The 102,959-nt window shown below is 41.0% G+C and carries 86 protein-coding genes, 2 tRNA genes and 1 rRNA gene (1 of these 89 only partly in view); 87 read left to right on the forward strand and 2 right to left on the reverse strand.

Annotation, left to right across the window (positions count from 1 at the left end):
- Positions 1-173, forward strand: partial view of a hypothetical protein gene (locus DL92_RS0108870; protein ID WP_026655889.1) — the 3' portion only. Its footprint begins 100 nt before the window's first position; only the last 173 of its 273 coding nucleotides appear in the window; its start codon lies off the left edge, out of view; the stop codon is at positions 171-173.
- Between the two features lie 81 nt (positions 174-254).
- On the opposite strand, the gene DL92_RS0108875 is transcribed toward DL92_RS0108870, so the two are convergent.
- Complete coding sequence (locus tag DL92_RS0108875; RefSeq protein WP_026667450.1) at positions 255-758, reverse strand: hypothetical protein; 504 nt, start codon at positions 756-758, stop codon at positions 255-257.
- Between the two features lie 129 nt (positions 759-887).
- Here DL92_RS0108875 and DL92_RS0108880 point away from each other — a divergent pair, with 129 nt between their 5' ends.
- From DL92_RS0108880 to DL92_RS0109205, 66 genes are all read left to right on the forward strand, one after another.
- On the forward strand, positions 888-2,957 hold the full coding sequence (locus DL92_RS0108880; protein WP_026667451.1) for a CotH kinase family protein: 2,070 nt from the start codon (positions 888-890) through the stop codon (positions 2,955-2,957).
- A 108-nt stretch (positions 2,958-3,065) separates the two neighbouring features.
- On the forward strand, positions 3,066-4,277 hold the full coding sequence (locus DL92_RS0108885; RefSeq protein WP_026667452.1) for an ABC transporter substrate-binding protein: 1,212 nt from the start codon (positions 3,066-3,068) through the stop codon (positions 4,275-4,277).
- A gap of 184 nt (positions 4,278-4,461) precedes the next feature.
- Positions 4,462-5,358: a branched-chain amino acid ABC transporter permease gene (locus tag DL92_RS0108890; RefSeq protein ID WP_026655883.1), complete on the forward strand. Its 897-nt coding sequence runs from the start codon at positions 4,462-4,464 to the stop codon at positions 5,356-5,358.
- 13 nt (positions 5,359-5,371) lie between these two features.
- Entirely contained in the window at positions 5,372-6,418 is a 1,047-nt protein-coding gene (locus tag DL92_RS0108895; RefSeq protein WP_034462071.1) for a branched-chain amino acid ABC transporter permease, read from the forward strand.
- Between the two features lie 12 nt (positions 6,419-6,430).
- Positions 6,431-7,189, forward strand: coding sequence for an ABC transporter ATP-binding protein (locus DL92_RS0108900; RefSeq protein WP_026667453.1), 759 nt, complete (start codon positions 6,431-6,433; stop codon positions 7,187-7,189).
- 121 nt (positions 7,190-7,310) lie between these two features.
- Complete coding sequence (locus DL92_RS0108905) at positions 7,311-8,024, forward strand: ABC transporter ATP-binding protein (protein ID WP_026655879.1); 714 nt, start codon at positions 7,311-7,313, stop codon at positions 8,022-8,024.
- Positions 8,025-8,211: 187 nt separating this feature from the next.
- Entirely contained in the window at positions 8,212-8,838 is a 627-nt protein-coding gene (locus tag DL92_RS0108910) for a cytidylate kinase-like family protein (protein ID WP_026655878.1), read from the forward strand.
- Positions 8,839-8,952: 114 nt separating this feature from the next.
- The gene (locus tag DL92_RS0108915) at positions 8,953-10,209 is read left to right on the forward strand and encodes a hypothetical protein (protein WP_026667454.1); all 1,257 of its coding nucleotides are present in this window, start codon (positions 8,953-8,955) and stop codon (positions 10,207-10,209) included.
- 21 nt (positions 10,210-10,230) lie between these two features.
- Complete coding sequence (locus tag DL92_RS0108920; RefSeq protein WP_026667455.1) at positions 10,231-12,516, forward strand: glycosyltransferase family protein; 2,286 nt, start codon at positions 10,231-10,233, stop codon at positions 12,514-12,516.
- Positions 12,517-12,533: 17 nt separating this feature from the next.
- Complete coding sequence (locus DL92_RS18800) at positions 12,534-13,571, forward strand: 5'-3' exonuclease (protein WP_051625280.1); 1,038 nt, start codon at positions 12,534-12,536, stop codon at positions 13,569-13,571.
- 23 nt (positions 13,572-13,594) lie between these two features.
- Complete coding sequence (locus DL92_RS21485) at positions 13,595-15,034, forward strand: WecB/TagA/CpsF family glycosyltransferase (RefSeq protein WP_242845846.1); 1,440 nt, start codon at positions 13,595-13,597, stop codon at positions 15,032-15,034.
- A gap of 10 nt (positions 15,035-15,044) precedes the next feature.
- Positions 15,045-16,643, forward strand: coding sequence for a hypothetical protein (locus tag DL92_RS0108935; RefSeq protein WP_026667457.1), 1,599 nt, complete (start codon positions 15,045-15,047; stop codon positions 16,641-16,643).
- A 121-nt stretch (positions 16,644-16,764) separates the two neighbouring features.
- Positions 16,765-18,219, forward strand: coding sequence for a sugar transferase (locus DL92_RS0108940; protein ID WP_242845847.1), 1,455 nt, complete (start codon positions 16,765-16,767; stop codon positions 18,217-18,219).
- 10 nt (positions 18,220-18,229) lie between these two features.
- Positions 18,230-19,321, forward strand: coding sequence for a GDP-mannose 4,6-dehydratase (locus DL92_RS0108945; protein WP_026667459.1), 1,092 nt, complete (start codon positions 18,230-18,232; stop codon positions 19,319-19,321).
- A 14-nt stretch (positions 19,322-19,335) separates the two neighbouring features.
- The gene (locus DL92_RS0108950) at positions 19,336-20,901 is read left to right on the forward strand and encodes a DUF6056 family protein (RefSeq protein ID WP_026667460.1); all 1,566 of its coding nucleotides are present in this window, start codon (positions 19,336-19,338) and stop codon (positions 20,899-20,901) included.
- Positions 20,902-20,904: 3 nt separating this feature from the next.
- Complete coding sequence (locus DL92_RS0108955; RefSeq protein ID WP_026655823.1) at positions 20,905-21,324, forward strand: sugar 3,4-ketoisomerase; 420 nt, start codon at positions 20,905-20,907, stop codon at positions 21,322-21,324.
- A gap of 8 nt (positions 21,325-21,332) precedes the next feature.
- Positions 21,333-22,277, forward strand: a complete 945-nt coding sequence (locus DL92_RS0108960) for a glycosyltransferase family 2 protein (protein ID WP_026667461.1) — start codon at positions 21,333-21,335, stop codon at positions 22,275-22,277.
- Between the two features lie 252 nt (positions 22,278-22,529).
- Entirely contained in the window at positions 22,530-23,666 is a 1,137-nt protein-coding gene (locus DL92_RS0108965; RefSeq protein WP_026667462.1) for a DegT/DnrJ/EryC1/StrS family aminotransferase, read from the forward strand.
- Positions 23,667-23,681: 15 nt separating this feature from the next.
- Positions 23,682-24,926 carry a hypothetical protein gene (locus DL92_RS0108970; RefSeq protein WP_026667463.1) on the forward strand — a complete coding sequence of 415 codons (1,245 nt, stop codon included), beginning with the start codon at positions 23,682-23,684 and terminating at the stop codon, positions 24,924-24,926.
- Positions 24,907-26,457 carry a glycosyltransferase family 39 protein gene (locus DL92_RS0108975; protein ID WP_026667464.1) on the forward strand — a complete coding sequence of 517 codons (1,551 nt, stop codon included), beginning with the start codon at positions 24,907-24,909 and terminating at the stop codon, positions 26,455-26,457. The genes DL92_RS0108970 and DL92_RS0108975 overlap by 20 nt, the downstream gene beginning before the upstream one ends.
- Positions 26,432-28,057, forward strand: coding sequence for a hypothetical protein (locus DL92_RS0108980; protein ID WP_026667465.1), 1,626 nt, complete (start codon positions 26,432-26,434; stop codon positions 28,055-28,057). The genes DL92_RS0108975 and DL92_RS0108980 overlap by 26 nt, the downstream gene beginning before the upstream one ends.
- Positions 28,058-28,084: 27 nt before the next feature.
- A complete protein-coding gene (locus tag DL92_RS0108985) occupies positions 28,085-29,104 on the forward strand; it encodes a radical SAM/SPASM domain-containing protein (RefSeq protein ID WP_026655815.1) in 1,020 nt (339 codons plus the stop codon).
- 28 nt (positions 29,105-29,132) lie between these two features.
- Positions 29,133-30,950 (forward strand): DUF6044 family protein, encoded by a 1,818-nt coding sequence (locus DL92_RS0108990; protein ID WP_026667466.1) that lies wholly within the window; start codon positions 29,133-29,135, stop codon positions 30,948-30,950.
- Positions 30,951-31,070: 120 nt separating this feature from the next.
- On the forward strand, positions 31,071-32,105 hold the full coding sequence (locus DL92_RS0108995) for a hypothetical protein (protein WP_026667467.1): 1,035 nt from the start codon (positions 31,071-31,073) through the stop codon (positions 32,103-32,105).
- Between the two features lie 36 nt (positions 32,106-32,141).
- Positions 32,142-33,083 carry a glycosyltransferase family 2 protein gene (locus DL92_RS0109000; RefSeq protein ID WP_026655812.1) on the forward strand — a complete coding sequence of 314 codons (942 nt, stop codon included), beginning with the start codon at positions 32,142-32,144 and terminating at the stop codon, positions 33,081-33,083.
- 14 nt (positions 33,084-33,097) lie between these two features.
- Positions 33,098-34,336: a lipopolysaccharide biosynthesis protein gene (locus tag DL92_RS0109005; protein ID WP_026655811.1), complete on the forward strand. Its 1,239-nt coding sequence runs from the start codon at positions 33,098-33,100 to the stop codon at positions 34,334-34,336.
- A 161-nt stretch (positions 34,337-34,497) separates the two neighbouring features.
- Positions 34,498-35,694, forward strand: a complete 1,197-nt coding sequence (locus tag DL92_RS0109010) for an SGNH/GDSL hydrolase family protein (RefSeq protein WP_026655809.1) — start codon at positions 34,498-34,500, stop codon at positions 35,692-35,694.
- Positions 35,695-36,463: 769 nt separating this feature from the next.
- On the forward strand, positions 36,464-38,047 hold the full coding sequence (locus tag DL92_RS18805; RefSeq protein ID WP_034468839.1) for an NAD(P)/FAD-dependent oxidoreductase: 1,584 nt from the start codon (positions 36,464-36,466) through the stop codon (positions 38,045-38,047).
- A 63-nt stretch (positions 38,048-38,110) separates the two neighbouring features.
- A complete protein-coding gene (locus DL92_RS0109020; RefSeq protein WP_026655807.1) occupies positions 38,111-39,061 on the forward strand; it encodes a glycosyltransferase family 2 protein in 951 nt (316 codons plus the stop codon).
- A 39-nt stretch (positions 39,062-39,100) separates the two neighbouring features.
- Positions 39,101-40,555, forward strand: a complete 1,455-nt coding sequence (locus DL92_RS0109025) for an MBOAT family O-acyltransferase (protein WP_026667468.1) — start codon at positions 39,101-39,103, stop codon at positions 40,553-40,555.
- Positions 40,556-40,584: 29 nt separating this feature from the next.
- A complete protein-coding gene (locus tag DL92_RS0109030) occupies positions 40,585-42,441 on the forward strand; it encodes a CotH kinase family protein (RefSeq protein WP_026667469.1) in 1,857 nt (618 codons plus the stop codon).
- Positions 42,442-42,461: 20 nt separating this feature from the next.
- Entirely contained in the window at positions 42,462-43,154 is a 693-nt protein-coding gene (locus tag DL92_RS0109035) for a polyphosphate polymerase domain-containing protein (RefSeq protein WP_026667470.1), read from the forward strand.
- Positions 43,155-43,197: 43 nt separating this feature from the next.
- Positions 43,198-43,875 carry a DUF4956 domain-containing protein gene (locus tag DL92_RS0109040; protein ID WP_026655801.1) on the forward strand — a complete coding sequence of 226 codons (678 nt, stop codon included), beginning with the start codon at positions 43,198-43,200 and terminating at the stop codon, positions 43,873-43,875.
- 36 nt (positions 43,876-43,911) lie between these two features.
- On the forward strand, positions 43,912-45,402 hold the full coding sequence (locus DL92_RS0109045; protein ID WP_026667471.1) for a hypothetical protein: 1,491 nt from the start codon (positions 43,912-43,914) through the stop codon (positions 45,400-45,402).
- Complete coding sequence (gene udk / locus DL92_RS0109050; protein WP_026655798.1) at positions 45,392-46,012, forward strand: uridine kinase; 621 nt, start codon at positions 45,392-45,394, stop codon at positions 46,010-46,012. Before DL92_RS0109045 ends, udk begins: the two co-directional genes overlap by 11 nt.
- A 61-nt stretch (positions 46,013-46,073) precedes the next feature.
- The gene (locus DL92_RS0109055) at positions 46,074-47,168 is read left to right on the forward strand and encodes a DUF6077 domain-containing protein (RefSeq protein ID WP_026667472.1); all 1,095 of its coding nucleotides are present in this window, start codon (positions 46,074-46,076) and stop codon (positions 47,166-47,168) included.
- A gap of 1 nt (position 47,169) precedes the next feature.
- Positions 47,170-48,048, forward strand: a complete 879-nt coding sequence (locus DL92_RS0109060) for a hypothetical protein (protein ID WP_026667473.1) — start codon at positions 47,170-47,172, stop codon at positions 48,046-48,048.
- 13 nt (positions 48,049-48,061) lie between these two features.
- Entirely contained in the window at positions 48,062-48,940 is an 879-nt protein-coding gene (locus DL92_RS0109065; RefSeq protein WP_026667474.1) for a LicD family protein, read from the forward strand.
- 2 nt (positions 48,941-48,942) lie between these two features.
- Positions 48,943-49,656 (forward strand): IspD/TarI family cytidylyltransferase, encoded by a 714-nt coding sequence (locus tag DL92_RS0109070; protein ID WP_026667475.1) that lies wholly within the window; start codon positions 48,943-48,945, stop codon positions 49,654-49,656.
- Position 49,657: 1 nt separating this feature from the next.
- Positions 49,658-51,118 carry an MBOAT family O-acyltransferase gene (locus DL92_RS0109075; protein WP_026667476.1) on the forward strand — a complete coding sequence of 487 codons (1,461 nt, stop codon included), beginning with the start codon at positions 49,658-49,660 and terminating at the stop codon, positions 51,116-51,118.
- 67 nt (positions 51,119-51,185) lie between these two features.
- Positions 51,186-52,256: a hypothetical protein gene (locus tag DL92_RS0109080; RefSeq protein ID WP_026667477.1), complete on the forward strand. Its 1,071-nt coding sequence runs from the start codon at positions 51,186-51,188 to the stop codon at positions 52,254-52,256.
- Positions 52,257-52,272: 16 nt separating this feature from the next.
- Entirely contained in the window at positions 52,273-53,739 is a 1,467-nt protein-coding gene (locus tag DL92_RS0109085; RefSeq protein WP_155841088.1) for a DUF6056 family protein, read from the forward strand.
- 7 nt (positions 53,740-53,746) lie between these two features.
- Positions 53,747-55,300, forward strand: a complete 1,554-nt coding sequence (locus DL92_RS0109090; protein ID WP_026667479.1) for a hypothetical protein — start codon at positions 53,747-53,749, stop codon at positions 55,298-55,300.
- On the forward strand, positions 55,297-55,662 hold the full coding sequence (locus DL92_RS0109095) for a transporter (RefSeq protein WP_026655787.1): 366 nt from the start codon (positions 55,297-55,299) through the stop codon (positions 55,660-55,662). The genes DL92_RS0109090 and DL92_RS0109095 overlap by 4 nt, the downstream gene beginning before the upstream one ends.
- Positions 55,655-56,011 carry a multidrug ABC transporter gene (locus DL92_RS0109100; protein WP_026667480.1) on the forward strand — a complete coding sequence of 119 codons (357 nt, stop codon included), beginning with the start codon at positions 55,655-55,657 and terminating at the stop codon, positions 56,009-56,011. Before DL92_RS0109095 ends, DL92_RS0109100 begins: the two co-directional genes overlap by 8 nt.
- Before the next feature lie 184 nt (positions 56,012-56,195).
- Positions 56,196-59,465 (forward strand): glycoside hydrolase family 25 protein, encoded by a 3,270-nt coding sequence (locus DL92_RS20235; RefSeq protein WP_051625281.1) that lies wholly within the window; start codon positions 56,196-56,198, stop codon positions 59,463-59,465.
- A 24-nt stretch (positions 59,466-59,489) separates the two neighbouring features.
- The gene (locus DL92_RS0109110; protein ID WP_026667481.1) at positions 59,490-60,998 is read left to right on the forward strand and encodes a hypothetical protein; all 1,509 of its coding nucleotides are present in this window, start codon (positions 59,490-59,492) and stop codon (positions 60,996-60,998) included.
- A 19-nt stretch (positions 60,999-61,017) separates the two neighbouring features.
- A complete protein-coding gene (rfbB, locus tag DL92_RS0109115; RefSeq protein WP_026667482.1) occupies positions 61,018-62,103 on the forward strand; it encodes a dTDP-glucose 4,6-dehydratase in 1,086 nt (361 codons plus the stop codon).
- 15 nt (positions 62,104-62,118) lie between these two features.
- On the forward strand, positions 62,119-62,988 hold the full coding sequence (gene rfbA / locus DL92_RS0109120) for a glucose-1-phosphate thymidylyltransferase RfbA (RefSeq protein WP_026655782.1): 870 nt from the start codon (positions 62,119-62,121) through the stop codon (positions 62,986-62,988).
- A gap of 32 nt (positions 62,989-63,020) precedes the next feature.
- Positions 63,021-63,395: a hypothetical protein gene (locus tag DL92_RS0109125; RefSeq protein WP_026655781.1), complete on the forward strand. Its 375-nt coding sequence runs from the start codon at positions 63,021-63,023 to the stop codon at positions 63,393-63,395.
- A 14-nt stretch (positions 63,396-63,409) separates the two neighbouring features.
- On the forward strand, positions 63,410-63,955 hold the full coding sequence (rfbC, locus tag DL92_RS0109130; RefSeq protein WP_026667483.1) for a dTDP-4-dehydrorhamnose 3,5-epimerase: 546 nt from the start codon (positions 63,410-63,412) through the stop codon (positions 63,953-63,955).
- The gene (locus DL92_RS0109135; RefSeq protein ID WP_051625282.1) at positions 63,952-65,028 is read left to right on the forward strand and encodes an ABC transporter permease; all 1,077 of its coding nucleotides are present in this window, start codon (positions 63,952-63,954) and stop codon (positions 65,026-65,028) included. The genes rfbC and DL92_RS0109135 overlap by 4 nt, the downstream gene beginning before the upstream one ends.
- Before the next feature lie 42 nt (positions 65,029-65,070).
- On the forward strand, positions 65,071-66,477 hold the full coding sequence (locus DL92_RS0109140) for an ABC transporter ATP-binding protein (RefSeq protein WP_026667485.1): 1,407 nt from the start codon (positions 65,071-65,073) through the stop codon (positions 66,475-66,477).
- Positions 66,461-68,620 (forward strand): class I SAM-dependent methyltransferase, encoded by a 2,160-nt coding sequence (locus tag DL92_RS20710; RefSeq protein WP_081816870.1) that lies wholly within the window; start codon positions 66,461-66,463, stop codon positions 68,618-68,620. The genes DL92_RS0109140 and DL92_RS20710 overlap by 17 nt, the downstream gene beginning before the upstream one ends.
- Positions 68,621-68,629: 9 nt before the next feature.
- Positions 68,630-70,741, forward strand: a complete 2,112-nt coding sequence (locus DL92_RS0109150; protein WP_026655776.1) for a glycosyltransferase — start codon at positions 68,630-68,632, stop codon at positions 70,739-70,741.
- A gap of 27 nt (positions 70,742-70,768) precedes the next feature.
- Complete coding sequence (locus DL92_RS0109155) at positions 70,769-72,829, forward strand: glycosyltransferase family 2 protein (protein ID WP_026667486.1); 2,061 nt, start codon at positions 70,769-70,771, stop codon at positions 72,827-72,829.
- 64 nt (positions 72,830-72,893) lie between these two features.
- Positions 72,894-74,633 carry a phospho-sugar mutase gene (locus tag DL92_RS18820; RefSeq protein WP_026655774.1) on the forward strand — a complete coding sequence of 580 codons (1,740 nt, stop codon included), beginning with the start codon at positions 72,894-72,896 and terminating at the stop codon, positions 74,631-74,633.
- A 47-nt stretch (positions 74,634-74,680) separates the two neighbouring features.
- Positions 74,681-76,084 carry a glycosyltransferase family 2 protein gene (locus tag DL92_RS20240; protein ID WP_051625283.1) on the forward strand — a complete coding sequence of 468 codons (1,404 nt, stop codon included), beginning with the start codon at positions 74,681-74,683 and terminating at the stop codon, positions 76,082-76,084.
- Between the two features lie 5 nt (positions 76,085-76,089).
- Positions 76,090-77,061, forward strand: coding sequence for a glycosyltransferase family 2 protein (locus DL92_RS0109170; RefSeq protein WP_034468842.1), 972 nt, complete (start codon positions 76,090-76,092; stop codon positions 77,059-77,061).
- Positions 77,058-78,446: an undecaprenyl-phosphate glucose phosphotransferase gene (locus DL92_RS0109175; protein WP_026655771.1), complete on the forward strand. Its 1,389-nt coding sequence runs from the start codon at positions 77,058-77,060 to the stop codon at positions 78,444-78,446. Before DL92_RS0109170 ends, DL92_RS0109175 begins: the two co-directional genes overlap by 4 nt.
- A gap of 149 nt (positions 78,447-78,595) precedes the next feature.
- Positions 78,596-79,876 (forward strand): LCP family protein, encoded by a 1,281-nt coding sequence (locus tag DL92_RS0109180; protein WP_026667488.1) that lies wholly within the window; start codon positions 78,596-78,598, stop codon positions 79,874-79,876.
- A 186-nt stretch (positions 79,877-80,062) separates the two neighbouring features.
- Positions 80,063-80,992, forward strand: a complete 930-nt coding sequence (locus DL92_RS0109185) for a glycosyltransferase family 2 protein (protein WP_026655768.1) — start codon at positions 80,063-80,065, stop codon at positions 80,990-80,992.
- 3 nt (positions 80,993-80,995) lie between these two features.
- Entirely contained in the window at positions 80,996-81,655 is a 660-nt protein-coding gene (locus DL92_RS18830) for a GTP pyrophosphokinase (protein WP_027208551.1), read from the forward strand.
- 311 nt (positions 81,656-81,966) lie between these two features.
- On the forward strand, positions 81,967-82,452 hold the full coding sequence (locus tag DL92_RS0109195) for a hypothetical protein (protein ID WP_026655765.1): 486 nt from the start codon (positions 81,967-81,969) through the stop codon (positions 82,450-82,452).
- A 26-nt stretch (positions 82,453-82,478) separates the two neighbouring features.
- Entirely contained in the window at positions 82,479-84,077 is a 1,599-nt protein-coding gene (locus tag DL92_RS0109200) for a LysM peptidoglycan-binding domain-containing M23 family metallopeptidase (protein ID WP_026655764.1), read from the forward strand.
- 193 nt (positions 84,078-84,270) lie between these two features.
- Positions 84,271-85,563, forward strand: a complete 1,293-nt coding sequence (locus DL92_RS0109205; protein WP_026667489.1) for a UDP-N-acetylglucosamine 1-carboxyvinyltransferase — start codon at positions 84,271-84,273, stop codon at positions 85,561-85,563.
- A 617-nt stretch (positions 85,564-86,180) separates the two neighbouring features.
- Here DL92_RS0109205 and DL92_RS0109210 read toward each other — a convergent pair.
- Complete coding sequence (locus DL92_RS0109210; protein ID WP_026655760.1) at positions 86,181-87,272, reverse strand: HD-GYP domain-containing protein; 1,092 nt, start codon at positions 87,270-87,272, stop codon at positions 86,181-86,183.
- A 183-nt stretch (positions 87,273-87,455) separates the two neighbouring features.
- Between DL92_RS0109210 and DL92_RS0109215 the strand changes: the two genes are divergently transcribed.
- From DL92_RS0109215 to DL92_RS0109310, 20 genes are all read left to right on the forward strand, one after another.
- The gene (locus tag DL92_RS0109215) at positions 87,456-88,205 is read left to right on the forward strand and encodes an ECF transporter S component (protein WP_051625284.1); all 750 of its coding nucleotides are present in this window, start codon (positions 87,456-87,458) and stop codon (positions 88,203-88,205) included.
- Between the two features lie 141 nt (positions 88,206-88,346).
- Positions 88,347-89,063, forward strand: a complete 717-nt coding sequence (locus DL92_RS0109220) for a LytR/AlgR family response regulator transcription factor (protein WP_026655758.1) — start codon at positions 88,347-88,349, stop codon at positions 89,061-89,063.
- 4 nt (positions 89,064-89,067) lie between these two features.
- Positions 89,068-90,390: a sensor histidine kinase gene (locus DL92_RS20245; protein ID WP_051625285.1), complete on the forward strand. Its 1,323-nt coding sequence runs from the start codon at positions 89,068-89,070 to the stop codon at positions 90,388-90,390.
- A gap of 42 nt (positions 90,391-90,432) precedes the next feature.
- Entirely contained in the window at positions 90,433-91,032 is a 600-nt protein-coding gene (locus DL92_RS0109230) for a CPBP family intramembrane glutamic endopeptidase (protein ID WP_026667491.1), read from the forward strand.
- Positions 91,033-91,068: 36 nt separating this feature from the next.
- The gene (locus DL92_RS0109235; RefSeq protein ID WP_197027246.1) at positions 91,069-92,385 is read left to right on the forward strand and encodes a sensor histidine kinase; all 1,317 of its coding nucleotides are present in this window, start codon (positions 91,069-91,071) and stop codon (positions 92,383-92,385) included.
- Positions 92,386-92,583: 198 nt separating this feature from the next.
- Positions 92,584-93,276 carry an ABC transporter ATP-binding protein gene (locus DL92_RS0109240; protein WP_026667493.1) on the forward strand — a complete coding sequence of 231 codons (693 nt, stop codon included), beginning with the start codon at positions 92,584-92,586 and terminating at the stop codon, positions 93,274-93,276.
- A complete protein-coding gene (locus DL92_RS0109245) occupies positions 93,276-94,022 on the forward strand; it encodes an ABC transporter permease (RefSeq protein WP_026667494.1) in 747 nt (248 codons plus the stop codon). The genes DL92_RS0109240 and DL92_RS0109245 overlap by 1 nt, the downstream gene beginning before the upstream one ends.
- 44 nt (positions 94,023-94,066) lie before the next feature.
- On the forward strand, positions 94,067-94,429 hold the full coding sequence (locus tag DL92_RS0109250) for a hypothetical protein (protein ID WP_026655747.1): 363 nt from the start codon (positions 94,067-94,069) through the stop codon (positions 94,427-94,429).
- Between the two features lie 75 nt (positions 94,430-94,504).
- Positions 94,505-94,885: a DUF5975 family protein gene (locus tag DL92_RS0109255; RefSeq protein WP_026667495.1), complete on the forward strand. Its 381-nt coding sequence runs from the start codon at positions 94,505-94,507 to the stop codon at positions 94,883-94,885.
- 144 nt (positions 94,886-95,029) lie between these two features.
- Complete coding sequence (gene tsaE, locus DL92_RS0109260; protein WP_026655744.1) at positions 95,030-95,467, forward strand: tRNA (adenosine(37)-N6)-threonylcarbamoyltransferase complex ATPase subunit type 1 TsaE; 438 nt, start codon at positions 95,030-95,032, stop codon at positions 95,465-95,467.
- A 22-nt stretch (positions 95,468-95,489) separates the two neighbouring features.
- Positions 95,490-96,734 (forward strand): tRNA (adenosine(37)-N6)-threonylcarbamoyltransferase complex dimerization subunit type 1 TsaB, encoded by a 1,245-nt coding sequence (tsaB, locus tag DL92_RS20715; RefSeq protein WP_026655743.1) that lies wholly within the window; start codon positions 95,490-95,492, stop codon positions 96,732-96,734.
- Complete coding sequence (locus DL92_RS0109270; protein ID WP_026667496.1) at positions 96,731-97,651, forward strand: ribonuclease Z; 921 nt, start codon at positions 96,731-96,733, stop codon at positions 97,649-97,651. Before tsaB ends, DL92_RS0109270 begins: the two co-directional genes overlap by 4 nt.
- Before the next feature lie 37 nt (positions 97,652-97,688).
- Positions 97,689-98,264 (forward strand): DUF6715 family protein, encoded by a 576-nt coding sequence (locus tag DL92_RS0109275; protein WP_026655741.1) that lies wholly within the window; start codon positions 97,689-97,691, stop codon positions 98,262-98,264.
- Positions 98,265-98,279: 15 nt separating this feature from the next.
- Positions 98,280-99,170, forward strand: coding sequence for a ChbG/HpnK family deacetylase (locus tag DL92_RS0109280; protein WP_026667497.1), 891 nt, complete (start codon positions 98,280-98,282; stop codon positions 99,168-99,170).
- 60 nt (positions 99,171-99,230) lie between these two features.
- Positions 99,231-100,328, forward strand: a complete 1,098-nt coding sequence (gene tsaD / locus DL92_RS0109285) for a tRNA (adenosine(37)-N6)-threonylcarbamoyltransferase complex transferase subunit TsaD (RefSeq protein ID WP_051625286.1) — start codon at positions 99,231-99,233, stop codon at positions 100,326-100,328.
- A 14-nt stretch (positions 100,329-100,342) separates the two neighbouring features.
- Positions 100,343-101,050 carry a 2-C-methyl-D-erythritol 4-phosphate cytidylyltransferase gene (ispD, locus tag DL92_RS0109290; protein ID WP_026667499.1) on the forward strand — a complete coding sequence of 236 codons (708 nt, stop codon included), beginning with the start codon at positions 100,343-100,345 and terminating at the stop codon, positions 101,048-101,050.
- 1 nt (position 101,051) lies between these two features.
- Complete coding sequence (locus DL92_RS0109295; protein WP_026667500.1) at positions 101,052-102,107, forward strand: glycosyltransferase family 4 protein; 1,056 nt, start codon at positions 101,052-101,054, stop codon at positions 102,105-102,107.
- 251 nt (positions 102,108-102,358) lie between these two features.
- Positions 102,359-102,444, forward strand: a tRNA-Ser gene (locus DL92_RS0109300).
- A 53-nt stretch (positions 102,445-102,497) separates the two neighbouring features.
- Positions 102,498-102,586, forward strand: a tRNA-Ser gene (locus DL92_RS0109305).
- Positions 102,587-102,743: 157 nt separating this feature from the next.
- Positions 102,744-102,959, forward strand: a 16S ribosomal RNA gene (locus DL92_RS0109310); the annotation flags it as partial.

The raw sequence follows: 102,959 nt of genomic DNA on the forward strand, positions 1-102,959 counted from the left end.
TCAATGAGAAGTATGAGAAGAGTCATCCGGAGTTTCATGATCTTTCTGCATATGAGAAGATGGTCATAAGAGAGCAGATTCATCATGAGGCAATAGGGCTTACACCTTTGAATCTCATTATGGATTTTGTGGAAGACCCACAGTTTGATGAGTTTAGAATCATATCGACCTGATAAATAAGACAAAACAAAAGACCTAAGCACTATATAAGATGCTTAGGTCTTTATTTTTACTTTATATAGAGATTAAATTAATCAGGTCTTTAGTAACTGTGCTTCACGGATCTGTTCATTTACGTCCGATAAAAACTCGTGATTTGTGGGATCTGTGATGAAGGTGAGAAAATCGGTTGCTTCTTTTACCGAGAGATTCTGTATACCTATAAGATAATCGAGGATTTCCTCGTTCGTCTTGCCCTCACTCAAATAATGATCGACTATATCAAAGAGAAGCATGAAACGGCGCATTTTTGCCCGTGTACTTATCTGATGTAGCTCAACTACAATCGAAACAAATATAAACATTGATATTCCCGAAAAAAGAAAGAATAAAATGCCATAGATATATTTGGCTGATTGAATATGTATGAATCCCGAAGAAAAGCCGGACACTGCGAAAACAAGCAGTGATGTGAGTACAATCCCAAGCCTTGCTTTGTTCTGTTCATAGACAGTCAGAGTCATAAATTTAACGGTAATACCGAAGATTAAGTAGAAGACAAATGCAAAAGCAATCCCCAAGTAAGACAACTGAAGCATAATTTTATTCCCCCTTTAGCTAATTGTAGCAAGCATAAGTGATTAATGCAACGTAAATAGAGCTAATATTGCATTATTAATTAGTTTGATGTACTTTATATGTATTGTTTTGGGGGTTCGGTACACGTGATGACTAGAATAAAAGCCATTTTATTTGCGGTTAATTTTGTATTTCTGGTAGCACTGGTCTTTTTGTGCATAGGAAGTGAAGATTACCTCTCTGATCATATAATTGACAGCAACAAGTTCGAAAAAATAAAGAAATCAAGGACTCTTTCGGATGATATGAACATTCAGCCGGTCTTTGATGAACAGAAACTTTTCTATGATAGGGCAGCAGGAGCTTTTTTCTATTCTCTTATAGATGATGATAAAACGGCTTATAACCCGTCTGTTGATGTAGCAGGCGATTCAAATGTGCGATTCGCCTTTCTTAACTTTGGGATCACAGATGATGCGATCGCGAATAATATTCCTCTTACATGTATTTTTTATGACAATAACAGTTATTGTGTCCGCAAGATTTTCTGTACCTTTTTGCCAATTATGAATATAGATTTCGAGGGTAAGATAACAGAATTCGATACAGAGATGAGCATGCAACTTTATGATAATGGGGAGCAGTGTGAGACAAGGGATGTCTCATCTGACGGTATGATCAGGATTCGAGGCGGCAATACGAGATCTTTTCCCAAAATGCCTTTGAAAATAACATTGATACGCAGGAAGGAAGGCAACAATTATCAGAAAAATAACATGTCGCTTCTTGGGATGCGCAAGGATGACGATTATATTCTTTATCCTGCATATAACGATGCCGAGAAAGTGAGAAATGTTTTCAGTCAGAATCTTTGGTACAACAGCTGCAGAAAGAATAATCGCTACGGAATCACGACAGGAGTGGAATACAGATTTTTAGAGCTTTTTATAAACGGGGAGTACAGTGGACTTTATGCACTCGGATACACTCCGGATGAGAAGATGGTCGGTATTTCCAAAGATGATGAGCATACGGGGTTCTTTAAAAAAGTTGTAGGTATTGATTCATCAAATATAATATATGACCAATACGGCGGGATATTCGGATGGCGCGCCGAAAATGTGCCTGCAGGCGCCGGTGCTGAAAGCTATGCGGAAAAAAGATGGAAACTTCTGAGGGATTATCTTGAAAATCTTCAGGCTAATTCAGAGAATGTGGAGGAACTTAAAAAGAGTATTGATATAGATAATGCGATTGATTATACGCTTTTTACCAATCTTGTTCAGGGTGATGATAATCTTTTGAAGAATTTTTATCTTTGTGTAAAAGAAACACCGGGCGGATATTATTCATATTTTTGCCCGTGGGATCTTGATGTTACATGGGGAAATATGTGGGTTTCGAATGCTGAGAACGGCTATCTGCAGTATGGTCACAAACCTTATTACAATCTTCTTTTCGAGGACCTTTATTTGGGGCAGATAATGGCGGGGAACAGTAGTGACATTGTGGAAAAGAGTTGTGACAGATTTGCGGAACTCAGGAAAAATGCCTGGTCCGATGATACAATCCAAAGTATGCTCGATGAATATGAAAAGGATGTATGCTTTTCCGGTGCATATATCAGAGATAAAGAGCGTTGGAGCGGCGGAAGCTACAGAGCTGACGATGAGCCCGATAATTTTGACAGATTCAGGAAATATGTGGCTCAGAGACTTTCGGAGGCCGATGAATATTATGCCCGATTAAAGACGCTTGCCGCAGAGGATATCTTTATCAGAAGAGCGGCGCAGTATAAGTATTTTGATGATTCAAGCTTTGTTATTGAGATAAATGACAGAGAGTTTCTCGGCAACAGCGCTTATGTGGCACTTCTGAACAGAATCGGCGGTATAGATGTTGAAAAGATAGACGAAGATGTAAAGTATGTGATCAAGATTCCCGGAGAAGATGTTATATATCTCGAAGATTTTGCAGAAGAAACTTCTCCTTGTGAGAAGCCGGTCGAGAAAACTGTCGAAGGTCATAAGCTTGTACTAAAGCAAGGAGCCGAGCGCGATTACCTGGATGAAGACGCGGGATATACCGTGTATCTTGACGGAGTGGCTTGCTATGATGCTTATACCGATGATAAGGAGCCGTTTATTGTTTCACTGTTTTATGAAGGATTCGGCGAAAAGATGAATCTTAAGAGAGAATACAGAATAGATTTTAATTAAACAAAGTGTTGACTTTTTCCCTATGATAATTTAACCTTTTAAAATAAAAACAAGATTGTATACAAATATACATTTTGGTTTTGGTATTGTGATTAGGAGGAAAAAATTATGAAGAAGTTTAGCAAAGCAGTTAGTGCGCTTATGGCTTCCGTAATGGCAGCATCAATGCTTGCAGGCTGCACAGATGCAGCAAGCACAGAGACACCTGACACTCAGGCGCAGGCACAGGGAACAGAGAGCTCGGCAAATGGCGGAGCTACATTCAAGATTGGTGCTATTGGACCTCTTACAGGTGCAGCAGCAGTATATGGTAATGCTGTATGTAACGCAGCGGAGCTTGCAGTTGAGGAGATCAACGAGGCAGGCGGTATCAACGGATATCAGGTAGAGTATAGCAAGGAAGATGACGAGCTCAATGCAGAGAAGTCAGTAAATGCGTACAATACTCTTAAAGACTGGGGCATGCAGATTCTTGTAGGATCAACAACAAGTGCATGTTCAATCGCAGTTTCAGAAAATACAAAAGCTGACAATATGTTCCAGCTTACACCTTCAGGATCGGCTGAAGAATGCGTTAAGTATGACAACGTATTCCGCGTATGCTTCTCAGATCCTAACCAGGGTATTGCTTCAGCGCAGTACATTGCAGATCACAATCTTGCAACTAAGGTTGGTATAATCTACGACAACTCAGACGTATATTCAAACGGTATTTATCAGAAGTTCAAGGAAGAGGCAGCAGGAAAGAACTTTGAGATTGTTTCAGAAGAGGCTTTCACAGCGGACAATGCAACTGATTTCTCAGTTCAGCTTCAGAAGGCAAAGGATGCAGGCGCAGACCTTGTATTCCTTCCTATCTACTATCAGGCAGCATCACTTATCCTTACACAGGCTAACACAATGGGATATTCACCTGTATTCTTCGGTGTTGACGGTATGGACGGAATTCTTTCTGTTGAGAACTTCGATACAAAGCTTGCTGAGGGCGTAATGCTTCTTACACCTTTCGCAGCTGATGCTAAGGATGATCTTACAGTGAACTTCGTTAAGAAGTATCAGGAGAAATATGGTGAAGTTCCTAACCAGTTTGCAGCTGATGCTTATGATGCAGTATATATCATTAAGCAGGCACTTGAAGCTAAGAGCGCAACTCCCGATATGAGTACATCAGATATCTGCGAAGCTGTTAAGGCAGCTATGACAGAGATCGAGGCATCCGGCCTTACATCTGCGAAGATGACTTGGGATGCTTCAGGTGAGCCTAACAAAGAGCCTAAGGCTGTTGTTATCAAGGAAGGTGCTTACGTTTCAGCAGAGTAATCGGCTAATCAACGCTTATTAAAGTGTTTAACGCGTAATCCGCGTAACTGCACAGTGAAGTGCTACGCAGGATACCCTCAAAAGGTGTCCTGCGTTTTCATATCACGGAATAGGATAAAAGTCCTGTTTGTGTGGTATTATTTATAACATAAGAAATATTAGGAATTATTTTTGGAGGTATACGATGAGCTTTCTTACTTATCTCATCAACGGACTTAGTCTTGGTAGTATTTATGCCATCATTGCACTTGGATATACCATGGTTTACGGAATAGCCAAGATGCTCAATTTTGCTCACGGTGATTTCATCATGGTAGGATGTTACGTGATATTCTCTGTGATCGGAGCAATGGGCGGCAATTCTACAACGGGAGTTATCATTGCTGTGGTGGTTTCCATAATTTTGTGTTCTCTTCTCGGAATCACAACTGAATTTATCGCGTACAGACCGCTCAGAGGAGCAGCATCTCCGCTGGCAGTTCTTATTACCGCTATAGGTGTCAGCTATTTCCTTGAGAATCTTGCGCTTATTATTTTTGGTGCTGACGTTAAGTCTTTTTCATCTGTAATAACATGGAAAGGAATTTCTTTTGCAAACGGAGAACTCAAGATCCAGGGGGTTACCATCGTTACTATTGCGGTTAGTATCATTATTCTTGTATGCCTTCAGCTTTTTATCAATAAGACAAAGCAGGGACAGGCAATGCTTGCTGTTGCAGAGGATAAGGGCGCTGCAACTTTAATGGGAATAAATGTAAATAAGACTATCATGCTTACATTTGCGATTGGTTCTGCTCTTGCAGCTGTAGCCGGTGCGCTTTTGTGTTCGGCTTATCCGAATCTGTCTCCTTATGTCGGAGCTATGCCCGGTATTAAGGCATTCGTTGCGGCAGTTCTTGGAGGAATAGGTTCTATTCCCGGAGCGATGATCGGCGGAATTGTGCTCGGAATCGTAGAGATTCTCAGTAAGACATATATTTCTTCACAGCTGTCTGATGCCATAGTTTTCGGAATACTTGTAATCGTGCTTATTGTTAAGCCGACAGGAATTCTCGGTAAAGTCATTCAGGAAAAGGTTTAAAGAGGTGACGACTATGCGTATAGACAAAAAGACAAAAGACAATCTGATAACTTACGGAATCGTTGTTGCAACTTTCCTTATTGTACAGGCACTTGCTTCAACGGGACATCTTACAAATCATATCAAGGGACTTCTTGTTCCGATGACATATTATGCGATAATCGCAGTTGCGCTTAATCTCTGCGTTGGAATTCTCGGAGAGCTCAGTATCGGACACTGTGGATTTATGTGCATCGGTGCTTTTACAAGTGCCGCTTTTTCTAAGATTACTGCGGAGAAGATACCTTCAGGTCCGAGATTTCTTATCGCATTTGTTATAGGAATAGCATTTGCGGCATTGTTCGGATTCCTTATCGGTATTCCTGTACTCAGACTTAAAGGCGACTATCTTGCAATTGTTACACTTGCTTTCGGTGAGATTATAAAGAACGTGATCAATGCTTTTTATATCGGAATAGACAGCAAGGGAATGCATTTTTCCATGGAAAACCAGATGGCTCTCGGACTTGAGCCGGATGGGCTGATGGTTGTAAACGGAGCGATGGGAATTACGGGAACTCCACATGATGCAAGTTTTACCATAGGAATAGTAATGCTTCTTGTTTCACTTGTGGTAGTGCTTAATCTCATCAATTCAAGAGACGGCCGTGCGATCATGGCAATCAGGGATAATTACATTGCTGCAGAGGCATCGGGTATTAATGTGACAAGATATAAGATGCTCGCATTTACCATTTCAGCTGCGATCGCAGGTGCTGCAGGAGTTCTTTATTCACATAACATTACGACACTTACTGCTTCATCACAGTACTTCGGATACAATGCATCTATTATGATCCTTGTATATGTGGTTCTCGGAGGAATAGGAAACATCAGAGGAAGCGTTGTTGCTGCCTGCATATTGTACCTTCTTCCCGAGCTGCTCAGAGGCCTTAACAAGTACAGAATGCTTATTTATTCAATCGTTCTCATTGTAATGATGATCGTGAACTGGTCACCGAAGGTAATTGAGTGGAGAAAGAAAACATTTGCAAATTTTGGGATTAAGAAAAAGGTTTAAGGTGGTGAAATAATGGCACTTTTAGATGTAACCAATCTGAGCATTTCCTTCGGCGGATTGCGCGCGGTTGACGATTTTAATATGACGATCGAAAAGGGTGAGCTCTACGGACTTATCGGACCAAACGGTGCCGGTAAAACTACGGTGTTCAATCTTCTTACAGGCGTATATAAGCCAAACGAAGGCAAGATAAAGCTTGACGGCGAAGACATAACAAGAAAAAACACAATAGAAATTAATCATGCGGGAATAGCCAGAACATTCCAGAACATCAGACTTTTTAAGCAGATGTCTGTTATCGACAATGTTAAGGTCGGACTTTCCGAGAGATTTAAATACAGCACACTTGAAGGGATTCTTCATGTGGGAAGATATAAAAAAGTCGAGAAGCAGATTGATGATGAAGCTATGCGACTTCTGAAAGTTTTTGATCTTGACGGTGAAAGAGATACTCTTGCATCGAACCTTCCTTACGGAAAGCAGAGAAAGCTCGAGATCGTAAGAGCTATGGCGACAGATCCCAAGCTCCTTCTTCTTGATGAGCCCGCTGCCGGAATGAATCCCAACGAGACAAAAGAACTCATGGAAACTATCGCGCTTGTCAGAAAAGAATTTGAGATGACGATTCTTCTTATCGAGCATGATATGAAGCTTGTTTCAGGAATCTGTGAGAAGCTTACGGTTCTGAACTTCGGTAAGGTTCTCTGCCAGGGCGAGACAAAAGAGGTTCTTTCCAATCCGGAAGTAATTAAAGCTTATTTAGGTGAGTAGAGCACTTGCCGAGGTATTATCGAGGCTAGTGCGAACCATGGGGATACACTTAGCGAGGTTTTTTCGAGCTTAGTGTATATCCCAGAGTAGAGCATTTACCATAAAAAATTAGAGGTATTATATGGAATCAATTTTAGAAGTAAACGATCTAAGCGTATATTACGGAGTTATCCAGGCTCTCAAGGGTATCTCCTTCAAAGTAAATAAGGGTGAAGTTGTAGCACTTATCGGTGCAAACGGTGCGGGAAAAACTACAATACTTCATACGTTGTCAGGGCTTATCAAAGCGGATGCAGGTCTGATAAAATATAAGGGAGAGGAGATAACCAAAGTTCCCGGACATAAGATCGTGTCTATGGGAATGGCTCAGGTTCCCGAGGGAAGACGAGTATTTGCTGAGATGACGGTTCTACAGAACCTTAAGATGGGAGCTTATACCAGGGATAACAGCGCAGAGTTTCAGGAAACACTTGAGAAAATCTACACACGTTTCCCAAGACTTAAAGAGAGATCCGGTCAGCTTGCCGGAACACTTTCAGGTGGTGAGCAGCAGATGCTTGCTATGGGAAGAGCACTTATGTCTCATCCCGACATTATCCTTATGGATGAGCCTTCAATGGGACTTTCTCCCATATTTGTAAATGAGATTTTTAATATCATCAGAGACGTAAACAAAGACGGCGTGACAGTTCTTTTGGTTGAGCAGAATGCAAAGAAAGCTCTTTCAATCGCGAACAGGGCATATGTCCTTGAGACAGGCAAGATCGTAAAAGAAGGAAATGCAGCCGATCTTTTAAATGATGAATCGATAAAGAAGGCTTACCTTGGTGAGTAGAGCACTTGGCGAGATTTTTCCGAGCCTAGTGCGAACCATGGGGATACACTTAACGAGGTTTTTAACGAGTTTAGTGTATATCCCAAGAGTAGAGCACTTGGCGAGATTTTATCGAGTCTAGTGCGAACGTGTCATGGCGAGCGAAGCGAGAGCATGACTTCATTCAGCTTAGTGTAGGGGGTATCGTATGAAGAACATTACTATCACTATTGCAAGACAGTATGGAAGCGGCGGAAGGACAGTCGGCAAGATGCTGGCAAAAGAGCTTGGAATCAATTACTATAACAAAGAACTTTTGCGTCTTGCTTCCGAAGAGAGCGGAATAAATGAGGATCTCTTTTTGGATGCCGATGAACGTTGCAGAACTATAGGCTTTTTTAAGATGCCGGCAAATGTTTATACGGGCGAAATACTTGGGCCTGACAGCAAGGATTTTACTTCGTTTGATAATCTCTTTAACTTTCAGGCAGCGACTATCAAGAAGATTGCTGCAACTACAGGCGGTGTAATAATCGGAAGAGCTGCCAATTTTGTGCTCAAAGATTATGATAATGTAATAAGCGTATTCGTCCATGCTCCGCAGGATTTCCTTATGGAGCAGGCCGGAAAGGTACAGAGTCTTGAAGGCGAAGAACTGGAAAAGTTCATTGCCAGAGAAGATAAGTACAGAGCTGACTACTACGAACATCATACAGGATGCAAGTGGACAGATGCCATGAACTACGATCTTTGTCTTGACAGTAGTAAGCTTGGCTTTGAGAAATGCGTTGAGGCTATAAAGGCTTATGCCAAAGTAAGATTTGGGGAAATATAATATAGTTTTACAGATGATAAAAACTCCACGAAATATGTGGAGTTTTTGTGCGCTTTTTGGGGAATGTAGTATAATGTCTGATGATGTCAAAATGAAAAGATTTGGGGATGCTTTATGGAACGGATACAGATAATTATAAAAAGAACTCTTATTCTTTTTTCAATGTTGGTAGCGTGCGGAGTTATTGGCCAGTTGTTGCTTATAATGGCGTACTGCCTTCCGACAGAAGTTATTGCTCTTAATATTGGGAGAGGTGCTGAATCGCTGGTTCATCAAGGTGCAGAATACAATTATGCAGAGGATTATACCGAGAGCATTTTGGATAATGAGACAGATGCTATTATGTTAAGTGAAGCGCTGTTTCCAAGTGAGTCATGCGTGGAAGGCGCGGCATTGGTTCCTCATTATGTTTATGCTGATAAGGAGTCTCAGGTTTTTTCACTGATGGCTTTCCTTAATCATGATGATTTGTCAGATGTGACAATACTAAATTATCCAAGATACTGGCATGGATATTTGACGATATTAAAGCCGTTGTTTTGCATGTTTGATTATTCGGATTTTAAGATCATAAATCAGGCTATACAATTGACGATTATTTCAACAGTGTTGGTTTTGATGATGAAAAAGGGGCTGAAAAAATATATTGTTGCATTTTTACCCATGCTCGTTATATGGAATCCTGCCACAATGGGAGTTAGTCTTCAGTATGCAGCATGTTTTTATGTTTCGATGATTGGAAGCATAATTGTGCTTTGCAGGGAAACAAAGAAGGACTGGTTGCTATTTTTTGGGCTGGGAGTTGCTACTTCATATTTGGATTTTTTGACATATCCTATAGTGACATTTGGCATTCCGATGATATTCCTGATAATAAAAAAAGCTGAGAATCTTGAAAAACCGATTGAGAGAATTTTGGTTAACGGAGTACATTGGGCTATCGGATATGTTGGCATGTGGGCTTCAAAATGGATAATAGGTACAACCATTAGCCATGAAAATATCATTTCTGATGCTTTTTCCAATATTGAATCAAGAACGTCAATAGCTGTTGATGGCGAGAACATCACCAGGATTGGTGCGGTTATAAGGCTCACCGATGCAGCATTTTTTAAGTGGACGTATGTCTTGATGTTACTTGGAGTTGTAGTATATCTTTTTATCAAAAACTATAAAAAATTTAAATTGAATCCGGCAACAATCGCATTACTGGCGATTTCTATTATGCCAATAGTTTGGTTCATGTTTACTGCCAATCACAGTTACATACATACCAGATTGGTTTATAGAAACTGGGGAATAACTGTTTTTGCCTTATTGAGCGTTCCGGTGACCGGAGCGAGAGAAAAGGTGCAAGGAAAGGATGAGTAAATAGAATTTCAGGTAGTGTTTATGAAGAAATTTTTTGTTAATAAGAAGAACATTGTAATAACTATAGTCCTTGCAGAACTTATCTTACTTGTTTTAAATGCTTTCAGATTCAACAGAAGTGAGAGTTATTCTTTTACGCAGGATGATTTTCTGGTTGATTATTTGAATCGCGAAACAAATGAATATGAACGTGAAAGCGGAGCTTATGCGGATCACACCGACAAGGAGCAGTCATATGTTGTAACTAAGCCGCTGCGCCTGGGGAAGGGTATATATAACATCTATGTGAGTTATAGTTCGAATGCTGATGATAACTGGCATTTATGTTATACAACGCTTCAGGCATGCCTTGATGTATCAAAGGATAAGGCTGCACATCTTGCTTATTGCGATCATATAGCACTACCTATGGAAATGACTGAAGTCAGCTATGATTCATGGGTCAGATACGGAACAGATTTTGAAGTGAGAATGGGACCCGAGAGAGATGAAACCGGAGACGGTTTCTTTGTCCTTGCAAATGAAGTACGCATCACGTATTTAAGGGGCAGAACAATAATCTATGAGACGGCTAAGCTCTTATTACTGTTCATGACTCTTGATATTGTGCTTTACCTTATTTTGGCAAAAAAAGAAGAGACAAAGCGTTTTTTGGAAGATAAAGCGTTTACTGTCGGAGTGCTTCTTTTTACTGTTCTTTTTGCAAGCTATCCGCTTCTTAGCGATAAGCTTTATTTTGGTGATGACATTTTTTACCATCTTAGGCGAATCGTATATCTTGGTGAAGGACTTAAGTGTGGTCAGTTCCCTGTGCACATATATCCCGGATGGGATAGGGGCTACGGTTATGCTGCAGGTGTTGGCTACGGGGATCTGCTTCTTTATCCTTCGGCGATATTGGTGAATCTTGGTTTTACGCTGCAGGCGGGCTATAAGTTCTATATTTTTCTGACAAATGTGCTGACTGCATTTATTTCATATTATTCCTTTGGAAAAATAGCCGATGATAAGAATGTGGGACTTGCTTCATCGGTTCTTTTCACGCTTATTGGATTTAGACTTCACAGCGTTTACACAGGGGCAACGGTTGGTGAGTTTGGTGCGTTTACTTTCTTGCCGCTTGTCGCACTTGGCTTGTGGGAAATATATGCAAAGAAGAGTAAGAACGCTTATATCTATCTTGCTTTTGGAGTTACGCTTACATTGTCGTGTCACGTGCTTTCGACATTTATACTTGCACTTGTGATACCGGTTTTTTGTCTGGTTCTTGTGGAAAAGACATTACAAAAAGATATTCTGATTCCTCTGTTAAAGGCAGCTGCAGCTATTATACTTTTAAATCTGCATTTTGTGGTTCCGCTCGTAGATTATATGGTATCTAAAAATGTGAGTGGAAACAGTATAACGGATATGATCTGGGCAAGAGGCAGAGATTTTGTTACGTTCTTTGGCTATTCGCAGGCAAAAGGCCTTGATACGAGCGGGTTTTTGGGGCTTGGAATTTTTTCGATAGCAGTACTTACAATTGCATTTGGTTTTATTATTGCAGGAAAGTTTGAAGGGAAAAGCCTGATATATGCAAGAGTATTTGCTTTGAGCATTGTTTTTGTGCTTCTTAGTACCAACTCGATGTTTTATTTTGCGCTTTATCAGGATGTTCCGATTCTTTACAAACTCCTCGCAAATATGCAGTTTCCATGGCACTTTTTGGATGTTTCCTGTGGTATGGTTGTTTTCTGGTTTGCGGTAACTGCGAAGAATGCGGTATGCAAACCTAATATAAAGAATGCGACATATGTTGCGATGACAGTCATATGCTTTGCCTGCGTTATTCAGGGCAACACACTTCTGGAGGATGTTGTGAAGACGGCGCATCCCATCACAATGTACGATGAAGCTGAGCTGGACAGAGTTACAACTGCTGAGTTCAGTATTCCGGACATAGAAAAATCTATTCCGTACACTGACAAAGATATGATAATAAGGGGAGACGTTGGCGCGACTGCACAGATACTTAAGAAAAACGGAACGACCATTTATGCGCAGGTGGATAATCCTACGGAAAATGCGGTTGTGACGGAAGTGCCTCTCTGGGGATACAGACACTATGCTGCAAAATCAGGCGGAAAAAAGCTCAAAGCGTTCATGGGAGATAACAAGAAGCTTTGGGTGGAAATTCCTGCAGGATTCAGCGGAAAAATAAAGATATGGTTCAGGGAACCGCTTTTGTGGAGATTATCGGAACTCATCACACTTGCAACATTAGTCTTTATCGTGCGAGAATATATGAAGACTAAAAAGGATTAAGCGGGGAAAAAGATAGTATGAGTGATAACCAAAAATTTATTCTTATAGACGGAAGTTCCATGCTGGTTACAAACTATTACGGCAACCTTCCGAAGGCTCTTTTATTTGAAAAAGATCCTGTGAAAAAGGAAAAGCTCTTTTCACAGATAATGCATAATGACGCAGGGCAGTACACAAACGCTATGTACGGAATGATGCGTGCAATCCTTAAGATAATCAAGGAGCAGAAACCGACGCATATGATGTTTGCCTTTGATATGACGAGGGATACGTTCAGAAGGGAAAAGTACCCGGATTATAAAGGAAATCGCAGTGAGACGCCGGAGCCACTTAAGGAGCAGTTTGTGAATATGGAAAAGCTGCTTGAAGATATGGGATTCCAGGTTATGTATGACATGCAGTATGAGGCCGATGACATTGTCGGTAGCGTTGCCGCAAAGTTTGAGAAGGAGATACCTTCATATATCATCACCAAGGATCACGATTATCTTCAGCTTGTAAATGACTACACAAGAGTGTGGCTTATTCAGACCAAGCAGGAAACAGCTGATGAGCTCCTTAATAAGTATGGTGCGGAATACGGATTTAACAGTAAGATGGTGTCAATCCCCGATAAGGCGTTTGAAGTGACACCGCCTCTTTGCCTTTCGGAATATGGAGTTCGTCCTGAGCAGATTCCCGATCTTAAGGGCATTCAGGGTGATACAAGTGACAACATCCCGGGAGTTAAGGGCGTCAGCAGCGCGGCAATGCCGCTCCTTGCAAGATACGGAACGATGGAAAAAATCTATGAAGCGATCGAGGAGTGCAAGGATGCCAAGGAACAGAAGGCGCTTAACGCAATGTGGAAAGAAGAGCTTGGAATCACAAGGAGCCCTCTGAAAGCAATGATCCAGTACAAAGAGATGGCTCTTTTGTCAAAGGATCTGGCTACAATCAGAAGAGACTATGAGTTTGGAAAGTCTCTTGATGATTTCAAGATAAATATAGATGCAGACAAAGCGAAGAATGAGTTTGAAAAGTATGGGTTTAAGTCGTTAATAGATAAGATGTAAAGACTGGGAGAATGTTATAGAAAATGAACAACTATAAGAAACAAAGATTTCCTGTAAAAAGAATATTTATAATTGATGAGCTTGCGCTTATTTTTACCATGGCTACAGAGCTTGTCATGAAATTCGGCACCACATTGATGGTATGGGATAATTCTTATACGATATTGTATTTTTCAGTTACAGTCACTGCATGTGTTATTCAGGTGATTGTATTTTTGCTTTACGATTGTAGAAGAAAGCACATTTTTTTGCTGGATCCCTTCGAAAATTTTATGATGGTGGTTAAAGGGAAGTTTATTGTATATGCCTTTTCTATGATGTATTTATTCGCCATTCAGCGAGGAGGAGCTTCATCAAGAACTGTAATGGGACTTTTCTTTCCTATCAGTATTTTGTATTCATATGTTTTTAGAATGCTGTACAGGAAGAAGAATAAGGATAGATTCCTGTCTATGGGAGACAACAAGACGTATAAGGTATTGCTTCCGGTTACGAATATCGTTGATGTTATTGAAAAATTTTATGTATCGGGCTGCGATGATATGCTTCTCATAGGTGCGGATAATGAGCATGCGTCTGCAAAAGAAATGTTGGAAGAAACGGAGAAACGCGGAATACGTACATATCTTGCGCTTGGCGTAAATGGGTATAATGTCAGATCCGGAATTGTGACAGATATTGAAAATTATGCTGCAATACCTGCTGCTGTTCGCAGCGAACGTTTTGATGTTTTCGGGATAAAATATGCGGTTGCAAGAACGGAAGAAGCGGTATTTCACGTCCTTAAGCATTTAAAAGAGTTATCTGGAAAATATATCTGCTTTTCTAATGTGCATACTTCCGTTATGGGGAGAGAGAATCCTGAGTATAGAGATGTGCTCAATAGTTCGGCGTTTACTTTTGCTGACGGAAATCCTATAGCAAAGCTTCAACAAAAGGAAGGCTATATTGGTGCTGAGAGAGTTGCGGGACCTGACTTTATGGAGCACATGTTTAGAAACACAACTGACGGAAAGGTAGCACACTTTTTCTACGGGGCATCGGAAGAGACTATTGAGAAGCTGCGTAAAAATCTTCTTGATAAATATCCGGGAATAAATATTGTCGGAATGTATTCGCCTCCGTTCAGACCCCTTTCTGAAGAGGAAGATGCTGCGGATGTTGAGATGATAAATTCGTCGGGCGCCGATATAGTATGGATCGGACTTGGAGCACCCAAGCAGGAAAAATGGATGCTTGCCCATAAAGATAGGATTAATGGTGTTATGATGGGTGTTGGAGCCGGTTTTGATTTCCATGGCGGAACAATTAAAAGAGCACCTGAGTGGATCAGAAAGATTGGACTTGAGTGGTTTTACAGGCTTTTTCAGGATCCCGAGAGATTGTTTAAGCGATACTACGTTACGAATACTAAGTTTATATGTTATCTGATAAAGGATTATTTAAATAATAAAAATAAATAGGGAAAAGAAAATGACTGAGTTAAAGGTAAGAATGCAGGAAAAGTTTGCTTACTTCTATGGCAATGAAGAAATAGGGGAAATGGTATATTTGCTTTTTTTTGCTATAGCTGTTGGAATGAGAGCTATTGGATGGTATGATGACAGTTCTGTTCGTATTAAAGTGGGGCTTTCTGTATGTGCATTCTTATTTTTGTGCAAAATAATACTAACGAGGCATACAGTAAAGGAGTATGCGATAATAGGGGGATTCTTAGCTTTAGCCGGAATGGTATATTGCTGTTCCGGAGAAAAAGGCATGATCGTGTATTTCATGATGATGCTGGGAATGAAAAAAGTTGATTCCAAAAAGGTTATAGAATGCGGAGCATTGATTGCGGGAATTCTCATTTTCTTCAGAATTATTACAGGAGTTTTCGGGCTGGCATCTGCGGTTGATAAATATTATCCACAGACCAGAAACGGAGTTGGGACAATGTTTCGACATGGGCTTGGGTATGCCCATCCCAATACTCTTCATATGAATGTGATCATGCTGACGATGATGGTTATATACCTTATAACAGTTTATTTGAAGGGAAAAGAAAATGCAGTACTCCTTCTTCTTATGGCATCGGTGGCGGGAGTCTTTTTCAATCTATATATTTTCCAATATTCAGGTAGCAGAACAGGCATGATGGCATGTGTTGTTTATGTTGTTACTAATTTTTGTTTCTTTATAAAGAAAGAAATGGGACTTTTTGAAAAGGTTTTAAGCTACGCAGGATTTCCGATAACAGCTGTTATTTCGATAATTCTTCCGCTTATTCTTCCTGAGGATATATTTGAACTTTTAAACAGGACTATATTCCATTCGAGATTTATGCTGGCAAAGCTTTATTGGAGTCATAATGGGATGTCGCTTTTTGGAAAAAGGCTTGTAAATCCCGGAGGAACATATACAACTTACGGCATTGATATGGCACAACTGTATCTTTTTTTGCAGCTTGGAATAGTTACTTTCATTGTGGTCTGTGCGCTTACTATATTTTTTATAAATAGATGCTTTGCATATGATAAGAGGGCAGAACTGTCTGTGATGCTTACCATGCTTTTTATCGGGATATGGGAACCGCTTTTGTATAATATGGCTGCAAAAAATTTTGCGTATGTGTTTATGGGAAGCGTTATTTATACATATATGGAAGGCATGGAAAAGGATAGCAGTAATCAACAGGAGCTCTTTTTTGATACAGATAAGGCTTGTGTTTTAAGACTTATAAAACGTGCTCTGATTGGAATTTCTGCCGGTGTAGTTGCGGTTGTAATATTTGTTATGATGACAAAAGAACCCACGGCTCTTTATGGTGCAAAAGAAAAAGATGAGAGCAATAAGAGTTTGGGGATGACACCTGAGTATTATACATCTCAAGAAATAAAAGATTTTAAGACGAATGGTGATATTGTTCTTGACTATGCGGGTGAAGATAAGCCTATGTACAAATATAACGAAGATATCGCTGTAGGGGAGTATCACAAGAGAATGTCGAGTATAGGAGTATGGGCAGGGATTGCAGTTTTTTTTGCGTGTTGCGGCGTGGAAGCAGTTCAAAAGAAAAAAGACAACACCTGAAATATCTTCATATTAGCGAAAGGACATAAAGTAGGGTGATTGTTGCGAAATCATGCTATAATGGTTCAGTATGAGTAATAAAAATAAAACATTTCAAACGTACATGCTTTGGCTGATAGATATGGCATGTATCATAATTTCATATGCATTTGCCACATGGCTTAGATACAGTGATTATATGTTACATGTATTTTGGAGCAGATTCCCAAATATAGAGGGGTACGGAGATGAGACAGAACATCGTCTTGTATGTGTTGTCTTTCTCCTGTTTTGTGTTGTCTATTCTTTTCTTGCTGACTGGAACAGGGATTATGCAGTAAGAGGATATATCAGGGAGTTCTTTTCCATTGTAAGATTTATAACTGTAATGTTGGTGGCATCTTCTGTTGTCATATTCTTATTTAACTGGGGAAAGAGTGTATCGAGACTTTTTGTTGTCATATTCGTATTTTTAGATATTCTTCTGACTTATTTTGCGCGAATAATCTTTAAGGATATATTTAGGAAATACATTTCGAGTGATAACAATGCTGTTCGTGTGGTTGTCGTGGCTGAGAGGAATCTTATGGAGGATACTGTCCGCAAATTGATCGGTAATGCCGGTAATCTTGGCTATAAGATTGTAAGAGCTTATGCAGCGGATGCAAAAGAGGAGAGCACGGGCGGTATAAGCAAAGAAAAAGCAGATACGCAGAAATCATCAAGTGATCCGTGGTACATAGACGGTATACATGTCCATGACGGAATAAATAATCTGACATCGCGTCTTATAACGGATCCTTTCGATGAAGTGTTCATCAATACTCCCAATATTCCGCAGAAGGATATGAAAGATATCATTCAGGGATTTGAGGAGATGGGAATCACAACTCACTATAATCTGGAGCTTCCGGGATTTGGCAAGGCCAATACGCAGTTTGATGATTTCCTCGATTACTCGGTTCTTACTTATTCGATGAACAGAACAAGTTATAAGCGTCTCTTTATAAAGAGAGGACTTGATATACTCGGCGGCATCGTAGGACTTATCATTACAGGCATCGTGACACTTTTTCTTGCACCTGCGATAATGATCGACTCAAAGGGACCTGTTTTCTTTTCCCAGACAAGAATAGGAAAGAACGGAAGGCGTTTCAAAATATACAAGTTCAGATCGATGTATATAGATGCCGAGGAGCGCAAGAAGGAACTTGCCGATAAGAACGAGATGAGCGGACTTATGTTCAAGATGAAGGACGATCCCAGGATTACCAAGGTCGGAGCCTTTATCAGAAAGACAAGCCTTGACGAGCTTCCGCAGTTTCTCAATATCTTAAAAGGTGAGATGAGCCTTGTCGGTACAAGGCCGCCTACGGAAGAAGAGTTCAAAAATTACAACGAACATTACAGAAGAAGACTTTCCATGACTCCGGGGCTTACCGGACTTTGGCAGATAAGCGGAAGAAGTGATATCACTGACTTTGATGAAGTGGTTAAGCTTGATCTTGAGTATATAGATAACTGGAGCCTTACCGAGGATATCAGGATAATTTTGAAGACTGTTTATGTCGTGCTCTTTGGAAGAGGAGCCGAATAAGAGGTTAAAAATGTTAGCAAGTAATATAGATCTTAGCGGAAAAAGAGTTTTTGTAACGGGAGCAGCCGGTTTTATCGGATCGAATCTCGTGCTTGAACTTATAAGAAAATATAAAGATACAGGTATTTCTATTCTTGGAATAGACAATATGAACGATTACTACGATGTAGGGATCAAAGAGGACAGACTTAAGAAGATTGATGAACTTACAGGCGGGGATTCTAAGTCTTTTACACTTGTAAGAGGCAGCATTTCAGACAGAAGTGTTATCGATAAGATCTTTAAAGAGTTTAAACCTGAAGTTGTCGTAAATCTTGCGGCTCAGGCGGGTGTCAGATATTCGATTGAAAATCCCGATGCGTATATCGATTCCAATATTATCGGATTCTACAATATTCTTGAAGCGTGCAGACATTCCTATGATGAGGATGTAACAGATGACTCATATAAAGGCGTTCTTCATCTTGTATATGCTTCAAGCTCAAGCGTTTACGGAAGCAACAAGAAGATTCCTTACAGCGTTGAGGATCAGGTCGACAACCCGGTATCTCTTTATGCTGCGACTAAAAAATCAAATGAGCTTCTTGCCCACGCTTATTCAAAGCTGTACGGAATTCCTTCAACGGGACTTAGATTTTTTACGGTTTACGGACCTGCCGGAAGACCGGACATGGCTTACTTTGGATTTACCAATAAGCTTGTAAAGGGAGAGACCATCAAGATCTTTAACTTCGGTAATTGTAAAAGAGATTTCACATATGTTGACGACATCGTTGAAGGTATCGTGAACGTTATGAAGAAGTCTCCCGATGAAAATGAGAACGGTGTAAAGTATAAAGTTTATAACATTGGAAACAACGATCCCGTCAATCTTTTGGACTTCGTCGATATCCTTCAAAAAGAACTTATATCTGCGGGAGTTCTTCCAAGTGATTATGATTTCGAGGCACACAAAGAGCTTGTACCTATGCAGCCGGGCGACGTTGAGATTACATATGCCGATGTGACGGCTCTTGAAAATGATTTTGGATTTAAGCCTTCTACTTCGCTTACGGAGGGACTTAGAAAATTCGCAAAGTGGTATAAAGAGTACTACGGCTAAGGAGTATAACGTAGATGTTTGAATACAAACTTCCTGTTTGGAAAAAAGAGATATCCGCAAAAAAGTTAAGCATCTTTTTTACGGTTGCGTATATTTTGTGTGTGGTTCCCATGCTGATTATGGCGTTCTATAACTTTCCCAGTGCAGATGATTTTTCTATGCCGAACTGGCCGCATCGTTGCTTTGTAGAAACGGGAAATGTATTTTTGTCCATAATAAAAGCCGTTGAGAAAGTCGGTTATGTATATCAGGTTGATGAAGGGTATTTTTTCTCAATTTTATTGACAACACTTGCTCCTGCGGCATATGGTGAACAGTTTTATTTTATCGGAACTTTTTTGGTTCTGGGAATGCTGACATTCGGAGTGTGCTTTTTTTTCAATGCTCTTTTTGTAAAAGCACTTAAGGCAGATAAATATCTTGCTAATACGGCGGCGATGATAACGCTTATTATGTGCACTCAGTTCATTGGCGATACTGAAACCAGAGTCGAGGCTTTTTACTGGTACAGTGGTGCAATAAATTACACGTTTACTTTCGGAATGGCATTTTTCTGGTTAGGGCTTCTGATCGGATGTGTATATGATGAAGATGCCGGGAAGAGAAAGCGCATGTTTATATGGGCGTGCATATGGGGCGTTTGCATGGGGGGAGCAAATTTCATGACTGCTCTCGAGCTTGCGATATGTTCCGTGCTTCTTTTGATAATTATTTTTTTGGAAAAAAAGAATGCTATAAAATTATATGATGCAGATGACAGAATGAGTAAGAGCTTTAGGCAGCTGTATATTCCTGCAATATGCAATCTTGTCGGCTTTGTAATACTTTTGATCGCGCCCGGTAATTACGTGAGAAAGGAAAGTACCAATGGATATCCGCCGGTGAAGGCAGTGCTCATATCGCTATATTCAACGTTTGATGTTATTATTAATAAAATGATGAGGTGGGAAACATTGGTGTTCCTGCTCTTATTGGTTCCCATATTTTGGAAGATGGGAAAAAGCATCAAATACAGATTCAGGCATCCTTTTGTATTTACGGTTTTTGCTTATGCAATGATATCGGCTAATATGACACCGGTGTATTTTGGAACGGGTGATATGGGATCCGGAAGAGTGCGTGCGCTTCCGTGGATGGAATTTGTAATACTTGCGGCTCTAAATATTTTTTATGTTACAATCTGGATAAGGCAGTATCTTGAGGAAAATTACGGCCTGAAGTCAAAAGGTTCTGAGGATGATTTTTCCGGAGCTTCAGTGTCTGTTGTTATGACATTGCTGCTTCTTTTTGTATTCGGATCGGTTCTTTGTATTAAGCCTGATTATCATTATTATTCGGTGACATCATGTCTATATGATCTTGTATCCGGAACAGCTGCGGGATATAAGGCTGAGAACAAAGAAAGACTTAAAGTGTTGCATGATTCTTCGATAAAGAAAGTTGTTTTTAAAGAACATCAATATAAACCTGAGATACTGTATCATTTCGATATAGGGGATGGTCCTGTAGATTGGGCATATAGTTTTACACTGGGGTATTACGACAAAGACGAAATTGTAATTGAGAAGATAGAAAGGTAAAAAATGAGAAGTGACTTTGACGAGAACTATAAAGTTCTTGAATTTAAAGAGTTCGGAGATGAGAAGGGAAACCTTGTAGTTGCCGAAGGATCGGGATTTGACATCCCTTTTGACATCAGAAGGGTTTTCTATATATACGGATCTGAGAGGGATATCAAGAGAGGCAATCACGCCAACAGATATACCAGGTTTGTGCTTATAAACGTAAGCGGAAGCAGTAAGGTTCTTATCGATGACGGCAAGAAGAGAGAAGTTGTGGCTCTCGATAAGCCCAGAATGGGGCTTTATCTGGGACCAATGGTGTGGAAGGAAATGTATGATTTTTCACCCGATTCGGTTCTTCTTTGCCTTGCAAGCGAACATTACATCGAGAGCGAGTACATTCGCGACTATGATGAATTTATAAAAGAAATTAATGGGTAAAAGATATTATGAGTAAACTTTCTATTGTTATTCCGGTTTATTACAACTCGGATACACTGGAGCTTTTATATGACGATCTCAAGGAAAAAGTTCTCGGTAAGCTTGAAGAATATGAGATAGTATTTGTCGACGACGGATCGGGCGACAATTCCTGGGAGATTATAAACAAGATTGCCGCTATGGATAAAAATGTCATAGCTACAAAGCTTTCAAGAAACTTTGGGGAGCATGCGGCACTTCTTGCGGGACTTTCCGTTTGTACAGGTGACTGCGCCGTTACCAAACAGGCCGATCTTCAGGAAGATTCAACACTTATCCTTGAAATGTACGAAAGCTGGAAACGCGGCAATAAGGTAGTTCTGGCTATCAGAGGCTCAAGAGATGAAAATGCCGTTAAGAAGTTTTTTGCAGGCTGCTATTATTGGCTTGTAAGAAAGACTATCAACAAAGATATGCCTCAGGGCGGATGCGACTGCTATCTTGTAGACAGACAGGTAATAAAGGTGCTTGAGATGATGGATGAAAAAAATTCATCTCTTACACTTCAGGTTATGTGGGTAGGCTTTAAGACAGAGAAAATCTACTTCCACAGAAAAGACAGAGAAGTCGGTAAATCCCGCTGGACCCTCGGAAAGAAAATCAAGCTCGTTGTGGATTCAATGATGAGCTTCTCCTACTTCCCGATAAGATGCATGGCGACGGTAGGATTTGTATTTGCGTTGTTATCGTTGATAGGTATCATACTTACCATAAAAGAAAAGCTTACAACAGGAACCCCGATACTTGGATACGCATCTCTTATGAGCGTTGTCCTTTTCGGATTCGGACTTATTTTTATCATGCTCTCAATGCTTGGTGAATACATCTGGCGTACACTTGAGGAATCACGTAAACGCCCTCCGTTCATCATCGACGAAGTACACCGCTCACAAGGCGATAAGGGTGAGAAGTGATTTTTGCGCATGAAAAAATTAAGAACAAATGGAATGTAGTTACTAAGTGAATATGTTGAAACCATATATATGTAAATATTTGCACGAGTTGATGATTTCCGGGATGAAATATCAGAAAAAAGTCGAATGCTTTGAATGACCATGAAATGAGACTTTTTTCTGATATGAATCCATGGAAAACACAACGAGGAAACATTTACATATATATGGTTTCAATATTTGAACTCAGTAACGGAAAGGTACCATCAAAGTATGGAAAAGATCATGCAGGGCCGTATGGACCGCGGATATTTCAGATATCAGAAAGAATATGAGGAGAAGGCTCTCGAGGTTCTTCGCTCGGGATGGTACATCCTTGGAAAAGAAGTCGAGAAATTCGAGGAAGAGTTTGCTTCTTATGTAGGAACGAAGCATTCGGTCGGAGTTGCAAACGGACTTGATGCTCTCTGGCTTGCCTTTAGAGTACTTGGAATCGGCAAGGGCGATGAAGTCATTGTTCAGGGCAACACCTATATCGCAAGCGTAATGGGAATAACCATAAATGACGCGACACCTGTATTTGTTGAGCCTGATGAATACTATCAGATAGATGCAGATAAGATTGAAGAGAATATAACGGACAAGACTAAGGCAATCCTCGTTGTCCATCTCTACGGTCATGCCGCAAACATGGACAAGATCTGTGCTATCTGCAAGAAACACAATCTTAAGCTCGTCGAAGACTGTGCACAGTCTCACGGAGCAAAATATAACGGCAAGATGACGGGATCTTTTGGTGACATCGGATGCTTTTCTTTTTACCCGTCCAAAAACATGGGGGCTTACGGAGATGCAGGCGCTATAACCACTGACGATCCGGAGCTTGCAAGACTTGTTAAAATATACAGAAACTACGGAAGTGAGAAGCGCTACTACAATATGGTGGTCGGTGCAAATTCAAGGCTTGATGAACTTCAGGCTGGACTTCTTAGGGTTAAGCTTACTCACATGGACGAGATAACAAAAGAAAGAGAAGAACTTGCGAACTACTACACAGTAGGAATTGATAATCCAAAGGTGATAAAGCCGTCTGTTGCCGATAATGCAACCTGTGTATGGCATCAGTTTGTACTTAGAGTTCCGACGGAAGGTGCCGGAGAAAACGGTAAGGAAGCATCTTCGGAGCGCGACAGATTAAGACAATATCTTGAAGATAACGGCATAATGACTTTGATACATTATCCGATTCCGCCTCATATGGCAAAGGCTTACGAGTACCTCAGTGTGCCCGCGGGAAGTCTTCCGATCACTGAGCGCTTTGCTTCGGAAGTAATATCGCTTCCGATGTATACGGGACTTACAAGAGATGAGCAGGACAGAGTTATCGCCTGCGTAAATTCTTTTAAATGACGGAGAATAATATACATGAAGAAAGAACTTGCATTGGACAAACTCATAAGAAACCTTATAGATAAGTATTTATTCGAGATAGCTATCGGATTACTTATTCTTATTTCTGTATTCATAAGGTTCAAACTGGCGCCCAATACAGAGCTTTCTCCGGATTATAATTTTTATTATAAAGAATGGGTTGAGTTTTACAGACAAAACGGAATCATCAAGGGACTTTCAAACGCTCCCGGGGATTACTATGTTCCGTTTAACGTGATCTATGCACTGTCTTCGCTTTTTCCTTGCGAAGCATGGGTGCCGCTCAGCATTGTCCCTGCAATATGTGAATTTATATCAGCGTTTTTTATCTACAAGATTTTTTATCTTCTTACGGAAAAAAAGCGCTGCTCTGTTTTTATCGGTGTTATGACGCTTTACCTGCCCTTCGTTATTTTTGACGGAGCACTTTGGAAGCAGGTTGATGCGGTATACACATGCTTTTTGATGATTGCGATGTACAAGCTTTTAAAGCAGCAATACAGGGGCTCAATGATCTGGTACTCTGTTGCTTTTGCGTTTAAGCTTCAGGCGATACTTTTCCTTCCTCTTTACCTGATAATTTACATTACAGGCGGATTTAACGGTGCTGAGAATGAGGAAAAAGAGCTTTCTAAAAAGACGGCTTTCAGTATTCTTGAGTTTTTGTGGATTCCGTTTGTCTATCTTGTTGCCGGACTTCCGGAAGTTCTTGCAAAGCATGGACTAAGAGCAACTTATTTCGCTTATCTGGAACAGACGGGGGAGCTTGATTCGGAAGGATACGGAATGGTATCTTATTGCCCCAATATTTATAACTGGGGGTTCGACGATCATTACAAGCTTCTTTCGACGGCGGCTGTAATGGTACTTGCTGCTGTACTTGTTGTTATCGCGTTTTTTTGTTACAGATTCAGGGAAAAGATAGACAGAAATCTTGTTCTTTACCTTGCGATATGGACATCCTGGACTTGCGTGATCCTTCTTCCGGGAATGCATGAGAGATATGATTATGCGATGCTTATCCTTCTTACTCCTTTTGCGATGATGGTGAGGAAGAAGATAATGCCTTTTATGATAGTTGCAAATATATGCTCGTTGATAGTTTACGGCATTACGCTGTTTGGGGCGGAAATAATTGATATTGCTTATATTTCGATATTTTATGTCGCTTCATATTTGTTTGTTACCGCTGATATCATTGGCCTTTTGAACGGAGGTAATGAGAAAAGTGAAGCTTAAAAAAGCCTTTAATATGGCAATTTGCGCATGTCTTCTTCTCGGTGCGGTGCTGATCCTTGGGTGCAGTTTTTTTACAACAATTTATTACAAGATGCATCAGGAGAATGATAAGCTGTACTTTAAAATGGAAAATATCCCGCTTCTTGTTATATCTGTCGGGCTTAGTCTGTTTATCTTTTACATTCTCAAGAAAAAAGAGATTTTTGCAAAGAACAAAAAGCTTGTGGTAATAGGGCTTGTGTTCTGCGTTTTGTATTGCCTGACGCTGATCTTTTCAATAAAGCCGATGCCGGTCAATGACTCAGATACGCTGGATGAACATATAAACAGCTTTGTAAGAGGTGATTATTCGCAGCTTACGGAAAAAGGCGGCTATCTTTATATCTGGCCTTTCCAGCTGGGATATGTCTTTTTCGGCGAGTTTATGACTAAGGTTTTTGGCTCCGGAAATTATCTTGCGTGGGATATTGCGCAGCTGATATCGATTCTTTTTACAATGTATTTTCTGGATAAAATATGCATGGAGTGTTTTGAAGATGCGGAAATATGCGGCATTATGTCGCTTTTATCTATGGGAGCATTGTTTTTTTACAATTATGTGACTTATATTTACGGCGATATTCTCAGCATGGGACCGCAGACGTTGGCGCTGTATCTGATGATCAGGTACATGAAGACCGGAGAGCAGAGATACGGGCTTGGATCGGGCTTGGCCATTGCTATCGGTGTCATGTTGAAAACCAATTGTGAAATTACTGTAATTGCGCTTATAATGATACTGTTTATTAATGGTATCGGATCCAAAGACGATGATGTCAAAGTGAAGCTAAAAAACAGAGTGATCATAGCAATATGTATGCTGATTTTTGTGTTCGGCCAAAAGGCGTATATAAACAATCACTACACGAAGGTTACGGGACTTGAGCAAATACCCAAAGGTAATCCTTCCGTGGCACATATAGCAATGGGACTTCAGGAAGACGGAGGTCTGGAACCCGGGTGGTTTAACGGTTATAATTATGCCGTTTTTGGAGAAAATAATTACGATACGGAACTTACGAAGAAAGCGGCTATCGCAAATATCAAAGAGAGGATCGATCTTTTTGCACATCATCCTTTTTATGCCGCAAGATTTTTTACAAGGAAATATATAACCCAGTGGGCCGATCCTGTTTGCATTTCAACGCAAAATCTTGATTATGTGAGCAGACATCATGAAATATCGGCGCTGGGAAATAGTATTGTATTTGGATTTGGAAGTACTGTTTTAGCTTGGATTATGAATGTTTTTATGACGCTCTGTTATTTGGGGGTAGTTGTATATCTTATAGAAGTTCTGAGGAAAAGGCATGTTTCGGATTACGAGATGCTGATGTTACTGTTAATCTTTGGTGGAATGGTTTTCCACGAATTTTGGGAAGGGTCCTCACGCTATGCAATGAGATATTACATTTATCAGCTTCCTTTTGCTGCGTGCGGATTAAAGGTGCTACTTGGACTTATTCATGAACATAAACTCAAAAAAATATGATACTCCGGATGAGAGGAGGGACGGGCTGCTTTCATTTGTCTGGTGCCTTATAACGGGTGCCGTGATAATGACAATATGCTCAAGATCTTCTTTCCTGTATGCTTTTAATATATGGGATGATTCGAACAGTTATTTTACAGTCGGAAAAAGTATGCTGAGCGGTATGGTGCCGTACAGGGATCTTTTCGATCAGAAGGGAATCTTTCAGTACAGCATATATATGTTGGCTTCTCTTATCTCTAGAACAACGTTTCTGGGTGTGTACATAATTGAGATATTGGCATGTACAATGGCTCTCAAAGCGGCATTTAGGATCATGCAGGTGTACTTAAGATCTGTTTCCATGCCATACATCCTAACGCCGGTTGTGGGAATTATCGTATATACATCAAGATGCTTTTACTGGGGCGGAAGTGCTGAGGAGTTTCTTTTCCCGTTTATTATGTGGGGAATGTATATTTCGATAAGGCACTTTAAAGAGAACTATCCGGAACCCATGAGATACAAAAGAGTTCTTGTTGGCGGAATTCTTGCGGGATGCGTTTTTCATATCAAGTTCAATTCACTGGGATTTTTCTTTGCATGGATGGCGATGGTATTCTTTGCGGATATCATAGGGGCTAAGGCTGTAAAAAAAGCTTTTGTCAGCTGTGTTGTATTTCTTGGCGGAATGGCGATCACATTTATACCGGGACTTGTATATTTCGGAATGAATAATGCGATCGTCGACTGGGGACGTGTGTACATCTACGAAAATGTTTTCGGGTATTCGAAAAAACTGTCTTTTGCCGAGAGAATGGCCGTTATCTACGATAAGATGACCGATCATATTTACGATAATAAATTAGTGTATTTGACTATTTTTATTGGTGCGTTATACTTTACTGTGGCTCTTGTATTTTCTTTTATTCCGGAAGACAAATACAAGCTTATAAAAAGAGATATAGTTGTAATTCCGGTCAAAGTTGCGGAATATGTCAACATAGCCATGCTTTTGGGATTCCTTACGCTGATCATTTTCATCGGGGGAGTCAGCATAACATATTACCCGTTTCCAATAAATGGATTTACGGTGTTTGGGGTTACCGCGATAGGATATTTACTTGAAGGGTTGTATCTTAAGCTAAATCGCGACGGCTTCAAAGACGAACTTACCGGGCTTACAAGTGCGGTTATGGTATTGATGCTGCTTGTAGCGGGAATTACTGCGTATAATATCTCACCAAATGTTTCGTATATGAAAATTGCGAAAAATGACCTTTGGCTCTATCATTTCCGTGATCATGTGCTTTCAAGCGGAATAGAGAATCCGAAGATCATAAATGAGAACGGTTTTGATGCGGGACTCTACACGGTGACGGATACATTGCCCGTATGCTATTACTTCCAGACGCAGACCGTGAATGAAGAGCATATGCAGAAGGTTCTTGAGGAACAAAAAAGGTTCACTCATGAAAAGATTGTTGATTTTGTGATATCTGTCAATAAACCTGCGGAGGGTGTAGATGATTATGATCTTGTTCTGCAGGAAGACTTTATCGATCCATGGGATCCGAATCAGACCGCTACATACTATTTGTATCAGAAAAAAGCTGAGTGATCGGCTGAGTGGTAAGGAGATTTTTTAATGCCTATAAGAGTAAACAGTTTTATGGGAAAATTTGGCTGGTTTGCGAGAAAGCATTTTCCGATGCTTGCAAGTAACGCATACCTTAAATTACAGTTTTTTACAAGAAGTAAGTCTCAGAAGGCTTATTGTGATTACTTCCTTAATTCCAAGGAAGTTCCGATGCCCAATGTTGTAAATATCGAGACTATCAACAGATGTAATTCCACATGTGCGTTTTGTACAGCCAATGTTCATGCGGAGTGCAGACCTCTTGCAAAGATTGACGACGATGTTTATAAGAATATCATCGATCAGCTTGCAGACTGGGGATATAAGGGACATCTTACACTTTACGGAAATAATGAGCCCCTCTTGGATACCAAGATTGTTGAGAGGCACAAGTATGCGAGGGAGAAACTTCCGGACAGCTTTATTTTCATGTCTACCAACGGACTTATCCTTACTATCGATAAGGTAAAAGAGGTTGCACCATATATCAATCAGCTTATCATCAACAACTATTCGATGGAGATGAAGCTTCATAAGAATATTCAGGAACTCTATGATTATGTAAAGGCTCATCCCGATGAGTTTAAGGACCTTGATATCCAGATTCAGATGAGATATCTTCAGGAAGTTCTTACAAACAGAGCGGGAAGTGCGCCCAATAAGAAGGCAACCGAGAAGGTTATTAAGGAGACTTGTCTTCTTCCTTTCACAGATATGTGGATCATGCCCAACGGCAAGATGGGACTTTGCTGCTGCGATAACTTTGAGACTACCGATTTTGGCGATCTTACCAAGATGAGTCTTAAGGAAGCATGGGGAAGTCCTCAGTTCCAGGCAGTAAGAAAGAAGATTGCAGAGGGAAGACAGAACTATCCGTTCTGTAAGCACTGTGACTTTATTGATGCGGGCTTCCGTATGCAGATTGTCAATGCGATTTTAAGAGGTGACCAGGACGCTGCAAACAAGCTCGGCGGTCATGAGAGAATGAAGATCGGCAATAAGAATAACGAGGATGACAACATTAAATGATCGTCGGCGTTGAGGGGAATTTGACAAAATGAAACTCTTGAAAAGGCGTTTTGTTATATTTGCAGTTCTTTTGTTTATTCTGATTATTTCAGTATTTTATTGTGCCATTGGTGAGAACAGCTATATAGGGGTTCATGACAACATGGACCTCTTTATCGCTCAGTTTGCGATGCTGAGAAACACCGGCACTTTTTTTTCGCACGGAGTCAGCGCACCGTTTCTTGGCGGAGTGTCAAGAGATGTGCTTCCGGGTGAAGCTTCTTTGTATACAGTTCTGTATATGATCTTTTCACCTTTTACGGCTTATATAGTGGGATATGTATTAAAGCTTGGCATTGCTGTCTTTTCCTGCGTGCTGTTATTTGTTGATTGCACGATTCTTTCTGGTGAAAAAATAGATTCATTCTTTGAGCGTGCAAGATTTTGTCTGAAAGAAGAATATGCGCCGGAACTAAATCTGGCCGTGGGCGCGGGATTTCTGTACGGAGTCTTAAATCTTTTTCCGGCGTTTGGGATTTCTTTTGCCTCAATCCCGCTTATAGTCTATCTTCTCAGAAGAATATATTTGACGGAAAAAAGTGACGATCCTAAGAGGGTTCGGAGAATGGCAGGGTATGTTGTGCTTATTTTCTGCTATCCTTTTGTTTCGTACTTTTCATACTTTGGTTTCTTTATTCTGGGATATCTTTTCATAGCAATAATTTGGATGTGGATTCGGGACAAAAGGCCGAGCTTCGGGCTTATCGCGGGGCTTGTGGCGCTTTCAGTGGGATTCGTGGTCTTCGAATACAGATTATTTGGAATGATGCTTTTTTCCGATGTTACTACTATAAGGGATACGATGGTTCAAAGCTATGTGCAGGTATCTGAAGTGCCTGCGCTTGTGGGAGATGTATTTGTAAACGGCATGATGCATGCGGAGGATTGTCACAAGTATTTCGTGATGCCTGTGTGTCTTTTGTATCTGATCTTTTTGAACGGAAGATATGTTTACAAAAAGAATTTCAGGGGTATTTTTACGGATGCATATAATCTCTGTGCGTTGATCCTTGTGTTTAACGCGGTTGTTTACGGTGTTTATTTTATCAGAGAAGTTGACGATGTTTTTGCGACAGTGGTTCCGCCTTTAAAAGGATTTCAGTTTAACAGAACGGTCTTTTTCAGCCCGTTTATCTGGTGCGCAATGCTGTTTATTATTGCATACAGAATGCGCAAGAAAGAAATTTTTAAGGGCGTTTTGTCATATGCGGTCATTGCGACGGCGGTGGTGTTCGTCATCATTACGCCGACAAGATACAATGATTTTAGGGGCACGCTCTATCATATAGTAAAAGAAAATGTCATGGGGAATAAGCTCGATGACCTCAATTACAGAGAGTTCTATTCTGAGGAACTTTTTTCGGATGTAAAAAAGGAGATTGGCTACAAAGAAGGTGAATGGAGCGTTGCTTACGGAATGCATCCCGCCATTCTTGAATATAACGGGATTGCAACGCTTGACGGATATCTGGGCTTTTATCCTCAGAGCTATAAAGAAGAATTTAGAAAAGTAATCGCGCCGGCACTTTCCAAAAATCCGGCTTCAGCAGCCTATTTTGATGAGTGGGGAGCGAGGTGTTATCTCTATTCCGGAACCGATGCGACGATAGTAATGGCAACAAAGAGTATGTATGGCGTTACCGATAACAATATTTATATTGATGCGGGGGAACTTAAGAAACTTGGGTGCAAATATCTCTTTTCACGAATTGATATATCCAATGCGCTTGAAGAGGGACTTGCGCCGATCGGCGAGTACAGCGGACACGGTTCACCTTACAATATCTATGTTTACGGATTAGAGTGAGGATAGGTTCGAAACAAAGGAAATGCTGAATAATGATGTGAATTATGTTATAATGCTATGGATTTATTAATTGTTAAGTGGTTTACCTTTTGGGTGTTTTGACAAAGGGAGATTTATACAATGTCAAAAAAAATAGAATTTGTTGCAGCATTGTGCATGACAATCGGTCTTATGAGCGGTTGCACTTCTTATAGTGAGGGCTCTTCTGCCGCTATCGAAGGGTTTTCAGACGGAGCATCTATAGGCTCATCGGAAGCGTCATCAAAGGAGTCATCCGATGCGCCGGTTGAGGCAGCGACGGCGGCATCAGAAGCATCATCAAAGTTATCTTCGGATGATGTTACTTCAAAGATCAGTGATGTAAGTAAGGATGTAAAGAAAGGCTCGGAAAGCAGCGCAGCGGCTGGTAGCGCATCAACAGGTTCGTCGGTGAGTAAGTCTGCAAGTGACAGCGCTTCTAAAGGAAAATCTGCGGACGACAAGAAAGCAGACGGAAAGAATTCCGATGAAAAGCCAAAGGAAAAGAAGAAATCCAAGAACGGAATTATAATACCTGAGATTGAGGACGGAGTTACCAAGATAGGTGACAGAGGAGTGGAAGTAACTTTCAAATGGGAACCTGATGAGAACATAGACAGGTATGAAATTTCCGTCGAAGGAAAACCTCATGAAAGCACATCATATTCTCATATTGAGGATGTGTATTCTGATGAGCCGAGTTATACATACAAAGATAAGATCAATTATGACATCAGGATTAAAGTAAGGGCATATAAAGGCGATGCGAAGAAAGCCATCTGCGGCGACTTTAGTGAATTTGCATACGGAAATACCTGCGAAGACGCTCTTACAGCTCCAAAAGTAAAAGACGGAGTTACCCGCAAAGGTGCAACCGGCACGGAAGTTTATTTTGCTTGGGAGCCCGTTGACGGCGCCGAGCACTATGAAGTGGTGGTCGAGCACAAGAAGAAGGCTGAATCTGAGTATGATCTTAAAGAGGTTACTTATACCAATGCGCCCAATTATACATATACCGGACAGGGCGAATATGATGTCAGAATAACGGTTAAGGCTCAGACCAATGCCTGGATCAACGGAAAAAAGAAAATGTTTAACAGCGCTGTAAGCGCCTATGCAAAAGGAAAGACATATTGATACATTACTGAAATTATTTACTTGAAGAGGATATTTATGGATAAGATTGCAGTACTGATACCTTGTTACAATGAAGAAAAGACTATAGCGAAGGTTATAAGAGATGCCAAGGCGGCGCTTCCCGAGGCAGTTATTTATGTATATAACAATAATTCGAAAGACCGCACTGCAGAGATCGCAGCAGCTGAAGGCGCTGTTGTTCGCAATGAATTTATGCAGGGAAAAGGCAATGTTATAAGACGCATGTTCCGCGAGATTGACGCGCTTGTATATGTAATGGTTGATGGAGACGATACATATCCCATGGATTCGGCTCCCGAGATGGTTGACCTTGTTCTTAATCATAATTCGGATATGGTAGTCGGAGACAGACTTTCATCAACATATTATCAGGAGAACAAAAGACCTTTCCATAACTTTGGAAATAACCTCGTAAGAGGAAGTATCAACAAGTTGTTCGGATGCAATATCAGAGATATCATGACAGGATTCAGAGCTTTCAGCTATGAGTTTGTAAAGACATTCCCCGTTCTTTCAAAGGGATTTGAGATAGAGACAGAGATGACCATTCATGCTGTTTACAACAACATGCAGATCGACAATGTTGTTATCGAATACAGAGACAGACCGGAAGGATCTGAGAGTAAGCTCAATACTTATGAAGACGGAATGAAGGTTCTTAAGACTATTGCAAAGCTTTACAGGAACTATAAGCCTTTTGGATTCTTTCTCATATTTTCGATGGTACTTGCACTTATATCGATATTCTTTTTGGTGCCGATCGTCACAGAGTATTGGCGTACGGGGCTTGTACCCAGATTTCCTACATTGATAGTTTGCTGCTTTATCATGCTTTCTGCGGTTCAGAGCTTTTTTGCGGGAGTTATACTGTCCACACTTGCGGTTAATAACAGACGTGAATTTGAGATGCAGCTTAACATGCTTCAGCGTCACAAAGAAACAGACATGATGAAATAAGGATTAGCGATCAAATGGAAGATAGTAATACAAAAAATAAGTCGGGGCTTGTAAAAAAAGCCTCCAAAGACTTTATATTCAGTGTTTTGGCGCTGATTATCTATAACGGTGTTCTACAGCTTCTTGTTTATTCCAATATTGAAAAAAGCATTGGAAGGAGCGGATTTGACACCGTTCTTTATTTAATTTCCATCATTTCTGTAATGGGTGCGGGATTTGGAACTGCAGCCAGTTACTCGAGAATGATGGCAAAAAAAGACAGAGAGGAAACAAACGGAGATTACAATGTATTTCTTTTGATGATTGCCGTTCTTTCTATTCCTGTTACTTTCGGAGCTATTTATCTGGCGGAGGGAATATCGCTAAAACTCTTTGTTCCCGTACTTGTTCTCATGATAGTTACGGTTTTCAGGTACTATTCGGACGTTCAGTACAGGATGAACATAAGATTTAAAGAATATTTCTTTTTCTTCTTATCTGTATCTGTGGGATATGTGCTGGGACTTATGTTGTACCCGGTTACCAAGAACTGGGTTCTCGTGATGTTCCTCGGAGAGATTTTCGGTATCATTTTCACTGTTATGACCGGAAAAATATTCAGGGCGCCGTTTTTTAATTTGTCGGGTGCGTTTAAAGAGAATATGAAGTCTGCATGGTACATAGCCATGGGAAACGTGCTGGCAAATCTGATACTTAATTCAGACAGAATTCTCTTAAAGCATTTTGCCGAGGCAGGTCAGGTTACAGATTTTTATACTGCCAGCCTTATCGGTAAGATCGTAGCAATGCTCACGACTCCGCTAAACGGTGTAGTCATAAGCTATCTTACAAATTATAAGATTAAGATGAATAAAAAGATATTTGCCACAATCGGATCGGCTTTTTTGGCACTTACGTTCCTCGGAGCGCTTGTGTGTAGCGGCTTTTCAATGATATATGTAAAGCTGTTTTTTACTCCCGATGTATATGATGGGGCTTCGAAATTTTTCTTTTTGGCAAACCTCGGACAGCTCCTTTATTTTATCTCGGGTTCATTGATGGTTGTGCTTCTTGCGTTTACGGAAGAAAAACTTCAGTTTATTATCAATCTCATTTATGGAATTGTTTTTGTGACCATAGTGATCCCGGTTACGTATAAGTGGGGAATGGTAGGATTTGCCTATGGCCTTGTTGCGGTGAACATCGTGAGATTCGTTACTGTAATAATACTTGGAGTTGTAAAACTCGGAAAAAAGAAAGAGACGGAACAGTAATAGTTATTGATATTACACATGTATGTTGTTGAACAAAAGACAACTTCTTAAGACTTTCTTAAGATTGATTGTAGATTTCATTAATTTTTGTACTCCTGTCGGAACGTTTTGACAGATTGGTGTTAAAATAGGACTTGGTGAAGTATCAGCGAGGAGGAAAAATGAAGAAGAGAAAAATAATTAGTTTTATTGTGGGGGTAACAACGGTAGCTATGCTGACTTGCGGATGTACTGCAATTGATAAAAATGCAGACACTGCACTGGAATTTATAAATGACGATCTTGCCGCAAGCATGAGCGGTAAAAGCGATCAGGCTTCAGAAGCCGGAACGTTGGTTTTGGCAGAGGATATTTATAAGCCGACACTTGATGAAGCCAATGCTGAAGCTTCAACTTCGGTTGAAGATACTAAAGAGGAAGAGCAGCCGCAGGAAGACGAAGACAAAGTAGTCATGGTATTTATCGGCGACAGCCAGATTGAGAACGGAAGAGACAGCGGCAACGATCTTGCTTCTCTTGTATCTGAAAGAGTTCCGAATTCTGTCGCATATAATCTCGGAATCGGTGGAACAACCGCTGCACTTGAGCATTCAACTACAGATTCATCATTGTCTAAGTGGGATTCTATTTCTTTTAACGGAATAACCTACGGTCTTGCGGGAAAGATTGACAGAGACAGAGTTTTTCAGAATTATCCCCACGTTCTGAGTAATATGAATAATATAAATCCTGAGAAGGTTGATTATTACTTTATAGAATATGGTGCAAACGATTTCTTTGATAAAATGCCGCTTGATAAAACACAGTTTGAAGGCAATCCGCTTCATTCATATTATGAAGCTCTTGAAGAAGGCGTGAGAACTCTTAAGGAGATCAGTCCCAATGCAAGAATTGTCCTTATGACTCCTTTCTACGGAATTTATAAGGATACCAATGGAAAGTTCCTTGGCGATTCTTATGTAGTAAGTTACGGAATAGATACTCTTGCAAATTATGCAAGAAAAGCACTTAATGTAGCGGAAGATCTTGATCTTATCGATTTTGATGCGATGAACGACGACAAGAAGTGCGATCTCTACCTTGATACGGCGGAAGAGTATCTTTTGGACGGAACGCACCTCACATTAAAGGGAAGACAGGTATTTTCAAGGCTTCTTGCTCATATCCCCAACTACTATGAGGAAAATGAGCCATTCGCATACCTTGAGAATGACACTATCAAAATTGGCCAATTCGATCCCGATGAGTATTTCATGATCTCGGATGACAAGCTCAGAGATAATTATCCCGAGGCTTATGAGAAGCTCAAGTCCGGAGCATATCCGCTTGCCAGAGAGCACGGCGCAGGAGCTGAGTAACGCCGGGGGTATATGTAAACGGACGACCTATATAGCCATTTTTCACAGCCTGCAGCGATGGTATCAGTTTTGAAATGCTTGTGTTCGGCTGCGCAGTGATTTTCATAATTTCATAAAACCCGAAAATGCCTCCTTTCGACGTTGCTCAGGGAAGTCGGCATTTTCGGGTTTTATTTAATTTGAAAATCATCTTGCTCGTCCGAGAACTGCACATTTCAAAACTGATACCGTCTTTGCCGTCTGCGAAAAATAGCTATATAGGTCTGTTGTTTTACCATATCCCGCTCGGCATATATTGATGTAAATGAGTGCGTTTCATATCCTATAAATAATGTAATTGCTATATAGCCAATATTGTGATAAAATGTTAATACTTTGTTAATGTAGCGTATACTTATGAAGGCGTACAGGTGGGCTATTCGCCACTACGCAGTTCCATAAGTCAGGTTTTCACAGTATTTATGTGAGTTGTAACATTCAAGAGCATAAGCAAGCGGAAATCTTTATTCTGTTCTCGCTCCGTTTGTTTGAGCCCATTTATGGGCGAGTTTAGGAGCGAAGAATAAAGATTACCGCTTGCTTATGCCTTGAATGTCAACGAACATAACCCCTGTGCAAACCTGACTTATGGAACGCATATCGCCAATACCCCCAAATGTCGCACATGGAGTGCTATCTTGAAGAATGTTATGGGGTAGGGTATACTACTATTATTGTTCGTCTCCAAGATAATGAACGGACGATTATTTAGAAAATGAGGGTAAATGTGATGAAGAAGGCCTTAATTATTGGTGCGGGTCCTGCGGGGCTTACTGCTGCTTATGAGCTTTTGACCAAGTCAAAGGATTATCAGGTAGTAATCTTTGAGGAAACCGACCAGTTTGGAGGAATATCAAGAACTGTAGAGTATAAAGGAAACCGCATGGATATGGGCGGTCACAGATTTTTTACCAAGGTTCCCGAAGTTAATGCATGGTGGGATAAGATGCTTCCCGGACAGGGAAAACCCACTTATGATGATATAGTTCTCGACAGACCGATGAAGATGACAGAGGGCGGTCCTGATCCTGAGAAAACAGACAGAGTAATGCTTAAGAGACATCGTGTCTCACGTATTCTTTTTGATTCAAAGTTTTACGATTACCCGATTTCACTTAAGGGTGAGACTTTTAAGAACTTTGGCTTTTTGACTACAATGCAGGTTGGATTCTCATATATGGCTTCTGTTTTCCACAAGAGACCTGAGGACAATCTTGAGAATCTCTATATCAATAACTTTGGCAAGAAGCTTTATTCAATGTTCTTCGAGTATTATACCGAGAACCTTTGGGGCAGACATCCAAGCGAGATTGATGCTTCATGGGGCAAGCAGAGAACCAAGGGCTTATCTATTTTCGGAATAATCAAGGACTATCTTGGAAGACTTTTTAAAGTTAAGAACCGTAAGGTTAACACTTCGCTCATAGAAGAGTTCAAGTATCCCAAGCTCGGCCCCGGTCAGCTCTGGGACGTAACTGCTGAGGAGATCAAGAAACTCGGTGGTACAATTATTGTAAATGCAAAGGTTACCGGAATCAGGAAAGACGGCAATCATATCAAAGGCGTATCTTATCTTGTTGATGGAAAAGAGATTGAGATTGACGGCGATGTAGTTATCAGCTCAATGCCGATAAAGGATCTCGTTGCAGGAATGAATGATGTTCCCGCTGATCCCGCAAGAATTGCCGCAGGACTTCCTTACCGTGATTATATGACTCTCGGTGTGCTTGTTCCTAAGCTTAATCTTGAGAATAAGACCAAGATCAAGACTATCGGAAATATCGTGCCTGATAACTGGGTATATGTTCAGGATAGAAGTGTTAAGATGGGAAGATTCCAGATTTACAACAACTGGTCTCCTTATCTGGTAAAAGATCTTGAGAATACAGTATGGGTCGGACTTGAGTATTTCTGCTTTGAAGGCGATAACATGTGGAATATGACCGAGGATGAGTTTGCCAAGATGGCAATTGATGAGATGGTCAAGCTTAAACTTATCGACAAGGCAGATGAAGTTATCGACTATCACATGGAGAAAGTTAAAAAGGCTTATCCTGCTTACTTTGATACATATGATGAGATGGACAAGCTCATCGAGTATCTTGATACTATCGACAATCTCTATTGCGTAGGCAGAAATGGTCAGCATAGATATAACAATATCGATCATTCAATGTGTACATCCTTTGAGGCTGTTAAGAATATCATAAGTGGAGAGACAGACCGCAGCAACATATGGAACGTTAACACTGAGGAGGAATACCATGAAACATCTACTTCCGAAGATGAAGCAGATGAGGTGGAAATAGATTGACGATACATTAAATTTTAATGCGGTGCTTTATGATGATACAGCACCGCATTTTTTAGGAGTATTATGAAAAAAATAAGTGTTTTGATCCCCTGTTTTAATGAGGTGGAGAACGTGGAGGGTATTTCCTCCGCAATTGAAAATGTCATGAAAAAAGATCTTTCAAACTATGATTATGAGATCGTTTTCATAGACAATGCGTCTACAGACGGAACAAGAGATAAGATTGAGAAAATCTGCGAGGGAAATAATAAGATAAAGGCGATATTTAATGTCACAAATTTCGGACAGTTCAATTCGCCTTTTCATGGCATGTGCTCTCTGGACGGAGACTGCGTCATTCCCGTGTGTGCCGATTTCCAGGATCCGGTTGAGCTTATTCCCGTATTTGTAAAAAAGTGGGAAGAGGGCCACAAGATCGTCAGCGGGGTAAAATCTTCAAGTAAAGAAAACGGATTAATTTATTTCCTCAGAACTGTCTACTATAAGACTATAAAGAACATTTCAAGTGTTCAGATGATAGAGCACTTTACAGGTTTTGGTCTTTATGACAAGACCTTTATAACACTTCTCAGACAGCTTAACGATCCGATTCCGTTCATAAGAGGAATCGTTGCTGAGTACGGAGCCGGTTTCAATATGACAACGGTTGAGTATGAGCAGCCTAAGAGAAGAGCAGGCAAGACACACAATAATTTCTATACCTTATATGATGCGGCAATGCTCAGTATTACATCATATACAAAGGTGGGATTACGTCTTTGTACTATAGCGGGATTTGCTTGTGCAATTATAGATATGATCGTTGCATTTGTATATCTTGTACTTAAGCTTACTCACTGGTACAGCTTCCATGCAGGTTACGCGCCGATGATCATCGGAATGTTCCTTATCGGTGCAATACAGCTCTTTTTCATAGGGCTTACCGGAGAGTATATCCTTAACATCAACACCAGAGTTATCGGCCGTCCCATAGTTGTTGAGGAAAAGCGCATCAATTTTGAAAATGATAAATAATGTGACATTACACTGATTTACAGACCACAGGGAGAAACAATGACCTTTATATCATTTGCATTCATGGTATTTTTGCCATGCGCCGTTTTGATCAACTTCATAGTTCCGATAAAGTATCGCTATATCTGGCTTCTTATAGCAAGTATGATATTTTATTCAACTGCAGGCATAGGGGCGATGGTTGTCCTCGTACTTTCTATGCTGTCGGTGTATGCAACAGGTATTTACCTGGGAAAAAAGAAGAAGGCAAAGCTTGTATTTGTTTTGTGCCTGCTCTTTAATCTCGGAATTCTTTTTGTGTTCAAATATTTTAATTTCTTCATGCAGATTCTGGGTATTGCCACAGAAGGAGCCTATGGAAATATTCAGCTGAATAATATGATCATTCCTCTCGGACTGTCTTTTTACATACTTAAGTCCGTAGGCTATCTGATTGATGTTTACAGGGGAGATATTGTCCCAGAAAAGAATTATCTTAAATTTGCTCTTTTTGTTTCATTTTTCCCGCAGATTCTTGCCGGACCTATCGAGAGAGCGGGAAATATGCTGGAACAGTTCGATAATCCCAAGCCCATTGATTTTGACAGATTCAGAAACGGTTTTCTTCAGGTGCTTTGGGGATATTTCCTTAAGCTTGTTGTTGCGGACAGACTTGCTATTTTTGTAAAAGCTGTATTTGATGCCGAAGACGGTATAAGGGGAACGATATCTTTTGTTGCGATCCTGTTCTATACATTTGAGATTTACGCGGATTTTGCGGGCTATTCACATATTTCGATCGGAATAGCAAGGATTCTTGGAATTGATGTAATGAATAACTTTGAGTGTCCTTATCTTGCAAGGTCGATCGCGGAGTTCTGGAGAAGGTGGCACGTTTCACTTTCGTCATGGTTTAGAGATTATCTGTATATTCCGCTTGGTGGAAACAGAAAAGGAACAATCAGAAAGTTTATCAATATACTTATTGTATTTACTGTGAGCGGCCTTTGGCACGGCGCAGATTTTACTTTCCTTGTATGGGGACTTCTTCACGGTGTATATCAGGTGATAGGAAGTATAGTTACTCCTGTCAGGGACAAGATCACAAAGACATTTAACATTGGAAGAGCAAGTTTTTCACACAGAGTTGTAAAGACGGCGGGAACTTTTATTCTTGTAGCTTATGCGTGGGTGTTCTTTAGAGCGGACGATATAATGCAGGCTGTAAGGATCATCAGATATTCTTTTGTATTCACTCCGTGGAAATATGTTGACGGAAGCATGTACCAGTTCGGGCTTACAAGAGGAAACTTCCTCCTTGGTGTATTTGGCATATTGCTTATGATCATCGTTGATCTTGTGAACAGCAGGGGTATTGTTTTAAGGGAAAAGATACTGTGCCAGGGATTGTGGCTTAGATGGATCATTATGATAGTGGGAATCGTGGTTACCGTAGTGTGCGGCATCTGGGGACCCGGCTACGATGTGTCTGATTTCATCTATAAGCAGTTTTAATCTATTTTGAAAAGAGGAGTAGTTTTCGGTTGATCGGAGGAAGAAAAGTAAAGAGCATATGGCTCATACTGGCGCTGCTTGTTGCGGCATTGTCGGTAACGGTTTTTCTTATAAAGGATAAAGAAAGAAGTGCAGAGAAGTACAAGGATTACAATCTTGCAATATGGGAGAGTGTGGGATTTGTGGCTTACGGCAATCCTGTTGAAACGGCGAGCGGAATAAATGCGCATTTTGACAGTGACGGTAAGCTGTGCTATGACGTATATCTTCCTGTGGATGAGGGAGAAGAAATCGAACTTGTTTGTGATGAAGGTATTGAAGTTACTGTCGGTAATGAAACTTATACAGGTGGAGATGTTTTAAATGTACCTTTATTTGAAAGATTGAACGGTGAGATAAATGTTCCCGGAGTGGGCACCGAAACGGCTGATTTTAGATTTATAGCGGCAAGTGGGATTCCTTCAGTATATCTGGGAACATATAATGATACAAAAGATTTTTTGAAGGAAGTAAAGGGAAATACCGCTGCAGGTTTTTGCACAGTTTTAAATGGAGATGATTCCAAAGATTATAGCGGAAACTGCAATATTCGTGTTCACGGAAATTCATCCTTTTTTTTCGATAAGAGTTCGTATCAGTTCAATCTTGAATCTGATGTGGGAATACTTGGGATGCCGGCGCAGCGAAAGTGGGTCCTTATATCGGAGTTTATTGATGGATCATTTATGAAAGATGCCATAATGTACAGGCTTTCTAAGAATACTGGAGATAAGTATTCTCCTGAGTTTCGCTATGTGAATGTCTATCTGAACGGGCAGTATGAGGGACTTTATCTGCTTTTGCAGAAGGTTGATATCGATGGCGGAAATATTGATCTCAATAATCTTGAGGTTGTTAATAATGTTGCCGGCGATAGGAAGATGAACCAAAATAATACCGGAGGATATCTCGTTGAGCTTGGAGCGGCCGATGCTTTTCAGGATACTCCTGAAAATCTTATTGTAGAGACACCTAACAGATGGATGGAAGTAAAGTCGCCGTCCAATCTTACAGAAGATCAGCACAAGTATTTGACAGATCTTGTTAATGAGGCGGAACAGGCTCTTTATCTTTCTGACGGTGAAAAGACCGAATCGGGGAAAACATGGTCTGACTATTATGATCCCGAATCATGGATGCGCCAGTATGTGTTTCAGGAGATATCGATAAATTATGATACGGAGTATAACAGCGAGTTTTTCCATATTAAAGAAAACGATAGGAAGTTATACGGCGGTCCGGCCTGGGACTTTGATAAGTCAATAAACGATTATGTTTCCTTTATTCAGAATGAAAGATTGAATTATATGATCAGATCGATTCACAATAATTCAATAGTAGTAAAGGATAAAGACAATTCGGGAGTAATGTGGCTTAGGCAGTTTGATTCGCACAAAGATTTCCATGACGGAATGAAGAAATTTTTCTTTGAAAAGGCTGAGCCGCAACTTAAAAAGATTCTTTCGGAAGATGTGCCTGTATGGGAAAAAGAAATTGAGAAATCGGCAATTGCAGATACTTACAGGTGGTCCGTCGAAGATATTGATAATCCGAATGATCCGGCAGATTCTTTTGCAAATTCGGTAAAGAAAATTACCGGAGTCTTTGCTGACAGGACTAAGTTCCTTGATGCATATTATAAGAATGAAGATGCTTATTATATTGTGACTTTTGTTTTGGATGAAGCCAGAATTGATCTGATGGTTCCGGTTAAAAAGGGAGATACGATAGGCGAAGATTCGCTTCCGATTTACAAGGACAGTAATGATTGGTACTATGGCAAGGAGTTATTTACTCCCGAAACCGTGGTCACAAAGGACATGGTACTTACGCAGAAACAGCATTAGGAAGGACAGAGCAGAATTTTATGGGTAACAGATACAGAAACGAACAGAAGTATCTTCTGAATAAATCTGACGTCGCTATCCTTAAGATGAGGCTTGATGCCATGATGGAAAAAGATCCGCATGTGCGTGACGGCACGTCTTATCTGATTCGCAGTGTGTATTTTGACGATCCGAATAATTCCTGTCTTCATGAGAAAGAAGACGGAGTTTTTTTCCGAAGAAAGTGGAGAATCAGAATATATAATTGCAGCGACAAGGTGATACATCTTGAATGTAAAGAAAAACTGGGCAATATGACACATAAAGACAGCATCACTGTTTCAAGAGCGGATGTTGAAGCGGCAATGGCGGGAAATATTGAGCCGGATAAGAACAGAGAACCTTTATGGAATGATTTTGCATTGCAGGTCATGACAAAAGGCTTCAGACCGGCGACTATTGTTCAATATGAGAGAATCCCGTATATCTGGAGGCCTTCAAATGTGCGTGTCACGATTGACAGATGTCTTTCTTCGAGCGAGATGTTTGACCGATTTTTTGATGAAGATCTGCCGGTAAGGCCTATTATGGCGAGGGATCTTGATCTTCTGGAGGTGAAGTATGATACGCTTTTGCCCGATCACTTAAGACAAGTGATGATTCTTGATAATATGAGATATACTTCTTTTTCTAAATACGAATTGTGCCGTCGAATGCCAATGCAGGCATTTTGAACGGATGGCATACGAAGCACAGCATTATAACGGAGGATGAGAAATGAGTTTTAAGGATATTTTAAAGAAATCTTTTTTGGAGAATTACGCTCAGACGGAAATGAGCATCAGGACAATAGTAATTGCGATCGCGCTTACATGTGTATTTGCGGTATATATTTATCTTTTTTACAGAGTTGTTACAAAAAAGAGCTTTTATTCAAAGAGCTTTAATATCTCTCTTGCATCGATTGCGATCATAACTGCGGCAATTATTCTGACTATCCAGTCAAGCGTTGTGGTTTCTCTTGGTATGGTGGGTGCGCTTTCTATCGTAAGATTTCGTACCGCAATAAAAGATCCCATGGACCTTGTGTTCCTGTTCTGGTCAATTGCTGTCGGAATCATCTGCGGCGCGGGATTGTTTGGAATAGCACTGGTGCTTTCCGCATCGATCACAATACTCATTCTTGTTCTTGAGCTGGTTCCTCAGGCGAAGGCTCCTCAGATTCTTTTGATAAGCTTCAGAGACAGTGATGAGACCAATGACGGTGTTGAGAAGATTCTTACAGAGAGCAAGAGCTATTACAGTGAGAAGAGCAGAACAATAACAAACGGACAGATAAGTCTGGCTTTCGAGATCAGAACATCAGACGGAAGAAAGCTTTGCAGCAGCCTTTCGGGACTTGACGGAGTAAACAGCGTATCACTTCTTAAGCATGACGGTGAAGTTACATATTAAGCGTAGTGCTGAAGGCACTGACAAGGGCATGAATTTATGAAAAGAAAGATAAACATAGCTTTAAAGTGCATATTTTTTACTATAACCGTGGGCATTATTTTATATGCAACGACGATAGTTTTGGAGAGAAAAGACAGCTTGTATAAGTATGCCGATTTTTTTGAACTTGCCAAAAAAGATCAGATAGACGTTCTTTTTATCGGATCTTCTCACGTAATAAATGCGATAAACCCTACGGTTCTTTATAATGAGTACGGATATACTTCTTACAATATGGGAGGACACGGTTCGCTCCTTCAATCAACATATTGGGAACTAAGGGAGGCGCTTCAGTACACGACTCCGAAGTGGGTTGTTGTTGATGCCTATATGCTTGAGAAGAACTATCGTTACCTCGATGACAGAGATGCAAATCCCGATGAGGATGAGGTAAATACTTCTGTTGAGCAGCTTCACCTTAATATGGATGTGTGGCCGTTTAACGACCTCAAAGTTGAGGCGGTAAACGATCTTATACAGGATAAATCGATCCGAAGAGAATTCCTTTTTAATTTCCTTGTTTATCACAACAGGTGGGAATACATTTCCGAGGATGATTTTAAATCGGTATTCGGAGATGAATCAAAGAACGAATTGTTCGGCGCAGAGATGAGATATGACGTTGAGACTTCTTTTACTTTCTGTAAGGAACCTGAAAAGGGAGAGGTTCTTCCGGAGGAAACGGTCGGAGAGCGTTATCTCAAAGCTATCATTGAGGAATGTAAGAAAAGAAACATCGGGGTGCTTGTGACTTTCGATCCTTTTAATCCTGAGTCAAAAGATATTATTGCCGCAAATTCGGCTGGGGCTATAGCAAAATCCTACAATGTGCCTTATCTTAACATGCTTAATTCGGATGTTATCGACATATACTCAGATTTAAACGATCACGGCCATTTGAACGCCGTTGGATCCACCAAGACAACCAAAGCCATAGGAAAGTGGCTTAAGAACAATGCCAAGCTTGTTGATCACAGAGGCGACGAGGCTTATGCATACTGGGATGAAAAGAGTGATAACTTCTATGAATCGATAAGATCGGATACAACCGATGAGGACAACCTTATTTCCAAATTAAGCCTTTTGTCTCTTGGAGAGTATGGCTTTGTTTTATACTGCAATGAAGGTTCTCAGGTTTTTACGGATAAATCAATGGAACATGTCATAAGTGGAATAGCGGATTCAAATATGATCAAAACTACGTCTGGGCCGTATATACTTATCAAGGATCCAAAGACGGGCAAGACATATGAAGCTTCCGGCGACGGAAATCTTGAGAATGTTGAGACAGCGATGGGACATATGTATTATCAGCCTGTTGAACAGAATTTCAGGCTTTTTTATGAGGCGGACGATCAGGATACAAACTATCTGTATGACGACGCTCATGCGAGTGCCGATATTCAGATAATAATATATGATAAAGAAACCGGAGAAGTGGTGGAACATGAGTATTACACTTCAAAAGGAGGAAGATATGCAAGGTAAGATCTGTATTGTCGGAATTGCAGGTGGTACCGCTTCGGGCAAAACGACAATAGTAAGAAAGATAAAAGAGAATTTTGGTGATGATATTGTTGTCATCAACCATGATTCATATTATAAAGCTCACAACGACCTTTCATATGAGGACAGGTCCAAGCTTAACTACGATCATCCGGATTCATTTGATACACAGATGATGATCGAGGATGTAAAAAAGCTTAAGAATAACGAGGAAGTTGATATTCCCGTTTATGATTTTTCTGTTCATAACAGGGCGGATGCCACGGTACACATTGTTCCTAAGAATGTTATAATCCTTGAGGGAATCCTGGTTCTTGAAAATAAAGAATTAAGAGATCTTATGGATATCAAGGTTTTCGTTGATACGGATGCGGATGAAAGACTTATGCGAAGGATAAGGCGTGATATGGCGGAGCGTGCAAGGAGTATAGAGTCGATACTTAATCAGTACGCAGATACGGTTAAGCCTATGCATGAGCAGTTCATTGAACCCAGTAAAAAATATGCAGATATTATTATTCCCAGAGGCGGCGAAAATCTTACGGGAATCAACATTTTACAGCAGCACATAAAGAGCATGCTTGTTATATGATAAGCATGGTTTGCCGTGATGCGGTTGTAAGTATAAGAAAATTGCTTTGGGAGAATGACATATGTTAATGGTTGCATGGTCCGTAGTGCGCCTGATCTATTGGATGTTGGTAGTGCCATATCTTATCGGACAGCTTTTCAACTTTATATTACCTGAGGGGAAAAAGACAATAGGAATCACATTTATTCTTGGATTTCTTATTTACATTGCTATATTTGAAATGGTCGCGATTCCCTGCATAATCAATTATGTTTACGAGTCGTTTACGCATTGCAGACAGATTTATGTGGTGATCGTATCGCTTTTGGCAATCGGCGGATCTTTTAGGTTCAGTAAGTCGATCTTTAAGAGGGATATTGTCTGTGACCTTAATACAGAGACCAAAATTTATTATGGAATCTTTATAGCACTTGTTCTTTTTCAAGTGGTAATGAACTTTATATATGCACCGTTCAACGGTGATGATGCCGAATATGTGACAAATTCACTTATAGCGCAGCAGTGGGGATCTATGAACAGGATCGACCCTAATGTTGGAGGCCCAATTGACCTTAAAACGAGAAATGTGCTTGCAGCTGTTACAATGTGGATTGCCTTTATAGCCAAGAGCTCATCTGTACATGCCACTATAGTTTCGCATGTAGTAATGCCACTCTTTGTTTTACCGCTTGTTTATTATGTGTATTATCAGATAGGGAAGAGTCTTTTTAAGGAGAAAAAAGAAATCGTTCCCGTATTTATGATTTTTATAAATGTACTGTTTATGTTTGGAAATGTTTCGCTGAGTACGCCTGCGACATTCCTGCTAATGAGAAGTTGGCAGGGTAAGGCTCTTTTTTCAAATCTTGCACTTCCGATGATCTTTTGGCTCTTTTTGCTTATGTTTGAAGATGTATCCGCAGTGAACGAGGCGGCCGGAACTAAAGAAAAACTTAAGATCACCGCACCCTGCTGGATAATGCTTGCGCTTGTAAATGTACTTTCATGTATCTGTACTGAGCTTGGTGTTGCGCTTGGATGCGTACTTGTTGCAATCCTTACGATTGTTTTGTTATATGCATCAAAGAGATGGACTGTGCTTGTAGGAGCTTTTTTGGCGGTTATTCCCAATCTGGCTTATGTTGCCTTTTATTTAATTCTGGGGGGTGGAGCATAATATGTACGGAATTTTTATGGAATGTTATGTGGCGCTCAGACAGTATTTTGGAGGCGAATCGGCCGGAGATATCAGGGCATATCTTAACATGATCGTTTTTATTGCTTCGGCGATATTTATCATGATCAAGGAAAAAGACAAAGTAAAAAAGATACTTTTTGGAATAATGCCACTTGTGATAATTGCGGGATTTCTTTTGCCGATAACAAGGATAATATATGTCGGTCATGTTGATAAAGACAGCCCGGAAACGTATTATAGAATATTGTGGTTGATACCCATGTATATTGTTATTGCATACGCTGCATGTCTGATAATGATGAAAATGAAAAGCGATGCGATAAGAAGAGTGGTAATGGTTGCTGCGGTTCTTGCGATCATGCTTACAGGCAAACTTGTATATACAAACAGATACATGTATAAGGCAGAGAACATTTATCATATTCGCCAGGATGTTATTGATATATGTGAGCTTATAAAGCCTGCAGAAGGAGAAGATAATCCGAGGGCGGCTTTTCCCGAAGAACTGACATGGTATGTAAGGCAGTATGATACTCATATCCTTATGCCTTACGGAGCAGATATTATTGAGGGTGAAGCTAAGGGAATGTACTGGGATCCTGTGTATGATGCGATGAAAAATGCAGAGGTCACGGCCGAAGGCGTTGAGATAGTTGATGCCAAAGCGATTGTTGATGCGACAAGAGAAGAAGAGTGTCGATATGTCATCATGCCCGAGGATACAGAGAAAAGGAAGCTGAGTAAGGATCTTACGACATTCGGTCTTAAGATTGTTGATAAAGTCGGTAAGTTTTATGTCTATGAAGATCCTGTTGTAGTTGAGAAGCTTGAGGAAAAGAAAGCGGCAGAGAAGAGTTAAGGAAATAAGTTAAATGGATAAAGAAGTACAACAATACCTCGACAGGGTGCATGAGTCGGATTTTGCCATGCTCTCGGAGGTAGACAGAATATGTAAAAAACATAATATACAGTATTATCTTCACGGAGGTACGTTCCTTGGTGCTGTAAGGCATCAGGATTTTATTCCGTGGGATGATGATGTGGATATTCTTTTTTTGCGTGAAGATTACGAGAGGTTTATTGACGTATATGAGAAAGAGGCGGATAAGAGATTTAAACTTCTTAGATTTGAGAGATATCCTCAGTTTTTTGATTTTATAACAAAGATCGCGGATTACGATCTTACTTATGAAGAGACCTCTTTTGGAGCGGAAGATTTCTACGATCACAGGTATTCTCATCCTACGCTCGATCTTTTTGTATTTGATAAAGAGGCGGATAATCACAAGTGGCAGCTTATCAGGATGAAGCTTCTCTATGCGCTTGCCATGGGGCACAGACCGTACGTTGATTATTCAAAATTTAAGGGCGTGATGAAGATTGTATCTTTCCTTCTTACAACTGTCGGAAGGTGCATACCTTTCAAGGTTATAGCATATAAATATATTAAGCTTCAGACACTCGGAGGACTTGCAAAGAGAGCTCCGGGTAACGAGAAAGGCTCTGGAGATGAGACAACTCTTTTCATCTCAAATGAGCAGCCCGATCCAAGGTACTGGGGACTTGATTTTGATGCGGATCACCTCATATACGGACCTGATACAGCTAAGATAAGAGGCAAGGAATTCCCAATTCCGAAGAACCACGACAAGTGGCTTAAGAAGACTTATAAGGATTATATGAGTCTTCCGCCTGAGGATAAAAGAGTTCCCATGCACGTGAATGTTATAAAGAAAAACGAGGACCTATAATTATGAAAACAATAGCACTTATAATTGCCGGCGGTACGGGAGCCAGAATGAAGCAGGACATTCCCAAGCAGTTTCTTACGGTAAATGAGAAGCCTGTTATTGTATATACGCTTGAAGCGTTTCAGAATCATCCCGAGATTGATTCTATCGCCGTAGTGTGTGTTGAAGGTTGGGAACAGATGCTTATGGCTTATGCCCGCCAGTTCAATATTTCAAAACTTGAGCATGTCGTTCCGGGCGGAGAGAACGGGCAGGGTTCCATACGAAACGGTGTGTATGAACTTGAGAAGAATTTTGATGCCGATTCGATAGTGCTTATCCATGACGCGATAAGACCGATGGTTTCCGCGGAGATCATATCCGACTGCATCATGAAGACCAAGCAGTACGGAAATGCCATCACGGCTATTCCTTGTGCGGAGGCTATGCTTACCACAACGGACGGCGAAATGTCTGATAAGACATACCCCAGAGATAATCTTAAGAGAACTCAGACTCCGCAGGGATTCAGACTCGGAGAGATCTGTGATCTTCACAGAGAGGCTCTTTCAAAAGGAATAACAAATTCTGTCGCATCTTGTACGCTTATGACAGAACTTGGCAGGAAAGTATATTTTTCACAGGGCTCTGAGAAGAATATAAAACTCACGACAGTAGACGATATTGACATCTTTAAGGCGCTCCTCATGAGCAAAAGGAGTGAATGGTTGAAGTAAAATGCTTTTTAATTCATATGAGTTCATGCTTTTATTTCTGCCGATATTTCTTGCGGCGTATCTTCTGATAAGGACAAAGATCAAAGATTATAAGAAAAAAGAAAGCCTTTTGAATATATTGATGATTCTGGGCTCTCTTATTTTCTATAGTCTTTTTGAGATTAAAAACACAGTTATTTTATGTATGAGTATTTTCCTCAACATAAATGTCATAAATTGCATCAGGTTAAAGAAGAACACGAAGATCTGGATGATCGCGGGCGTAGCGGTAAACATTGCGATATTGTTTTTCTTTAAGTACAGCGTTGTTTATGCGGGAATGTTCTTTCCTGTTGCAATCAGTTTCTACACATTCAACCAGATTTCCTATATTGTTGATTTATATCGGGGTGAGATAAAAGAATATGATCTGATGGACTATCTCATCTATATTTTGTTTTTTCCAAAGATTCTGCAAGGGCCTTTGATGGGATTTGCGGCATTTAACGATGGGCTTAAAAAAGCTTATAAAGATGATATGGATTGGGAAAAACTGATGCGTGGATTGCTTCTTTTATCCATGGGATTGTTTAAGAAGGTAATCCTTGCGGATACTTTTGCAAAGGCTGTCGAGTACGGATTTTCTGCGATTCCCAATCTTGGAAGGATAGAGGCGATACTTACCGCTGTGTTCTATTCTTTCCAGTTGTATTTTGATTTCAGCGGTTACTGCGATATTGCGGCATCTGTCTGTATGATGATGGGATTTGAGCTTTCGCTTAATTTCAATTCACCTTATAAGGCTGTTGATATAGGTGATTTCTGGGGCAGATGGCATATCACACTCACTAAGTTTTTTACCAAATATGTATATATACCTCTCGGAGGTAGCAGAAAAGGGCAGCTTAGGACGTATCTGAATATCTTTTTCATATTTTTGCTCAGCGGAATCTGGCATGGCAACGGAAGTACGTTTGTTGCCTGGGGAATCATGCATGGCGTTCTGAGTATCATCACAAGAATGTTGAAAAGAGCGAAAAAGACGTCAAAAAAGAGTGAGGAAAACCGGATTGTCGCAGAGGGTAAAAAGATTTGCGGAACTTTTTTTACCTTTGTCTATGTAACTGCTGCATGGGTGTTCTTTAGGGCGAGCAGCATTTCCGATGCGCTTCTTCTTTTTAAGAGAATGTTTGTCGGCGGAATAAGACCTTTTTACAGCACGTTTGCCGATGGCTTTAATCTCGATGAGATATGGTATGTGATAAAGATGACACCGCTTATGAAGTTTAGCTTTGCGTGGGATTTTTGTCTATGGCTTTTTCTTATTGCGGGCGGTGTGATAATCTTTTTGGGAAAAAATGCTGTTACGTATTCTAAGGAGTGCAAGATAAATCTTGGCACGACTGTACTTACTGCGGTGCTTTTAGTTTGGAGCATAATCAGCTTTTCGGGCGTAAGTACATTTCTTTATATGAATTTTTAATGTATTTTCAAGTTGATAATACATTTGTGCCGGTCGGAAGAACGGACGGCATGGGGCGGAGAAAATTATGAAAAGCTATAAAAAGTACTTTTTCATCTTAATAAGCATGGTTCTTGCGGTGTTTATCATCTGCGGGGGAATCGTGGTGTATGTGGATCCTTTTTTTCATTTCCATACTCCTGTTGCGGGATTTCCGTATATTGTAGACAATCAGCTCAGTCAGAATCCCGGAATGGCGAGGAATATGGCATATGACGGATGTATCATAGGATCGTCCATGACGGTTAATTTTGACACGGACGATTTTAAAGATATTCTTGGAACGGATACCGTAAAACTTAGTTACAGCGGGGCATATCCCAGGGATGACTACAATATCCTTTCTTTCGTGTTTGATAAAAATACCTATGCGAGGAAACAGAAGCCTGTAAAGCAGGTGTACTTTGCCGTAGATATCCCGACTATGACGGCAGATCCGGATGAAACAAAGTATCCGCTTCCGATGTATTTATATGACAAGAGTGTCATTAATGATGTAAAATATCTCATAAACAAGGATGTATTATTTGAATATATTTTTCGTCCCGTTATCAGGGGAAAAGGTTCGGATATTTCGGAAATCTATTTTAGCTGGTGGACACCTGAGTATTACAATATTCAATGGGTTATGCACAATTACGAGCAGCCTGAGATAAATCCTGTGGAAACTGAAAAAGATGGGCTGATCGAGAGAACGGAAGTAAATCTTTCAAGGAATATTCTTCCTTTTGTGGAGTCAAATCCGGATACAGAGTTTTATTTCTTTTTTCCCCCTTACAGTATCCTGTATTGGAACAATGTGAAGCGCGAGAATACATTTGAGGCGACGATGAAGCAATACAGATATGTCGCCGAGAGGCTTCTTGGGTATAAAAATGCGAGGGTGTTTTATTTCCAGACTATGGAGGAAACCCTGGACCTTAGTAATTATGCGGATTATTCACATTATAAACCCGCAATTAACAAATTTATGGTAGAATGCTTTAAGGATGGAAAATATGAAATTAAATCCGTTGAGGAAATGGATAAGGGGTTGTTAACTGTCAGAAAAATGGTGGCAGATTTTGATTATGCAGACCTTTTTTCGAGGAAATGGTAAGAAAGATTGCGGGTATATGAAACACGAGAGAACGCAAAGAGTATTGAATTGGGGAATGGTGATCGTATCGGTTCCGGTTATCGCGTTTTTGATAGAGACGATCGTAAGGACAGCCATGTTTGTTGTGCCGGTATCGGATGATTATTGGTACGCGGGATCGGGAATCGGAGTCGATGGATTCTTTGATCGAATTGTTTCTGCATGTAAGTTTGCACATGAGGCGTACAGGCATGAACAGGGCGCATATTTCACTTCATTTATAGGTTCGTTTTTTAATCCCATAATCTACGGCGGCTTTTCTGCAATGAAGGTCACTATGGTGATCAATGCGGTGCTTGTCTTTGCGGCGGTTATATTCTTGACCGGTGTCATAATGAAGAAAACTGCGGATGTTGGCGTGCATGTTGTATTATTTGTGATCGTGATCGCAGTGTTTCCGCTTACGGCGTATGATTCGTTCAGGGAAGTGTTTTACTGGTTTTCCGGAGCCTGTACGTATGGGGTTCCCATTTCATTTGGACTTACGTCGATCGGTCTTTTTATCATTTATAACCTTAACAAGGAAGTTGCGCTGACAGGAAGAGAACCGTTGGTTCTTGCGGCAATACTCGGAGCGGCGACGGTCGGAGCATCCCTTGCAATAACGGGGATATTTGTGTATTTTCTTTTGTGTACTATTATCTATTTTGCGATTAAGAGAAGAAGACTTGAAAAAGATAATATGATAGTATTTATTACATGTCTTGCAGGGGCGGTTATCAATATGATCGCGCCGGGGAATTTGACGGGACATGGAATTGAAAACAGCGGCGCAGTTGATGTAAAAGCCGGAATCGGTTATGCGGCAGAGCATTATAAGTATGTGGTAAGGTGGCTTTTTTTTAACAGGAATTATCTTGTTCTTGTTATCAGCCTTATGGTTGTCGGATATCTTATCTATGACAGGATAAAGCTTTGCAAGACAGCTTGGATAGTGGTCGGAGCTATGCTTTTTGCTTCTCCGATGGTAACGGCTTTTGCGCAGGTAATGGGATATGGCATGGAGCAGATTCCGAACGGATGCTTTTTTATCACAGTGATGGCTACGACTGCCGCATTTGATAATCTGGCATTGTTTATCGGATGGTTAATGGGAAGAGCTTTGAAAGGACATAAGAAGATGTCCGTTCTTGCGGTTCTTTATGCAATTATTTTCGTGTGCTTTATAGCGACACCTTTTTCACCCGGAAAGTATAGCGTTGTTATGCTTAACAAGAAGCTTTATAGTGGTGAACTTCAAAAAAATTATGTTGAGACAAAGAAACTTACAGACAGCTTTGCAAATATGAAAGATAAGGATGTTAAAGTTGATGTCCCGACAAATCCTGAAACTATCGGGGATTTTTATTCCTTCTTTTTGCTTGACGATCCGGACAGCAGGATCAACAGTGATGTGGCAAAGGTATACGGATTGAGCTCTATATCCAATATAAGAGAGGAATGATGCAGTAATGAGAAATAAGAGAAATAAAAGAGAAGATTTTGATATATACAGCGATGATGATTTTGATATCTTCGCAGGAGACAGTATGGAAGAATTCGAAAACGATGATGACTTCAGAGACGCCGACGATTATGAAGATGAAGCCGGATATGACGGCGATTACAGAGATGATTATGAAAACGACGGCTATAGGGATGACTATGAGGATGATTACGCAGAGGGCTTTGAAGAAGGCTATGAAGATGACTTCAAGGATGACTTCTATGATTTTGATAAAGAGAATGTAAGATCGTCGGGAAAAAGAGGCCGTTCCGACGATTATGAAGAATATGAAGACGATTATCCTGCAGACTACGAAGATGAAGATCATGATGATGAGCTTTTTGAAGACTACGAGGATGACGGGCAGGAGGACGAGTATATGAGAGATTACAAAGGCAGCAGACGTAAGGATAGTCGATCGAAACGTTACAGAGATGATTATGACGATGAAGAGTATTATGAGGATAGCAGGAGCGCAAGGAGAAGCGGGAAGAGAGGATACTCCGAGGATGATGACGACGGAGACTACGAGAAAAAAGGTAAGATTCCGCGTTGGGCTCACTTTGTTGTATTAGGTGTAATTGTAGCTATTGTCTTATATTTTGTTTTGCAGATCGTGAAATGGGATCACAGCAGTATTGAGCTGAAAGAGTCCGATGAAAAAAATATTTCTGCAGAGCTTCAGGATTTTATCACCTATAGATCTGACGAGCAGAAGGCAGGACATAAGGATGACGGTGAAGAGACGATACTTATGGTCGGAAATGACGCTATTACCCATGATCTGGGAGATACGGGAATTGCCGCTCAGATTGAAAAGGCTTCAGGTGCGAAATGTATAGCTGCGGGATTTCCCGAGACTACCGTTGCGCGTTCAGCAAACGGCAACGATCCTCTTGATGCTTTCTGTTTCCCGAGCGTAATAGATGCGATCACAAGCGGAGATTATTCCAAACTTCACGAGGCTACAAGTTCTGTTGATAATTCTTCAATGTTTGAAGACAGTATAAAAACACTTGAAGATGTCGATATGGATAAGGTTGATACTCTGGTTATCTACTACAATGCGCAGGATCTTCTTAAGGGAAGGATCGGTAGAAACCCTGACAACCAGTTTGACGAAGTGACATATAACGGAGCGCTTGCTACCGGAATTAAAAAGATTCAGGAAAAGTATCCTTATATGAGGATTATAGGTATGACCGTTACTTTCTGTTACGGCTTTGACAAGGACGGAAATGTAGTTGCGGGAGATAAGCTTGAACTTGGAAACGGTGATCTTTTCCAGTATTACCTTGGAATGATGACGGTTTGCTCAGAGGCTGAGAATCCCGGCGTAAGTGTTGTTGACAATTATAACGGAGATATTTCTGAAGAAAACAGTAAGGATCTTCTTGTTGACAATATTCATGTAAATGCCGAATGTAATAAGAATATAGCGGAGCATTTTGCGGAAGTCTTTAAGAATATTGTAGATACAGAAAAAGGAACGGGAGAAGAAGGGGAATCGGAAGAATGAAAAAGAACAGTATAGCCGGTATTTTTCAGTTGCAGGGAGCAGTTATTGTCTATTCTCTTTCGACTGTTGCTGCTAAATGCGCTTCCGAATATCCGACATTATCTCTCGGATGGATTGGCTTTTTTGCACTTGAATTTGTTGTTTTGGCAATTTATGCCGTTATATGGCAGCAGGTTATTAAGAAATTCCAGCTCTCTATAGCTTATTCCAATAAGGCAGTAACATTGATGTGGTCAATGCTCTGGAATTTTGTAATTTTCTCGGAGAGCATTACACCCGGAATGGTGATCGGCGTTCTTATTGTTATCGCCGGAGTTATAGTTATGAACAGTTCATCGGAGGAGGAAGCGGAAAGTGTATAAGTATTTTTTAATGATGCTTTTGGCTGAGCTTATAGCATCCTCTTCTCAGATCTTTTTGAAGATGAGTTCGAAAAAGAGCTATCTATCGACCATAAGGGAGTATCTTAACTGCCTTGTTATAGGTGGGTATTCGCTGCTTATGGTGTCAATGGTCATTACGGTGGTCTTTGGCTATAATAAAGAAAAACTTGGATATATGGGAACGGTAGTAATGGAGCCCATAAGCTATGTTTTTGTATTGATCCTGTCGAGGATTGTTTTTAAGGAAAAGATATCGAAGAGAAAGATTGTGGGGATGAGTCTCATTATATGTGGGATTGCAGTCTTTTTCCTAAATAAACCAATGTAAAAAAGAAAATGCAGATTGGGGGCGTGAATCTGCGATATACGATATATAGAAATAAAAAATCCGAATGATAACAAAAAGTTGTTATTGTATTTCGAAAATGTTAAAATGCTATATATGGTATAGGGGGTTATCGAGGGAGGATATATTTAGTTACGTAAATTGATCAATCGTACGAGGAGTGTATATGAAAAAGATAACTAAGCGCGGATTATTTGTCGGCCGCAAAACTTCTAAAGACAGAAAAAGACGAGACAACAGGGAATATAGGGAAGAATACGACAGAGATGTTCGTGACGATCGTGAGTACGACGGATATGATGATTATGTAGATGATCTTGGATATGATGATCGTCGCTATGACAGGGAGTATGAGGTTTTTGATGATAATCGCGATTACAAAGTTGAGAGCGATTATGATGATTACGATTGCGACCGCGATTATGAAGACAATAAAGATTACGTAGATAGCCGCAAATACAGTGATGCAGGCTATGACTACGACAGAAGATATGAAAAAGAAGATTATGATAGGGATTATGCCGATGATGATCGTGACTACGAAAACGGAGATGATTACGGTCACGGATATGCGGATGATGATCGCTATTATTCAAATGATGCCCGTGGTTATGACGATGAAGTTCGCGGGTATGATCGCATGATTGATGAAAAGTATGATGATTCTGATTATGACAGAGATTATGCGGATGACGATCGCGACTATGCGGAAGATGACAGGCAATTTAAGAGTACCGATCTTGCAAGCGCATTTAATGGCGATAATGAGTATGATACAAGATATTGCGACAGTGATTATGAGTATGACGGCGGATATGATGACAGATATGATAATGAAGAATTCGGCCGTGGACATAAGGCATCTAAGAAGGGTGCACGCAGATCCGGAAAGACAAGAAAGAGTCTGAGTGCGGTAGAAAGAACTGCAGCAGTTGTTGCTGTTGTGATTCTTGGTGGTGCGATCGCGACAGGAGTTTTCTATACAAAAGCGCTTGGCAGAAGTCATGAGATCAGTGCTTTTGCAGATGTCGGATCGACTATGAGCGATGTTCAGATTGTTGGACAGAGCGGACTTGTTGCTGTTGCCGATGCTCAAAAAGCAAAGCAGATGACCGCTAATATCATTGATGAAGCAAAAGAAGAAAAGGTTGAAGAAGTAGTAGAAGAGAAGGTAGAGGAAGAAGTTACCGGCGGAAAGGTAAGCTTTAGTGTTTCTTCTATCAAGAGCGACCTTAAGATAAAGTTTATCGGAAGTAACAAGAAGCTCGTTGCAAAAGTTCCTTTTAAGGTGACTGTTGAAACTCCCGACGGATCTAAAGTTGATTACGAGGATGACGATAAAGACGGTATCATCTATAAAAAGGATATGAAACCCGGCACATATAAGGTTACACCAAATGCGCTTCCTGCCGAGTTTTCACAGTACAGCCTTGATACATCTACAAAGTCTGTAACCGTAAAAGACAAGGTAGAGATGAAGCCGGTTGATGTCAGCAACGAGGTTAAGAAAGAATCACAGATCAACGTTGCAAAAGAAGATACAGCGGTAAAGAACGTTGTGGAATCAACACTTAAAGATACTGTTGAATATGTTGAGAGTGAGAAGATTCCTGCAGACGGATCGGCTGCCGATAAAAACGGTACATATAAGGAAATTGATAAAAACAGTATTGCTGATCCTATGTCACAGTCATCGATAATTGACTTCACTAACTTTAGGACTGTTGCGTTGTTTACTACTGATAGTTCTACTTTACCGGATGCCGACTCGGATAATAGAAGCGGCGACGATTCAAGTGATGACAGCAAAAATGCTAATAAGGATGCAGCAAGTACAGGATTGAATGGCGGAGGAAGTAACAAGACTTCATCTGAAGATGAAGATGCAGCCAAATTAGCTAAAGAGAAAGAAGAAAAAGAAAAGCGGGAAGCAGCAGAGGCGGAGGCTTCAAGAATTAAGAAAGAAAAAGAAGAAAAAGAGAGGCAGGAAGCAGCGGCAGAAGCTTCCAGATTAGCCCAAGAAGCTGCAGATAAAAAAGCGAAAGACGATGCTGCTGCGGCAGAGGCTTCAAGACTTAAGCAGGAAGCTGACAAGAAGGCACTTCTTGAGAAAAACGGCAAGGTTCCTGTAAAAGAGACAGCAATAACACTTACTGAAGGTGATAAAAAGGCTATAGAAACAAAAGTATCCGGATTGGTGATTCAGATTACTTCTGACAATACAGGATGCGTATCATGTAGTGGAAATACAATTACTGCCGTGGCTAAGGGAACAGCAAAACTGACTGTTACAGCAGAGAATTATCAAACTGAATATATCACTGTAACTGTTAATGCCAAGAAAGCCGGAGATCTTCCTATCAATTTCAAGAAGATCACACTCGTACAGGATGAGAAGACAAATATCGGAATAAATGCAAATGATTATCCGGGATTCTCAGGAAAAGCGAAAGATGCTTCTATCGTAGGCGTTTCAGGAACAGAACTTCAGGGTAAGAAAGCCGGAAAGACAACGGTCACATATACTGCAACCGGATACAATGCATTTGATGTTGAGGTAACGGTAGTAGATAAGAAGGCGCTTCTTAAGACTCGCGATGGTGAGCAGGTTTATGTAAAGAGCTCAGAAGGTGGCTTCAGAGAGGCAACATATGCCGATTACTATAACAAAGAGAATTTCTTCCTTAAGGACAAGGGAGAGGGTAACTTCAAATACAAAGGCTGGCAGACAATAAACGGAAAGACTTATTACTACAACAAGAACTGTGAGTACGTAACAGGTAAGCAGGTTATTCAGGGCGTTGAATATGTATTTGGAAGCGACGGTGTCCTTACAACTTCTGCGGGAGCAAGAGGAATCGACGTAAGTAAGTGGAACGGATCTATAGACTGGAAGGCTGTAAGAAACGAAGGAATCGAATTCGCTATCATCAGATGCGGTTACAGAGGTTCATCTCAGGGTGCACTTATCGAGGATCCTACTTTCAGAACTAATATTAAGGGTGCTCAGGCAGCAGGACTTAAGGTTGGTGTTTATTTCTTTACACAGGCTGTAAACGAAGCGGAAGCTGTTGAAGAAGCTTCAATGGTAATAGAGCTTTGTAAGGGATATGGACTTTCATTCCCTGTATATCTTGACGTAGAGGGAAGTAACGGCCGAGGCGATACTATCAGTGCTGAGCAGAGAACTGCCAACATCAAGGCATTTTGCGGAACAATCCAGAATGCGGGATACAAGGCCGGCGTATACGCAAACAAGACATGGTTTACAAGCAAGATCAAGACCAATCAGATTACAAACTACAAGATCTGGCTTGCGCAGTATGCTGCAAATCCTACATATAACGCTACAAGATTTGATATGTGGCAGCATACATCAAAGGGTAAAGTGTCCGGTATTTCCGGAAATGTTGACCTTAACATTTTGTACAGATAATAAATGTGAATATAGGTACAATATATGAGTAACATCAACAAGGACAAAGGATTGGAATCTTTTAAGGTTCTGTCCTTTGTTTTGCCTTTAATTTTTTATATCGGAATTGCGGTTTTGGACGGCCCTGTATGGTGCGTTGATTCCCAGAGCTATGTAAGCATGGATTTCTCAAGAGAGCCTGTTTACCCGCTTTTTTTGGCGCTTATCAGAAAGATATTTGAAACCTTTAAATTCTCAGGCGAATATAAGGGGCAACCTTCATATCTTTTCTGTGCCGTGATAATTCAAAGCCTATTGTGGGTATATGCGTCGTGGCGGCTGGGAAATAAAGTCTGCAATGTTGCAAGCCATTATCTGAAGACAGGTGGTGCTTTGTTTCTTGGATACGCGGGTGTCTTTTCGCAGATGGCGGTTGCATCGCTTAACAGATTTGCAGCCAAAAGAGGCTCGATGTATTCTGAGAGCATTATGACCGAATCACTTGCAATTCCTCTCTTTGTTGTTTTCACAATAGAGCTGTGGAATTTGCACAGAGTGTATCTTCAGAGAAATCTCGTGAGAGTATTCGTCCTCGCGATTCTTATTGCAAGTATCAGAAAACAGATGCTTATCTGTCTTATTTTATGGGGCTTTTCGGCATTTGTAATTTATCTTTTTATAAACAGGCAGGAAGGCATACATAAGTTTTTTATAACCATGCTTATGATAGTTGCGGCTATTGCAAGTATAAAAGGAATTGACAGAATGTATAATTCGGCTCTTCGCGGAAGGTTTGTTGAACATATCGGAAACAACAAGGGCGGACTTGATACGGTTTTATATACGGCAAGAAGCGAGGATGCGGAACTTTTTAAAGATTATGAGGGCTATCCGGATCTCGATGCGTTATATACGGATATTTTTAATGCCTGTAATGAGCAGCAACTTAACATAGAATATGCTCCGGGTTATGAAAAGAGAGATCAGGCAAATGTATTTAATTCGGACTGGGCAGCGATGGCATCTCATTATGCGGAGAGCTATGATGTCATAGGTTTCGATATCGTGCAGGTTAAGTGTGATGAATATGTTGCAAGTCATTTTCCGGGACTTGAGCTGTGTGATGCTCAGCTAAAAGAAGATGAGATAGAGGGAATTCTTTTTAAAACTCTTTTAAAACACGCCTTTGAGAGAATAAAAAAAGGCGACGGCAAGGCAATAATATATGTATTTACCGCAAATGTACTTAAAGCGTTTGTAATATCTGTTGCAAATATCAGTCCGAAGATTCTTATTCCGATATCATTCTTTATGTATCTGCTGTTTTTGACTTCGTTTGTGCTCTTGTTCCTGAGCAGCGTTTTTGGAAATCGTGGAAATGAAAAGGATGTGAAGGTTGATTTTTTGCTGTTTGCGTTTCTTGCGCTTTCGGGAATTGCAATAAACTCTGTGGTTACGGGATCCATGATATTCCCGCAGCCCAGATATATGTGCTACGGTATGGGACTCTTCTACTTGGCACTGACTTGTGATATAATAGCCACGAAAAAATGAAAAGGAAAGGTATACTATGATGAAAACTTATCTTGTAACCGGAGGGGCCGGATTTATCGGTTCTAACTATATTCACTATATGTTCAAAAAATATGGTGACGATATCCGTATCATAAATGTTGATGCACTTACATATGCGGGAAATCTGGAGAATCTTAAGGACGTCGAGGATCGTGACAATTATACTTTTGTCAAGGCAAATATTTGCGACAGAGACGCCATCAACAAGATTTTTGAAGAGAATGACATAGACAGAGTTGTTCACTTTGCGGCAGAGAGCCATGTTGACAGATCTATTGTAAATCCTGAGATTTTCGTTGAGACTAACGTTCTCGGAACGGCTACTATGCTCAATGCAGCTAAGAAGGCATGGGAGCTTCCCGATGGAACATTTAAAGAAGGCAAGAAATTCCTTCATGTTTCAACTGACGAAGTTTACGGTTCACTCGATGATGACCCGAATGCTTATTTCTATGAGACAACACCTTACGATCCGCACAGCCCTTATTCAGCAAGCAAGGCAAGCTCAGATATGCTTGTAAAGGCTTATATGGACACATATAAGTTCCCTGCAAACATTACTAACTGCTCTAATAACTACGGACCTTATCAGTTCCCTGAGAAGCTCATTCCTCTTGTGATCAACAACGCACTTGCAGGTAAGGATCTTCCTGTATACGGAGATGGTAAGAACGTTCGTGACTGGCTCTTTGTTGAGGATCATGCAAAGGCAATCGACATGGTACAGGAGAAGGGAAGACTCTTTGAGACATACAATGTCGGAGGACACAATGAGAAGCAGAATATCGAGATTGTTAAGACAATCATCGATGTTCTCAGAGAAGAGCTTGATGACAGCGATCCCAGAAAGGCTAAGCTCAGCTATGACCTTATCAAGTATGTAACAGACAGAAAAGGTCATGACAGAAGATATGCCATTGCTCCCGATAAGATCAAGAAGGAAATCGGCTGGGAACCTGAGACCATGTTCAAGGAAGGTATCAGAAAGACCATTAAATGGTACTTCGATCACAACGACTGGATGGAGCATGTTACAAGCGGCGATTACGAAAAATACTACACAAAGATGTATTCAGGAAGATAAAAGAGGAGATTCACGATGAAAGGTATAATTTTGGCGGGGGGATCGGGAACAAGACTTTATCCGCTTACAAGAGCTATTTCAAAGCAGATAATGCCGGTATATGACAAGCCGATGATCTACTATCCGCTTTCAACTCTTATGCTTGCAGGTATAAGGGATGTACTTATAATTTCGACTCCGAGAGACCTTCCCATATTTGAAGATCTTTTTGGAACAGGTGAGCAGCTCGGAATGAATTTCAGCTATGCTGTTCAGGATCAGCCAAGAGGCCTTGCCGATGCATTTATCATCGGTGCGGACTTTATCGGTGATGACTCCGTTGCACTTGTTCTTGGAGATAATATTTTCTACGGACAGAGTTTTTCAAAACTTCTTCGTGATGTTGCGGCAAGAGAAAAGGGTGCCACAATCTTCGGATACTATGTAAGAGATCCCAGAGCTTACGGAGTAGTTGAGTTTGATGAGAACGGAAAGGCTATCAGCATTGAAGAAAAGCCTGAGAATCCTAAGAGTAACTATGCGGTTCCGGGACTTTACTTCTATGACAACGATGTTGTTGATATAGCAAGAAATGTTAAGCCTTCAGCTCGTGGTGAGATTGAGATCACGAGTATAAACAATGAGTATTTGAGAAGAGGAACTCTTCACGTTGAGACAATGGGAAGAGGATTTGCATGGCTTGATACAGGCAATCACGATTCACTTCTTGATGCCGCTGATTTTGTATGCGCATTCCAGAAGAGACAGGGACTTTATGTTTCATGTATCGAAGAGATTGCCTATAAGCGCGGCTTCATTGACAAGGAGCAGCTTCTTAAGCTTGCTGAGCCTCTTATGAAGACCGACTACGGTAAATATCTGGTTGAGGTTGCTAACGGACTTTGATCGGGCTTTAATATAAGAATCTGAGGTTGCAGATGGACTATAAGGTATTCAGGACGGCGGTGCTTGCTATTGTCAGTGCGCTAATTTTGGTGCTGGTCATAGTCTATGCTACAAATGCCGACAAAATTAATGAGATTTTCGGTAAGGGAGGAGCTTCCGGTGAAGGAGCTTCTGCCGCGACCTCTTCAAGCAGTGATATCGGTATGTACGGAGAGCAGATAGGTGATAATACGCAAGCCTTTTTGTTTGAAGAAGGTTTTTTTGATGCAAATGAGGAAATACCTTCGGTAGTGGTTACAAAAAAGGACGAGGCGGGCACTGCTGCTTCTGAAGCGTCTACTGATATTACAGATGATGAAGAATATAATGATTACATAGAACCCGCAGCAGTTGTGGGCTCTAACTAAATTGGAGACAAGAAATGGGTAAGATTAGCGTTGAAACATGTGAAATAGAGGGGCTTAAGGTTATAACTCCCACTGTATTCGGAGATGCCAGAGGCTATTTTGTTGAGACTTATAACAAAAATGATTTTGTTGAAGCCGGTATTGATGTTGAATTCGTTCAGGACAATCAGTCTGCAAGTAAACAGGGCGTTTTAAGAGGCCTTCACTTCCAGAAGAATTATCCTCAGGATAAGCTTGTTCGTTGCATTAACGGAGAAGTATTTGATGTTGCGGTTGATCTTAGAAGAAATTCTGCTACATTTGGAAAGTGGTTCGGTGTTATTTTATCTGCCGAGAACAAGAAGCAGTTCTTTATTCCAAAGGGATTTGCGCACGGATTCTATGTTCTTTCCGAGTATGCCGAATTTGCTTATAAATGCTCTGATTTCTATCATCCCAATGATGAGGGCGGACTTAAGTGGAACGACCCCGATATTGGAGTAGAATGGCCGCTTATAGATGGTGTAGAACTCAACCTTTCCGATAAGGACAAAAAATGGGGAGGAATTAAAGAGTTTTGAACAAAAGATTGAAAATCGGAAAACCCCCCAAGAAAAAATTCTTGGGCGTTTTCTATGTATTGGCGTTTATGGTTGCGCTGATAATTTTTTTACATAACAATCCTCTTGCAGACCAACATACAGAGATGCTTAAAAAAATATGCGGATGTATTTTGTTAGGTGTCGGATGTATTCTGGTCTATTTTTGGTATGACAAACTTACGGTTCTTCCTGTTGAACTTTGGAACAGCAGAAAACTTATTGTGAGACTTTCCGTCAATGATTTCAAAAAAAGATATGCCGGATCTTCATGGGGCGCTTTATGGGCCGCAGTTCAGCCTGTTGTTACGGTTGTTCTTTACAGCATTATTTTTGGAAAACTCTTTCCGACTGCTCCTCATGTTCTTCCTAACGGGGAGGAAGTTCCTCATTTACTTTACCTCACAGCAGGTCTTGTTCCGTGGTTCTTTTTTGTGGAAGCGCTTAATAACGGAACAACAGCACTTCTTGAATATAACTATCTTGTAAAAAAAGTTCTTTTTAAAATAAGCATTCTTCCTATTATCAAAATAATTGCTGCAATGTTTATTCATATATTCTTTTTGGGTGTGCTCCTTGCAATGGCATGGATTATGGGATATGAACCCAGTATTTACTGGATTCAGCTCATATATTACATCGGTTGCGAATTTATACTGGTTTTATCTATCAGTTATGCAACCTGTGCGCTCGTTGTCTTTTTCAGAGATCTCCTTCAGATCATAAGTATTATAATTCAGCTTTTACAGTGGTATACTCCTATTCTCTGGGATCTTAACAACGATATTATAGAGCGTGTCAGGAAACATTGTACTGATGATTTACATATGCCAATTGAACAAATAAGAATGTATGAAGATCTTATAAAGGTGTTTGTAAAGCTTAACCCCATGACATATATCGTGGAAGGTTACAGAAGCTCAATTTACGGTGAAACCTGGTTTTATGAACATTTTTATTCATCGACATATTTTTGGCTGAGTGTTGTAATGCTTTTCTGTATAGGAACAGTATTATTCAAGCGCCTTAAACCGCACTTTGCGGATGTACTTTGATACATAATTTTGAAACAATCCATAGATCATGGAGAAATTTACATGAAGAATGATATAGCTATTGAGGTAAAAAACCTCACTAAATCATATACGCTTTACGAAAAGCCGGGGGATAGGATTAAAGATTCACTCGGCCTTGCCAAGAAGAAAAAGTTTAAGGAAAAGATTGCCCTTAACAACGTAAATCTTACGGTTAAAAAGGGTGAGACTGTAGGTATCATCGGAACAAACGGTTCAGGAAAATCTACGATTCTTAAGATAATCACAGGAGTTCTTACTCCAACATCTGGCGAAGTAAACGTAAACGGCCATATTTCAGCTCTTTTGGAGCTTGGAGCCGGTTTTAACATGGAATATAACGGAATCGACAACATCTACTTAAACGGTATGATGATCGGCTTTTCCGAAGATGAGATAAAAAATAGAATGGATGCAATCCTTGAGTTTGCAGACATCGGAGATTATGTATATCAGCCGGTTAAGACTTATTCAAGCGGTATGTTTGTAAGACTTGCCTTTGCGGTTGCGATAAACATCGATCCCGAAATTCTTATAGTAGATGAGGCACTTTCTGTAGGAGACGTATTTTTCCAGGCAAAGTGCTATCATAAGTTTGAGGAATTTAAGAAAAAAGGTAAGACGATCCTCTTTGTGTCACACGATCTTTCAAGTATAAGTAAGTATTGTGACAGAGCGGTTCTTTTGAATCAAGGCGTGCTCATCGGAGAGGGAACACCTAAGAAGATGATTGATATCTACAAGCAGGTTCTTGTGGGACAATATCCTCTTCCGAGCAGCGAAGGCGAGAATCTTCTCTATGATGATGATATCAGGGAAGCTGCCGCCAAAGCAGACAAAAAAGCTGATTCCAAGATAAAGAAGAGTAGTTCCGAAGGCTCCGCAAATGCCGGTAAAAAAGGAAAAAGAAAAGACGGAAAGGAAACCTTTAGTGAATGGGCTTCCGAGGAAGATGCGGGTGCAAATCCCGATACTCTTGAGTACGGCGACGGATCGGCTAAGATTTATGAGTACTTTGCTACCGATTCAAACGGAGTGAGGTCGAACTCAATAATCAAGGGCACTGAATTTACGGTGCACATGAAGGTCAGGTTCGAAAAGGATGTTGCGGCACCTATTTTTGCACTTACCTTCAAGAATATCATGGGAATTGAGATCACAGGTACCAATTCCATGGTTGAGAAAGCCTTTTTGGAACCTGTAAAAGCAGGTGATGAGAAGGAGATAACCTTCACACAGAATATGTCTTTACAGGGCGGCGAATATCTTTTAAGCTTTGGGGTTACAGGATTTGAGCAGAATGATTTTACTGTATACCACAGGCTGTATGATGCCCTTAATATCACGGTCGTATCAGATAAGAATACGGTTGGATATTATGATATGAACACAACATGTAAAGTGAGAGATATAGATGCAGGAACAGATTAAGATTGGCAATGTCACACTTAATTTCAAACATTATTCCGGGGTCGATCTGTACAGTGACGGTGCTGTAGAGAACGATCTTCTTGAGATTGTAAAAAATCATAAAAAAGAAGAGTTTCAGGAGATCATTGAGAAAAAAGCAAGCTGGCCTATTCTCTACCATCTTTCTGAACAGAGAGCGAATATTGTCGAGTGGATTCCCATGGATCCAAACGCAAAGGTTCTTGAGGTCGGATCAGGATGCGGAGCGATAACGGGAATGCTTTCAAAGAAAGCAGCGAGTGTTGTTTCGTGCGATCTTTCCAGAAGAAGATCCGAGATCAATGCCTACAGAAACAAAGAATGTGGAAATGTGACCATTCACGTGGGAAACTTCAGGGACATTGAGCCTGATCTTGACAGAGATTTTGATTATATTTTTCTAATTGGCGTGTTTGAGTACGGACAGGGATATATCGGAACGGACAACCCGTACGAGAAGTTCCTCAGAATGCTTAACAGACACCTTAAAAAGGGCGGAAGAATTGTAATTGCCATCGAGAATCGTCTTGGACTTAAGTATTTTGCAGGATGTTCAGAAGATCATCTCGGAACATACTTTAAGGGAATCGAAGGTTATACGGCTGACAGCGTTGCCAAGACTTTTACAAGGAACGGACTTATCAATATATTTAAAAAGTGTGGAATGAATGATTATCATTTCTACTATCCGTACCCTGATTACAAGCTCATGACAATGATCCACTCCGATTCTTATTTCCCTAAGTTCGGAGAGCTTCAGGACAATGTCAGGAACTTTGACAGGGACAGAATGATCCTCTTTAACGAGAAACATGCATATGAGGATCTTGTCAAAGACGGAATGTATCCGGATTTTGCCAATTCTTTTGAAGTAATACTGGGACCCGGATTTGATACAGTATACAGTAAGTACAGCAACGACAGAGTTGATGAATTCAAGATAAGAACAGATATCGCCATAAGCAGAACGGGAAGAAAAGTTATTAAGAAATTCCCGCTGAGTGAGGCTGCACGAGAGCATGTTTTCGGTCTAAGGGATGCTTATCTCGGACTTCAGGAGAAGTTCAGGGGCGGCGATTTTGAGATAAATGATTGCCATATAGACGAGACGGAAGGCTGTGCTGTTTTTTCTTTTGTAAACGGTGTTCCTCTCGCGTCGCTTCTTGATCAGTGCATAGACAGGGATGATATGGAAGCCTTCGATGCACTTATAAATGAGTATATTAAGAGACTTAATTATAAGCCGGATTATCCGGTGTCCGATTACGACCTTATCTTTTCCAACATAATGGTAAACGGACCTATCTGGACTATAATTGATTATGAGTGGACTTACGGAAAATGTATTCCGCCCAAGGAGCAGGTGTGGAGAGCACTCTACTGCTACAGACTCGAAGACAGGAAGAGAGAGAAGTTCGATCCAAAGCCTGTATATGAGAGACTTGGGTTAAAAGAAAAAGAAATGAAGGTTCTTCTTGATGAAGAATATGCATTCCAGAAATATGTTACGGGAAACAGAAAGTCTCTCGTTGAGATCTGGAAAGATATAGGAAGAAAAGTTATTGTTCCAAAGGAACTCTCAAAGTCTGCGGATGCGGCAAGAGCTGCAGACTGCGTTCAGGTTTACTTTGACGAGGGATTTGGATATTCGGAGGATGATTCGATATTCCCCGAGGAGCAGTATGATGACAAGAATGAGATAAGTCTCGATATTCCGGTAGATTCAAGGTGCAAGGTGCTAAGGCTCGATCCTGCATTTGCTCCCTGCATGGTTACCGTGATAGAGGCTGCATGGAACGGATTGTCTATCGAGGACGGCTCGGCGGATATTACACTTAAGCCTGTAAACGGCGAGTGGATCACAGATGATTCCTTCATGTTTAATACAGACGATCCGAATATTGAGTTCGATCTTACGGCAAGCGGACTCAGTGTAAAGGAGAATAATCATCTCACGGTGAGACTTCTTACTACGATGGTTCCTAAAAACGCCGCAGATGCTATTATCAATTCCGTTGATCTTCAGCCTGGTGCTGAGCAAAAGGAAAAAGTGGGGATAATAAAGAAAATCGGAAGAAAGATTGTTGAAAAGCGTGAGGCACGTTATTACAGAGACGAGGAGTAAAAACGGGGAATGCTTAAGGGGTTAGTTAAAAGTACTCTTGCAACAAAAAGAACAGCTAAATACAACAGGATGGTCAATGCCAAGGCATCAGCTTATGACAAATGGCAAAAGAACATCGAGAAGAGCCCTGTTATCCAGGCGGAAGCACCCGTTCAGTATGAGACGGGAGAGAACGGAGAACTCATACCGCATAAGCTTCCGGAACCTAAGGTAAAGGTTGTTCCGTATGCAAAAGTATGGGAGATGACTGACGCCAAAGATGATGAAAACACGGTATACATTTTTGTAAGTCCCAAGGGAAAACTTACGAAAAGGGCCGGAGAAGTAATAAAACAGTATTTTATAGCGCATCCGGAGCATAACGTTGTCTATGCGGACGAGGATGAGATCGGAAGAGGCGGAAAGTTTATTCATCCTTTCTTTAAGCCTGACTGGTCACCGGATTCATACTTAAATGCATTTTATATTGGCAGTCTTTTTGCTTGCAGATCCAAGACTGTACATGATGCGATTCCTGAATATGACAATGCTGTCAAGATGCTTGGCGGAACAGCGAACAAGAAAAATTCGCCCGAGCAGATCGGACTTGAAGCTTCGCTTCTTTCAGCCGATGTTCTCTTTTGCATGCTGGCTATTCATGAGAGGGCGTTTGCAAAGAGGACGGGAACAGAGCTTCCGATCGGTCATATAAGAGAGGTTCTGTTTCACAGAAACGCAGGACAGGATGTCTTTTACGGAAGAAGTTTCCATAACTCAAGACATATGCTGCTTAAGCCCGTGACGGTGAGCATTATCATCCCGTCAAAGGATCATCCCGAGGTTTTCCAGCAGTGTCTTAATTCGATAATCGAGACAACTAAGGATGCCGGAATAACATATGACATTGTTGTCATAGACAACGGAAGTTCTGCGTCAAACAGGGTCAAGTACGGTGTATATGCATCGAGAGCGCCCAGAAAAAACGGACTTACCAAGATAAATTATATATACAAGCTTCAGGACTTTAATTTCTCGGCTATGTGCAATCAGGGCGCGAGAAGTTGCACGGGAGAGTATCTTCTTTTCCTCAATGACGATATCGAGGCGGTTAAAGACGGGTGGCTGACGGAGCTTATTTCACAGGCCCAGCTTAAGCATGTGGGAGCTGTCGGAGCAAAGCTTATCTATCCAAAGACCGACCTTATACAGCATGCGGGAATTGCAAATGTGAGAAGAGGCCCCGTTCACAAGCTTCAGAAGATGCATGACAATAAGAGCCATTATTTTGGCTACAACAGAGGAATACACAACATGATAGGCGTGACAGCGGCCTGCCTTCTCATAAGCAGACGCAAGTTCAACGACGTGGGAGGTTTCCCCGAGGAACTTAAGGTTGCTTTCAATGATGTGGATTTCTGCTACAGCGTTTTTGAAAAGGGCTATTACAACGTTTGTTGCAATCATACTTATCTTTTGCATCATGAGTCTCTTACAAGGGGACTTGATAACCTTGATCCGAAGAAGATGGACAGACTTGCGGCAGAAGGCGAGGTGCTTATGAAGAGGCACGCGCACCTGTATAACAAGGATCCTTTTTACAGCCCGCATCTTACGGAAGATGAGACGATATCGGCGATCATTCCGAGAGAAGACTACACGCCTGTTGAAGACATACCTTATATGTCGCCTGTTCTTCATGAGAAGGGAATTAAGGGGGCGAGAGAAGATCAGTGCCTGAGAGTCGGATGCGAGTACAACGCTTCTATGGACAACTGGCTGTATGGCGTTAATACCGCAGATAATATTGAGGGATATTTCCTTAAGGGATACAGTTTTGTTATAGGATCTGACAATGCACTCTATGACAAAAAGCTTCTTTTGAGGCTTGTAGAGAGGTATGAGGATGGGGCAGGACCTGTTGGGCCTGAAGTTTACAGTTTTACGCCCTATATCTGGTACAGACCTGACATCAGGGTAAGACTCCAGGATCAGGTCAATGTGGACCTTACGGGATATAAGCTAAAGATTAAAAAGGGTGAATTAAAACCCGGATTCTATCAGATCGGAATGCTTGCGATAGACAGAACGAGCAGGCTTAAGCTCATTAACTGGGTACCGAACATATTACATGTTAAGAATTGAATGTAAGGAATTGATTGGAAGTTTTTTATGTCAGAAAAAGATTTTGATTTTAAAGCAGCATATGAAAAAGAAAAGTTAAAGAGCGCAGATCTTGCGTCAAGGATTGCGGAACTTGAAGATAAGAACAGCGAGCTTGAGTTTAAGCTCTCAAGGATCAAGAACAATCCTATCTGGAAGGCAAGTACGCCTGCGAGAAATGCCATGCACTTTACGATAAGACAGATCGACAGGGTGAGAAATCAGGGCTCTGTAAAGGGAGTTATCGCCAAGATAAAGTACAAGCAGGTAGAAAAAAAGGCCATGACTCATTACGGAACGGAGAGCTTTCCAACTCCCGAAGTAAGAAAAGAGCAGGAAGAGACTGTTTTCGAGAAAGCGCCTTTGATCTCTATACTGGTGCCTCTTTATAACACTCCTGAAAAGTTTCTTCGAGACATGATCGAGTCTGTTCTTGTACAGACATATTCAAACTGGCAGCTTTGCCTTGCGGACGGTTCCGATGATGAGCATGTTGGACTTGTATCGCAGATTGTAAGCGAATATATGAAGGAAGACAGGGCTTTGGACAAAGAGGGAAATTGCAAGATTTCCTACGAAAAGCTTGAGAAGAACGAGGGTATCTCGGGAAATACAAATCACTGTCTTGAACTTGCAAAGGGTGAGTATGTCGGTCTTTTCGATCACGATGATATTCTTCATCCGGAAGTTCTTTACTGGTATGTTAAGGCTATAAATGAGGAGAACGCGGATTACATCTATTGCGATGAGACGACCTTTAAGGGCGATGATATCAACAAGATGATAACAATGCATTTTAAGCCTGACTATGCTATTGATAACTTAAGGGCAAACAATTATATTTGTCATTTCAGTGTGTTTAAAAGAACTCTTCTCGAGGGAACTGAGCTCTTTAGAACTAAATTTGACGGAAGCCAGGATCATGACATGATATTGAGGCTCACGGATAAAGCCGAGCATATTGTGCATATTCCAAAGCTTTTATATTACTGGAGATCTCATGCGGGAAGTGTTGCGTCGGATATAAGCGCCAAGCCCTATGCGATTGAGGCTGCAAAAGGAGCTGTGGCAGACCACTTAAGACGCCACGGATACGACCACTTTAAGATTACGAGCACCAGAGCTTTTGAGACAATCTTTAAGATTAGTTATGAGGTTGTCGGAACACCGAAGGTAAGCATTATTATTCCCAATTGCGAACACGCAGAGGATCTTAGAAGGTGCATAGATTCGATATATGAGAAATCTGTTTACGACAACTATGAGATCATTGTTGTCGAGAACGGAAGTAAGGGCTCTGAGATAAAGGGCTATTACGATGAACTTAAGTCTGGATCGCTTAAAGATATTGTGAAGGTCGTAGATTTCTACGAAGATAAGAGTAATCTTAATCCTGACGGTTCAAAACCTAAGTTTAATTATTCCAAGGTTGTGAATTACGGTGTGAAGGCATCTGATGGCGAGTACATCATCCTTCTTAACAACGACACCAAGGTCATAACCGTAAACTGGATAGAGGAACTTTTGATGTACGCTCAGAGATCGGATGTGGGAGCGGTTGGAGCAAAGCTTTATTTCCCCGACAGAAAGATTCAGCACGCAGGTGTTGTTCTTAAGCTCGGCGCCCACAGAACAGCAGGGCATTCCCATTACGGACAGGCAGGTATGAACCTGGGATATATGGGCAGACTTTGCTATGCTCAGGATGTAAGTGCCGTTACGGGTGCTTGCCTTATGGTTTCACGAAAGAAGTACGATGAGGTTGATGGACTTGATGAAACTTTTGAAGTGAGCCTCAATGATGTTGATTTTTGCCTTAAACTCAGAGAAAAAGGGTATCTTAACGTGTTTACTCCTTTTGCTGAGATGTTCCATTACGAATCTCTTTCACGGGGACTTGACCTTGAGGGAGAAAATGCGAAACGCTATGAAGATGAGTCGGAACACTTTAGAACAAAGTGGAAGGAAATCCTTGATAAGGGAGATCCTTATTACAATCCGAATTTTTCTCTGGACAGAAGTGATTACAGTCTGAATGTAGAGGGTTATTCGAGTTTAAGGGATCAATAAGGCGTGATATATCATAAATCATGCTATAATAAACCAGTAGTTTTATCCTAAGGAGGAAAGAAAAATGAGTGAAGCATCAAAACAGCTTGAATATTGGCTTAATGATTCATATTTTGATGATGAGACAAAAAAAGAATTGATGGCTATCAGAAACGATGAGGCCGAAGTTGAAGATAGATTTTACAGAGAGCTTGAGTTCGGTACCGGCGGACTTAGAGGCGTTATCGGTGCCGGAACCAACAGAATGAACAAGTACGTTGTAAGAAAAGCAACACAGGGACTTGCAAATTATATCAAGAAAAACGGCGGACCCGATGCAGCTAAGAAAGGGGTTGCTATCTCTTTTGACTGCAGAAGATTTTCACCCGAGTTTGCCGATGAGACGGCTCTTTGCCTTGCTGCAAACGGGATCAAGGCTTATGTAAGTGATATCTTACGTCCCACTCCCGAGCTTTCTTTTGCACTCAGAGAGTTTGGATGTATCGCAGGTGTAATGGTAACAGCTTCTCACAATCCTCCGGAATACAACGGATACAAGGTATATTGGGAAGACGGCGCGCAGATCACACCTCCTCATGACAACGGAATTATCGCAGAGGTTATGGCTATCAAGGACTATCATGAAGTTAAGACAATGTCCAAAGAGGATGCCATCGCACAGGGACTTTATGTTTCTTTTGGAACAGAGATAGATGACAAGTACATGGTTGAGCTTAAGAAGCAGATCATCCATCAGGATGTTATCGATGAGATGGCTGATAAGTTCACAATTGTATATACACCTTTCCACGGAACAGGTAACCTTCCTGTAAGAAGGGTTTTGAAAGAACTTGGATTTAAGAATGTGTATGTGGTTCCCGAGCAGGAAGCTCCCGACCCCGATTTCACAACTTTGGAATATCCCAATCCCGAGGATCCCAAGGCATTTAAGCTTGCGCTTGAACTTGCAAAAGAAAAGGATGCGGACATCGTTCTTGCAACCGATCCCGATGCAGACCGTCTCGGAATCTACGCTAAGGATCTTAAGACAGGTGAATATGTCGGATTTACAGGAAATATGTCAGGTATGCTTATCGGTGAGTATATCTTGAGAGAACGTACAAGTACAAAGACTATGCCTGCTAACCCTGCTTTTGTAACAACAATCGTTACCACAAATATGGCAAAACGTGTTGCTGAAAAGTACGGACTTTATTATACTGAGGTTCTTACAGGATTTAAGTATATCGGTGAGCAGATCAAGATCTATGAAGAGAACAATCAGTCTCATAACTATGTATTCGGTCTTGAGGAGTCTTACGGATGTCTTGCCGGAACTCATGCAAGAGATAAGGACGCTATCGTTGCCGTTATGTGCCTTTGCGAGCTTGCAGCTTTCTATAAGAAGCAGGGCAAGAGCGTTTGGGATGCAATGATCGATATGTATGAAGAGTACGGCTATTACAAAGAAGGTCAGTATTCTATCACAATGAAGGGTAAGGAAGGTGCTGAGCAGATCGCAGCTATCATGGAGAAACTCAGAAATAATCCTCCCAAGACATTCGGAAACTGGAAAGTTGAAGAGTTCAGAGATTATAAGACAGATAAAGTTATAAACATGGAGACAGGTGAAGAGTCCAAGACAGGACTTCCTTCTTCAAACGTTCTGTATTTTGCACTTAATGATGATTCATGGTGCTGTGCAAGACCTTCAGGAACAGAGCCCAAGATCAAGTTCTACATGGGCGTAAAAGGTAAGAACCTGGAAGATGCCGAAAAGCTTCAGAATGAACTTACCGAAGCTGTTAAGAATGCGGTAGGCTAAGCTGAGAAAACTTGCTGAAATAATATATAGTTAGGATATAAATAATTATGGGAATCAAAAATGCGGTCATAAAAACAATAACATATGCTAAGCGCAATGGTGTTGAGGCCGCATTTTTTGCTGCCCTTGAAAAATCTTCATTACGTGCTTCCGAAAATTACGAATTTCATTCTCTTTCCGAAGATGTTCTTAAGGAACAGAACCTTGAGTACAGAAGGTTCGCCGAGGAAGGGGAGACGGTGAACTTCAGCATTGTTGTGCCCATATACAACACTCCTTCGGAGTACCTTAAGGAGATGATCGAATCTGTTATAGCGCAGAGCTATGCAAATTGGGAGCTCGTGCTCGCAGATGCTTCGCCTGAAGCTCTGACTCTTGCGGAAGAATATGCGAAGAACGATCCGAGGATCAAGTATCACCGTCTTGAGGAAAATGCAGGGATTTCCGAGAATACAAACAGGGCAATTGAATTTGCAAGAGGAGATTATATAGGTCTTTTGGACCACGACGATCTTCTTACTCCCGATGCTCTTTATGAGGTCTTTAGAGTCATTAAAAAGAGCATGAAGCAAAATCATCTGTCCGGATATAAAAACTGTCCTATAAGGCTTATATATTCAGATGAGGATAAGTTTGAGGACGATAATGGTAAGAGGCGCTTTTACGAGCATCATGCAAAGCCCTCTTTTAATATGGACTATCTTTTTTCAAATAATTATATCTGTCACTTTACGGTTGTGAGAGGGGATATAATAAAGAGATTGAAACTAAGGTCAAAGTTTGACGGTGCGCAGGATTTTGACTTATTTTTGAGAACAAGTTGCGAAGCGGCTCTTTCAATAGACATGGCTTCGGGACAGATGGCACACATAGGAAAGGTTCTATATCACTGGAGATGCCACAGCGAATCTACCGCGGCCAATCCGGCAAGTAAGATGTACGCTTACGAAGCAGGTCTTCATGCGATTGAGTCGGCACTTAACGATGCAAAGATAGAAGCAGAAGTTTCCAATCTTCCGCATCTTGGCTTCTACAGGGTAGATTACAAGCCCGATATCCTGACATGCAGAAAAGATATAGGATGTGTGGGCGGAAAGCTCGTAGATGATAAAAAGAAGATTGCGGGCGGAATATATGAAAAGGACAAAACAGCTCTTTATAAAGGGCTTTTGATCGGATATAGCGGAGGACTTCAGCACAGAGCTGTAGTTCAGCAGGATTGCTATGCGGTTGATATAAGATGCATGGCGATAAGACCTGAGTTTATCGGCGCCTATGAAGAGATTACGGGCCGGAAATATATAGATACATTTAATGACAATGCTGCAGATGACAGATTTGCAGGGGTATCTGAGGAAGAAATCATAGAGCTCAGTTTACGTGTGTGCGATGAAGTCAGAAAACGTGGCCTTAGGATCATGTGGGATCCGCAGGTTGTTAAGAGGATATGACCCAGATGGAAAAAGTTACGGTGGTAATACCCAATTATAACGGAAAAAAATATCTTGATGACTGCCTTAGAAGTCTTAAAAAGCAGACGTATAGCGATTTTCGAGTTATCATTGTGGATAACGGCTCCACAGACGGAAGTGCCGGATATATCAAGGATAAGTACCCCGATGTCAAAGTTATTGCTCTTAACGAGAATACCGGATTTGCAAATGCCGTGAATGTCGGAATAAAAGCATCGGATTCCGAGTATGTTTTTTTGCTCAACGATGATACGGTATGTGATGAAAGGGCGGTCGAGTCTTTGGTCAGAACCATGAACAGGGGGAAAAAACTCTTCAGTGTTCAGGCTAAGCTTCTTCAGCTTAAGAATCCCGAGCTTATTGATGACAGCGGGGATTATTATTGTGCTCTCGGATGGGCTTTTTCACCCGGAAGAGATAAAAAGAGCAGCTTTCTTACGAAACAGACGGCTGTAACATCTGCTTGCGCAGGTGCTGCGATATACAGGCGTGCTTTGTTTGATGAAATCGGATATTTTGACGAGAAACATTTTTGCTATCTTGAGGACGTTGATATAGGATATAGGGCCAGAGTCAAGGGATATATCAATGCCTGCGACCCGGATGCTCTTGTTTATCATGCGGGAAGCGGAACTTCGGGCTCAAGATACAACTCTTTTAAGGTTGAATTAACAGCAGGTAATAACTTATACTTTATTTATAAGAATATGCCGGTTTTGCAGATAATTATAAATTTACCTTTTATTATTGCCGGGATAATTATTAAGCATGTCTTTTATATGCGAAAAGGGCTTGGAATGAGTCATGTCAGGGGAATCATGTCCGGTTTTTCCAAAATCTTGAAAAATGCGGACAGAAGACAGAAGTTTGGAAAGAAGGAGTTTCTTGCATGCGCAGGCCTTCAGCTTGAACTGTGGATTAATATTGCAAGAAGATTTGGGGCAACAAGAGTATGATCAAGGACAATCAGATACATTTAAATAGAGCGCATGTCATTGTGGACGGGCTTATTATAGCCGGTTCATATATTGCGTCTTATTTTATAATCAAGGATCCCACTATCGGACAGTATTCGCAGGAAGAATATTTTAGATATCTGTACTATGTTGTGCCCGCGTATTTGTTTCTGTATTACATGATGCAGCTCTATACATCAAGACGGGCACTTAAATTATGGGATGAATTTATTGATATATTTGAGGCAAATGTACTTGGAGTGCTGGGACTTTATGTACTTTTGTTCTGGATAAGTAAGCAATACTATTCCAGAAAGCTTACTGTTATCTTTTTTGCGATAAATGTTGCTTCGACGACGATAGCGCACGGACTTCTGAGGAAGTTTCTTCAGTTTATCAGGAAAAAAGGATATAACATAAAGCATATTTTGCTTGTCGGATATTCGAGGGCAGCAGAAGGTTATATCAGCAGAATCCTCGACAATCCTCAGTGGGGCTATGTGATCGCGGGTGTTTTGGATGATTTTGTGCCGATCGGAACAAGCTATCACGGAATTGAGGTTATCGGAAATACCGATAAGCTTGCAAGTTATCTGGAAAATAATCAATTTGATGAGATTACTATCACGCTTCCTTTGAATGATTATGACAGACTTGAGGAATTTGTTGCACAGTGTGAAAAATCGGGAGTTCACACAAAGTTCATTCCCGATTATTCATCTCTTTTTCCAAGTAATCCGTATACGGAAGATGTGCAGGGAATACCTGTTATCAATATCAGATACGTACCTCTTACAAATTCATTTAACAGGCTTGCAAAGAGGATGGTGGATATAATCGGTTCTTTGATCGGAATTATTTTGTGTTCGCCGGTGATGTTTGTTGTGGCTTTCCTTATAAAGAGTACGGACAACGGGCCTATACTCTTTAAGCAGGAAAGAGTGGGACTTAACGGCAAAACATTCAATATGTATAAATTCAGGAGCATGAGAGTTCAGACCGAATCTGAAGAGAAAAAGGGCTGGACCACAAAGGACGATCCGAGAGTTACAACGATAGGTAAGTTTATCAGAAAGACAAGTATTGATGAACTTCCGCAGCTTTTCAATATATTGATCGGACAGATGAGTATTGTCGGACCAAGACCCGAGAGACCTCAGTTTGTTGAGAAGTTCAAGGAAGAAATTCCCAGATACATGGTTAAGCATCAGGTAAGACCCGGGCTCACAGGCTGGGCTCAGATAAATGGTTACAGAGGAGATACTTCTATCAGAAAAAGAATTGAATATGACCTCTATTACATCGAAAACTGGTCGATGATGTTTGATTTCAGAATAATAATCGGAACCATAAGATACGGAATTGTCAATAAAAATGCATATTGAGCGTATAGACTTGTATATTTTTCACTTTTGTGGCAAAATGTATTGGGTATACGCTAACTTTTTTACGCAAATGTTAAAAAGTGTTGCACAGAAGTTTTAATAATCTATGACCAGTTTGTTGGGACAACATGGAGAATTGGAGAGGTAATATGGCTAATCGTGATGATGAATATTATGACAGAGGCGGTCGCAGACCTTCTCAGAGAGATGATAGATACAGAGACGATATGAGATCCTCAGGAAGAGGAAGAGACTCTAGATCTAGACGTGATTATGATGATTATGATGAGCGTCCTGTCAGAAGAAGAGAACCTGACGGAAGAGGCTCCAGATACGATGACCCCAGAAGAGGCGGTCAGTCATCAAGACCCGGTGCACCCAGAAATGGTAAGAAAAATAATAAAGCATTAATACTACTTATAAGTGAGATCGCAGTTGCGTTGTTGCTTTTGGTTGTTGCTTATAACATATTCTTTAAGATGGGAGCTACAAAGGTCGGAAGAGTTAATCTTGATGAGTCCGAGATCAATGATAGTATCAGTGAAGCAGCTGCAGACAGTGAACACATGAAGGGATATACAAATATTGCTCTTTTTGGTGTTGACTCAAGAAAGGGACAGCTTGATAAGAAGACAAGAACAGACTCGATCATAATCTGCTCTATCAACAATGATAACGGTGAGATCAGACTTTGTTCCGTATATCGTGATACATGGCTTAATCTTAGTGATGACTCTTATGATAAGTGTAATGCTGCATATGTATACGGTGGTCCTGAGCAGGCAATCAAGATGCTCAATATGAACCTTGATATGGATATTAAGCACTGTTATACAATCGGTTTCAGAGGATTGTCAGATGTTGTTGATGCTTTGGGTGGTGTAGAGATTGATGTTCCCGATAACGTTGTTAAGCATCTTAATAACTACGAGAATACAATGGCTCAGGAACTTAAGATGGAATATAAGCCTGTAGAGAAAGCGGGACTTCAGAGACTTACAGGTCTTCAGGCTACAGCTTACTGCCGAGTAAGATATACGGCAAATGGTGATATCGACCGTGCGGCAAGACAGAGAGAAGTTATTCAGGCATGTCTTGAAGAGGCAAAGAAGAAGAGCCCTGCTGAACTTGAAGAGATTGCAGAAAAAGTATTTAAGGAATCATATACAACACTTCATTTTGATGAGATAGTCAAACTCCTCAAGAAGGTTCCTAAGTATGAGATTGTGGATCAGGCCGGATTCCCCAGCGAAGGCATGATAAATCCTAATGCCAGAGTTGGAAAGAAGAGTGTTGTAGCACCAGTGGATCTTGAGAGCAACGTTAAGTGGCTTCACGGATTCCTCTTTAATGATACTGAGTATGCTGTATCTGATGATGTTAAGAAGTACAGTCAGAAGATCAGTACAGATACCGGTGCGGGTAAATAATTAACCTACGGGTATTAAGAAATATAGTAAAGTAAGAAGACTAGCGCAGTTACAGGAAAGTAAGGCGATTTTTAGCAGAATATAAATAGAAGGGCCGGGTTCTGTATGAGCTCAGCCCTTTTTGTTCATTAGAAATATCAGTAACTCTATGATTGGGACTGATTATTTAATATAATTGAGGTAGAGATGTATAAAGTTGATGTGATAATACCAACGTATAAGCCGGATAAATCTCTTTTCGAACTGATCGATGATCTTGAAAAGCAATCGATAAGACCTGAGCATATTATCATAATGAATACGGAAGAAAAGTATTGGAATGATTTTATAGATAAAGCAGGTGCGAATCCGGCGGATAAATACGACAATATTATCGTTGAACATGTCAGCAAAAAAGAATTTGATCACGGAGAGACCAGAAACCGTGGGGTGAAGCTTTCTTCCGCAGATTTTTTCCTTATGATGACACAGGATGCTTTTCCGAGAGACAAGGTGCTTATAGCTTCTCTTGCGAAGGCACTTGATGAAGATGTTGCCGCTGCATATGCAAGGCAGTATCCGAAGCCTGATTGCAATCTTGCGGAGAGATATTCGAGAAAATTCAACTATCCTAATGAGTTTATCAGAAAGACTCAGGCGGATGTTAGCAGATTGGGAATAAAAACTTATTTTTGTTCAAATGTATGTGCCATGTACAGGCGCGATATATACGATAAAATAGGTGGATTCACGCATAAGACGATCTTCAATGAAGATATGGTATATGCGGGAAATGCATGCCAGAAGGGATATGCTATATGCTATGTTCCGGAGGCGGGAGTGGTTCATTCACATAACTACACCTGCATGCAGCAGTTCCACAGAAATTTTGACCTTGGAGTATCACAGACAGATCATCCTGAGATATTCGGTAGTATAAGTTCCGAGTCAGAGGGAAAGAAGATGGTCGGACAGACCGTTAAGCATTTCAGACATATAGGAAAGGGTTACCTTATACCGCATTATATAATTATGTGCGGCTTCAGATGGCTGGGTTACAAGCTTGGCAGAAATTACAAAAAACTGCCACAGAGTTTGGTAACGGCTTTTTCGATGAACAAGGAATATTGGGTGTAAATAATGGAATTAGATCTTTCAGGAAGCAATATAAAAATATCCGATGACATACACACATGGGAGGAAGTAAACCTCCTTTATAATGCTGCGCTCAAACAGATACAGACCAAAATTGAAATCCTTAACGAGGAATTTCAGGAGGTTCACAGATATAATCCTATTGAGCACGTCAAGGCCAGAGTTAAAGGCCCTGAAAGTATCGTAAAAAAGCTTAAGAGAAACGGATACGAGTCCACAATCGAGAACATGGTGCGCTATGTTAATGATATTGCCGGAATTCGTATAATATGCTCTTTTACATCAGATATATACAGAATAGCCGAGATGATCAGCAGCCAGAAGGATATCCAGGTGCTGACTATCAAAGACTATATCATGAATCCCAAGGATAGCGGATACAGGAGCTATCATATGATTGTTTCGCTTCCTGTTTATCTTTCGGACAGAATAGTAAATGTCAAAGTTGAGATTCAGATAAGAACTGTTGCAATGGATTTTTGGGCTTCACTGGAGCACAAGATTCAATATAAATTTGAGGGGAAGGCACCGGTACATATCAATACCGAGCTCTATGAATGCGCCAAGATGGTAGCAGATCTGGATGCGAGAATGTTGTCTCTTAATGATGAAATACAGGCGATTGAGAATACTGCCAATAATTGATGGCAGTAACAGGCATTTTTGGGGATAAATGCCTTAAAAAGCCGTATTAATGAGGAGTGGCCAGACACATCGCTGCGCCCGGCCTATTATGAAAAAATCTATCTAAATTTTAAATTAAGTTCGTCGTTTTTTTGCTCTGAAAATACTATACAAGTTAAATATGAATAAAATATGAACGACCCATGAACAAATAGTAAAAGTACACAATAATAAACTTTTTGATATTACAATCTTGTCTAATTTGCATAATGGATGATAAGCTATATTGTATGCAGATTAGGGGAGTAATGCATATATGAGGAGGGAAAGTTATGGAAAACTTTATGGACAAACTTGCTGAAAAGTTTAGCCCACAGGACATAATAAAAGCCAATTCCCAAGCGGAGATGGCTGAAGCCCAGAGAATCAAGAAGGAAGCCGAGCATTACAGAAGAGAAATCGAAGAATTGCGCAAGCATGCTGCAGAGTACAGCCAGCAACTTGAACAGCTTGAGGAATTGATGGAAGCTTCAAGGGACTATACTGAAGAGTTTGAAAAAGTTATCAATAGGATACATGAGAGTGATTCAAAGACTCATGATGTCGGTGTACAGATATACAGAAATGTTCAGGCGATTGTTGATAAAAACCGTGAGAAGATCGAGGAAGAGATGGCAGAGATCAATAAGAAGATGGAAACGGTACTTGATATTGTTGAATATAAGAATAATGCGGTTGGACCGTTGTTGATAATTATAGTGCTTATGGTTTTTGCAGATCTTTTATTTAATGTTCTAAAGATATTCGAAGTACTTTAACCAGCTTATAGAAAGACTTTAATGCGATGAATTTAAGAGATACGGTATTTAAAAAGAAGATTAAAATATGGTTTTTGGAATCGGCTGTGGTAATTATCTTTTTGTGGATATTGTTCATGCCAAACATGACCAATTACGAAAAGAATGAGAATAACTACTTTACGATAAAGATAAATGGCAATGTTGTGGGTAACGTGGGTTCTCGAAATGAAGCTTACGAAGCTTACAGATATGCCAGAAGAGCAATAGCCAAGGGTAATGAGGGACTGACTCTTACAATGGCTGATCTTTCTATCGAAGGTGAGAACAGGATGTGGGGTGTCGTAGAATCCCCTGAGAGAATAGCTGCCAAGATGGCAAGTGTTCTCAATCAGAGTAAGTTTGATACGGTTCAGAAGACATATTCATTAAAAATAAATAAGTTTTCCTTAAATCTGGCAAGTATTGATGAAGTACAGAATCTTTTGGAACGAGTTATTTCAATGTACGATGAAAAGGATATGTTTGATGTAAGCCTCGAACTTGATCCTACCAGAGAAGTAAACGTACTTATGCCAAAGGTTCAGAGTAAGGAAGAAATTCAGGAAGAAGAAGGAACGCTTAAGCCTCTTCTTTCAAATATCGGTGTTAATAAGACTATAAGAGATGCAGCGGATGCTGCGGACTTAAAGGGCAATTATAAAGAGTTTGATGAGTTCAGATACGGACTGGTTAGCATTGATTTCAAAGATAAGATTGAAATTGTTGAAAGTTATCTTCCTGCCAACAAATTGGCAAATCCGGATACGGCTTTTACCGATCTTACAGGAGATAAAAATAAAGAAGAAACATATGAAGTTCAGACAGGTGATAGCTTATACAGTATAGCTGTTCATCATAATCTGACTGTCGATCAGCTTGTTGAGATGAACCGTGATAAGCTTCAGGATGCAGCTTCTACCATAAGAGATCACGATAACTTAACGGTTGTGATTCCAAGACATGAGCTTTCTGTGAAATATGACATGAGAGAGTTCCGTAAACATGAGAGCTATCAAGCTCCCACACAAAAAATTGATAATAAAAAATGGTTTACAACTGAGTCTGAGGTTATTCAGGAAGCGGTTCCGGGAGTACGTGATGCGGTTCTTCTTACTACTTATGTTGATAATCGAATGGAAGGCGTTCCGAAGGTCGAAAAGGTTGATAAAATAAAAGAGGCTGTTCCTATGGTTATAGAACAAGGAACAATCGAGCCGCCTTCATATATCAAACCTATATCCGGAGGAAGATTGTCCTCGGGATTCGGTCCGAGAAAAAGACCTACCAAGGGTGCAAGCAAAGTCCATAAAGGTGTGGACTGGGCAACGCCGGTAGGAACTACTGTTGTGGCATCTTCAGCCGGAACCGTAACAAGAGCCGGTTGGGGTAGTGGATACGGTTACTGCGTATACATTAAGCATAATGACGGAAGAGAGACGAGATACGGACATCTTTCTAAGATCACGTGTCAGGTAGGACAGAAAGTAAATCAGGGAGATAAGATCGCATTATCAGGAAATACCGGTGTTTCATCGGGACCTCACGTACATTTTGAAATTCGTGTCAATGATAATCCGGTTAACCCATTGGAATATATTAATTAAAATGATATAATCATTAATAAAATATTAGCAAAATGTATGTAAAACCTGCTCATTTTGTAGAAAAAACACGGTACCATGGGGGCTCTGCTTGTTTTGACACAGTGTTGGTATTGTGCTATTAATATTAGATGCCGAGTGTAATTAGGTTGGTGCTACATGTGTGGTGAGATTGCCCGGCAGGGAAAGGTTATATATGGAAAAGTATATTATAAAAGGCGGAAATCCGCTTGTAGGTGAGGTGGAGATTGGAGGAGCCAAAAACGCTGCGCTTGCGATTTTGGCAGCTTCAACTATGACGGATGAAGTTGTTCATATAGAGAATATGCCTGATGAGTCGGATACCAATGTGATGTTGCAGGCTATTGAGAGCATTGGAGCAATTGTTAAGAGAACCGGAAGACATTCAGTTAAGATATGTGCTTCGCAGATTCATGACTATGTTATAGAGAACGATTACATCAAAAAAATAAGAGCATCATATTACCTTTTGGGAGCCCTTCTAGGTAAATACAATCAGGCAGGAGTTGCACTTCCCGGAGGTTGTAATATCGGTCTCAGACCTATAGACCAGCATATAAAAGGATTTAACGCTCTCGGAGCATCAGTAAATATTGAACATGGGATTATCGCTGCACATGCTGATAAACTTGTGGGAAATCATATTTATCTCGATGTTGTCAGCGTAGGCGCTACCATTAACATCATGATGGCGGCTGTTATGGCAGAGGGACAGACTGTTGTCGAAAATGCAGCCAAGGAACCTCATGTAGTTGATTTTGCAAACTTCCTTAACAGTATGGGTGCCAATATAAAAGGTGCCGGTACAGATGTTATCAGAATTCAGGGCGTTGAGAAGCTTCATGGCACTGAGTATGCTATTATTCCCGATCAGATTGAAGCGGGAACATTCATGCTTGCCGCTGCCGCAACAAGAGGCGATATTACTATAAAGAATGTAATTCCCAAACATCTTGAATCAATAAGTGCCAAGCTTATTGAGATGGGATGCCAGGTTCATGAATCAGATGATGCGGTAAGAGTAGTTGCAACAAAGAGACTTCAGAATACACATGTTAAGACTCTTCCTTATCCGGGATTTCCTACGGATATGCAACCTCAGATGACAGTTGCACTTGGACTTGCAAGTGGAATCAGTGTTGTTACGGAGAGCATTTTTGAGAACAGATTCAAGTATGTAGACGAACTCACAAGAATGGGCGCCAGCATTAAAGTTGAAGGCAGCTCAGCAATAGTAGAGGGAGTCAGCAAATATACGGGAGCAACAGTTTCGGCTCCTGACTTAAGAGCAGGTGCGGCGCTTGTAATAGCGGCACTCACTGCAGACGGTATCTCTACGATAGAAGATATTAAGTATATCGAGCGAGGATATGAAGATTTCGACCAGAAACTTCGCGAACTCGGAGCTCACATCGAGAAAGTCGAGAGCGACAGAGATATGCAGAAATTTAGGCTTAGAAATGCATAAAGAATAAAACTTTGCCCTTCCGGTAACGGGCCGGGCTACAGTCTTTTTGCTGCAACATCTCAAAACATTATATTGACCGTTGGATTGGATAAACATATGCTGCGCTTCATAAACTCACATCTGCACCAAGAAATCTCCATCTGTCCATGCAGATGATTTTATAGCCTCGTCTGTTTTTCAAAAGGTCAAAAATCACTTTCCTGCATGCGGAGAAAAATGTCTGAAGCAGGGCGCATCTATGTATTAGCCGGTCATGGTCATTGTCCGCAAAGCGGACTTTTACAACAAATATAAAGCACGAATTTCCGAACTCAACGAGCTTGGAAATCGTGCTTTTATTTGTTTTAGGCGCTACGCGCCGTATGACCATGACCTATTAAGTTTTTTAGCGTCCTGCAAGTTCTTTTCGGAGCATGCAGTAAGGAAAGTGATTTGACCTTAAGAAAAACAAGAGGATATAACGAATCTGCATGGACAGATGGAATTTCTATGGTGCATCTGCTCAGACAACTTCGCGCAGCATATATCCAATCCCACGGTCAATATAATTTCGATGAAAAGCAGCAAAAAGACTGTAGCCCGGCCCGTTAGCGGAAGGGGCAAAGTTTAATGCATGATCAGATGATCTCTTTGATATAAACGTCCGGACACTTGGTCAGGTCGATATAATCATTACCGACTTTAACTGTGGGGCGTGAGAGATGCATCTTGTTTATGAAGATGATCTCACCTATCTCACCCGTGCTGAGACGAACAGTGTTAAGAAGGTATGTATTAACTATGTTCTGTAAGAACGCAATTATCATCTCGGGATCGTATTTCTGGTATCCTTCCTCTTCGAACATCGATATAGCGATGAAAGGACACAGAGGTCCGCGGTAGTAGCGGGCACTTGTCATCGCATCATATACGTCCGCAATGGCGACAAGCTTACCGAATTTATCAATCTGAGGACCGCGGATCTTAAGCGGATATCCGGAACCGTCACATCTTTCGTGATGCATAAGAGTAGCATTCTTGATATGCTGACTGATATTAAGATTCTTTATGATCTCATAGCCACGTTGAGGATGGGTCTGCATAAGAGTATACTCGTCCTCTGTGAGCTTATCGGGCTTTCTGATGATCTCATCCGGAATAAGGAGCTTTCCTATATCATGGAAAAGACCTGACTGAGTGGCAATCTCAACTTCGGATTCATCCCATTTAAGCCACTGGGCAAGGATGTTTGATATAAGAGCAACGTTGATGCTGTGCGTAAATGTGGCATCATCGTATGATCTCAGATTATGAAGCATATCGAAGATATTGGCTGACGATCTTCCTTTTTCAAGAAGACCATAAATGGGAGCCATCATATCATCGAATACAAGATCTCTGTTGTTTTCGATGATGTCCTTTATGGTGTGCTCGAATTTCTCGGCGCATTCCTCGAAACTGTGCTTAAATTCTTTAAACTCAGGTGATTGTTTGATACGCTCAGAATAAGTGAGTCCTTCATCGTTGGTTATGTCGACAAACTCATTTTCGAGTTCGACGAGTTCATCTTCGATAAGAACATCGATGATTGAATAGAAAGCTAACCTGGCAATGTCTTTGTCCTCCAGGACTGTACCTTTGTCAAGAAGCTTCAAACTTGAATTATAAGTGTGTACATCATTTGCAAGCACCATACCGGGTACGAGCTTGCGTGTAAGAATTCTTTTCATTATCCCCTCATTAAAAACAAAATACATCAAAATAATGATAATTTATTATAGTTACGCAATTGTTTTTTTGTCAAACATTCTTGACAAGAAAGAGCATTGAGAATACCATAATTTTGAATTTTTTACAATTTTTTTATACAAAATACGCTATTTTTATAGGTTAGTTGGGAAGGAACAGTACGAATGAACGAGAAACAGAGTGCTTTTGAAACTATTGCGCAGAGCTGGCAGTATTTTGCTGCGCTTGTAATATTGGTTGCGTTTGCATTTGTTATTACACTTGCGGTTGAAAAGGTTGCGGTAAGAAAAGAGGGTAAACAGGATCAGAAACTTTTGAGTGTCCGCAAGATGGCTATTATCGGAGTCTTTTCCGCTGTTTCTTTTGTACTCATGCTTCTGGAGTTTCCGCTTCCGTTCGCACCTTCTTTTTATAAGTTTGATTTTAGTGATATGCCCGCACTTGTAGGAGGCTTCGCAGCAGGTCCTTTTGCAGGTGTAATGGTTGAGTTCATCAAGATATTATTAAAGCTTGTTATCAAGGGAACAAGCTCGGGATTTGTCGGTGAGATAGCAAATTTCGTTGTCGGTACTTCTTTTGTACTTCCTGCAACGATCATCTACAGACTTCATAAGTCAAGAAAGGTTGCGCTTATAAGCTGCATCGTCGGAACAGCCTTCATTACACTGGTAGGTTCACTTCTTAACGCATTTTTCCTTCTCCCTGCATATGCAGTTATCTACGGCTGCGATATAAGTTCATTCGTGGAGATGGGAGCAGCTATAAATCCCGCGATCACGAACATAACAACTTTTTGCTTGCTTGCGGTCGCACCGTTCAACCTCGTAAAGGGCATTGTGGACAGCGTGATAACATTTGCGCTATATAAGCACATAAGCCCGATACTTAAGGGAAACAGCAACAGAACAAAATAAAACATCAAACAAAGAGGAGCGTTCGTAACGGAATGCTCCTTTTTATTTGATAGAGACAGCTTCTTTTGGCATAATAGAAAGAAGCAGTTGGGGGACGCTGATTTTATAAGAGTTACAAACTTTAAGGCGAGGAGAACGGGCATGATCAGGATAGCAGTTTGTGATGATTCGAAATTTATGCGTAGTGAAATAGGGAATAAGATACTCGATTATTCTGTGAAAAAAGATTTTGAGTATTCTCTGGATACCTATGATGTGGGGGAAAAGCTTGTGGAGTCAGGCGTAAAGTACGACCTGATATTTATGGACTATGAATTTGAAGATAACGGAGCGAACGGACTTGATATCGCAAGGAAGATCCGCGAGTCCGATAAGAATTCGACCATTGTGTTTGTAAGCAGTTATCCGTCTATTGTTTTTGATACTTTTGAAGTAGGTACATTCAGGTTTTTGACAAAGCCTGTCGATGATAAAAAATTCTGTGAAGTTCTTGATGCCTTCATGCAGACGCTTAAAGAGGACAATGTTCTCAAGATACGTCTGGACGGCGAAAATCATTTCTTTAAAGAGAGCATAATCTCATATGTTGAAGGTATGGGTAAAAACTGTATCTTGCATTTCTGCGACGGCCGCGATGAGATGGAGTGCCATGAGACTCTTGGTGCCATCGAAGGACGTCTTTCCTCAAAAAAGTTCTACAGATGTTATAAATCATTTCTGATCAATCTCGCTCAGGTTGATTCCTATAATCACAGCGAAGTGACCATGAGCACAGGGGATAAGCTACTTATCAGCAGACTTAAGTATAAAGAGTTCAATGATATTTATGCGGATTACCTTGTGAGGGTGGGAGTGTGATCGGATGGACGGTGTAGGGCAGGCGATATGGATCATATTGGCAATATATATGGTGGGAGGAATCGCTATATTTGCCAATTTTTGGATTGTCTTTGAGAATTTCTATTCTTATCCCAAACTGGAGTGGGAAAAGAAAAATTGGATATGGATTATCTTTTATGTTGTAAGTACGCTTTCGTATAGATTTGCAGCTAATTCAGGGGTACATATAATTTATGTCGTGATAGGAGGAATATACTTCGTTCGAATTGTGCCTTTTTTGTGGTGCAGATATGGATGGAAGCCAAGCCTCATGGTAATTGTACTGTTTTATGAAAGTGTTGTGGATTTCATTGCGCAAAATATTCGGTTTCTTTTTTTAGATAAGATGAATTTATTAGGCTATGCTGGAATAGAAACTGATATTTCTGAATTGATTACAGAAGTTCTTATATGCAGTTTTTTGATGATTATGTTGTTGCTTAAAAGAGTTAATATCCTTAGAGTATACTTTACAACTCTTACCGTTCCGGAATATGTAGTTTTATTTTTGACATGTGCGGCTAATTGTACATTGCAATACGCAATCTATATGGGGGCAAATATTCCATTAATGAAAAAACTAAGCGTTGTATCATTCGGATTGCTTATGGTGGTTGTTCTACATGTCATAATGGTCCGAGAACAAAACACATCCATGAATGATATGATAGGTAACCTGAGTGGGCCTATGAAGCAGATTACAGATTCATATATTGAGATGAACGAGAAAAGTACTGAGCTTAGAAGATTCAGGCATGATACAAAGAATCTTTTATTGGCATTAAGATCTCTTGCCATGGAGGGGAAGACTGAGCAGGTAGTCAATTACATCGATGAGATGCAGGATGTGGTGGATACAAGTAGAGTAAAAGCATTCGACACAGGTAATTTTATTGCGGATGCGCTCCTTGAATCAAAAGCGAAAACTGCTTCACAAAATGATATTATTATGACTGTTGAAGGCAACATCCCCGCGAACAGGATTGAGGATGTGAATCTTGTAATTCTGATTTCTAACCTTGTTGACAATGCCTTAGAAGCTGCGAAGCAGGTAGAAGGCGAGAAGAAGATTGAGATTCAGTCTATACTTAAGAAGAATATCTGGATTCTTTCTGTAAAGAATTCATGTGTGCAGGATGTGGTTATCAGAGAAAACAGAATTGAAACTACAAAAGAAGAGAAAGAATCTCATGGATTTGGAATCTCAAACATTGAGCGTGTAGCTAAGAAGTACGGCGGTAATTTGAAACTTAGCTGTGAGAACCAAGTATTTACAGCCAGAGCGACGCTTATGATTATGGCATAAAAATATCGTGCGGACTTATTTTTTGACTTACGGGAGGGGAATATGCTAAATGAACTGATTGGGGCTGTGATACAAGTGGTTATATTTGCACTTATACCGGTGATAATTTGGTTTATAACGGCGAGGAAAAAAGAAACATTTTTTTATTGGATTGGATTCAGGAGGCCTGCGCATGGTAAATGGATAAAGACAGTTCTTATTACTGGTGTTTTGGCAGTTATATATATTATGCTTACTAATTTGAGTGTGAGGATATTGCCTGATGGAGTTACAACAGCCGGGGCTCAGTTTGCAGGGATGGGGGCTTCAGCTCTTCCTGCGGTTTTTATTTATGCGTTTGTTCGAACGGCGTTATCGGAAGAGATTCTTTTTAGAGGATTTATTTTGAAATGTGTTGAGCGAAAGTTTGGCTTTGCTATGGGAAATACGGTGCAGGCATTTTTGTTTGGTCTTATGCACGGAGTTCCGTTTGGGCTGGCAACAGGGAGCGTATGGGCTTTTTTATTACTTACAATGTTACCCGGGCTTTTTGGAGCGTATATGGGATGGATGAATGAGAAGAAGTTTGGCGGTTCGATTATTCCAAGTTGGATATTACACGGATGCATGAATTTTATGACTGCTATCATGTCTTTGATGTAAAAAAGATGTCTTTTGCATAAATGGGGGGATGGGGATTTGATTCAAAATATATGCATTATGCTGACAATATATACAGTGCGGGGAGTGGTTGGACTCGCAAATTATTGGCTGGCGTTTGAAAAATTCTTTGTTTTTCCAAGTTTAAAACAGAAGAAAGCTAAATGGATCGGAATTGGAGTTTATTTTGTAATTAATTATCTATACGAACCTATGATACATTATGGGCCATTGTCACTGTATTATGTTGTTTTGGTGCTGTACCTTGTGCGCATAGTGCCTTTTTTATGGGCGGGATATGGGTTTGACTGGACATACATGGCACTTGCGTTGTTCTATGGGAATTGGATAGATTGCATTTCTCAAAATATACAAATTGTGTTCATGGAAAATATTAGTGGTGGCTTTTATTATGCTTTTGAAGCAGATATTTTTGTGATGCTGACAGAAATATTGGTGTTATGCGTTCTCATAGTGTTGGTGTTGTTAAAACGAGCAAATATCTTAAGAGTTTATTTTACAAAACTGACTACTTATGAATATATTCTTCTGTTTATGGTGAATATGTCATTTTCACTTATGGAAGTGAGGATTTTTGAGTTATATAAGGTTACCGCTTCGGTTAGAGTGCTAAGTGCTATTACTTTTATACTGCTTATATCGCTTATCATACATATCATAATGGTTCGCGAACAAAACACATCCATGAATGACATGATAGGTAATCTGAAAGAACCTATGAAGCAGATCACAGATTCTTATATCGAGATGAATGAGAAAAATACTGAGCTTAGACGTTTCAGGCATGATACGAAGAATCTGCTTTTTGCACTTTCATCGCTTATTTCGGATAAAAAATATGAGCAGGCATCGGAATATATTGAAAAGATGCAGGAGGAAATAGAAGCAAACAAGGGTAAAGCTTTCGATACCGGAAATTTCATTGCGGATGCACTTCTTGAATCCAAGGCAAAGACCGCTGCACAAAATGATATTACTATGACGGTTGAAGGCAACATCCCCGCGAACAGGATTGAGGATGTGAATCTTGTAATTCTGATTTCTAACCTTGTCGACAATGCCATAGAAGCAGCGAAGCAGGTTGAGGGTGAGAAAAAGATTGAGATTCAGTCGATACTTAAGAAGAATATCTGGATTCTATCGGTAAAGAATTCATGCGTACAGGATGTGGTTATCAGAGAAAACAGAATTGAGACCACAAAAGAAGAGAAGGAATCGCACGGTTTTGGAATCTCAAACATTGAACGTGTGGCTAAGAAATACGGCGGCAATCTGAAGCTTAGTTGTGAAAACCTTGTGTTTACAGCCAGAGCGACGCTGATGCTTATGGCGTGACATTGATTGGATTTAGGAACCTAATATTTGGGAAAATACCAATCAGATTGGTATTTCTGTTAACGACCTATAAAAGGAATCAAATGTACAAAAGTGCATTTGGTTCCCTTTTTTGTATAGTTGGTTCCCAAAAGCAAATTCTAAGCACATTGGCTGATAAGATTAGACAGGATAAAGAATGGGAAAAGGGGGATGCTTATGAGCAATGTGTTACATATCGCGGGCCTTAATAAAAGATACAACGGCAGAAAAGTTGTTGATAATATCTCGCTTGATGTGGAAAAGGGAGATATTGTCGGATTGATCGGACCAAATGGCGCAGGTAAGTCAACAACTATGAAGATGATAATGAATCTCATCAGCAAGGATTCCGGCGAGATAGTGATCGGTGAAGGAACAAACTTTGTTGAGAAGATCGGCTTTGCAACTGAATCATCGGCGTTTTATGAGTATCTGTCGGGGTACGACAATCTGATGCTTATTGCAAAGTTATATGACAATGTATCGGAAGAAAAGGTCAGAGAAATAGTTGATTTTGTGGGATTGGCGGAACATATCGGCAAAAAAGTAAAATCGTATTCGACAGGTATGCGCCAGAGACTGGGGCTTGGAAGGGCGCTCCTTAACGATCCTGAGCTTCTTATCCTTGATGAACCTACAAACGGACTGGATCCGTATGGAATGAAAGATATTTATGAAATGCTTGAGAAGCTTGCAAGGGTGGATAACGTAGCAATCCTTATCTCGTCGCATCTTTTGCATGATATAGAAAAAATATGCAATAAGGTGGTCATGATCGATGCGGGAAAGATTCTTTTCAGCGGTGATATCAGTGAACTGGGAGAAGGCCTTGAGGACAGTTACTACAGCATGTATAGGAGGCAGGCGTGATGAAGAATGTAAAGAATGAACTGTATAAGCTCTGGAAAGGCAGAAGGCTTGGAATATTTCTTTTGATTCTGTTTGTTACATGTATAGCCATGGGTGTGCTTGTCAGCTCGATTCAGATGAAGGGACTTCTTGAAAAAGACGTGATTGATTCAATGACAGGCGGCAATTTTCCCACACAGGTTCTTGGCATGATAGCAGATATAGTGTTGCCGGTATTTGCCACTCTTTTCGTGACTTTTCTTGTTACCGATGAGGCAGACAGTGGCAGTTTGAAGCTTCCGCTTCTGTGTGGGCAGTCGCGTGAAAAGCTGATAGCGGCTAAGGCGGTAGTGGTTCTTATCGGTGCGATGGCCCTTATTGCGGTTACGTATGTTACGTCAAATATCGTAGCTGTCGCGTTCTGGGGAAGTGATACGGTGGTTGAGGCTCTTTTCCAAAATGCGATTATATATGCGGAAACTTGTTTTGCGCTTGCAGGCTGGTCAATGGTTGTGCTGTTTGTTTCACTGTTTGTGAAAAACAGCGGCTCGATGGTAGGCATAGCGGTAATTGTACTGGTAATAGGATGTATTTTGAGTTCTGCAAGTCCGCAGATAGCGAAATATGAAGTGATGTACTACCTTAAGGCATTTGTAAGCATGACAGCGATTGACCGCACACTTGCGATGTCGGTATGCGGCGGTACCATAGTAGCTTTTTTTGCCATGACAACGTTTAAGTTCAAGGCTTTGCAGATTCAGAAATAAAAGAGGGAACAATAAATTTTTTTATAAAAAAGGAGGATTTAAAAATGTCAGAACAGAAAAGAATTTTAATCGTAATCGTGAGTGCGGCTGTAGCGATGATGGTAACTATACTTTGGAGGGCTGTATACTCTATAAAGCATAAGGGGGATGAAAAGGCTCTTGATGCTATGACAAAAGCGCAGGCGGGTTCATCATGGACTTTGTGGTTTTGGTTTATATGCTGGGAAGGATTTGCGCCGTATATATTTGGAAAAGATGCAATTTTTTCGATAGGCGGAGTAGGACATGTTATAATGTTTCTTGTTGGAACTCAATGCTTATCTGAGCTGTTTTATGCTTACTATTATACTAAGATGGTAAAGACAAAAAAGACAGATAATGAACAGGCTAACACTGAACAGGCATGATTGGTTATATAAGGCTTTTTAACTGTTAACAGATATAGTGTCAAACAGCATTATTGTTGAGAACAGGAGGAAAGTATGAATAACACCGAGCTTTACACAGAGTTTAGGGAAGAGTGCATGGATAGGGTTACCGTAGATCGTGAGGAATTCTGCAAAAGGATCAAGAATCTGAAAAAGGGTGCGATCATTGAGCCTGATAAAGGGACGTACCAGCTATATTCCAAGTTGGTTAGTGTCTCAGATCGGGAGCAGGAACAGGAAGCACCGTATGTTCTTGAGATCGATCCGGCTGCGAGAGTCCGCTTTGAGGGGAGTTTTAGCGAATATGAGGATCTGCTCAAAGAGATCAATAAGAACAGAATAGGACATTATGATGTAAAGGTATACAGCAAGTTACAAGACGGTAATGCGGACAGCGATTTCTTTATCATGGACGTTTATTACCAGATGCAATAAAGTAATCTTTATCGCAAAAAATTACAGAAATAAAAGCAGTGCCGAGCACTGATAACGGATAACCGTAAAAAGACAATTCGCTTTTTGCGGTTATCTTTTTGTGATATAGTTAAAGAGGCAAAGTTTGAAATATGCGAGGTTTGTATGGATATAGTTACCAGACACGAGACGAATAGTGCCGAGGAGACGTTTGAAATTGGCAAAAGGATTGGCGAGAGCGCGACGCCGGGAATGGTGTATACTCTTGTGGGCGACCTTGGCGTCGGAAAGACCGTTCTTACGCAAGGAGTTGCCGCGGGACTTGGGATTACGGGACCTGTGAGCAGCCCGACTTTTACTATCCTGCAGGTTTACGACGAGGGAAGGATTCCTTTTTACCACTTCGATGTGTATCGTATCGGTGATGTCAGCGAGATGGACGAGATCGGATACGAGGACTACTTCTACGGAGACGGGATCTGCTTTATCGAGTGGGCGAACCTCATAGAGGAGATACTTCCCGAGCATTATACGGAGATAGTCATAGAAAAGAACCTTGAAAAAGGCTTTGATTATCGACTTATTACAATGACAAAAAAATAAATGATATAAAAAAGTGAGTTATATGAAAATACTTTCTATCGATACATCGGGACTTGTGGGAGCCGTTGCGGTTTCTGACGGAGATATGCTTGTTTCCCAGTTCTCGGTGCAATATAAAACTACACATTCTGAGATCTTGATGCCTATGCTTGATGACATATGCAAAAAGATAAATCTCGATCTGTCTACGATCGATGCCATAGCGGTGGCTGAGGGACCCGGCTCTTTTACGGGACTTCGTATCGGAAGCGCGACGGCAAAAGGACTTGCGCTTGCTCTTAATAAGCCGATAATACCGGTACCCACTGTTGACGGGATTGCTTATAATCTCTACGGAGTTGAAAAGATAATTTGTCCTATGATGGATGCCAGAAGAAATCAGGTGTACACGGGACTTTATACGTTTGTGCCAAAGACCTACGAGGGAAAAAGTCTTGAGAGATCTTTTGACATGCAGGTTATCCACGGGCAGTTTGCGACATCTGTTGAGGATATAGCGAACAGGATAAACGAGATTGGGAAGCCTGTTGTGCTCTTGGGCGACGGTGTTCCGGTCTACCATGACAAGCTTGAGGAACTTTTGAAGGTTCCGTATTCGATAGCGCCTTTTTTCCAGAACAGGCAGAATGCGGCGGCTGTTGCGGCACTTGCGGGAGTTTATGCGGCTGAGGGAAGGATTGTCAATGCCGATGATTTTGCTCCCGATTATCTTAGGCTCTCCCAGGCTGAGCGCGAAGCTCTTGAGCAGGATAAAAGCGGGGGCGAGTCTAAAGGTAAGCTTGCCGAAAAGAAGGCTGCGAGCAGGAATAATCCCGGGATTATCAGGATCAGGGAGATGAGCGCTGAGGATATCGAGGATGCTTATAATCTTGAGAAGACGAATCTGGGAAAAGAGGCTTGGACGCAGAAACAGCTTCTTGATGCACTTACAAGAGACGACACGATCTATCTTGTTGCCGAGAAGGCAGGAAGAGTTGTCGGTCTGTGCGGCGTGCAGAATATCTCGGGCGAAGGTGAGATAACAAATGTCTCTGTTTCGGGCGATTGCAGAAGAGAGGGCGTTGCTTACAAGATGCTTAAGCAGCTCCTTGAGAGAGGCCACGGAATAGGGATAAGTGACTACACTCTTGAAGTTCGTGCGGGAAATGCGCCTGCGATAGGGCTTTATGAGAGACTTGGCTTTGTGAGCGAGGGCGTAAGACCCGGATTTTACGATGAGCCCAAGGATGATGCGGTTATTTACTGGAAAAGGAAACAGGTTTTATGATAGATGTTTGTTTGCTGGGAACGGGCGGAATGATGCCGCTTCCCAACCGTTTGCTCACTTCTTTGTACGTGAGATATAACGGAAAATGTATACTTATAGATTCGGGTGAGGCGACTCAGATCGCACTTAAGAAAAAGGGACTTAGTTCCAAACCGATAGATATTATCTGCTTTACTCATTATCATGCGGATCACATTAGTGGTCTTCCGGGACTTCTTCTTACGATGGGAAATGCTGAGAGGACAGAGCCGCTACTTATGGTTGGACCTAAGGGGCTTGAGAGGGTTGTGAATGCGCTCAGAGTGATAGCGCCTGAGCTTCCGTTTGAGATTAAGTTTAAAGAGATAACGGAAGGTGAGATGTCTTTTGAACCCGAGGGAATGCCCGGATTTACTCTTTCTGCGTTTAAGGTTAATCACAATATTCCCTGCTACGGATATACCATGAATCTCAGAAGACAGGGAAAGTTTAATGTTGATGCGGCTGTGGCTGCAGGAATTGACAGGCGTTACTGGAACGGTCTTCAGAAGGGCGAGACGATAGAGCTTGAAGACGGAACGGTCTATACGCCTGATATGGTGCTTGGTGAGGCGAGAAAAGGTATTAAGCTTACTTACGTCACGGATACAAGGCCTACGGACAGCATCGTTAACAACGCTAAGGATTCAGATCTTTTTATATGCGAGGGTATGTACGGAGAGCCCGATAAGCTTGTAAAGGCGAAAGAGCACAAACACATGACGTTCTATGAGGCTGCGAGACTTGCCAAGAATGCGGAGGTAAAAGAAATGTGGCTTACACATTACAGTCCGTCACTTGTTAATCCGCAGGAGTTCATAGGAGAAGCGAGAAAAATATTTGCAAATACAGTTGCGGCGAAGGACGGCAGAAGTCTGACGCTTAGGTTCGAAGAATAATCTGCAGACTGAATCTTTTTTTCAAAACGGAGGGGACATGGAAAACAACAGTGTAAAGTCAGCAATTCTGAAATCAATCGTATTATTGGCGCTCGGAGCGGTCGTCGTAGTGGGATTGTATTTTATGTTCGTGGGAAGCAAAAAGAGTCCTGAGGAAGAGCAGTACAATCTGACAGCGGTTGATGAGATCACTACTACCAATCTTGAAAAGAACTATCCGGCGAATCCGAGGATGGTGGTTGAGCTGTATGCAAAGACCATGCAGGTTCTTTATAAGGAGGAATACACTGAAGGGCAGCAGGACAAGATGCTTTATGTTCTTAAGGGAATCATGGATGATGAGCTTCTTGGGCAGCAGGTGAATTTTTCCAAGTCCATGAAAAATGAGATAGCGGAGAGGAAAGAAGGGGATTATTCGATTTCAAATTATCTGGTGCAGAATACGGAGCCTGATGTTGTTACCGTATCCGGAAAGAAGATGTGCAATGTGCAGTGTCTTTTTTCACTTAGAAAAGGAACGTCTACGGTTGCCACTTACTACCAGTTTATTCTTCGCCAGGATGATGAGAAGAGATGGAAGATCCTTGGCTGGGATGTACAAACAAAGCAATAACTTGGAGGATGGTTTTTGATAGAGTATCATGCGGACGACTACGGGCTTTTTCCCGAACAGAGTCGTCATATTATGGATTGTTATCACAAGGGGGCGCTCAATGGCATAAGTATCATGCCTAACAGCCCGTATTTAAAAGAGTGTATGGATGCGATCTCGAATATAAGAGAGAAGCTTTTTGTCACCGTACACCTTAATTTTGTTGAGGGCAGGCCTATCAGCGGAAACAGGGCGGATCTGCTTGTGAATGAGAGGGGAAATTTTGACTGCGGTTTTATCAAACTTCTTTTGGTGAGCTATATTCCTTTTTTGAGAAAGGCGTATTACAGGCAGATCAGAAGAGAAGTTGAGACGCAGCTTCGCGCATGCGGGGAGTATATGAACGGTGGCGTGTACAGGATTGACGGACATGTGCATTATCATATGATTCCCGTTATCTTTGATGCGCTTATGGATGTTGTTAAGAGCAATAAATTTAAGGTTTCATACATAAGATTTCCGTATGAGGAAGTGTCCGTTTATTCCGGAAATATACTGAAACTCAAGGGGCTTAGGCTTGTAAATCTTGTTAAAGTGATGATCCTGAACGCGCTTGTTGTAAGGAACAAGATGAAATACAAGACTTTTTTGAAAGGACTGGGCTTGGAAAATAAGCTGTTCATGGGCGTAATGCTTTCGGGGCATATGTTCTATGACAACGTCAGGGCATGTATTAAGAGCGCTGCGGATATCCTGGAGAAAAGAGGGAATGATGAGATGGAGATTCTTTTCCATCCGGGTGATGTAACCGTGCCTGCAGATGTGGAGAGGCTTACGAGTAGGGATGATTATGATTTCCTCACAAGTCCGAACAGGATGAAAGAGGCGGAAGCGCTTAAAAAATTTGGAAGTAATCTTAGCAGATGATCTGCGAAAAGGTAAGTTATGGAAATTAACAAGAATGTAGAGGATGACGGTGTCATCTTTATGTCAATAAAAGAGAATGGTGATGGCGACGCGGAAGCTGTCGGAGGTGCGGGGGATGTTACCATCCTTGCGATTGAGAGCTCATGCGATGAGACTGCGGCTGCTGTTGTAAGGAACGGAAGAGAGGTACTGTCGAATATCATTTCTTCCCAGATCGCGCTACATACGGTCTATGGCGGAGTTGTGCCCGAGATTGCTTCGAGAAAGCATGTTGAGAAGATCAACGGTTGTGTTCGTGCTGCGCTTTCCGAGGCGGGGCTGTCGCTTAACGATATAGATGCTGTTGCCGTTACCTACGGGCCCGGGCTTGTGGGAGCTCTTTTGGTAGGAGTTTCTGAAGCAAAGGCTATCGCATATGCAACGAAAAAGCCTCTTATAGGTGTTCATCATATCGAAGGACATATTTGTGCGAACTATATCGAAAACAAGGATTTAAAACCGCCATTTGCGTGTCTCGTGGTATCGGGAGGGCACTCGCACCTTGTTATCGTAAGAGATTACGGCAAGTACGAGATAATCGGACAGACCAGGGATGATGCGGCCGGAGAAGCTTTTGACAAGGTTGCCAGGGCGATAGGACTCGGATATCCCGGCGGTCCCAAGATCGATAAGGCGGCAAAAGAGGGAAATCCGGATGCGTTTACATTCCCTCAGGCCAAGATTGCGGGCGCAGACTACGATTTTTCTTTTAGCGGACTTAAGTCATCAGTGCTTAATTATATTAATCAGGCCAAGATGCAGGGACAGGAGCTTAATCCCAATGATGTTGCGGCTTCTTTTCAGAAAGCCGTTGTACAGGTGCTCGCAGAGCATGCGATAAGAGCGTGCAAGGAATACGGCATGGAATGTCTTGCGATTGCGGGAGGTGTTGCATCAAATACCGCGCTCAGGGAGCTCTTGGAAAAAGAATGTGCGGCCAATAATATAAGATTCTGCAGGCCTTCACCGGTGCTTTGCACGGACAATGCGGCGATGATCGGAGCTGCGGGGTACTATGAATTCATACAGGGCAAGACTTTCGGGCTTGACCTTAATGCTGTACCGAATCTTCCGCTTGGAGACAGGGAGAGAAGGTATCACGCGGATAAGAACAGATAAAGATTGGAGATGCCATGAAAACTGTGGCTGTTGTGCTTGCTGCCGGTAGCGGTAGCAGGATGAAAAGTGATGTTAAAAAGCAGTATCTTGATATAGGCGGAAAGCCGCTTATTTACTATTCATTGAAGGCTTTTGAAGAGAGCCCTGTGGATGATATTGTGCTTGTTGTATCACGCGGAGATGTTGAATTTGTCCGCAGTGAGATTGTTGAAAAATTTGGATTTGATAAGGTTAAGGCTATCGTTGAGGGCGGACTTTACCGTTATCACAGTGTTCGTTTGGGGCTTATGGCAGCAGAGGATGACTATGATTATGCTTTTATTCACGATGGGGCAAGACCTTTTTTGACCAAGGATATTATCTTAAGAGCACTCGACGGAGCAAGAAACTACGGCGCGTGCGTTGTCGGAATGCCTGTAAAAGATACCATTAAGATCTGTGATGAGGACGGATTTGCGGTTTCCACGCCAAACAGAGACAGGACATGGATGATACAGACGCCGCAGACTTTTTCTTTTAAACTCATAAAAGATCTGTACATGAGGCTCGACCGCGAGGAGGAAGAGCTCATCGCAAAGGGCGTCAATATTACCGATGATGCCATGGTTGTCGAGTATTTTACCGACCGCAAGGTCAAGCTTGTTGAGGGTTCATACAACAATATCAAGATCACGACACCGGAGGATATTCCTGCGGCGGAGGCAATTCTGGGGAAAAAGTGAAGTGGAAAAAGATAAGATAAAAGTATTGATGATCGGTCCCGACCGCAGCGTTCACGGCGGTATTTCGGGACTTGTAAACGGTTATTATCACGTAGGACTGGATGAAAAGGTTAATCTGAAATATATAGGGACAATGAAGGAAGGCACCAAGCTTAAGAAGCTGTTGGTGGCTTGTTTCGCTTATGCACGTTTTTTTCTGTGCGTGGGAAGATACGATGTTGTTCATGTGAATGTCGCGTCGGATAACAGTTTTTGGCGGAAAGCTCTTTTTATCAAATGTGCAAAGCGCCGTGGGAAGAAGATTGTAATACATCAGCACGGCGGAAACATAGAAGAATACTATAAAAGGCTGGATGAAAAAGGAAAAGAGAGCGTCAAAAGTATTTTTGGAATGGCAGATGTATTGCTGGTACTGACGGATAAGCTGAACGACTTTTTTGGAACAATTGTGGATAAGGCGAAGATCCGGATTCTTCCAAACGGCGTGAGCACGCAGGATGTGGATGTTGATGTGACGGAAAAGGACTATACAAAGATTCTTTTCCTCGGAAGAATATGCAGAAACAAGGGAATGAGCGAACTTTTTGCGGCGATGGACGAAATTCACGAGAAGAGGCCTGAGATCACGCTGTATCTGGGCGGCATCTATGAGGATGACGAATACAGAAGCGAAGTGGAAAAGAGATCTTCATACGTGAAGACACTTGGCTGGGTAATGGGAACACTTAAGGATGAATGGCTTGATAAGTGCGGAATCATGGTGCTTCCGTCATATTTCGAGGGATTTCCGATTTCCGTAATTGAGGGAATGCTCCACGGATGCGCCGTTATCTCAACTGATGTCGGCGGTATTCCGGAGGCAATCGAGGACGGAGTCTCGGGAATTCTGATAAAACCGAAGGATGTTAAGGGGCTCAAGGATGCAATCGCGAGTGTTGCGGGCGACAAAGAATTTGCGGAAAGATTATCGAGAGGCGGAATAAAAACCGCAAAAGAAAAATTTTCTTTGGAAAAAAATCTGCAAAAACTGGTCGAAATATATAGAAATTTGTGCTGAGTAGTATAAAAAATGTGAATCATATTGACAGGCGCAAAATCCAGTAAAAATGGGAATTGTACGAAGATTTCAGACAATTTTATGCAATACAAAAACTCGATTTGACGTAAAGTGAAAAAAATTAGAAAAAAAATTGAAAAATAGGGTTGACATAAGAAGTACCCTTTGTTAATATAATTCTTGCGCTGCGCGAGATGCGACAGCAACTCAAACAGAGCGTTATCTCATCTGAGGTAATAAAGTTTTTACTCGGAGCGATATCGAAGCGGTCATAACGAGGCGGTCTTGAAAACCGTTTGGCGGCAACGCCACAAGGGTTCGAATCCCTTTCGCTCCGCTTTAATTATGAACACGCTGTTAATAACATACTTGTTGTTAATCAACTATTTTGCAGAAGTACTCAAGTGGTTGAAGAGACACCCCTGGAAAGGGTGCAGGTCGTTAATAGCGGCGCGAGGGTTCAAATCCCTCCTTCTGCGTTGCCTTACGCAATCAGTAAGGATCATAATTAGAAGTACCTTGACAAATAAACAGTAATGCAACCCTGAAAGATTCCAAGAGAATAATTCAGAAAAAATGTAAATTAACGGACAGAACGAAAAGCCAAGCTTAAGTTCTTAGCCGGATTAAACTTTTAAACGTGAGAGTTCGATCCTGGCTCAGGATGAACGCTGGCGGCGTGCCTAACACATGCAAGTCGAACGGAGATTTAACGCTGATGAAGCTTCGGCAGATTCTTGTTAAATCTTAGTGGCGGACGGGTGAGTAACGCGTGGGCAACCTGCCTCATACTGGGGGATAACAGCTGGAAACGACTGTTAATACCGCATAAGCGCACGGTATCGCATGATA

The sequence above is a fragment of the Butyrivibrio sp. AE2005 genome (genome assembly GCF_000686965.1).
GTDB classification, from domain to species: domain Bacteria; phylum Bacillota; class Clostridia; order Lachnospirales; family Lachnospiraceae; genus Butyrivibrio; species Butyrivibrio hungatei_A.

What these genes read in the sequence shown, in the direction of transcription:
- DL92_RS0108875 (WP_026667450.1), bottom strand. Translation starts at nt 758, where the DNA reads ATGCTTCAGTTGTCTTACTTGGGGATTGCTTTTGCATTTGTCTTCTAC.
- DL92_RS0108880 (WP_026667451.1), top strand. Translation starts at nt 888, where the DNA reads ATGACTAGAATAAAAGCCATTTTATTTGCGGTTAATTTTGTATTTCTG.
- DL92_RS0108885 (WP_026667452.1), top strand. Translation starts at nt 3,066, where the DNA reads ATGAAGAAGTTTAGCAAAGCAGTTAGTGCGCTTATGGCTTCCGTAATG.
- DL92_RS0108890 (WP_026655883.1), top strand. Translation starts at nt 4,462, where the DNA reads ATGAGCTTTCTTACTTATCTCATCAACGGACTTAGTCTTGGTAGTATT.
- DL92_RS0108895 (WP_034462071.1), top strand. Translation starts at nt 5,372, where the DNA reads ATGCGTATAGACAAAAAGACAAAAGACAATCTGATAACTTACGGAATC.
- DL92_RS0108900 (WP_026667453.1), top strand. Translation starts at nt 6,431, where the DNA reads ATGGCACTTTTAGATGTAACCAATCTGAGCATTTCCTTCGGCGGATTG.
- DL92_RS0108905 (WP_026655879.1), top strand. Translation starts at nt 7,311, where the DNA reads ATGGAATCAATTTTAGAAGTAAACGATCTAAGCGTATATTACGGAGTT.
- DL92_RS0108910 (WP_026655878.1), top strand. Translation starts at nt 8,212, where the DNA reads ATGAAGAACATTACTATCACTATTGCAAGACAGTATGGAAGCGGCGGA.
- DL92_RS0108915 (WP_026667454.1), top strand. Translation starts at nt 8,953, where the DNA reads ATGGAACGGATACAGATAATTATAAAAAGAACTCTTATTCTTTTTTCA.
- DL92_RS0108920 (WP_026667455.1), top strand. Translation starts at nt 10,231, where the DNA reads ATGAAGAAATTTTTTGTTAATAAGAAGAACATTGTAATAACTATAGTC.
- DL92_RS18800 (WP_051625280.1), top strand. Translation starts at nt 12,534, where the DNA reads ATGAGTGATAACCAAAAATTTATTCTTATAGACGGAAGTTCCATGCTG.
- DL92_RS21485 (WP_242845846.1), top strand. Translation starts at nt 13,595, where the DNA reads ATGAACAACTATAAGAAACAAAGATTTCCTGTAAAAAGAATATTTATA.
- DL92_RS0108935 (WP_026667457.1), top strand. Translation starts at nt 15,045, where the DNA reads ATGACTGAGTTAAAGGTAAGAATGCAGGAAAAGTTTGCTTACTTCTAT.
- DL92_RS0108940 (WP_242845847.1), top strand. Translation starts at nt 16,765, where the DNA reads ATGGCATGTATCATAATTTCATATGCATTTGCCACATGGCTTAGATAC.
- DL92_RS0108945 (WP_026667459.1), top strand. Translation starts at nt 18,230, where the DNA reads ATGTTAGCAAGTAATATAGATCTTAGCGGAAAAAGAGTTTTTGTAACG.
- DL92_RS0108950 (WP_026667460.1), top strand. Translation starts at nt 19,336, where the DNA reads ATGTTTGAATACAAACTTCCTGTTTGGAAAAAAGAGATATCCGCAAAA.
- DL92_RS0108955 (WP_026655823.1), top strand. Translation starts at nt 20,905, where the DNA reads ATGAGAAGTGACTTTGACGAGAACTATAAAGTTCTTGAATTTAAAGAG.
- DL92_RS0108960 (WP_026667461.1), top strand. Translation starts at nt 21,333, where the DNA reads ATGAGTAAACTTTCTATTGTTATTCCGGTTTATTACAACTCGGATACA.
- DL92_RS0108965 (WP_026667462.1), top strand. Translation starts at nt 22,530, where the DNA reads ATGGAAAAGATCATGCAGGGCCGTATGGACCGCGGATATTTCAGATAT.
- DL92_RS0108970 (WP_026667463.1), top strand. Translation starts at nt 23,682, where the DNA reads ATGAAGAAAGAACTTGCATTGGACAAACTCATAAGAAACCTTATAGAT.
- DL92_RS0108975 (WP_026667464.1), top strand. Translation starts at nt 24,907, where the DNA reads ATGAGAAAAGTGAAGCTTAAAAAAGCCTTTAATATGGCAATTTGCGCA.
- DL92_RS0108980 (WP_026667465.1), top strand. Translation starts at nt 26,432, where the DNA reads ATGAACATAAACTCAAAAAAATATGATACTCCGGATGAGAGGAGGGAC.
- DL92_RS0108985 (WP_026655815.1), top strand. Translation starts at nt 28,085, where the DNA reads ATGCCTATAAGAGTAAACAGTTTTATGGGAAAATTTGGCTGGTTTGCG.
- DL92_RS0108990 (WP_026667466.1), top strand. Translation starts at nt 29,133, where the DNA reads ATGAAACTCTTGAAAAGGCGTTTTGTTATATTTGCAGTTCTTTTGTTT.
- DL92_RS0108995 (WP_026667467.1), top strand. Translation starts at nt 31,071, where the DNA reads ATGTCAAAAAAAATAGAATTTGTTGCAGCATTGTGCATGACAATCGGT.
- DL92_RS0109000 (WP_026655812.1), top strand. Translation starts at nt 32,142, where the DNA reads ATGGATAAGATTGCAGTACTGATACCTTGTTACAATGAAGAAAAGACT.
- DL92_RS0109005 (WP_026655811.1), top strand. Translation starts at nt 33,098, where the DNA reads ATGGAAGATAGTAATACAAAAAATAAGTCGGGGCTTGTAAAAAAAGCC.
- DL92_RS0109010 (WP_026655809.1), top strand. Translation starts at nt 34,498, where the DNA reads ATGAAGAAGAGAAAAATAATTAGTTTTATTGTGGGGGTAACAACGGTA.
- DL92_RS18805 (WP_034468839.1), top strand. Translation starts at nt 36,464, where the DNA reads ATGAAGAAGGCCTTAATTATTGGTGCGGGTCCTGCGGGGCTTACTGCT.
- DL92_RS0109020 (WP_026655807.1), top strand. Translation starts at nt 38,111, where the DNA reads ATGAAAAAAATAAGTGTTTTGATCCCCTGTTTTAATGAGGTGGAGAAC.
- DL92_RS0109025 (WP_026667468.1), top strand. Translation starts at nt 39,101, where the DNA reads ATGACCTTTATATCATTTGCATTCATGGTATTTTTGCCATGCGCCGTT.
- DL92_RS0109035 (WP_026667470.1), top strand. Translation starts at nt 42,462, where the DNA reads ATGGGTAACAGATACAGAAACGAACAGAAGTATCTTCTGAATAAATCT.
- DL92_RS0109040 (WP_026655801.1), top strand. Translation starts at nt 43,198, where the DNA reads ATGAGTTTTAAGGATATTTTAAAGAAATCTTTTTTGGAGAATTACGCT.
- DL92_RS0109045 (WP_026667471.1), top strand. Translation starts at nt 43,912, where the DNA reads ATGAAAAGAAAGATAAACATAGCTTTAAAGTGCATATTTTTTACTATA.
- udk (WP_026655798.1), top strand. Translation starts at nt 45,392, where the DNA reads ATGCAAGGTAAGATCTGTATTGTCGGAATTGCAGGTGGTACCGCTTCG.
- DL92_RS0109055 (WP_026667472.1), top strand. Translation starts at nt 46,074, where the DNA reads ATGTTAATGGTTGCATGGTCCGTAGTGCGCCTGATCTATTGGATGTTG.
- DL92_RS0109060 (WP_026667473.1), top strand. Translation starts at nt 47,170, where the DNA reads ATGTACGGAATTTTTATGGAATGTTATGTGGCGCTCAGACAGTATTTT.
- DL92_RS0109065 (WP_026667474.1), top strand. Translation starts at nt 48,062, where the DNA reads ATGGATAAAGAAGTACAACAATACCTCGACAGGGTGCATGAGTCGGAT.
- DL92_RS0109070 (WP_026667475.1), top strand. Translation starts at nt 48,943, where the DNA reads ATGAAAACAATAGCACTTATAATTGCCGGCGGTACGGGAGCCAGAATG.
- DL92_RS0109075 (WP_026667476.1), top strand. Translation starts at nt 49,658, where the DNA reads ATGCTTTTTAATTCATATGAGTTCATGCTTTTATTTCTGCCGATATTT.
- DL92_RS0109080 (WP_026667477.1), top strand. Translation starts at nt 51,186, where the DNA reads ATGAAAAGCTATAAAAAGTACTTTTTCATCTTAATAAGCATGGTTCTT.
- DL92_RS0109085 (WP_155841088.1), top strand. Translation starts at nt 52,273, where the DNA reads ATGAAACACGAGAGAACGCAAAGAGTATTGAATTGGGGAATGGTGATC.
- DL92_RS0109090 (WP_026667479.1), top strand. Translation starts at nt 53,747, where the DNA reads ATGAGAAATAAGAGAAATAAAAGAGAAGATTTTGATATATACAGCGAT.
- DL92_RS0109095 (WP_026655787.1), top strand. Translation starts at nt 55,297, where the DNA reads ATGAAAAAGAACAGTATAGCCGGTATTTTTCAGTTGCAGGGAGCAGTT.
- DL92_RS20235 (WP_051625281.1), top strand. Translation starts at nt 56,196, where the DNA reads ATGAAAAAGATAACTAAGCGCGGATTATTTGTCGGCCGCAAAACTTCT.
- DL92_RS0109110 (WP_026667481.1), top strand. Translation starts at nt 59,490, where the DNA reads ATGAGTAACATCAACAAGGACAAAGGATTGGAATCTTTTAAGGTTCTG.
- rfbB (WP_026667482.1), top strand. Translation starts at nt 61,018, where the DNA reads ATGAAAACTTATCTTGTAACCGGAGGGGCCGGATTTATCGGTTCTAAC.
- rfbA (WP_026655782.1), top strand. Translation starts at nt 62,119, where the DNA reads ATGAAAGGTATAATTTTGGCGGGGGGATCGGGAACAAGACTTTATCCG.
- DL92_RS0109125 (WP_026655781.1), top strand. Translation starts at nt 63,021, where the DNA reads ATGGACTATAAGGTATTCAGGACGGCGGTGCTTGCTATTGTCAGTGCG.
- rfbC (WP_026667483.1), top strand. Translation starts at nt 63,410, where the DNA reads ATGGGTAAGATTAGCGTTGAAACATGTGAAATAGAGGGGCTTAAGGTT.
- DL92_RS0109140 (WP_026667485.1), top strand. Translation starts at nt 65,071, where the DNA reads ATGAAGAATGATATAGCTATTGAGGTAAAAAACCTCACTAAATCATAT.
- DL92_RS20710 (WP_081816870.1), top strand. Translation starts at nt 66,461, where the DNA reads ATGCAGGAACAGATTAAGATTGGCAATGTCACACTTAATTTCAAACAT.
- DL92_RS0109150 (WP_026655776.1), top strand. Translation starts at nt 68,630, where the DNA reads ATGCTTAAGGGGTTAGTTAAAAGTACTCTTGCAACAAAAAGAACAGCT.
- DL92_RS0109155 (WP_026667486.1), top strand. Translation starts at nt 70,769, where the DNA reads ATGTCAGAAAAAGATTTTGATTTTAAAGCAGCATATGAAAAAGAAAAG.
- DL92_RS18820 (WP_026655774.1), top strand. Translation starts at nt 72,894, where the DNA reads ATGAGTGAAGCATCAAAACAGCTTGAATATTGGCTTAATGATTCATAT.
- DL92_RS20240 (WP_051625283.1), top strand. Translation starts at nt 74,681, where the DNA reads ATGGGAATCAAAAATGCGGTCATAAAAACAATAACATATGCTAAGCGC.
- DL92_RS0109170 (WP_034468842.1), top strand. Translation starts at nt 76,090, where the DNA reads ATGGAAAAAGTTACGGTGGTAATACCCAATTATAACGGAAAAAAATAT.
- DL92_RS0109175 (WP_026655771.1), top strand. Translation starts at nt 77,058, where the DNA reads ATGATCAAGGACAATCAGATACATTTAAATAGAGCGCATGTCATTGTG.
- DL92_RS0109180 (WP_026667488.1), top strand. Translation starts at nt 78,596, where the DNA reads ATGGCTAATCGTGATGATGAATATTATGACAGAGGCGGTCGCAGACCT.
- DL92_RS0109185 (WP_026655768.1), top strand. Translation starts at nt 80,063, where the DNA reads ATGTATAAAGTTGATGTGATAATACCAACGTATAAGCCGGATAAATCT.
- DL92_RS18830 (WP_027208551.1), top strand. Translation starts at nt 80,996, where the DNA reads ATGGAATTAGATCTTTCAGGAAGCAATATAAAAATATCCGATGACATA.
- DL92_RS0109195 (WP_026655765.1), top strand. Translation starts at nt 81,967, where the DNA reads ATGGAAAACTTTATGGACAAACTTGCTGAAAAGTTTAGCCCACAGGAC.
- DL92_RS0109200 (WP_026655764.1), top strand. Translation starts at nt 82,479, where the DNA reads ATGAATTTAAGAGATACGGTATTTAAAAAGAAGATTAAAATATGGTTT.
- DL92_RS0109205 (WP_026667489.1), top strand. Translation starts at nt 84,271, where the DNA reads ATGGAAAAGTATATTATAAAAGGCGGAAATCCGCTTGTAGGTGAGGTG.
- DL92_RS0109210 (WP_026655760.1), bottom strand. Translation starts at nt 87,272, where the DNA reads ATGAAAAGAATTCTTACACGCAAGCTCGTACCCGGTATGGTGCTTGCA.
- DL92_RS0109215 (WP_051625284.1), top strand. Translation starts at nt 87,456, where the DNA reads ATGAACGAGAAACAGAGTGCTTTTGAAACTATTGCGCAGAGCTGGCAG.
- DL92_RS0109220 (WP_026655758.1), top strand. Translation starts at nt 88,347, where the DNA reads ATGATCAGGATAGCAGTTTGTGATGATTCGAAATTTATGCGTAGTGAA.
- DL92_RS20245 (WP_051625285.1), top strand. Translation starts at nt 89,068, where the DNA reads ATGGACGGTGTAGGGCAGGCGATATGGATCATATTGGCAATATATATG.
- DL92_RS0109230 (WP_026667491.1), top strand. Translation starts at nt 90,433, where the DNA reads ATGCTAAATGAACTGATTGGGGCTGTGATACAAGTGGTTATATTTGCA.
- DL92_RS0109240 (WP_026667493.1), top strand. Translation starts at nt 92,584, where the DNA reads ATGAGCAATGTGTTACATATCGCGGGCCTTAATAAAAGATACAACGGC.
- DL92_RS0109245 (WP_026667494.1), top strand. Translation starts at nt 93,276, where the DNA reads ATGAAGAATGTAAAGAATGAACTGTATAAGCTCTGGAAAGGCAGAAGG.
- DL92_RS0109250 (WP_026655747.1), top strand. Translation starts at nt 94,067, where the DNA reads ATGTCAGAACAGAAAAGAATTTTAATCGTAATCGTGAGTGCGGCTGTA.
- DL92_RS0109255 (WP_026667495.1), top strand. Translation starts at nt 94,505, where the DNA reads ATGAATAACACCGAGCTTTACACAGAGTTTAGGGAAGAGTGCATGGAT.
- tsaE (WP_026655744.1), top strand. Translation starts at nt 95,030, where the DNA reads ATGGATATAGTTACCAGACACGAGACGAATAGTGCCGAGGAGACGTTT.
- tsaB (WP_026655743.1), top strand. Translation starts at nt 95,490, where the DNA reads ATGAAAATACTTTCTATCGATACATCGGGACTTGTGGGAGCCGTTGCG.
- DL92_RS0109270 (WP_026667496.1), top strand. Translation starts at nt 96,731, where the DNA reads ATGATAGATGTTTGTTTGCTGGGAACGGGCGGAATGATGCCGCTTCCC.
- DL92_RS0109275 (WP_026655741.1), top strand. Translation starts at nt 97,689, where the DNA reads ATGGAAAACAACAGTGTAAAGTCAGCAATTCTGAAATCAATCGTATTA.
- tsaD (WP_051625286.1), top strand. Translation starts at nt 99,231, where the DNA reads ATGTCAATAAAAGAGAATGGTGATGGCGACGCGGAAGCTGTCGGAGGT.
- ispD (WP_026667499.1), top strand. Translation starts at nt 100,343, where the DNA reads ATGAAAACTGTGGCTGTTGTGCTTGCTGCCGGTAGCGGTAGCAGGATG.